The sequence below is a fragment of the uncultured Maribacter sp. genome (assembly GCF_947496775.1).
Classification (GTDB): Bacteria; Bacteroidota; Bacteroidia; order Flavobacteriales; family Flavobacteriaceae; genus Maribacter_B.
Genome location: NZ_CANMDU010000005.1, coordinates 173,015 through 260,471, shown reverse-complemented (window position 1 = coordinate 260,471; position 87,457 = coordinate 173,015). Strand labels below are relative to the sequence as shown.

Below are 87,457 nucleotides of genomic sequence, written 5' to 3'. Positions count from 1 at the left end.
GGAGATGTTACATTAGAGATAGCAGCAGACGCAGTAACTAATGCTGAATTAGCAGACAATGCAGTAAACACAGAAAATATAGTAAATGGAACCATTTTAGCGGAAGATGTTTCATCAGGCGGAAATGATAAAGTTTTAGTTACAAATCCAGCAGGAGAAGTAGAGTGGATAGACAAGAGTGCATTAGTTCCAGCAACAACGGTATCAAATACAAGTAGTGGAAATACATTAAGTACAACAGTAGATGGCGTAACAGGAGCAAATGTAAATATTATTAATAGCAATACATTAACATTAAATGGTAGTGATGAGTTGGTAAGTACTATAAATGGAATGGATTCAAATGCGATAGATTTATCGGGTTATAGAGAGACAGTAGTAGGAACAGGCGATATAGGTGTTACCGATGATGGAAATGGTAATTATACGGTAAACTATGTTGATGGAGATACTAATAATCAAAATGAGATACAGGATTTAAATTACGATGCTAGTACACAAACATTAAACATTACGAATAATGGAAGTGCTACGAATATAGATTTAAGTGGGTTGAATGATTCAGGGACGGACAGCCAAACATTATCAACAAATGGAAACCCTGGTCATATAGCAATAACAGGAGGTAATGCTATTACGCTCAATGTTAATGATGCCGATTCAAATATTGGTAATGAATACAATACAGCTTTTGGAATAGTAGGTAATAATTTAAGATTATCAGATGGTGGTGGAGACAGAGATGTACCATTAGCTTCTTTAGGTTCGGACGATCAATTTGATGATGAAGTAGAATTAAGAGCTCCTATTGATGTAGATGATGCAGGAAAATCTGCAGCACAAGGATTTACAACAGAAACTAATGTTCAAGAAGTTATACAGGCAATAGCACCAATTACTTCTAAAGCAGCTAGAATTTTCTATCCGCCATCAATAGAAGTAGATGCTTCTACAACAGGTACACAAACAATTGATTTATATGCACAATATACAGCTCAGTTTGGAACACCTTTAAGAGGAAGTACAGGTGCACCAACAGCAGTGCCAACTTATGGTGCAACAGAATTATATTATTATGTTACGTACGCGGATCCAACTGTTTTTGATACCACATCTACAACAGGTCCTACGGCTATGGTAATAACTGCTGATGGAAAATTAACACTAACTGTAGACGCTCCGCCAACAGATTACAATTCCTTAATCAACGTGGTATTCGTAGTTAAATAATGTATAGAGAAACGACCCAAATCCAATTGAAACATAACCTAACATATAAGTCGTTATTCTTAAGTATTGCTTTTGCATTGCTAGGAATAGTAGCATCTAATGCGCAGTATTTATTACAAGCGCCTAATAGTACAGATGAAAGTAATTATAGATGGTATGAAGCTTCGGATACAAGTACTGTATTAAGTACGGATTCTTTTTTAGAAGTAACGCAACAGGGCACCTATTTTGCAACTTACGATGGTACCATTTGTGGAAAAAATGCAACGGGTTATTTTATAGTAACTAATTGTAATTCTCCACATAATGAGGTTACCTTAGATGTTACAGCCAATGTGCCTCCAAATGCAACTATAAGTTGGAGTCCGGCTTTATCAGGAGATCAAAATAGTCCAACAGTAATTGCTACACAAACTTATGTAAAGTACACGGCAACCATAACAAAAGCTGGTAATGACAATAACTTACCAAATTTCACTGTTGTTTGTATTAACGAAGCGGCTACATTGGTAGATGATGTAGTAACAACAGACGAGGATCAATCTGTTATTGTTCCTATTTATGATAATGATTCTGATTTACCAACTACAGGTTCTCTAAATATTAGTACGCAACCTACAAATGGTACAGTTGCTATTAATGAAAATGGTACACCAAATAATCCGTTAGACGATTTAGTAACCTATACACCAAACCCCGATTATAATGGACCAGATACTTTTGACTATACGGTTTGTAATACATTTGGGGATTGCAGTACAGCAACGGTAGATGTAACCGTTTTACCTATTGTAGATGCTATAGATGATTCTATTGCAACAGAAGAAAACACAGCGGTAGAGATAGCTATTTTAGATAATGATAACGATTTTCCTAGTACGGGAACATTAAGTATTGCAGTACCACCGACCAATGGTAGTATAGTAATAAATGATAACGAAACACCAACGGATCCTTCTGATGATACGGTTACATATACACCAAATACGGATTATGTAGGGAATGACACTTTCGATTATACTATTTGTGATACTAATGGAAATTGTAGTACAGCAACTGTTACTATAATAGTTACAGATGCAACAGATTTAGATGCCGATAACGATGGTATTGTAGATAGTTTCGAGGATTTAAATACTGATGGCGATAATGACCCAGCGACCAACCCTACTGACTCAGATGGAGATGGTTTTGCAGATTATTTAGATATAGATGCCGATAATGATGGTATTCCAGACAATTTAGAAGCACAAACTACAGCAGACTATATTGCTCCAAGTGGTTTAGATGCTAATTCTAATGGCTTAGATGACGCATATGAGCAGAACGGAAACCTCGGATTAATTCCAGAAGATACGGATGGAGATTTACTACCAGATTATGTAGATGAGGATAGTGATAATGATAATGTACCAGACCGTATAGAAGGTAATGACCATAATCATGATGGTATTCCAGATGTAGTATTTATTGGGTCGGATAAAGATGATGATGGCTTAGATGATGGTTTTGAAGGTAATTCTACTGTTGATTTTGATGTAAATGATGAGTTAGATGATCCTTATAATGATTTACCAAATACGGACAATGATGACGAGTCAGATTATAGAGATACTGATGACGATGATGACGGTATAGAAACTATAGACGAAGATGTAAATGGTGATGGTGATTATGCTAATGATGATAGTGATGGAGATGGTACACCTAATTATTTACAACCAGATTTAATAGAGACGGAGGACGAAGTAAAAGTATTTAATGTGCTTACTCCTAATGGTGATGGTGTTCATGATGTTTTAAAAATTAGTGGCTTAGAAAATTTCCCGAACAATACACTTAAAATTTATAATAGATGGGGCGTATTAGTTTACACTACCAAAGCATATGATACAGAAGGAAATATTTTTGATGGAACTTCTACAGGTAGAGTTACAATTAACAAAGATAATAAACTACCGGTAGGTACTTATTTTTACATATTGGATTACGAACAATCAACTGGAAATATGAAATCTCTGTCAGGTTACATATACATAAACAGATAAATGATATTTATGAACAGTATCCACAAAAAAAGAAATACTCCTTTTTGGATTGGAAGAGGAATTATAATGGTAGCACTGTTGTTTTATAGTGTACTTTCCGGGCAACAAGATGCTCAGTATACGCAGTACATGTATAATACAGTTAGTGTAAATCCAGGCTATGCGGGTTCTCGAGGACAAGCAAGTGTTGCAGCTTTATATAGAGCACAATGGTTAGGTTTAGAAGGCGCGCCAACTACACAGACATTTAATTTTCATTCGCCCATAGGGTATCGTGGTGTTGGTTTAGGTCTTTCTGTAGTTAAAGATGATATAGGACCTACTTCGGAAACTAATTTTGATATTGATTTTTCGTATACTATTTGGACATCCAAAGTAGCTCGGATAAGTTTTGGGTTAAAAGCAAGTGCTAATTTATTAGACATTCGTTTTTCAGAATTAGATCAAGATGTTACACAAGGGTTCGATTTAAGTTTACAGCAGAATATTGATAATCGTTTTTCTCCAAACATAGGAGCAGGAGTGTATTACCATACAGATAAGTTTTATGCAGGACTATCCGTACCGAGGTTTTTAGAAACGAATCATTTTGATGAGTCTTCTTTGTCTACAGCAAAGGAACAAATGAATTTTTACTTAATAACCGGGTATGTTTGGGATTTAAATCCTAACCTAAAATTTAAACCTAGTATACTTGGGAAAATGGTGCAAGGAGCCCCTTTACAAGTTGATTTGTCGGCTAATTTTATGTTGAACGATAAATTTATTGTAGGAGCTGCTTACCGATGGGACGCAGCTTTCAGTGGTATGGTCGGATTTAATATTTCTAATAAATTCCTTATAGGGTTGGCTTATGATCGAGAAGTAACAGATTTAGGAAATGCTTCTTTTAACGATGGTTCTTTCGAAGTTATTTTTAGATATGATTTTATTCACACTAAAGATCATTTAAAATCTCCAAGGTTCTTTTAGCCCTCATTATGTACTAGAACTTAATATTGTAGCAAAGCGTTATATATAGAAGTAGCTGTAAGCTGTAATAGATTTTCTAATACTTATTGCAGGTTTAGTTAATCCTTTGTTTAAAAAATTACTTTCTTCTTAAATATGAAGTAAAGGTGTTATTTTTACAAAATGAAGGAAGAAGAAGTAATCTTAGTTAATCGTAATGATGAGCAAATTGGTACTATGCCAAAAATGGAAGCTCATGAAAAGGCTTTATTACACAGAGCTTTTTCTGTATTTATTATGAATGAAAAGGGAGAAACAATGTTGCAGCAAAGGGCTGCGCACAAATATCATTCCCCGCTTTTATGGACTAATACTTGTTGTAGCCACCAAAGAGTAGGGGAGAGTAATATTGCTGCAGGTAAAAGAAGATTGCAAGAAGAGATGGGTTTTGTTGCAGAACTTCAAGAAGTTACATCTTTTATCTATAAGGCTCCTTTTGATAATGGATTAACAGAACACGAGTTAGATCATGTAATGATTGGGCATTATAATGGAAGCCCTACTATTAATCCAGAAGAAGTAGAAAGCTGGAAATGGATGAAACCCGAAGATGTTAAAAATGATATTGCAAGGCATCCAGAAAACTACACGGTTTGGTTTAAGATAATTTTTCAGGAATTCTACATCCATATTAATCAAAATATAAAAAAGATATGAAAGTTAAAGTGAGCAGAAAAGCGCATTTTAATGCAGCGCATAGACTTTATAGAAAAGATTGGGACGAAGGAAAAAATAAAGCTGTTTTTGGTAGATGTAATAATCCTAATTATCATGGTCATAATTATGAGTTGGTGGTAAGTGTATTTGGGAGCATAGATCAGGAAACAGGTTTTGTTATGGATATGAAAGTTTTAAAGAACCTTATAAAGTCGGAGATTGAAGATGTTCTGGACCATAAAAACCTAAACATTGAAATCCCTGAGTTTAAAGAGTTAAATCCTACCGCTGAAAATATTGCAGTTTATATATGGAAAAAACTCAGACCGCATATTGATACTGAAAAAGATTTAGAAGTTGTTTTATATGAAACTCCCAGAAATTACGTTACTTTTTGTGGATAACAGTGTTACATTAAAAGTAGTGTAATTATTAAAGCTACATACTTTTTTGTAGGAAAATACGTTCAATATAAAATCAAAAGAATAATCATGAAATTATACCCATTAAAGTTTAACCCAATATTAAAAGAACGTCTTTGGGGAGGTACTAAACTAAAAGAAGTTTTAGGAAAATCTATAGATAATGATATTACTGGTGAGAGTTGGGAACTTTCTGGCGTTCCAGGAGATATTTCGGTAGTTGGGAATGGGGAGTTAGCTGGTGTATCCCTTCAAACATTAATTAACGATTATCCTCAGGAATTATTGGGGAAAAGTGTAGTACAACGTTTTGGAAAAGATTTTCCAATTCTTATTAAATTTATTGATGCTAAGCAAGACTTATCCATACAATTACATCCAAATGATGCATTAGCAAAAGAACGACATAATTCTTTCGGTAAAACCGAAATGTGGTATGTTATGGATGCAGATAAAGACGCTAATTTAATAGTTGGTTTTAATAAAGATGTAACTAAAGAAGAGTATAGTAAAAGTTTAGAGGATAACACTTTATTAGATTTACTTAATTACGAAGATGTTAAAGAAGGGGACACTTTCTTTATAAATACGGGAAAAATACATGCTATTGGTGCAGGTGTGCTACTTGCCGAAATTCAGCAAACATCGGATGTTACTTATAGAGTGTTCGATTTTAATAGAAAAGATAAAAATGGGGATTTAAGGGAGTTACATACCGAACTTGCTTTAGATGCTATGGATTATAAAAAGAAGGATGATTTTAAGGTAAATTATCCAACCGAAGATAATCAAATCAATACCATGGTAGAATGCCCTTATTTTAAAACAAACTTTATAGAAATTTCTGAGGATTTAATTCAAGAAGTTACACAGAGAGATTCTTTTACAATATACATGTGCGTTGGCGGACAGGCAGAAATAAGAACCGAATCTGGTTCTGCAGAAATAAAAAAAGGAGAAACGGTATTAGTTCCTGCCAATGCAAATATTATAACACTCAGTGGCGCTAGTGCAAAGTTGTTAGAAGTAACTATTTAAGGGTATTCTTTTACAGAGATATTCTAAAACCTTATTTTTGCTAAAAATATATTATAATGGCAAGTGTAAAAGATTTAAAAAAAGATATTAATTACGTTTTAGGAGATATTATAGAAGCGGTATACATAGTAGAAGCTGCAAATAATAAAACAGACTCTCCTGAAGGAGCAAAAATTATAGATGGAGCTATTGCTACTTTTGATGATTTAATTGCAAAAGTAAATAAAAGAGGTGTAGAGAATAGAAAGGCACATCTTAATACGGTGAAGCAAGAATTAGAAGCTAAAGCTAAAGGATTGGTAGAAGAGCTAAATAAATTAGGCTAATTTCATATTCAATTTTACAAAGCATAAAAAAACCACCTTTGGTGGTTTTTTTATGCTTTTATTTTGGTAATTCGTCTAAGTATTTTTTAAGAGCTTTACCATATTTGGAATTAGCTACATCTTTATCTAAAGAATTAGAAATAGAATCTAAATACTTTCTATTAGCATCTGGAACTTCATAAAGGGCAATATAGGGAGCCACAGTAGAGTTTGTGTTGGTCAAAGCAAAGTTCAGTGCATAAGCATAACTTCTACGTACGGTATTGTCACTTAATTTGTTTACAGAATCTAGTTGTACAGAGTCTAAAGCAATTTTAGTGTTTTGAGCATTTTGAATAATTTGAATATTTCTAATATTGAAGTTAGACATCATTTTACGATATTCTTTATACTTTTCATTGCTTTCTGAACCCGATATTTTGGCATCTCTATCAAAAGTATCCCAAGAAGTATTTATAGTAACCAAACCGGGTTCTCCGAAGAAAATAATTCTATCATTAAAATCATTATGATCCGCTTTATCTAAATACAAATGAAAAATTTCCGGATTCTCTACCTCGGTTTTAAAAGTAAAATTGCCATCACCGTCTACTTGTAAAGAATCGATAACAATTAAAGTAGTGTCTTTAAAATTCTGAAGATACAAAGTTCCTTTTTTAAGACCCTTTACTTTGCCAGTTACTGTCATTGTGTTTTCGGTATCACTACCACAGGAAATTATTAAAAGTAGTAAAGTAATTACAAGTGCTATTTTTTTCATTTGGTAAGTTTATTGTCGCAAATATCTTTATTTTTTTTCATTTGCGCGGATAAGAATTCTATTTAAGGCTAAACTTTTTCTTTTTTGTTTTCGTCAGTAGGTTTAAAACTCCTTTTTGCTATAAAATGATAAGTAATATTTTCTTTCTTTTGAGGTCGTCTTGAGGTGCTATGTTAAAGAGAGGACGCTATTTCCATGAGGTAAGCACATAAAAGCGCGCCACCAGTACCAACTACATACCCAAAAACAGCAAGAAGAACACCAACAGAAGTTAAGGAAGGGTGAAACTCTGCGGCTACAACAGGAGCGGATGCGGCACCGCCGACATTTGCCTGGCTTCCCACAGCTAAGAAAAAATAAGGTGCCTTAATAATTTTGGCTACAAGGATTAATAATCCGGCATGGATAGCAATCCATATAAATCCTATAGCTATAAGTCCAGGATTTTCTAGAACACGACCTAAATCTACTTTCATTCCAATTGTGGCTACTAGTATATATATAAACATTCCTCCAATTTTACTTGCGCCTGCTCCTTCATAATTTTTAGCTTTTGTAAAGGATAAAGCAATACCAACTGCAGTAGCAATTACTACCATCCAAAAGAAACCAGAACCGAGAAAAGACAAGAAGTTAGTAGAATCGGCAACGACAGAAACGTTTTCTTTAAGGTAGGAACTTATATGTCCGCCAAACAAGTGGGCAATACCAACAGCTGTAAATGCTAAGCCTAACATAATCATATAATCGCCTAGGGTAGGAACACGAGTTATACTATCTGTAAATTTGGTGACTTTAACTTTCAATTTTTCAATAGCCGAGGTATCTGCTTTTAACCAAGCATCAATCCTTTTTGTTTTACCGACTCCTAATAATATTATAGCCATCCATACATTGGCAACAAAAATATCTACTAAAACCATACCACCATATTTTTCCGGGGTATACTTAAATATTTCGTACATAGCAGCTTGGTTTGCGCCACCGCCAATCCAACTTCCAGCAATAGTAGAAAGTCCTCTCCAAATGGCATCAAAATCATTACCTCCAACAGATTCGGGTGAAAAAACGGACACTATTAATATGGCAATAGGCCCCCCAATTACAATTCCAACACTACCTGTTAAAAACATAATTAGTGCTTTAGATCCTAGATTGCTTATAGCTTTTAAATCTATACTTAATGTCATTAATACTAAAGCGGCAGGCAACAAATACCTACTAGCAATATAGTAGAGTTTAGAACTATGTTTAGTTGCATTTCCCAAAGCATCTATGGTATGCCATTCTTCAGCAACAACACCAAAGGAAGATAGTAACGCGGGAAGTAAATAGCACATTAATACTCCTGGTATAATGGAATAGAATTTTTTCCAAAAACCTGTTTTTACAGAAGAAGTGTAAAAAATAAATCCTAAACTTAAGGCTAATAAACCAAAGACAACAGTGTCATCTGTTATAAGTGGTTGGGGTAAAATTTTTTCGGTCATATAGAAAGCTATTAGTCTTTAATAATATTTAATTAAAGAGGTTTTCCTTTACATAGTGCGCAACACCATCTTCGGTATTTTTTAAAGTTACATAATTAGAAATTCTTTTAGCTTCTTCTCTGGCATTACCCACAGCTACACCACATCCTGTATTTTGTAACATATCTATATCATTGTAATTGTCGCCAAAAGATATAATGTCATCTAAGGTGTATTTATCTTTTATTAAGTATGTAATAGCAGATAATTTAGATACGGATTTAGGAGAAACTTCTATTAAAGTATCATTAGAACGGTAGATGTTAATTTCCTCAGAAAAGGATTCTTCTAATTTTTTATAGGCAATATCGGCGGTGTTTTTTGTTCCCATTAGCATTATCTTGTGTGCTCCGATTTTCCTTAATTTCCAGTCTAAAATAGTTTCTGTTGTATTTTTAAATACAGGTTCTACTTTGGTATGTACTTTTTCTTTTTGAATCCTTTCAGAATCTATTTCTGCATACCATTCATCTTTGTAATACAATCCAAGTTTTATATTATGTTGCTCTGCAATTTTATGAATATTTTCTATGCATAATGCGGGTATAACCGTAGATTTTAGTTCTTTATCACCATGAAGTATTAACGCTCCGTTATAGCATATTATAGGTTCATGTAAAACTCCTAAATCTTGTTGAATATAATGCATTGCTTTTGGCATTCTTGCGGAGACCAAAATAATTTGCATGCGTTCTTTTACTCTTTCTATTTGACTAATCGTAAAGTTAGATACATCACTTTTTGTTGTTAGTAAAGTACCGTCTAAATCGGAGCATAAAATTTTATATGTCATTCTATATATTTAACCAGTAAGTTAATTTTAAGTTTATAGATCTATTCTTAGGCTCAAAACTATTTACAAAGTAGTTGTCATTATAGACAATAAATAAATCAGACAAAGGAGCAAAGCGCCATTGTAATCTAGAATTAAAGCCTAAGTTATCTCTTTGATTACTATATTGTACTAAAGTAGACCAAAAGATAGATTTACTAAAAGTAATATCTATTTTAGGGCTTATAAGCCATATATCTGCGCTTGGATGCGGCGTAGGAAGAGAAATTTTATCATAATTAGCTATAAGAGATAAAAATACTTTAGGTTGAAAGCGCATCGTCATGGTAGTACCAAAAGAATACCTTTCTCCATTAAAAAATTCTCCGACTGTGGTGTTCAAAATGTAGGCAAATAATTTTCTTCTATCGGATCTGAACTGAAGGTCGATACTATTGTAATGGTAACCAATATTTCCTGGTATTGCTGTGGCTTCATCAGTATTTGTTGGGTCAAAGTCATTCATTAAAAAAGTGTAGCTTTTTGTAATTTGCGCGTTAACTCTTGCTTGGTTGTTATACGTAGCAGACCAACTTGCCGTTAAATTGTAATCTGTATTTATGTAATCTAAGGTAGGGCTCCATATAAATTCTGGAAAAATCGTAAAACTATGCATTTGTATTTTTCCTTTATTGGGCCAAAAAATCCGCTCCATCCCAAGAACTCCTTTTACAATATCTTCTCTTCGAATAAATCCTAAATCGGAAGTAAAATTATCGCCAATCGATACCCAATCGGTGAAAATATTGTAGTTTTTAGAATTGTATTGTAATGAAGCACCTATAGAAAGGTCTTTTCCTTGGGTATTAGGTTCAAAAGACTTGTGTATATAATATTTACCTGACCAGGTATTGTCTGCAGATACCATATTGTAATCTATACCTATAACTCTATTATAGCGGTCTTCTTTGGATAGGAAGTCATAATTTTTAATAGATTCTCTATTTATAAGAAATAATCCAATGTTTGATCTAGAGAACACTCTTTGCTGAAGCGCAAGCATAGCGTTATTGTTTGAAGGTATTTCGTTTGCAATATCTTCTTCTGTTTGCAAATTCATAAAACCTAGCCTAAGGTTTTTGTTCAGCTTTCCGCTTAGTCGGAGGCCACCAATTATTTTATTTTCTATAGAATTATCAGCCGTGTCCTTTGCAATACCAATTCTCCTCGAAAAAAAAGGATTTGCATCTCTACGGCCACCAAAGCTCGAAAATAAATCGCTATTGTCTATAAAAAACTGTCTTTTTTCTGGTAGAGAAACTTCAAACCGGGTAAGATTGGTAACCTGATCATCTACTTCTACCTGAGAAAAATCTGGATTTACAGTAATATCTAGATTCATACTATTACCTATCGCTATTTTGGCATCTCCTCCAAATTTTATATTATTTATTTTGTCGTTGGTTTCAAAATCTTTTTGAGATATAGTGTTTATATAAGGTATAATGGCTAACGGAGTTCTAGATTTTCCTAAAGGTTTTTCAAAAATCATGGTGCCCATATATCCTAAATCGAATATGGTTTGGTTTTGAGGTATATTTACCCAAGTACTTGTTTCATTAGACTGTGTATCAAACCTATAGCTGTTAAAACGCCATTTTGTTTCCCCTTCTTTAAATTTGAAGGATGTAAGTGGTATTTTAAATTCTGATGTATAATAGTTATCATATATTTTAGAATCGCCTACCCATTTGGCATCCCAAGACATATTAAAAGCACCGTTACCTCTTCCTCCTCCCGATAATAAACCTTCTCTACGAACACCATAAGGATTAGATCCAAATATAAAGGCATTATTACTGTCATTAAAAGTATCGAATAATAGGGTTATATTATCACTATTTCCTGCTCTAAAATCTCGTTTTAAACTTTGTATTCTATAGTTTTTTCCGGCAGTATTTATTTTTATTCCTACATATAAGTACACATCGTCGTATACCATTTTAATATTAGATTGTTGTCTGGCTTGTATAGAGTCTATAGGGAAATATTCCCAGAATTCAGTAGCTCCTTCGGCTACTTTCCAGATGGGCTCGTCTAATATGCCATCTGCAATTATTGGTTCTGAAATGTGTTTAACAGTGAAGGATTTGGATTGAGAAAAAGCCCTTTGGCTTATAAAAATAAGCGAAACAATGGCAAGGTATTTTGTCATTTTAAATTTAATTAGTCGTATCAAATTTAGGATTTTTAAACCAAAAAAGCACTTCATTTATAGAGGCTTGTATAGGTATGTAAATAGGAGGTGTTAAATCTATGGCCTTACTTTATAATTAATATAGTAATAACTACTTTTGAGTAAACTATCTCAGAAAAGTTATTACGTATTAATACCACATTCATTTTTATTTGGAGATAAGCCTTTTGGCGATTAAATTCTAATTGTAGCGTAAAGTATTTAGTTATGAAAAAAATTACGATCCTATTCTTTTTTATTATACAATTTTCTTTTGGAAATGCTATGTTTTGGTCTAAAAAAGGACATAGGGTTGTAGGCCAGGTAGCGCAAGAATATTTATCTAGAAAAGCAAAAAGGGAAATTAATAAATTGTTAGACAATCAAAGTTTGGCATCTGTTTCTAATTTTGGAGATGAAATAAAAGCCGATAAGCGATATAAAAAGTTTAGTGCATGGCATTATGTAAATTTTCCTGCGGATAAAAAATATACGGATGTTGAACCAAGTAAATATGGAGATATAATTATTGGCATAGAAAAATGCATTAATATCGTTAAGGATACAAAAAATAGTAAGGATGATAGAGCTTTTTATTTAAAAATGCTCATACATTTAATAGGGGATTTACACCAGCCAATGCATGTAGGAAGATTAGAAGATAAGGGTGGTAACGATTTTCAGGTGCATTGGTTTAATAAAGGAACTAATTTACATAAAGTATGGGATTCTCATTTAATAGAGAATAATGGAATGAGTTATACAGAGTTATCCGAATCTTTACCAAAATTAAATAAAGAGCAGAGAAAGAAATTGCAAGAAGGAACCATTTATGATTGGGTAGAAGAATCGCAAGATGTTGCAAATGAAATTTATTCTTCTGTAAAAGTAGGAGAGAAACTTTGGTACGGCTATAGTTATAAATGGTGGGGAACTGTAGAAAACCAATTACAGGTAGGTGGTTTGCGTTTGGCAAAGGTCTTGAATACTATATTTTAAAAGTTTGGCACAAGGTTTGATTTACTTAAAGTAATACGTAACACATGAGGAAATTAATAGCGTTTACCGGCCTATTAAAGATAGTGTGTAATTTTAAAAAATAGGTATAAAAAAAATCGGGACCACAGCCGATTTTTTTTTGTTTTAATGTAATATTGTTTTTAATTGATTTCTGTATTCTGATGGATTTTGTCCCGTAAAGGCCTTAAAAGATTTGTTAAAATGGGAGAAATTATTAAAACCACATTCGAAGCATACTTCTGTAATGCTCAGAGGTTTTTCCGCTAATAATTTAGAAGCATGTACTAACCTATATTCATTTACAAATTGCGTAAAAGTCTTATTGGTTATTTTTTTAAAATATCTGCAAAAAGAAGGGACAGTCATACTTACCATATCTGCAATTTGATTTAAGGGGATGTCCTCTTTAAAATTATTTTTTACATAGTTAAAAACTATATTAATTCGATCATTATCTTTTATATCTGTTTGCAAAGAAAAACCTTCTGCATTTAGTAATTTACCATCTGGAGAGTTTGCTAGATTGTTTAAAATGTTTAAAATGGAGAGTAGTCTTTGAAAATCCGTTTGATATTCTAAAACTTCCATTTTTTCCCCTATGATTTTTTTTGTTTTACCAGAGAAAGCAATACCACTATTAGCTATTTCAAAAAGGTCTTGAATTTTTTTCATTTCAGGAATTTTAAAAAAATCACTTCCTAGAAAATCTAATTTCATCTGAATTACAGTTTCACTTTTATTACCGGTAAGATTATCGGTAAGTCCGCAGTGCGGTAAATTACTTCCGATTAAAATAAGGTCCCCATTAGAGTAATAGGAAACATGACTACCAATTTGTCTTTTTCCAGAACCTCCATTAACATATACCAACTCTATTTCCGGATGATAATGCCAAACAATATTTTTATTAAGTTTATTTTCATCAAATTTTTGATAGGTGAAAGAGTGCCCAAAATCGGGTTCTATTGCTTCAAATGCTGGTTTCTGAGTAAACATATAAATCTATTTATATACTATAAAAGTAAATAACCTTTTATATAGGGATGTTTACAAAATTACCCATAATATATGGAATATTACCCCTTAACAATAAATTAACCTTATGGGTGGGTAAAATAGCACATAAATAAGAAAAGTAAGATGTAGTTGTTGCCTCAAAAGTGGGGTATGTTTGTACTGTCGTTATTCATCAATTTATTTATTAATCACAAAATCAAAATGTTATGAAAGCAGTTTTAAAAATGACAACTGTAATTGCCTTTATGTTTGTTGCAGCAATAAGCATGGCAAAAGAACCAAAATTAGTTTTAACAGCTTACAGCGATGCTAAAATGTTGGTACTAGAGTTAGAAAATGTTGCAAAAGCAACATCTATTGAATTTAAAGATGCGCAGAATAATATTATTTATTCAGAAAGTGTATCTAAGTTGCTATATTCTAGAAAGTTCAATTTAAAGAATTTAAATAGTGGAATATATTATTTCGAAACAGAAAATGAAATGAAATCCATTGTGTATTCTATTAAAATAGAAGGGGATGAAGTTATTATACTAGATAAGAAAGAAGTAAATAAACCCTTTTTTAGAAAAGTAGAGAATCATATTTCATTTAATTTATTAAATCTAGATAAGCAAGAGGTAAAGATTACAGTAAACGATGAGAGTAATCGTGTAGTTTTTAATGAATCTATCATGGATAAATTAATAGTAGAAAAGTCATTTGATTTTTCAGATGCTTTTAAAGGAGAATATGTTGTTTCCGTTACAGTTAATGGAAAGAATTATAAAGAGAATTTAATAGTTGATTAAGTTGGTTTAAGTTAATTTAGGGGGCTGTAGAGCCCCCTTTTTTTATAGGTATTTTTTTAATTTTTCTTTTTTGCGTTTAGGAAGGGTATCATTTTCTATAGCAATTTTTATAATATCAAGATTCTTTTCTTTTGCATATAGCAATTGATAAAATTGTTGCACGGTAAGTATATTTTTAGACTCTTCTGTTAAAATGAAAGAATCACCAACTTTTACTTCGCCCTCTTCTAAAACTCTTATGTAAGTGCCTGGGAAGCCATGATCTATAAATTCCTTTAGTATATTTTGAGTTCCAAATCGGATTCCTAGTTTATAACAAGGCTCCCTAGGTTGGGTTATCTGGACCAAACATTCTCCCACTTTATAAATGCTACCAATTCTTAATACAGATTCATCTAAGCCTTGTACCGTTAAGTTTTCACCAAACATTCCCCAATTCCACTCCAAGTTTGGGTACATATTTTTCCAATAACCATATTTGTCCGAAGAGAATATATAACAAGCTTTGTTTGTGCCTCCGTGGTGTATTCGGTCAATAACGGTATCTTTTAATACATCTGATTTTCCTAAATAAATAGAATTAGAAATGGGGTATTTGTAAATGCCAGTTTGCTCTTCTTTACCGTTCCAAATTATAGTAGTGGGTTTTGAAATATTGGTAGATATAATTTTCATAAATTAAAGATAAAAAAAGTCCGTTAAAAACGTGTTTCTAACGGACTTAAAATGTGTTCAGAAATTGGTTATTTTACCATATCATAACTACGTTTTATAAACTCGGTTAACTCGGCACCTTTTAAAAGTCCTTTAGAAAGTCTAGCCAAATCTAAAGATTGATTAATTAGGCGTTCTTTCTTTTTAGCTGTTTTTGTGTTTAGAATTTCACCTACCAATTCATGGTTAGTGTTTACAACCAAATTGTACATTTCTGGCATATTATCCATTCCAAACATACCGCCGCCGCCGCCGCTTTGTTGCATCTCTTTCATTCTACGCATAAACTCCGGCTCTGTAATTATAAAAGGAGAAGCACTACTATCCATAGCTTCTAGTTGAATAGTGTAGCTTTTGTTTTCGATAGTTTTTTCTAATTCTGTTTTAAGAGTTTCTTTTTCTTCATCAGAAAGTTTAGAAATTTGATTTTCCTCTTTTTTAATTAGGTTATCTATATGGTCAGCATCTACTCTTGTAAATGATATGTTTTCTTTAGAACCTTCCAATTTTTGCATTAAATGTGCAATAATAGGAGAATCCATTAGAAGAACTTCATATCCTTTAGTTTTAGCTGCTTCAATATAACTGTGTTGGGCTTCTTTGTCAGATGCGTACAGAATAACAAGTTTGTCGTCCTTATCTGTTTGGTTGCCTTTTAATTTTTCTTGTAGTTCTTCAAAAGTATAAAAAGAACCATCTACAGTTGGGTAGAGTGCAAACTTATCTGCTTTTTCAAAGAATTTATCTTCAGAAAGCATGCCGTACTCAATAACTATCTTAATATCGTTCCATTTTGCTTCAAAATCTTCTCTGCTATTTTTAAATAGTGAAGAAAGTTTATCTGCTACTTTTCTTGTGATATAGGAAGAGATTTTCTTAACTGCACCATCCGCTTGTAAATAAGATCTAGATACATTTAATGGAATATCTGGAGAATCAATAACACCACGTAACATAGTTAAGAATTCTGGTACAATACCTTCTACATTATCAGTAACGAATACTTGGTTCTGGTAAAGTTGAATTCTATCTTTCTGCGTATTAAGATCATTCGTTAACTTAGGAAAATATAAAATACCAGTTAAGTTAAAAGGATAATCAACATTTAAGTGAATATTAAACAAAGGCTCTTCGAATTGCATAGGATACAATTCTCTGTAAAAACCTTTATAATCTTCTTCCTTTAAATCCGCAGGTTGTTTAGTCCAAGCTGGGTTAGGGTTGTTTATAATGTTGTCTACCTCCTGTGTTGGTGCTTCATCCTCTTCTTTAGCTCCTTCTGGTTTGGGTAAGGTTTCTGTTTTAGTTCCGAATTTTATTGGAATAGGCATAAACTTGTTATACTTATTTAATAGTTCGGTAATTCTACTATCTTCTAAAAATTCTGTAGAATCATCAGCAATATGTAATATTATTTCTGTTCCGCGATCTTCTTTTTTACCTTCTTCTAAGGTAAAGTTCGGAGAACCATCACAAGACCAGTGCGCAGCCGGAGCATCTTTAAAACTTTTGGTTATAATTTCTACTTTATCTGCAACCATAAAGGCAGAATAGAAACCTAATCCAAAATGACCTATGATACCTGTATCTTTAGCGCCATCTTCATACTTGTTTAAAAATTCTTCTGCACCAGAAAAAGCAACTTGGTTAATGTACTTCTCTACCTCTTCAGCTGTCATACCAAGACCTTGATCAATGATATGCAGTTTTTTACCTTCTTTATCGGCTTTTATTTCAATTCTAGGGTTGCCGTACTCCACTTTTGCTTCACCAATAGAAGTTAAGTGCTTTAACTTAAGAGTTGCATCTGTTGCATTAGATATTAATTCGCGTAAAAATATTTCGTGATCACTATATAAGAACTTCTTTATAAGTGGAAATATATTTTCTACGGAAACATTAATTTTACCTTTTGACATTTCTATATCTCGTTTAATTATTAACGCTAGTTGAATGTCAAAAAAAATACCATTTTGAATAACGATGACAAACTGACATCTTTTTTGTCATATGAAGTTAAATCGGGATAGAAATTTAGCCTTAAGTAAAGAACTTTAAGGCATTTGAGAAATGATATTTGTTTTAGGCTATCATTGGTAAAATGGCTATATTAGAAGGATTGTATAGTTAATAAATGTTTTTAACTTGCACACTAATTTTTTAGATAACCTGTTTTACAAGATATTTTAAATTAATACATTTTATGTACAATTCAAAAATTACCGGATTAGGATATTATGTCCCAGATAATGTAGTTACCAATGATGATTTATCCGAAGTAATGGATACAAATGATGCTTGGATTCAAGAAAGGACAGGCATAAAAGAGCGCAGACATGTAGCTTCGGAAGAAGAAACAACCACTTCTATGGGTGTTAAAGCTGCTAAAATTGCTATTGAAAGAGCGGGAATAGACAAGGATGATATTGATTTTATTGTTTTTGCGACTTTAAGTCCCGATTATTATTTTCCAGGACCGGGAGTGTTGGTACAAAGAGATTTAGGTATTAAAACAGTTGGGGCGATAGATATAAGAAATCAATGTTCTGGATTTGTATATGGAATTTCTGTGGCTGATCAATATATTAAGACCGGTATGTACAAAAATGTACTTGTAATAGGTTCGGAAGTTCATTCCCGAGGGTTAGATATGACTACCCGTGGTAGAAGTGTTTCCGTAATATTCGGAGATGGAGCAGGGGCGGCTATTTTAAGTAGAGAAGAAGATACCAGTAAAGGAATATTATCCACGCACTTACATTCAGAAGGACAGCATGCCGAAGAACTGGCATTACTTGCGCCGGGAATGGGAAAAAGATGGGTTACTGATATTATAGAAGATAATAATCCTGATGATGCTTCATATTTACCAGTTATGAATGGACAATTTGTGTTTAAAAATGCTGTGGTTCGTTTTAGTGAAGTAATAATGGAAGGATTGTCTAAGAATAATTTAGAACCTACTGACATAGATATGTTAGTACCGCACCAGGCTAATCTTAGAATTTCTCAGTTTATACAGAAAAAGTTTAAATTATCAGATAATCAGGTGTTTAATAATATTATGAAGTATGGTAATACTACAGCAGCTTCAATACCTATTGCGCTAACGGAAGCATGGGAACAAGGAAAAGTAAAAGAAGGCGACCTTGTAGTATTGGCGGCCTTTGGCAGTGGTTTTACTTGGGGAAGTGCAATAATAAAGTGGTAAAAAACAAAACCCGAGACAATTGCCTCGGGTTTCTTATATTAATTAACTAAAAGAGAAAACCAACCAAATTCTGCTATTTGCTAATCAATATATTTTAAAGAAGACCTGCGCCACCTTGTTTGGTGTTGCTATCTCTACTTTTTCTTTTAGAAGCTCTGTTTTTTCCACTTCCGAACATATAGGATAGGCCAACATATAGGGATCTACTTTCCCAGTTAAATTGTCCATTTTGAGTAAAAGGAGTATCGCTATCAAAAGCAAAACGCATAGTGTTAAAAATATCATTATAATTTACACTTAATGTTCCTTTTCCTTGAGCAAAACTATATCTAGCTCCTGTATTTATAAAGTACAGAGGTTTTACTTTAAACTGAATGTTTTCATTCGCTCCTCGATAGAAACCAAATACCTGGAAGGTTAGTTTTTTACTTGCCTTAAGACTATTGTTTAGTCGAACATTCCAAGCTGTGTTTTTTATTTCAACTTTATCTACTACAATATCATTTAAGGTTGCTGTACTATTACTACCCATTAATCTCTCGGAAATTCCACGTTGCGTTTGGGAGTATAGATCAAAACTTCCGTTAATGCTCCACCAATTAGTAGCTTTGTAGCTTCCGGAAATTTCTAATCCGTAAGAAGAGGTGTCGTCAAAGTTATCAAAAGATAAAACCATTTTATTTAAATCTAGTCTATCAATAGATACCGCTCTACTAATTTCATCTTTTATAGTTCTATAAAAAATACCGGTAGTAATACTTCCTTTTCCTAATCTTCGAGTATAATTTACTTCATAAGAGTTGGTAAACTGAGGTTTTAATGATGGGTTTCCTAAAGAGGAAATTAAAGGAGTAGACCATTCTCTTATTGGGTTTACCTGCCCTAGTCCTGGGCGATCTATTCTTCTGCTATAACTTAATTGAAATTGATTTTTTTCCGAAGGGGAATACTTTAAAAAGCCAGAAGGATAAAACTCGGTATATTTATCTGTAAAAGAACGAACGGCATTTGTATCTGCTTTTACTTCTACATCTTCTACTCTCAACCCTACTTGATAAGACCATTTTTTATAGCTCTGACCAAAAGTTGCATAAGCAGAATAAATATCCATTCCATAAACAAAATCTGCATCTGGAGTTGGTCTAAGATTGCCATTTTGATTGAAGGTTAAACCCGTGGAATTATAGCCTATGTTAGTTTCAAAAAACCTAGCTTCAACCCCTAATTCTAATTTAGAAATAGAGTCTAAAGGGTTTACATAATCTAGGTTTGCAATTTTTTGCGTTCTCTTGGTATTTACAAAATCATTATAATTCGGAATAATAGTGTTTCCACCGAAACCAAAAGAAGCATCTTCATCATTGTTAAACTCATTATAGTCTACTTCTAATTCAATATTATGTCCTTCTTTTTTAAAATCTAACTTATAATCAAAATTATATTGCTCACTTAAGTTATCTCGGGTATTTTTAAATAATTGCGAGGCGTTTCTATTTAATTCATCATAATAAATAATATCAGTGGTTCCAGAACTTTTGCCATCATATTTATTCTGGTTTGTGAAGAAAGAAATAGTGTTTTTGTCATTTAAATAAAAATCCACTCCAATTTTATATAGGTGAGATTTATTATTATCGAAAAACTTAAATAATTGTTCTGAGTTTTCTTCTTTTCTATATAAAAACCCTCGGTTATTGTTTTTACCTATATTATTTCCATAATTGCCGTATAAATTAAATTTTCCGTTTCTATAGTTTAAATCCAGAGAACTATTAAACTTGGCATTTTTTCCTTTATTGAGCCCTAAATTTAAAGTGCCATTAAACCCAATATTAGCATTTTTGTGAAGCACAATATTGATTATTCCGCTCATCCCCTCAGGATTGTATTTAGCAGAAGGATTGCTAATCAGCTCTATAGATTTTATAGATGTAGATGGAATTTGTTTTAACAATTGCGCTACGGGAACGTTCGATAATTTTCCGTCTACCATTACACGGACATTAGAATTTCCACGTAAGCTAAGTTCCCCAGACTGAGAATCCACACTTACGGAAGGAATGTTGTTCATAATATCTGATGCAGATGCACCGGCGGTAGTAAGATCTTTGCCTACATTAATAACTTTACGGTCAATTTTTTGCTCAATAGTGGTTCGTTCTGCAACAACTTCTACACCTGTTAATTGCTGCGATTCTTCCTCTAAAGAAATAACTCCTAAATTAATTTTTCGATTTTTTTTAGAAATTGTAATCTGTTTGGTATAAGTTTTATAGCCTATGTATTGTACTTCGATATTAAATGTACCTTCCGCGATTTTTTTAATTTCGAAACTTCCATCGTCTTTGGAAATTCCTCCGGTTATGGTTTTATTACCATCTAAAGATTTAATTACTATAGCGGCGTAGGCTATAGGAGAACTTTCTGATTGTTCTGTGATTTTTCCAGAGACGCTTCCCGTGGCAAGGTCTGGATTTACATTTTTAGCGGAAATTGTGCCATAAATAAATATGACAAAAAGGAAAATTACTTTTTTCATTAAACTGTTGTTTTTTGATTGATTGATGATACCTACAAGACGATGAATAATCGAAAGTGTTACGTGAAGATTTTGTTTTAACACATTTTAACGCTTGTTAAAAGTATAAAGTATTGGTTTTCAATAAGTATGCGGGATATAAAAAATTTAAAACCCCAACATTGCTGTTGGGGTTTTTTCGTTGATAGACTATACTAAACACTAACCATTAACTATAAACATATAGTTTTCTCAACGACTTATATTGTAAAAAAATGTAAACAATTCCGGTTTGGTACTACTAATAGACGAATTTTTATTGTAAAAGTTACAATTTAAGATAAAATTTAACATCCTTATATTGCACCAATGAAGAAAACATTAGTAGTCGGAGCCTCATTAAATCCTAATCGCTATAGTAATATAGCAATACATCGTTTAGTAAAAAGTGGCATCACAACGGAAGCCTACGGTTTAAAACTTGGGACTGTTTCTGGTGTTCAAATAAAAAGCAAATTTATTCATTTTCAAAATATTAACACCATTACTTTGTATTTAAATCCAAAAAGGCAAGAAGCATACTACAAAGATATAGTGGATTTACGTCCGGAACGTGTAATTTTTAATCCTGGGACAGAAAATCCCGAGTTTTATGCTATTTTAAAAAGCGAAGGAATTAAGGTAGAGGTAGCTTGTACTTTAGTCCTTTTAGCAACGAATCAATATTAATCTTCTTTAATACGTATAAGCCATAAACCAATAAAAGTTAAAATACCGTTTATTGGTAAAAGTTCGTACCCTACTTTATAGCCACCAAGAATTTCAGTAGGAACGCTTGCAAATATATAAATAAGAATAACAGATAGTAAAGCAACAACCCAAGTATATTGATCTTTAACTTTATGTTTAGTAAAAATACCAAAGGTAAATAATCCTAGAAGTGGGCCATAAGTGTATGTTGCAACTTGCAAAAGACCATCAATAACATTAGTATCTAATACATATTTAAAAGTAATTACAACGATGATGAGTAAAATACTCATGCCTACATGAACTAGTTTTCTTATTTTTTTAGAATAATTTTTTTCCTTTTTTTCTATCCCTAGAAAATCAATACAAAAAGAAGTGGTTAAAGATGTTAGTGCACTATCTGCGCTACTATAGGCAGCTGCAATAAGACCTAACATAAAAGTTATCCCAATTATAGGGCCCAAGCCACTATTTAACGCAATTTCAGGAAAAAGTAAATCTGTCTTAGCTTTTCCGTCTAGCAGCGGTATTGCTATATTCATTTTATGGGCATAGATAAATAACAAGGCCCCTAAAAGAAGAAAAACAAAATTTACTATAACTAGGACAAGACCAAAAGAAACCACATTTTTTTGCGCATCTTTTAAAGATTTACAAGTTAAGTTCTTTTGCATCATATCTTGGTCTAAACCTGTCATGCATATAGCTATGAATAATCCTCCTAAGAATGATTTCATAAAATGATTTTTGCTAAAAAAGTCTTCCGTAAAAAGAATTTTATTGTATTTCGTTAATTCTTCCGAAGTCAAAAATTCGGTAAAACTCCAATTTAATTCATCATTAATAAAATAGATAGATAAACCAACAGCTATAAGCATAAAGAGAGTCTGCAAAGTGTCTGTCCATACAATAGTTTTTATGCCACCTCTAAAGGTATACACCCATATTAGTAAAATAGATAGTGTTACCGTTATTTCAAAAGGTATATTTAAATCGTCAAAAACAAACTCTTGTAATACTAATGCCACTAAAAATAAACGGAAAGAAGCTCCTAAAACTCTAGATATAAAGAAAGATATAGCACCAACTTTATAGCTGGTGGCTCCAAATCTTTGTTCTAAATATTGATATATAGAGGTAACATTGAGTCTGTAATAAATAGGTAAAAGAATATAAGCAATTACAAAATAGCCAACCATATAGCCAAAGACAACTTGCATATAGCTAAATTCCGAAGAAGCTACCCAGCCAGGGACAGAAATAAAAGTAACTCCAGAAAGCGAAGCGCCAATCATTCCGAATGCAACTAAGTACCAAGGGGATTGTTTTCCTGCTTTAAAAAAATCTACATTAGAGTCATTTTTTCCTGTGAGATAAGAAATAAAAAGCAATAGAAAAAAGTAAGCACCTATTAATAGAAGAATATGCGTTGAGGTCATAGAAATAAATTTCCAATGCAAAGTACAAAAAGTAAAAATAGTATGTAATTTTGTTGGTATGGATTTTTCGTCTAAACTTTTAGAAAATGCGGTATATGAAATGTCTCAATTACCAGGGATTGGTAAAAGAACAGCATTGCGTTTGGTTTTACATTTGCTAAAACAGTCGGATCAAAGAACAGAAAATTTAGCTACGTCTTTGTTAGATTTAAAAGCGAAGGTTCGCTTTTGTTCTAATTGTCATAATATATCGGATACAGAATTATGCGAAATATGTGCGAACCCAAAAAGAGATGCCTCTTTGGTTTGTGTAGTTGAGGATATTAGAGATGTAATGGCAATTGAAAATACAGGTCAGTTTAGGGGTATGTATCATGTATTAGGAGGGAAAATATCTCCTATGGAGGGCATTGGGCCGCAAGAGTTAACTATAAGTTCTTTAATTAGTAAAGTAAAAAAAGGGGAAATAAAAGAGTTGATTTTTGCATTGAGTTCTACCATGGAAGGTGATACTACCAATTTTTATATTTATAAACAGATTGAAAAAGAGGGGATTAGTATATCTACTATAGCAAGAGGAATTGCAGTGGGAGATGAATTAGAATATGCAGATGAAGTAACTTTAGGGAGGAGTATAATAAATAGAATACCTTTTGAAGGATCTCTAAAGTCTAATTAAGAGTTAAATAGTAAATTAAGTTTAATATTTTGATGTTTTTTATGTTATTTTTGCAAAAAATACATTGAAATAAGCTTATTAAATAGGAATATGGCAAAGTTTGAATTGAAATTACCAAAAATGGGAGAAAGTGTTGCGGAAGCAACATTGACTACCTGGTTGAAGGAAGTAGGGGATACAATTGAAATGGATGAAGCTGTTTTTGAGATTGCTACGGATAAGGTAGATACAGAAGTCCCTAGTGAGGTAGAAGGGGTTTTAGTAGAAAAACTATTTAGTATTGATGAAGTCATTAAGGTAGGAGAAACGGTAGCTATAATTAGTACAGATGAAGAAGTTGGCAAAACAGAAGAATCCAACGTAAAAGAAATAGAGGATACTCATATACATGCGGCAGTTAAAGAATTAGAAAAGAACATTGTAGTCACTAAAGAAGCTGTGCAGTCTGCAGTTTTGGGAGAAAGCACAACAAATCGTTTTTATTCTCCATTAGTAAAAAATATTGCAAAACAAGAAGGGGTAACAATGGTAGAATTAGATGCTATCCCAGGAACAGGAAAAGAAGGAAGGGTTTCTAAGAGTGATATTCTAAATTATGTAGCAGCTAAAGGAGGTGTAAAACAGTCTTCGGTAGTGGAAAAAGAGCAAGAAAAGAAAATAGTTTCAGCATCTATTGTAGAGACTAAAGAAGCGCAGTCTGTATCAGTGCCAGTTGAAAATTCTAATGGAAATGAGATTGTGGAAATGTCTAGAATGGGCAAATTAATTGCTAAACATATGGTAGAAAGTGTTTCTACTTCTGCTCATGTGCAAAGTTTTATAGAGGTAGACGTTACCAATATTGTAAACTGGCGTAATAAAATGAAAAAAGCCTTCTTAGAGCAAGAAGGAGAAAAATTAACATATACTCCGATTTTTTTAGAGGCGGTAGCTAAGGCTTTAAAAAAATATCCATTGATGAATATATCTGTGGATGGTAATAATGTTATTAAAAAGAAGAATATTAATATAGGTATGGCCGCAGCTTTACCAGATGGTAATTTAATTGTACCTGTTATAAAAAATGCAGACCAATTAAATTTAGTTGGTATGGCAAAGGTTGTAAATGATTTAGCAACTAGGGCTAGAGGTAATGCCTTAAAACCAGATGAGGTACAGGATGGGACTTATACTGTTACTAATGTAGGAACATTTGGTAGCGTATTTGGAACGCCAATTATAAATCAACCTCAAGTGGGTATTTTGGCTTTAGGAGCTATTCGTAAAATACCTTCAGTAATAGAAACTGAGGAAGGAGATTTTATAGGTATTCGTAGTAAAATGTATTTATCTCATAGTTATGATCATAGAGTAGTTAATGGGGCACTAGGTAGTATGTTTGTAAAGGCGGTAGCAGATTATCTAGAAGCTTGGGATGTAAATAGGGATTTCTAAAATTTAAGAATATGTTTTATTAGCTTAAATACCTCTATACCTTTATTTTTTGGGGAGCTTATTTTCTGGTTTCAAATTAAGGTTTAAAACCCTGCAGTTTATTATAGTTTTTAATAGTATTAAGCTAATGATTTTAAGGGTGTTAGCTTGTGAAGAGTTATTAACCTATGATGCGTTAACTATTCTAAGTATTTAGTCGAACCTCTTTATCACTCTTCTCTTTTATTATTTCAATAATATCTAAATATATTATCTTCAACATAAATAACAAACATACGAGCTGAACTGTTGCGCGTAAATACACAATTAAAATAAAATGAAAGTATTATTTAAACTGCTTATTCTCATTACTGGCTTGTCTTCGTGTAAGAGTGATGCTATTTCTATGGATGTTGAACCGGGAATTATTGAGAATCAAACATTCAATTCCACAGTTTTAATAGATGGGCACGCTTATGATGGAACCATCATTCGGAATTGTATTTTTGAAAACATTGAAGGGGATGGATTGCAAATTAGAGATGTTAATAATTTGTGTATTGAGAATTGTATTTTCAGAGATATCGCAGAAGATGCAATCCGATTTCGAAATAGCGGCTCGTCTAATAACGTAAAGATAATAGACAATCAAATTCATGATATTGAAGAAAATGGGGTTTTAGCGGCTGAAAATCATATTAATACCTTAATTAAAGGAAATACTATTTACAATGTTGCTACTAATAATACTTCAAGTCAATTTGGTGCTCCTCATCACGGTATATATTTTCAAGGATTCAATGTTAGTATTACAGAAAACACTATTTATAATGTGTTAAATGATGGTGGTAACTGTATCAGTATTAGAACCTATGGCGTTATTTCAAAAAACAAGCTTTATCAAGCTACGGATCATGGAATCAGTTACTTCTCTGATCATCCAGGGGATTCAGGACAATTGTTAATTGAGAACAATGTTATTTATGACAATGGAATGCGCGGAATTAACTTAGCAAGTAATGGTAATTCGTCCAATCATATAGGGCATGCTCTGGTTCGTTTTAATACTATTGTTTCGGATTCTAAATCTTCAATTGGAATAAATGATGCTTTAATAGGAGTTGATTTTGATATTATAGGAAATATTGCAATAAGAACAGATGGGGGTACAACTTTTATATATGCAAACTTACCTTATAGTGAGAGTAATAATGTTATTGGATCAAATGATATAGGCTTTATTGATTTTTCTAATAGGGACTTACATATAACTAATTCGTCAGCAGCTACAAATGCAGCTGTTGGTTTAACGGATTTTCCCTTAACCGATTTTGATGGAAACACAAGAGATATAGCATCACTAGATGCAGGAGCATATAAAAATTAAAAAGCACCTAAATTAAAGTAAGGGTGTAAGTGTAAATTATTTCTTCTAAGCAGTAAAATCTATATAGTATTAATGTCTAAGCCCGTTAAATATAAAATTTGGTTTAGTGTTAATCTAAAGCCTAGTGTTTATCACTTTCTTCAGGTTTCTTATAATGAGCGATTTAAGGTTAAAGATTATAAATACAAGCTTGTTGCTCTATATTTATAGGTAATTCAGGTATAAATTTGAATTTTACATTTAACTAGAGCATACGAAAAACTATCTTTGTAAAAATTTTTATTAAAAATGGAGTTAAAGTTAACCAGACCTATTTGTTTTTTCGATTTAGAAACTACAGGTATAAATGTTGCAAAAGATAGAGTAGTAGAGATTTCAATACTTAAAATATTTCCTAATGGAAATAAGGAAAGTAAAACTTGGCTTGTTAATCCAGAAATGACCATCCCAGATCATGTTATAGAGGTGCATGGTATTACTAATGAGAAAGTGGCAAACGAGCCTACATTTAAGGATCTTTCAAAAGATATTTATGCTATGATAAAAGATAGCGATTTAGGAGGTTTTAATTCAGATCGTTTTGATATTCCTTTATTGGCGGAGGAATTGCTGCGAGCAGATATTGATTTTGATATGAAAAATACAGTTTCTGTAGATGTGCAAACTATTTTTCATAAGATGGAGAAAAGAACATTGGAAGCTGCATATAAATTTTATTGTAATAAAGACTTATCCGATGCTCATAGTGCAGCTGCTGATACCAAAGCAACATATGAGGTTTTATTGTCTCAATTAGATAGATACCCAGAATTGGAAAATAATGTAAAAAAACTATCTGAGTTTTCTCAAAGGAAACAATCAGTAGATTTTGCAGGTTTTATTGCTATGGATGAAAATGGAGAAGAAATTTTCTCCTTTGGGAAACATAAAGGAAAAAAAGTGCACGACGTTTTAGATAAAGAGCCGGGTTACTTCGGTTGGATATTAAATGCTGATTTTCCATTGTACACCAAAAAAGTACTTACTCAAATAAAATTAAGCAAGCTAAATAATAAGTTAAGCTAAATATGATGAGGTGTTTTATATTTTTGTTTCTTACGGTTCTTCAACTTCAAGGGCAAGAAATTTTGTTTGAAGGCCACGTGTATGATCATAAAACCAAAGAACCTATTCCATATGTAAATCTTAGTTTTTTAAACACATTAAAAGGAACTTCTACTGATGATAATGGACATTTTTACATAGATGTACAAGAATCTTTTTTGGAAAAACAATTACATATCTCCTCTTTAGGTTATAACGATACTATTGTTACTGCAAAAGATATTTATAAGTCAAAGAAATTTCATTTAGTAGAAGAGTCTTTTGAGTTAGATGAGGTGGTTGTTACACAATCCTTAGGTAACTCAGATGTTTTAAACCCGGTAAGTAGTTACAGTTTAACAAGCGGGTTTTCATCTTCATCAACTCCTTGGGTATTGGCTTTGTATTTTCCAAATATCGGAGCGCAAAAGAAATTTGTAAGTAAAGTCACTGTCTTTTTTCAAAAAGATAAAAACTTTAAACGACCAGCTTCAAAATTTAGATTACGTATCTATGATGTGGATGTAAAAACAAAGAAACCTAATCAGGATGTATTAAGGAAAAGTGTTGTTTTAGAAACTCAGAAAGACAAAGATTACGTGTCTATAGATTTAGAAGCTTTGCATATAAAAATACCTAAACAAGGTGTTTATGTTGGTTTGGAGTGGTTGTTTGTACCTTACAATTGGTATGCAACAACATTGGTACATCCGCTGACAAATAAAAAAGTAGTTGAAGATCGTTTTGCACCAACTTTTGGAGGTGTTTATAATAAGAATCAGAATTATAAAGCCATGGTTTATGGTATGGGGCAATGGACAGATTTTACAGTAAAATCTAAGGACAAAGCTAAAAATTTTATACCAGCAATTAGTTTAAAGGTGTCTAAAGAGTAATTTTTTTGATATGAAAATAATTTGCATTGGCAGAAATTATACTGCGCACATTGAGGAATTGCAAAATGAAAAACCAACAGATCCTGTGGTTTTTATAAAACCAGATTCGGCAGTTTTACCGAAGGAGCAAGATTTTTATATTCCAGAATTTTCCAATGATATTCATTATGAAGTTGAAGTACTGGTGAAAATTAAAAAAGTAGGAAAGCATATTCAGGAAAAGTTTGCGCATAAGTATTATGATGAAATAGGGTTAGGAATAGATTTTACTGCTAGAGATGTACAATCTAAGTTGAAAGAGAAAGGATTGCCTTGGGAAAAAGCAAAAGGTTTTGATGGCGCTGCTGTAATTGGAGAGTGGTTGCCTGTTTCCAATTTTACGAATGTCAACGATATTAATTTTCAATTAATAAAAAATGAAGAAGTGGTGCAAACAGGTAATACAAGTTTGATGCTCTGGAAGATAGATGAGTTAATAGCGTATGTTTCTTCCTATTTTATGCTAAAAAAAGGAGATATTATATTTACAGGAACTCCAGCAGGTGTTGGTAGAATACAACCAAATGATTATCTTACCGGAACATTAGAGGGGAAAAAGCTTTTTTCTTTAAAAATTAAATAATGATATATAGTTTAGATAAGATTAATGAAATGGCAGAAGGAGACGAAGAGTTTATCGTTTCCGTAATTTCTGTTTTTTTAGAAGAAGTACCTGTAGACATAGAAGCATTAGGAGTTGCTTTAGAAGAAATGAATTATAATCAGGTATATAATTTAGCACATAAAATTAAGCCAAATGTAGATTTGTTAGGTATGGAACAAACTAAAGCAGCAGCTTTAGAGATGGAAACATTGGGTAAGAGTGAGGCTAATATGGAGGAGATAAAAAAAATATTTCCAATTCTGCAAAAAGATATTAGCCAGGTGGTTTCCGAACTAAAAAAAGACTTTAATTTATAATGCATGCGGAAATAATTACTATTGGCGATGAAATTCTTATCGGTCAAATAGTAGATACAAATTCTGCTTTTATTGCTAAGGAACTCAACAAAATAGGAGTTTCTGTGTATCAGGTAACATCTATTCAAGATGATAAAGAGCATATTCTTAATGCTTTAAATGAAGCAAGAAGTAGGGCTCAAATTGTTATTGTTACAGGTGGATTAGGTCCTACTAAAGACGATATTACTAAACATACATTTTGTGAATATCTTCAAGACACATTAGTGGAAGATAAAGCAGTTTTACAGCATGTAGAAGGTTTGTTTGCAAAATATTATAAAGACAGGCCAATTAGTCAAATCAATAGAAATCAGGCATTAGTGCCTTCTCGGGCAGAAGTTTTACAGAACGATTTTGGTACAGCCCCGGGAATGTGGATGGTGGATAAAGAAACCGTTTTTGTTTCCCTTCCTGGTGTTCCTTTTGAAATGAAGAACTTAATCACAACCAAAGTAATTCCGAAAATTGTTAAGCAATTTAAAACGCCACATATAATACATAAAACAATTGTAACGTATGGTATTGGAGAAAGTGCTTTAGCGGAGAGGTTAGAGGATTGGGAGTCTAGTTTACCGGACTTTATTAAACTGGCATATCTTCCAAGTCTTGGAAAAGTTCGCTTGCGTTTAAGTGCTAAAGGAGAGGATAAGCAAGTTTTACTAGGAGCTATAGATAAAGAGTGTTCCGAGCTACATGTTTTGATTAATGATGTTGTATATGGTATAGAAGATGAGGAAACTATTGAAGAAATAATCGCCCAGTTATTAACAGATAAAAAACTAACATTAGGAACAGCAGAGAGTTTTACTGGTGGCCAAATAGCAAAAGAAATTACGCAAATACCAGGCGCATCAGCATATTTTAAAGGAAGTATTGTTAGTTACGCTACGGAAGCAAAGACGAATATTTTAGATGTTCCAAAAGCAATTATAGAAAAGCATTCTGTGGTCAGCGCTGCCGTTGTAAAATATATGGCCTCCTCGGCCAAGAAAATATTTAATTCCGATTTTGCAATTGCTACGACAGGTAATGCAGGACCTACTAAAGGAGACTCTGATGCTGAGGTAGGAACGGTGTTTATCGCTATAGCAACACCGAAAGAAGTAATATGTGAAGAATTTATGATGGGAGCTCAACGAGAGCGTGTTGTGCAAAAGTCTGTAAATAAGGCGTTTGAAATGCTTCAAAAAGAAATATTAAAATTCTGAAAAAGAATTTTGCCAGTACCATAAAAAAGATATAAATTTGCACCCTGTTTAAAAGAAAAATTCTGCGCAATGTCAAAAGTTTGTGAAATTACTGGAAAAAGGGCTATGTTTGGGAACAACGTATCGTTCTCAATTAATAAGACCAGAAGAAGATTTAATGTAAACCTTTCCAAGAAAAGATTTTACATTCCTGAAGAAGATCGTTGGGTAACCTTAAAGGTTTCCGCTAAGGCGTTGAAAATTATCAATAAAAAAGGTATTTCGGCTGTTTTGAAAAACGCCAAAGCTAATGGATTAGTTAAGTAATCCTAAAATTCAACAAAAATGGCAAAAAAAGGAAATAGAATTCAGGTTATATTAGAATGTACGGAACATAAAGAATCTGGGCAACCAGGTACTTCTAGGTACATAACTACAAAGAATAAAAAGAATACTCCGGAAAGGATGGAAATTAAAAAATTCAACCCTATCCTTAAGAGAATGACAGTTCATAAAGAAATAAAATAATAAGTCATGGCAAAGAAGACGGTAGCAAGTTTACAAACAAGTTCTAAAAGATTGACTAAAGCCATTAAAATGGTAAAGTCACCTAAGTCAGGAGCATATACTTTTGTAGAATCTGTTATGGCACCAGAATTGGTGAACGAATGGATAGCAAAAAAGTAACTAACTAACTTAAAAGTTTTTTAAAGCCTCTTTCTTACGAAAGAGGCTTTTTAATTTTTTATATTTGAGTAATTATAGTTAAGATATGAGTTTATTTAAGAAAATATTTTCTTCTAAAAAGAAAGAAACATTAGATAAGGGTTTAGAAAAAAGTAAAACTACTTTTTTTTCTAAATTAGGTAAAGCTGTTGCAGGAAAATCTAAGGTAGATGATGATGTTCTGGATAATTTAGAAGAAGTTTTGGTTTCTTCTGATGTAGGGGTAGATACTACATTAAAAATAATTGATAGAATTGAAGCTCGTGTTTCTAAAGACAAATATTTAGGTACAGACGAATTAAATGTAATTTTAAGAGAAGAAATTGCAGGACTATTATCAGAAACTCACTTAGGAGAAGAAACAGAATATAGTATTCCAAAAGATAAAAAGCCATATGTAATCATGGTTGTAGGAGTTAATGGGGCAGGTAAAACTACTACTATTGGAAAACTAGCGCATCAATTTAAAAAACAAGGATTAAAAGTTGTTTTAGGAGCAGCAGATACGTTTAGAGCAGCAGCGATAGACCAGTTGCAGGTTTGGGCAGATAGGGTAGACGTACCAATTGTAAGGCAAGATATGGGAAGTGATCCTGCTTCTGTAGCTTTTGACACCTTAAGTTCAGCAGTAACGCAAGATGCAGATGTGGTTATTATAGATACTGCTGGGCGTTTGCATAATAAGGTGAACTTAATGAATGAGTTAACTAAAGTAAAACGTGTTATGCAAAAAGTTGTAGCCAACACTCCTAATGAAGTACTTTTGGTTTTAGATGGTTCTACTGGACAAAATGCTTTTGAACAAGCTAAGCAGTTTACAAAAGCAACGGAGGTTACTTCTTTAGCAATTACAAAATTAGATGGTACTGCAAAAGGTGGTGTTGTTATAGGTATATCTGATCAATTTAAAATTCCAGTAAAATATATTGGAGTCGGGGAAGGAATAGAGGATTTGCAAGTCTTTAATAAATTTGAATTTGTAGATTCCTTCTTTAATTTAAAGTAGCTTTCCTAAAAGAATACTATAAAAGCCCTTTAAAATAGCATTATTTTAAAGGGCTTTCTTAATATAACTTTTTTACTAACAGCCAACTACTTAATCACAGCATTAATTTTAAGCCATAATTCATTGTCAAAACTAGAAGGGCCTAATTGCATTTCTTCAGCGCTATCTCCACATCGTACAATAACTAAATCTTGGCTTGGAATAATATATATTTTTTGGTCATCTGCACCTAAAGCAGCAAACATATCTTCTGGAGCACTAGGTACTAATGATCCTTGTTTTGCAATTTGCGAGGTAGTGCCCATATAGTTCTCTTTTCCATTAAGCCACCATAAATAACCGTAAGATTTATTTATATCTTGAGAGGTATTTACCATTGCATCATAATAACTTTTACTAATAATGGTTTCTGAGTCCCAAACACCTTCGTTTTCAATTAATAACCCCCAACGTGCCATACTTCTAGTATCACTGGAGTAAAGAGTTAGTAGGGTTAGTTCGTTCCAAGAGCCAGTCATGCCTATTTTATCTCTTATTTTAGAATAGAAGTAGGTGTTAAAATCTATACCTGTAGCATTGGTTACAACATCTTTTAGTTTTGTATATGCACCTTGGTGGTATGCCCATCTAGTGTTCGCATCTGCTTCATAATCAAAACAAGAAGGAGAAGTGCAAATCCATTTTAGAGTTTGCTCTACATAATCATTTAAACCGGTAGACATGCTAAGGTGGTCTTTAACGGTAATTAAATCTTGCTTTTCTTTAGTTAAAGATGACCAATTAGCTCCTAAATAATCAGAAGATTTGTCGGTAATAGATAAAAAGCCTTCCTCTTGTGCTATTCCTATAGTACTAGAAACTAATGTTTTTCCGGCAGAATACCATACCCAGTCCTCATTTTGAGAATGCCCATTAAAATATTTTTCGACAACAATTCTTCCATTTTTAAGGATTATAAATCCTTTAGAATTTTTAGCTTCTAAATAATCATATAAATCTGGCAAGTTTTCCTCCTTCCAGTTTAATTGAGCTGGCGTAATAGTTTCCCAAGTAGTACTACCTATTTCTGGAAAATATATTCCGCTAGGAATTATGTCCTCCTCTGTTTTGTTGTCATTGTCTTTAGAGCAAGATATTATTAATAGACTAATGATTATAACAAAGGTTCTAAAATGTTTTTTCATTTATTTTTTTGGTTTTTATTTAATCTTAGACAATTTAAAATGGTAAAGGTTTAACGTTTTTGGGTAAGAAATCGTATGAAAACAATATTGTTCGTTATGCTTATTGTATTTTTGCGCACTATTTTACCGTTATGAGAACAAAATCACTTAAAAAGAACAAGATCAATGTAGTAACTTTAGGTTGCTCTAAGAATGTATACGACTCGGAGGTGTTAATGGGGCAACTTCGTGCTAATGATAAAGAGGTAGTCCATGAGGAAGAGGGTAACATTGTAGTTATAAACACATGTGGTTTTATTGCAAATGCAAAAGAAGAGAGTGTGAATACTATTCTAGAATTTGTAGAGAAGAAAAATGCAGGAGATGTAGATAAGGTTTTTGTTACTGGGTGTTTAAGTGAAAGATATAAGCCAGACTTACAAAAAGAAATTCCAAATGTAGATGAGTTTTTTGGAACAAGTGAGTTGCCTAGTTTATTAAAAGCTCTAGAGGCAGATTATAAGCATGAGTTAATAGGGGAACGATTAACTACAACACCAAAAAATTACGCTTATTTAAAGATTGCAGAAGGTTGTGATCGTCCTTGTTCTTTTTGTGCTATTCCAATAATGAGAGGAAAGCATAAAAGTACTCCTATTGAAGATTTAGTGGTAGAGGCAGAAAAGTTAGCTGCAAAAGGTGTAAAAGAATTAGTTTTAATAGCTCAGGACCTTACGTATTATGGATTAGATTTATATAAGAAGAGAAACTTAGCTGAGTTGTTAAAAGCGTTAGTAAAGGTTGAAGGAATAGAATGGATTCGTTTACATTATGCATTCCCAACTGGTTTTCCTATGGATGTTTTAGATGTAATGAATGAGGAGCCTAAGGTTTGTAATTATTTAGATATTCCTTTACAGCATATATCAGATTCTGTTTTAAAAAGTATGCGTAGAGGAACTACACATGCTAAAACAACGCAGTTAATTAAAGATTTTAGAGCAGCGGTACCAAATATGACTATAAGAACAACACTCATTGTTGGATACCCGGGAGAGACAGAAGAAGACTTTTTAGAGCTTAAAAATTGGGTAGAAGAAATGCGTTTTGAGCGTTTGGGTTGTTTTACTTATAGTCATGAAGAAAATACACATGCTTATACTTTAGAAGATAATGTTCCTGAGGATGTAAAGCAAGATCGTGCAAACCAAATTATGGAAATACAATCTCAAATTTCATGGGAGTTAAACCAGCAGAAAATTGGAGAAACTTTTCGTTGTATTATTGATCGTAAAGAGGGTAATTATTTTATTGGTAGAACAGAGTTCGATTCTCCAGATGTAGATAATGAAGTGCTTATTGATGCTACAAAATACTATATTAAACATGGTGAATTTGTAGACATAAAAATAAATGAAGCTGCCGATTTTGATTTGTATGGCGAGCCAGTAGAGCAATCAAACTTTATTAGAGAATAAAAAGTGGGTTAATTATTTTTTTAGTTCACCATAAAGATTGCATTTGCAAAAAATAGTTTTCCATTTTCCCAAAAACCTCTAAAAAGAGGATTATCTACCATATATATTATATTGCCATTTTCGTTTTTTTGAACACCATAAATTAGAGTTTGATCAATTCTTTTTTGAGCTTCACTGCCTGCAAAACCAGAAACAGGATGGTTGTTGTTTTTTTCTAAATAAACGACATTGCCGTTGTCTAAATATTCATAAGCATCTTGCCCTAGTTTAAGAGTAAAATAATCTTCATTGTACCCGTAACCCAGCGGGTGTGTAATATCAACTTTAGTTTTGAAAATGGCACCTGTAATAGCGTCTTTCATGCGCTCTCTTTCGTTTTTATCATAAGCTTTAAGGCTAATTGTGCTATCCTTTTTTTCTTCTTTAGTTTTAATGTCGAATCCCTTTTTGTTTGCCAAATTTTTTATGGCTTTTCCCATAACAATAAGGTTACCTCCATTGCTTACCCAATTGGTAATGTCATCTAAAGTTTTTCCTTCTAAAAATTCAGAGTATCCAAAGCCGTCGGGTAAAATTAAAACATCGTACTTAGAAAGGTTAATTCTTTTAAAATAACGATCATCAAGGATGGTTATAGGGTAATCTAATTCTTGTTCAAAAAAGGACCATATTTCACCAAAACGTAATGTAGATGTTGGGTCTCCCGATAACACAGCTATTTTAGGCTTAGAAATCATTTTAACGGAATTAGAACCTAAATCTTTGCCGCTATCCATAAAGCCAGTTTGGGCAGAGGTAATGTTTTTGTTGTATCTTTTCGAAACGGTTTGTAATACAGATAAAAATTCTTTGTTATTACTATTATCTGGTTTTGTAATTATTAAACTTCCTCGTTTATGGTTGGTGTTGTCTAGCGAGAAAGGTTTTTGAGTAAAACGAACTCTAATGTTTTCTTTAAGTAGAGAGGCTAAAAATTTAGCGTCATTAATGCTATTCCAGTCTGTAATGTACGCATAGGCGTTTTTATCTATCGAAATTTCAGCATCTATCTTTCTGTCGGAAGAAGTGCTAGCAATAGTATTGGTTGTAGCAATAGCATCTAATCCATGCGCGTACGGTAGAGACCAAGCGGTTATGTCATAGGTTAAGGAATCGCTTAGTTTTGCATTAGGCTCAAAAAGTACTTTTACAAGTGTTCCTTTTGCTTGGCTTGTAGAAACAATTAAACTGTTTGTGGAACTTTTAAAGTTTCCTGTTTTATTTGTGGAGTACAAATGACCTTTAAGAGTGGCTTCTTTTCCAAAACCATATTCTATATTATGTTGGTCTAGCAGATTGGTTAAAGAATTAATTTTATCTGTATTACCATTTAGAACATAACTTTTGTATTTGTGGTTTTTGTTTTGATAAAATTTCTTGAATTCAGAATTTAATTTTTCAGCATTTTTAGAGGAGACTTCCACTGTAGAAATACCGGTAGTTAAATGGTGATTAAAACGATCTTTTAGAGATAAGGTATCTCCGATGTTAGTTTTAATAGCTAGCCCTGCTCTTCCGCTACCGCCTTGCTCATATGTCATACCAATACTTCCATTATAAATTGGGTAAGTGTCACCGTAGCTTGGGTATAGCAAGTCAAAAAATTCTTTGGTAAAATAAAACCATCCATTAGCATCGAAATACTTTGCATGGTTTTTACCAATGGTAGTTTGGAATTCTCTTTGGAAATTGGTGATGGCTTCATGATATGGTTCCGCAGCAGGAGCAAAGTAATAAGGACTATCTACTCCCTGTTCATGAAAATCTACATGTACATGAGGAAGCCATTTGTTGTAGTATTTTATGCGTTGTTTACTTTCAACTTGCGTTAGCCATGCCCAATCTCTATTTAGGTCGAACATATAGTGATTGCTTCTTCCGTTAATCCATCCTTCATGGTGTTCCTTACTATCGGGGTTAGTAGTTAAATTTTTGTTTTTAAATTGATTGTACCAATTAACATAACGATCTCTGCCATCTGGATTAATACAAGGGTCGATAATAATAATAGTATTATCTAAATATTGTTTTTTGCTTGTAAGCAGTTCATACATTGTTTGCATAGAAACTTCGGTGCTTACACTTTCGTTCCCATGAACGTTATAGCTAAGCCAAACAATTGCTTTGTTAGGGGTACCTTCTCCTGTAAGATTTTTTAAATGCTCTAAACGAATTTGCTCTATGTTTTTTAGGTTAGAAGCAGTGGAGATATAAGCTAAAAGTAAAGGTCTTTGTTCATTGGTTTTTCCGTATTCTATTAGTTTAACGTTCTCTTTTGCATAATTAGCCACATAGGTAAAGTAGTCTACTACTTGATGATGCCTAGAGAACTGAGTTCCTATCTCGTATCCAAGAAAATCAGATGGAGATTTTAATTCTTGCGCAGATAATAAAAAGGGTATGTTAAGAGTAATAAAAAGTAAAAATTTCGTCATTAATTTTTGGCTTTGGTGCATTAAACTCAAATCTAATAAATTTATGGCATATAATTATTTGTGTGGGTATTTAATAGTTATTCTGTATAAAAGCGTAATTAACGTATTTTTAGGAACTCTAAAAAGCAAGAGTTTTATATTTACATAGATTTTAGATTTTATGAATATAGATTATATATCCTTTAAAGAAACTGGTTATTTTTCAAATTTGATGATAGATTATTTAGAACAAAAAAAATCTGTTCAAAATCTATATAATAATTATCCGAGTTTAGAAGGTATAGGGGAGCAAATGTTAGAAAAACGAAACCATTTTTCTAAAGATAAAAGAGAGGTTTTGTGTGCTGCTTTGAAGCAACAATACAAAGGAGTACAAGCATCTGATAAAACGCTAAAGAATATTGATGCATTAAAAGAAGAGAATGTATTTACAGTGGTAACCGGACATCAACTGAATTTATTTACTGGACAATTCTATTTTCTATATAAAATTATATCTACAATAAACCTTGCAAAAGAAATAGAGGGGAATAACCCTGAATGTAAAGTGGTGCCAGTATATTGGATGGCCACAGAAGACCATGATTTTGATGAGATAAACTATTTTAATCTCCACGGAAAAAAAATACAATGGAATAAAGAAGTTTCCGGTGCCGTTGGTAGATTATCTACGGAAGGATTACAAGAAGTATATAAAATTTTGGAACAAGAGTTGGGTGCAAGTAAAAATGCAAAGAAATTAACTTCTTTATTTAAGAAATCTTATTTAGAACATGCAACTCTTACCGATGCTACAAGGTTTTTAGCTAATGAATTGTTTTCGGAATACGGTCTGGTAATTATAGATGGAGATTCGGCGGAATTAAAGAGAGAGTTAATTCCGTTTGTAAAAAAAGATATTTTTGAAAATATTGCTTTCAAAGAAGTGGCCAAAACTATTAAAAATATAAAAGAGCAACCAGAAAAATATAATGTTCAGGTAAACCCCAGAGAGATTAATTATTTTTATTTAAAAGATGCTATACGGGAGCGAATTATAGAAAAGGAAGGTAACTTTTTAATAAATAATACCGAAATAAAGTTCACAAAAGAAGAACTGCTATTAGAGTTAAATGAATTTCCGGAGCGTTTTTCTCCTAATGTAATAGCAAGACCTTTATATCAAGAAGTGATACTGCCTAATCTATGTTACATAGGAGGAGGAGGAGAAATAGCGTATTGGTTAGAACTAAAAAATATGTTTAGTGCTATGCAGGTACCTTTTCCGGTTTTATTGTTAAGAAATTCAGCTTTGTTAATGAATGAAAAGTTGAAAGGGAAAATGGAAAAAATGAATCTTTCTGTACAAGATTTATTTTTAAAGCAGAATAGCTTAATTAATAAAAAGATAAGGGAAATATCAAATATTAGTATCGATTTTTCGGAACAAAGAGCGCATTTAAAGGAGCAATTTTCAGCAATGTATAGTATGGCAGAGCAAACAGATAAGTCTTTTTATGGAGCAGTAAAAGCGCAAGAGTTAAAACAATTAAAAGGACTCGATGTTTTGGAAAAACGACTTTTAAAAGCGCAAAAAGTAAAGTTAAAGGATCATGTTATTAGAATGGCAGATTTGCAAAATGAGCTTTTTCCAAATTTTTCTTTGCAAGAGCGAACAACAAATTTTTCTGAGCTATATGTAGAATACGGATCTAGTTTAATTGTAGATTTAGAAAATGCCCTAAAGCCATTATTAGGCAAATTCACGGTTATAACAATGAATTAATTCTTACAATGCCCGCATTAAATGCATCTCAAAAAAACAAGATTCTAGTACTTTTTAGTGGGCTGGCAATCATTGGTATTAGTTATATGAAATCCGCTTTGGAATTAGAAGATGCGGAGCAAGCATATTATTCGCAATGGTGGCGTTTAACTTATGATGATCAACCTCCATTGTATACTTGGTTTCAAATATTAATTAATAAGTTGTTCGGAGTAAGTAAGTTTTCATTTTCTTTTTTGAGAGCGTTAGTTTTTTGCAGTACCATTTCAGCAGTTTATGTATTTGGTAAGGACTATTTAAAAAGTAAAAACAAAGCAGTATTAGGTGTGTTTTTATTATCTGTTATTCCGGTATATATCGATTTTACGTTTAGACGATTATCGCACACTTCTTTATTGTGCATGGCGCTTGTTTTTAATAAAAGAATAATATGTACTATTGGGGTTGTAAGCGTTTTAGTCTTACCTCATTTTTATGATTTATTTTCGAATATGTATTATTTGGAAGAGTTGCATAAAAGCGTAACTCATAAAACAAGTACTTCGCAGGGAAATGGTATTCCTGTATTATCTTCTATTTTTGTAATTGCAAAAAGTTTTGTTAACCTAGTACTTCCTTTGTGTGTGTTTTTAGGTTTTCTTTTTTGGAAGAAGATTATAGTTTTTGACGGAAAAAATAATCAAAGCTGGTTAAAACAGACCTTCGTTTCTCAGGTAATAATTTTGGCGTTCGTTTTTGTGGGAATGAAAATATACAAAGTAGAAACTAGATGGCTTTTGCCTCTTTTTATTCCTTATGTAGTTCTTATTATTTCTTTATTGCAAATAAATTTAATGAAGCAATGCTTAAAATATGGATTTATATTTTTTGTTTTTGTGGTGGTTGTTCAAACAGTAAGAACACCTATAGAAAAAATAGTTGGAATTTCTTCTTCAGTTCATTTTGGTTTTAGTGAAATTTCGGACGATTTAAAGGTTGAGTTTGCAGATAAGCAATGGGTTCTTCCGGATGTTACCTTTGCAGGTAATATTCGTTTTTTAAACCCAGAAAAAGAAGTTTTATCATTGGATGATTTTACCTTGCCGAAATCCCTGGAGAAAGAAGGAAACAGGATTGTAGTTTGTTTGGATTCCGACTCTTTAGTTGTTGCAAGCCCAGTAATACACCAAATTAAAGGTTTTGGAAAAGAAAAAGAAAACCTAAGTTTTTTCTTAGATTAAATTAGGGACTGAAATTTTCTTGTTTGCCCATGGAATGGTCTGGGCAATACGTTAACTTTGAGTAGATAAATATACTTAGATGCATAATATTGATATAGGTTTAGTAGAGATGACATTAGATGTTGTTAAATACGCTATAAATAGAATAACGAAAACGGATCCAGAATTAGGGAAACCTAAAAAAGAAGAAGAATTAAAGGCTTTGGTTGGGGAGACAATTACTTCAGAAGGTATTGGTGGGGAAAATGCATTTAACATATTTAAAGAGGTATTAATAAAGGCTACAGTACCAATAGATCACCCTAGGCATTTGGCTTTTGTTCCGGCATCTCCGACAAGAGCAGCAATTATGTTCGATTTGGTTACATCCGCATCTAGTATTCATGGTGCGTATTGGATGGAAGGTGCTGGTGGAATTTTTGCTGAAAATGAAGCTATGAAATGGTTAGTTTCTCTAACGGGATTACCAGAAAATGCTTTTGGTGTTTTTACAAGTGGAGGTACTGCAGCAAACTTGTCTGCTATGGTAGCAGCAAGGGAAAATTGGCGTAAAGATCCAGAGAATGTAAATAAAAAAGGACTTATTGTTACCTCAGTAGGTGCTCATTCTTCCATTAAATCCATGGCAAAAGTAATAGATGCAGATGTAGTTTTGGTACCCACTGAGGATTTAATGTCTAAAGCAGATTTACAAAAAACGATAGATGGATTAGATGCTTATCAGCGTAAAAGATTATTTTCTGTAGTTGCTACTGGTGGAACAACAAATGCTGGTATTATAGATGATTTAAAAGGGATTTCGGAAATCTGCGCAAAAGAAAATTTATGGTTTCATGTAGATGCTGCCTATGGAGGAGGAGCTTTGGCTGCAGATTCTGTGCGCCATTTATTTAATGGAATAGAAAAAGCAGATAGTATTACTATAGATCCACATAAATGGCTGTTCTCTCCGTACGATTGTGGTGCTGTTATTTATAAGAATCCGGAGCTGGCAAAAGAAGCACATGCCCAAGAAGGGAGTTATTTAGATATTTTTAAAGATGAAGGATCGCGGGGTTTTAATCCATCGGAATATCAAATACAATTAACAAGAAGAGTACGAGGACTTCCTTTATGGTTTTCTTTGGCTATGCATGGTACAGATAGGTATAAATCCGCTGTAGAGAAAGGTATTGAGTTAGCCAATTTGGCTGGAGAGATAATAAAAGAAAATCCAATAGTTGAATTAGTAAGAGAGCCAAGTTTGTCCTGCGTTTTATTTAGAAGAAAAGGGTGGGCCCCTTTGGAGTATCGGGATTGGACTTATAAAAACCATAAAGATGGTTTTGCATTGGTAACACCTACTAAATGGAAAATGGGGGATACTTTTGAAACAGTTTCTCGTTTTTGTTTTATAAATCCAGATACTACAGAGGAGGATATAAGAGCTATTTTAAAAACAATGGAATAGTTTACGGAACAAGAAATTGGCTAGTCCAACCATTAATGTCTTTGTTGAAAAGAACTTTAAAATGACTAGTTTCTCTGAGTTTTAAGTATTCTACGGTTTTTGTTTTGACTTCTATAATACAAAAGTAGTTTTTCTCTTTTAAGAAAGTTAGTTCGCTGGGATTCTCTAAAATACTACCCGGAGCCTTAGTTGTAGTATAATCTTTTTTGCTTTCAGAATTAATGTTTAACCATTTTTCTTTCAATAAATCTTGATCTTTTACAATAGAGGCTTTTCCGTCAATTTTTATTTGCATTTTTTTTTCAGGATGATAAAAAAGCAAGCTTACATTAGGGTTTTTTAAGATTTGCGACACTTTGTTAGAGCGCTCATCCGTATAAAAAGTTAATGTTAGATTATCGGTAATTTTTCGTAGCCCAATAATTCGTGTTTGAGAACTGTTATCTGAACCAATTGAGCCAAGTACACAAAATTTTAGGGGGTGGTTTCTTTCGGTAACCGCTAATTTTAATTCAGACATAATCTCCTGTAAGTAAAGATTAGTCATAGTATTAAAATAATTTTCTTAAATATAGAAAATTTCTTTCTAAAGTAGGGTTTTATTTTTCTCAGTTGTTATATATAAAATTGCTGTGAAAAAGAATTTTGCATAAAATCTTTATGGTTTTATGTGTTTAGGTTGGTTTTTAATTTCGATGCTAAAGCTTAGGGTGGTTCCTAAGCTTTTTTTATGCAGACTTTAGTGTTAATGTTAATGATTTGATTATAGCCGTATAGTGGTACTGTTTATAAGTTTTAATATTGTTAAGTAAATATCTTCTTTAGATGCTTTCTTAAAATTTTCAAATTACTATTTTTGCGCATGCAAAATAACGTCCTAATATTAGATTTTGGTTCTCAGTACACACAACTTATCGCTAGAAGAGTTAGAGAACTAAATATTTTCTGTGAAATTAAACCTTATAATAAACTACCAGATAATCTTTCTGAGTATAAAGCAGTAATCCTATCGGGTTCTCCTTTTTCTGTTAGAGCAGAAGATGCGCCGCATCCTGATCTTTCCCAGATTAGAGGAAAAAAACCATTGTTAGCCGTCTGTTATGGAGCACAATATTTAGCACACTTTGGTGGGGGTAATGTTGCGCCATCCAATACAAGAGAGTACGGTAGAGCAAATTTATCTTTTGTTAAAGAAGAAGAGGTTTTCTTTGCAAATATATCGGAAGGAAGTCAAGTCTGGATGAGTCATAGCGACACTATTAAGGAGTTGCCTACAAATGCACAAAGATTGGCAAGCACTAATGATGTAGAAAATGCAGCATATAAAATAGAAGGGGAAGATACGTATGCTATTCAATTTCACCCAGAAGTTTATCATTCTAAAGATGGTAAACAATTATTAGAGAACTTTTTGGTAAAGATTGGTGGTTTGTCACAAACATGGACTCCAGACGCTTTTGTAGATACTACGGTAGCAGATCTAAAGGAGAAAATAGGGGGTGATAAAGTAATATTGGGGCTTTCTGGAGGAGTAGATTCTACAGTGGCTGCTGTTTTATTACATAAAGCAATAGGGAAAAATTTACACTGCATTTTTGTAGATAATGGACTTTTGCGAAAGAATGAGTTCGAAGAAGTCCTGAAACAGTATGAAGGAATGGGGCTTAATGTAAAAGGAGTAAATGCTTCGGCACGCTTTTTGGATGAATTAGCCGGGGAGAGCGACCCAGAAAAGAAAAGAAAAATTATTGGAAGAGTTTTTGTTGAAGTTTTTGATGATGAGTCTCATTTAGTAGAAGATGCAAAATGGTTGGCGCAAGGAACAATTTATCCTGATGTCATAGAATCTGTTTCAGCAACGGGAGGTCCTTCTGCAACTATAAAAAGCCATCATAATGTAGGAGGTTTACCAGATTTTATGAAGTTAGATGTAGTAGAACCTTTGAAAATGTTATTTAAAGATGAGGTTCGTAGAGTTGGAGCTAGTATGGGGATAGATGATGAAAGGTTAGGGAGGCACCCTTTTCCAGGACCAGGATTGGCAATTCGTATTTTAGGAGATATAACTCGTGAGAAAGTAGCTATTTTACAGGAAGTAGATGCGGTATTTATAAATGGTTTAAAAGCATGGGGCTTGTATGATAAAGTTTGGCAGGCTGGCGCAATGCTTTTACCCGTAAATAGTGTAGGGGTTATGGGAGATGAGAGAACCTATGAAAAATGCGTAGCTTTACGAGCAGTAGAAAGTACAGATGGTATGACCGCAGATTGGGTAAATTTACCTTATGAGTTTTTGCAAAAAACATCGAACGATATAATAAATAAAGTTAGAGGCGTAAATAGAGTGGTATACGATATTAGTTCTAAACCACCTGCAACTATAGAATGGGAATAATATGGGTTTAGTAATTAAAAAAGTTTTTTGGGTTTTTCTTTTTGTATTGATTAGCTGTAAAGCTATAGCTCAAAAATTTACAACACATGCAGTAAAAAGGGGAGAAACCTTAGAGAGTATAGCAAAGGAGTATAAGGTATCAACAGATGATATTTTAACGTACAATAAAGAGGTAAAGAAAAACATGTCTTTAAAAGCTAGCACTATTCTAGTTATTCCTTTAGATGCTAAAAACACCACGACAATAGTAAAGTCTGGGAGTAGTAAAACAGAAGTCGAAAACACGCCAATACAAGAAGAACCAACTGGTTTTACGTCCTATAAGGTAAAGAAAAAAGAGACTCTGTATAGTATAGCAAGAAGATTTCATATTACTGAAGATGATATTAAAAAGTATAATCCAGAATTATATGCGTCCACTTTAAGAAAGAAGATGGTTTTACGTATTCCTAAATACAGGAGAGTAAAACCAGAAGAAACGCAAGTCATTGAAGAGGAATATGATAATTATACGGTAACAGCTAAGGAAACACGTTGGAGTATTGCACATAAATATGGAATTACCATTGATAATTTATTAGAGTTAAATCCATCACTTTCTGCCGATGCTAATAGTTTGTCAGAAGGAACGGTGTTAAAACTTCCTAAATTAGCTGGTAGTTCTGTTTCTCCGCAAGAAGTGCAATTGTATAAGTCCTATACGGTTCCTGCTGGTCAAACTTTTTATAGTTTAGAGAAAAAATTTGGTCATACAGCTGACGAATTAATTGCTTTAAATCCGGAAATAAAAGAGCGTGGAGGTTTAAAAGAAGGTATGATTCTCCGTATTCCTGAAAAAAAGGCAGCCACTGGGGTGGTTAATGTAGAAAATTATATTTTTTATGAAGTTAAACCTAAACAAACAGAATACTCTTTAACGCGCAAATTAGGATTATCCTATAAGGAACTCTTACAGTTAAATCCAGAAATAAAAGAGGGTTTAAAAGCTGGGATGGTTTTAAAATTACCAAAAACGCAAACTGGAGATTTTGAAGTAAGAAATTCTTTAGCTTTAGATAAAATTAATTTGTTAGATAGTATTTCTGTAGGTTCTAAGTCTAGTATAATGTTTTTGTTGCCATTTAGGTTAGATAAATTAGATTTGTCTAATAGAGAAGAAGTGGCTAAAAAAATTAATTCAAGAAAAGATTTAAAGTATAGTTTAGGTCTGTATTCCGGAGCGTTAATCGCCTTAGATTCGATTAAGAAATTAGGGATTTCTGTAGATGTAAAAACTTTAGATAATCAATTAGACGCTCAGAAAACTAAAGAAGTTTTATCTAGAGAGAATATTGGGGCTTATGATGCTATTGTAGGTCCTTTGGACGGAGCATCTTTAAAAGAAGTTGCAATGGAAGCGTCTAGAAATAATATTCCAGTTTTAGCCCCAGTACCAGTAAAAAATAAGCTGCCATTTTCTAATGTTTTTTATTCTTATCCTTCAGAATCTATATTAAGAGAGCGCATGCTTGCTTATATAGAAGAACAGGTAACAGATCAAAACATTATAATTATTGCAGATGAAAAAAACATAAAAGTAGAAGAGCTAATACAAAAGAGATTTCCTAATGCCAAAGTAATGGAAGTTACAGAGGAAAAGAAAAATGTATCGGTTAATTTAGATAAGTTAACAGCTTTGTTTTCTGATGAGGTAGAAAATTGGGTTTTCTTGGAGACGAATAATTTTAAAATAATCTCTAGTGTTTGTTCAATATTAAATTCTTCCAATACAGAGGATAGGGTGGTAAGAATGTTTACTACAAATAAGAATAATGCTTTTGATAATGATGTTATATCTAGTTCGCACTTATCTAAATTAAAGTTTACATACCCGTCTGCTTATAGAGAGGTTTCTAAAAATTCTTTTGTAAAGAGATATGAAAAAAGATTTGGCGAAACACCAGATCGCTATGCAGTTCGTGGTTTCGATTTAACATATGATTTGTTGTTAAAACTTGCGTATAAGAATAGTTTAATAGAAGCAAGTAATTCTATTGGTCATACGGAGTATAATGGAAATGGATTTAATTACGTAAAAGAAAGAATGTCCGGTTATCAGAATAATGCAGCTTATATTATGTCTTTAGACGATATGAGAGTTAAGCAAATAAAATAATAGATATTTTAGATGGCTACATCAAAAGTTACTTATACAGGATCTCTTAGGACAAATTGTGTTCATTTGCGTTCGGGAGATACTTTTATTACAGATGCTCCGATTGACAATAATGGTTTGGGTCAGGCATTTTCTCCTACGGATACTGTTGCTACTGGTTTAGCTAGTTGTATCCTAACAATGATGGGGATTAAAGCGCATGATCTGGGGGTTAATTTAGAAAACTCTATGGCAGAAGTAACTAAATATATGAGTGCTAGTCCAAGACGTATAACAAAAATAGATGTAGGACTAAAATTGCCTTCAAATACTGGAGAAAAGGAACGTAAAATTCTAATTAATACAGCAAATACTTGCCCTGTTCATTATAGTTTGCATCCAGATATCGAGAAAAATATAACTTTTAATTGGGTGTTGTAAAATACATACTTGTAATTGTATGGAGTATTGGTTTTGTAAATGCTCAAGAATACGATACTATTATTTGGCAAAAGAATACTAAGTTAACTTGGGAGGATTTTAAAGGAAAACCGCCTTTGAGTGATAGAGTCGCAGCAACAACTGCCAGTGGAATAACGTATAGATACTCAGCTATTCAGGTGGGTGATAAAATGCAAGTTGACTTTAAGGTGACTACATTTTTTTACCCTCAAAAGTCTTGGTATAAACCTTCTGTTTGCGATTCTGTAATTTTAGGTCATGAGCAATTGCATTTTGATATTTCAGAACTTTATGCTCGTAAACTAAAAAAACGCCTTAATGCAAAAGAGTATTCGAAAAACGTGAAAGCAGAAGTTCGGAAGATATATAATGAAGTGGTCGAGGAGTTAAATGTATTTCAGAATAAATACGATGAAGAAACGAATTTTTCTAGAGACAGAGAAAAACAAAGTCTTTGGAAAGTTAAAATAGAAAAAGCCTTAAAATAGTATTCTTTTCTAACTAAATATTCTTCTTTAAAATGTTTGTCGTTATATATTTTAAAGAAGAATATTTGTAAATCATAGGACTATTACCTATTGGACTTATTTCCCCGATTCTTAGGTTGAAGTAATGCAAAGTGTTACTGCATTATACCTCTTATCCTTGGATGAGGTTGTTTATTTTTAAAATCGTATAGAAGCTCCTAGTGTTATATAAGCAACACCATAACTAGCCTCCGCAAAAGCCGCAAAAGTGTCAGAGAAGTACCATCTGCCACCTACAAATCCAGTTGCACTTGGTTTGTTGTTAAAGCTGCCAGCACCACTATAAGATAAGATATTATAAGACGCCATTAGACCTCCGTAAACATCTAAGTTGTTAATTTTTAATCCATTGTAATGGTATGCTCCGCGGATTCCTATAATGGTGTAGTTCCATTTGTCATTTCCTAAAGTGTAATTGTATTTATAGGTTTTGGTTCCTAAATAGGCCCCTAGAGATACAACTCCTGGTCCTGGAACTTCCCAGATTCCTCTTTCATATGTAATACTATATCCTGGACTTTGCGAAGATGTGGTGTAATTTCCAAAATTACCTCCAAAACCTATTCCTAAATTAATATTGTTCGTGCCGACATTAAATTCTTGAGAATAGGTAAATATAGAGATACTGAATATGGTAATAAATAAAGCTTTTTTAATCATTTTAAGGAATTTTTAATTGTTACACGCATCTCTTAGAGTAGCTATATCCGCTTTGTTTTCTTCTGTTAAAAAATTTCCACAAGATTTTTCTATTTCTTTTATTACTTTTTCAACTTCCTCGCAATCATCAGAATCGTCATCCTGTATTTTTGCTAATTTATTAGCACATTCTATAGCATCGAGACTGTCGAGTATTCCTAAAGGGTCACTTTTAGAGCAGTTAATAAAAATAAAACTTACCGCGATGAACGCAATAATTGTAAAAGGTTTTTTCATGAATTTTAGTGGTTTTAGTGATTGGTTAATTGTCCTCATAAAATTGAACAACGATATTGCTATCGGAGATTTCTACCATTTTAAAAAATTTTCGTTCTTGCTTAGGAATGCTTTGCCATAACATATCTGCAGTTTCTTTGTAATTGACTGTTATCAGTGCTGTTCCTTTACTAAATTTTTTAATTGGTTTTTTAACTCCTTTACTTTTTGTAATACGGCTGTATAAGGAATTTAGTTGCTCCGTGTCATAACTAACCTGCTGCACAGTTATAAGAACAATGTCTTCACTTTTTTTATTTTCTTTGTTCTTTTTAGAGCCAAAAAGGGAGCCGATAGTTGCTATAGTTTCTTTAGAACTATCGACAGTATTTTTTACGGACTGGTTTGTGCTTTTTATAGAAGAGTTTGCATTTTCTATGGTTTTGTTGGCATTATCAATCTCTTTTATTCCGTTAGTATTTGTATTGTCTTGGCTATGTACTAACCCTATATTTAAAAACATGCATAACAGAGCGTATAGTGGTAGAACTCTCATTTTCCGTATTTTTTTAGTTGTAATTCAAAAATAGTGTTCCTTCTATGAGAAACAGATGCACGTTTGTTAAATGCGTTCATTTGGAAGATTAGTGTGTGGAAATGAATTATAACTGTTTTATTGACTGATTTTAAGGAAGTTATTTTTTTATTGCTTTAAATGAATTTTATTAAATAGTAAGTGTTTATGTAAAAGTTATGGCGCAAAACTATTACATTTGAAAAACCACCTCCCCCTACATATTCTGATATAATTTATGAAAACAAGTTTTTTGACTACCATACTATTTTTCTTCTTTTTTTTTGGAGTTAGTCAGCAGAAAAAAATTGATTCATTAGAGCTTTTTTTAAAAAATTATCATCCGCAAGATTCTGTAAAACTTATTGCATTAAATGAGTTAGGGTATTTTTATTATGCAATTAATCCGGAAAAAGGTATAGAGGTTGCAAAGGAGGCTATTTCACTGGCTAAAGAAATAAAAGATTTTTCAAAATTGGCAACTGCTTATTCTCATAAAGGCCATAATCATAGCGCAAAAGGAGAAGATTCTTTAGCTATTAAGTTATACGATAAGGCCATTGAAATCCATAATCAAGAAAATAATAAAAAAGCAGTTGCCAGATTAGTGTATAATAAAGGATTGGTATATTTTAATCAATCAAATTATATAAAAGCTATTGAAAATAATAGGCAAGCTTATGAGGTATTTAAAGAAGAAAAGGATAGTCTTTTAATGGCGAAAATGCTTAATAGTATTGGTGTTAATCAAATGTATCTCTCAGCATATCCAGATGCGGTGGATAGTTATTTAGAAGCGTCTGAAATTTATGAAAATTTGGGTTTGTCGAATGGCATGAGTTATGCTAATATGTGTAATAACATTGGTTTGTTATATACTAGGCTTGATAAGTTAAGCCTGTCGATGGAATATTATGAAAAGGCAAAAAAAATCTATGCAAAAATAGATTTTTCTGAAGGTTTGGCTAATACATTGGCTAATATTGGTTCAATATATAAGGAGAAAGGAAATAAGAAAAAAGCAATAGAGCAGCTTAAGTCGGCTTTTGAGATAATGAAGAAAATTAATAATGAACGAGGGGTTGCTAATGCGCTTACGAATATTGGAGGGGTCTATGCAGATGATTTAGAATATAGTAAAGCACTTCCTTACTTTTTGCAAACTAAAACTATTTATGAGAAATTTAAGAATAGTAATAATTTGTCTGAGGTGCATAATTATTTAGGTCTATGTTACTTAAATATTAATAAAGATTATGTTTTAGCAGAATCTCATTATCAAAAAGCTTTAACGTATGCAGAACAAGTAAACAATATTGAAGCTCAGTATAGAAGTTTAGAAAAAATTTCTAAGATTAATGCAAGTGTAGGTCGTTATAAAAAAGCTTATGAAACTAAAATCAAAGCATTTGTAATGAGAGATAGTTTCTATTCTGTGGAGAAAAAGGAAGAAATTGCTCGTATAGAAACAACGTATAAGTATAGAAAAGAAAAAGATTCACTTAAAGCTATTTATAATCAAAAAGAGGTTATTTCTAAGGCTAAAATTGAAAAAGAAATATTAATCAAAAATGTATTCTTGTTAGTTGCATTTGGGGTGTTTTTAGTGTCTATAATTGGTTATTTTTTATATAAAAGAAAAAGAGATGCAATGGAACAAAAAAGCATTGCAGAATTTAAAGCTAAGGTTGCTGAAACAGAATTAAAAGCCTTGCAATCTCAAATGAATCCTCATTTTATTTTTAATGCCATGAATTCTATAGGAGATTATATGGCAAAAAATGATATAGAAACGGCGAGTGAATATCTAATAAAATTTTCAAAATTAGTGCGTGCGATTCTGGAAAGTTCAGAGAAGAAACGAATAAGCTTAGAAGAGGATTTAGAGTTAACTCGTTTGTATATAGAAATAGAGTCTTTAAGATTGAAAGAAAAAATAAAATGTGTATTTCACATAGATAAAGATATTGATTTGGAAAACACAATGTTGCCTCCTCTTATTTTACAACCATTTATAGAAAATAGTATTTGGCATGGAATAGCCCCAAAAAAAGGAGAAGGAAATATACAAATAGATTTTTGTAAACAAGGTGAGGTAGTTATTTGTAGTGTTGATGATGATGGAGTTGGAAGAAAAAATATGCTTGGTAAATTATCAAGCCACACATCAATGGGGGTGAAAATCACAAAAAATAGATTAGCTATTCTTAATCAACTTAAAAGTTCCAAAAGTAGTGTTGCAATTGTAGATAAAGAAGAGGGTGTAAGGGTTGAAATAAAATTGCCATTAGAGTTAAGATTTTAAATATATGATAAGAGCAATTATTGTAGATGATGAACAGCATTGTGTTGATAGACTTTTAAAACTACTTTTAAAGTATGTTAATAGTATTACTGTGGTTAAAGTAGTTGCAACGGTAGAAGAGGCAAAGGTTAGTATTGAAGAGGAATTGCCAGATGTAGTTTTTTTGGATGTTCAGATATACGAGCAAACCGGTTTTGACTTATTAAAACAACTTTCTGCTATAAATTTTGAAATCATATTTACAACTGCTTATGATAATTATGCTATTGAGGCATTTAAGTTTTCAGCTTTAGATTATCTTTTAAAGCCGATAGATGGAGAAGAGTTTGATAAAGCAATTGAAAAGTTAAGGCAAAAATCTTCTCTGAAAGAACTATCTAAAAAAATGGAAGTATTGTTTCATAATTTAGAAGAGAAAAAGAATAGTGGTTTAAAGAAAATTGCTGTGCCTACAGTAGAAGGTTTAACGCTCATTGATATTTTGAATATAATCCGATGTCAATCGGATACTAGTTATACGCACATATACCTTAAAGGGAATAAGAAAATAACAGTAGCCAAAAGCCTTAAATATTTTGAAAACCTTTTGGAGGCGCATAATTTTTTTAGAACACATCATTCTCATTTAATTAATTTATTGATGGTAGATAAATATGTAAAGGGCAAGGGAGGGTATGCTTTAATGAAAGAGGGTGCTTATGTAGAAGTTGCTGTACGAAGAAAAGAAGAGTTTCTTAGAAGGCTATCTGATATTTAGTAATATGCTTTTAATAAAAATTTAAAGTATATGGTTAAAAAAACAAGCACATATAATAATGGATATAAGCGCTTGTTATTTTAAATTTTAAGCTCCGCCAGCACATAAACTAATTGCTCCTGAACTGGCGTTTGTTGCGTTTTTTATTTCAGAGGAAATATCTTGTTCTTTTTTATCTTTATTATTGGAATTGGTAGATGCCTCATAAAAACTAGCATCTTCCTATACACAAGCTGTTAAAACATTTACTGCAAAATAAAACAAAATTATTTTTGCAATTGATTTCATGATCATTATATAAGTTAAACATCACAAATTAAAAAGCCTTGTTTTAAAGAATCTAATTTTCCTTCTCGTGCAGGGATAAATTCTTGAGCAACATATCCTTTATAGCCAGTAGCTAAAATAGCTATCATAATTGCTGGGTAGTACAATTCTTGACTTTCATCTATTTCGTGCCTTCCAGGAACGCCAGCGGTATGGTAGTGTCCAAAGTATTGGTGATTGTCTTGTATGGAGCGAATAATATCTCCTTCTTGAATTTGCATATGGTAAATATCATATAACAATTTAAAGTTTTCAGAACCTAAGGCTTTACATAATTCAATTCCCCAAGCAGAAGTATCGCACATATAGTCCGGGTGGTTAATTTGGTTAAAAAGTTCCATTTGTAAAACTACGCCATGCTTCTCAGCTAATGGCATTATTTGTTTTAGTCCTTCTACACAATTTTTTAAACCAGTTTGGTCATCCATTCCGTCTCTATTGCCGCTAAAACAAATAAGATTGGTGTAGCCTGCTTTTGCTACTTTCGGAATAATGTCAGTGTAATTTTTAATAAGCGTCTCGTGGTATTTAGGGTTATTCCAGCCCTTTGTAAGTCCAATTTCTGCTCCATTACACATAGCACTATGAATGTTGTATTTTTTTAACAAAGGCCATTCTTCTGGTCCCATTAGGTCAACCGCCTTAACACCAAGTTCATTTAAGGTCTTTAAAAAATCTTCCAAAGGAATATCTTTAAAACACCAATGACAAACGCTGTGGTTTATGTTGTTTTTGAGTTTAAATCCCATATCTTGCTTTTTATCCTGTCCATTTGCAGTTTTGCAGGCTATTAACCCAACAGATGCAGCGGCAGAGGTGCCAATAAATGTTCTTCTTTTCATGTGTTTAATTTACTGGTTTGTAGTTTTTTACTGTATTTTTTACTGTAGCAAATAGCAATAAATGTATTTTGTACGTGAATAAAGATATGGTAATAAAAAAGAAAATGAAAATAGAACCAGATAAAAAGAAATTAGTAGAATTGGCGCATTATCGAATGCCTTTTGGAAAATATAAAGGGCGTTACTTGGTAGATTTGCCAGAGCCATATTACATATGGTTTCAGCAAAAAGGATTTCCTGAAGGAAAATTGGGAGACTTATTGCAGGCTATGTTAGAAATAAAAGTAAATGGGCTAGAATCCCTTATTCATAAAATTCAGAAAGATTTTCCCAAGGATTCACTATAATATCAAGTATCAATTTGTATTTTTGCTTGCGTTAAGAAATCAACCTAACGCTTCATGTCACAGACTAAATACATTTTTGTAACCGGTGGGGTTACTAGTTCTCTTGGGAAAGGGATAATTGCAGCTTCTCTTGCAAAATTACTTCAAGCACGTGGTTATAGGACTACTATACAAAAATTAGACCCATATATTAACGTTGATCCAGGGACTTTAAATCCTTATGAGCATGGAGAATGCTATGTAACAGATGACGGGGCAGAAACAGATTTAGATTTAGGGCACTACGAGCGTTTTTTAAATGTTAAAACATCGCAAGCGAATAATGTTACTACAGGAAGAATTTATCAAAGTGTAATTGAGAAGGAGCGAAGAGGGGAATTTTTAGGAAAAACAGTACAAGTTGTTCCGCATATTACCAATGAGATAAAACATCGTATACAGCTATTAGGAAAATCTGGGGATTACGATATTGTAATTACTGAGATTGGCGGTACAGTTGGAGATATAGAGTCTTTACCATATATTGAAGCTGTAAGGCAGTTGTTGTGGGAGCTGGGAGATGATAACGGTATTGTAATTCATTTAACGTTGGTGCCATATCTTTCTGCAGCAGGTGAATTAAAAACAAAGCCAACGCAACACTCAGTTAAAACTTTAATGGAGAGTGGTATTAAGGCAGATATTTTAGTTTGTAGAACTGAACATGAGATATCAGACGATATAAAAAAGAAACTAGCACTTTTTTGTAATGTTAAAAGAGAGGCTGTAATACAGTCTATAGATGCATCTACTATTTATGATGTTCCGATTTTAATGCAACAAGAAGGTTTGGATACGGTAACTTTAAAAAGACTTGCTTTGCCAGATACCGTTGAGCCAAATTTAACTCATTGGAAAGATTTTTTAAGAAAGCATAAAAATCCACAAAATGAAGTTACTATTGGTTTAATAGGTAAATATGTAGAATTACAAGATTCATATAAGTCTATTTTGGAGGCTTTTATTCATGCCGGAGCTGTGAATGAGGTTCGTGTAATTGTAAAATCTGTTCATTCAGAACACTTGACCAAAAGTAATTTTGAAAGTAAGCTTATAGGTTTAGATGGTATTTTGGTTGCACCAGGATTTGGAGAAAGGGGTATAGAAGGAAAAATAAAAGCTGTGCAATATGCAAGAGAACAAGGTATTCCTTTTTTAGGAATATGTTTAGGGATGCAAATGGCAGTTATAGAATACTCTAGGAATGTTTTAGGATTGGCTGATGCAAATTCTTCTGAGATGGATGAAAAGACCTCTAATCCAGTAATTAACTTAATGGAAGAACAAAAAACTATTACAAATAAAGGTGGAACAATGCGTCTAGGAGCTTGGGATTGTAATCTGCAGGATAATAGTTTGGTTTCTAAAGTGTACAATAATCAGTTGGATATAGAAGAGAGACATCGTCATAGATATGAGTTTAATAATGATTATAAATCTAAACTAGAAGAAGTCGGTTTAATAGCTTCTGGAATAAATAAAGAAACAGGTTTAGTAGAAATTGTGGAATTAGCGGACCACCCTTGGTTTATAGGCGTACAATACCATCCTGAATATAAAAGTACAGTAGCTAATCCGCATCCTCTATTTGTGGGGTTCGTAAAGGCAGCTTTGCGTCATAAAAAAGAATAATTTATGCCACAATGGCATAAAAAATACAATTGGACATATATTTGCTTTTAGGTATTAGCAATTAAATACCGAATAATAATTAGGTTATCCTTATGGAAGAAAAGAAACTAGATGTAAAATCTATTATTGGCTTTGTACTTATTTTTGGAATTCTCCTTTTCATGTTTTACCAAAATAGACCAACTCAGGAAGAGTTGGAAGCTCAAAAAGCTAAGCAAGAACTCTTAGAGGCAAAAGAAGAATCTCAAAATCAAGAAGTAACTAAAGAACAAGAATCTAAGGCATCTGTAATAAATTTACAAGATTCTACAGCAGTGGCTAATTATAAAAGTACGATTGGTGCTTTTGGATTTACTGCACCTTCTGATGGGGTTACAGAACTTCAAAACGATTTAGTTTACTTAAAAGTAAGTAATAAAGGAGGGCAAATTATAGAGGCAAAAATGAAAAATTTTGTTACCTATGATTCTATACCTGTTTATTTAGTAAAGGACGGTAATGCTTCTTTTGGTTTAAATTTTTCTACATCAGATAATAGGGTTTTAAATACACAAGATTTATATTTTGAGCCTACATTAACAGAGAATAATGGTTCTTCTGTGCTTTCTATGAAAGCCAAAGTTTCAGCTAATCAATTTTTAGAATATCGTTATGAAATGAAACAAGGAGATTACCTAATTGATTTTGCGGTAAGATCTCAAGGGTTAAACGGAGTAATTAATACTAGTCAGCCCGTAAAGCTTACTTGGAAATTAAAAGGAATTCGCCATTCTAAAAGTATACAATATGAAAATAGGTATACTAGGTTAACCTATAATCACGAAGATGGTAAAATAAGTAAGTTGTCAGAAAGTGGAGACGATGATGAAAAAGAAGAGGATGTTAAGTGGTTGTCTTATAGGCAGCATTTCTTCAGTTCTATTTTAGCTAACAATAGTACTTTTAAAAGTGCCGATTTAAACTCATTAAATTTAGTTGAGGAAGAAAATAAAACAGATAAATTTACTAAAGAGTATGCTTCTGTAGTACCTTTAAATATAGAAGGTGGTGAAATTTCGGAAAGCTTAAACTGGTATTACGGACCTACAGATGTGAAAGTGTTATCGCAGTATAAAGAGCTTGGTTTGGAAGATTCAATACCTTTTGGTTGGGGGATTTTTGGATGGATTAATAGATATATTTTCACACCGTTTTATTCCTTATTAAGTTCTTTCTTACCATATGGGATAGCTATTGTTGTAATGACTATTTTAGTACGTTTGGCAATGTCACCAGTTACTTATAAGTCATATTTGTCTCAAGCTAAAATGAAGGTGTTAAAGCCAGAAATTACAGAGCTTGGAGAAAAATACAAGGACAATGCAATGAAAAAGCAACAAGCAACTATGAAGCTTTATAATAAAGCTGGGGTGAGCCCTATGAGTGGTTGTATACCAGCGTTTATTCAAATGCCAATATTTTATGCCTTGTTTATGTTTTTTCCAACGTCATTTGCTTTAAGGCAAAAATCATTTTTATGGGCAGATGACCTTTCTTCTTTTGATACTATCTATCAATTTCCTGATGGATTTTCTATACCATTCTATGGGGATCATATTAGTTTGTTTCCAATATTAGCATCTATTGCAATATTCTTTTATATGCAGATGACTACTGGGCAAAATATGCCACAACAACCTGGCATGCCTAATATGAAATTTATTATGTATTTAATGCCATTTATGATGTTGTTTTTCTTTAATAACTACGCCAGTGGATTGAGTTTGTATTATTTTGTATCTAATCTAATTACTATTGGTATTATGTTAGTTATTAAGAAGTTTATTTTAGATGATGCTAAAATTCATGCTCAAATACAGGAAAATAAAACCAAACCTAAAAAGGAAAATAAATTTCAGAAGAAAATGCGCGAAATGATGGAGCAAGCAGAAGCTCAAAAGAAAAAATAGTAAGACATAATAATTGAAATAAAAAATGCCCAGATTATAAAAATCTGGGCATTTTGTTTTTTGGGTTGGTATCTATGGTAAGATTTGGGATTTCAAAGATGCAACTGTTTGTAAGCAAAAAAAAGATATAGTTGCCAAACCGACTTTTTTGTATGTTAATTATCTTAGTTGTGTTGTATGTGTTTTTTAACTATCTCATATTCAATAAATAAAGAAAGTTTTTTCTTACTCTTTAATAAGAATTAAGAGTATTTGTTTGCTTTTGTGGTTTTGTATTTTGGCACTAATGAGTATGTTTACGAAATAGCAAAACCCTTAAAATTGCTCTATGAAAACAAGAATAAGGGTTTGCAACCTAATATTACTCAGGGTGTTTAATTAATGCCCTAATGCGTCAAGAACTTCCTGTGGTAATAAAACTTTGTCTATTATATGAACAACTCCATTGCTAGTAATAACATCTGCAGCAGTTACATTTGCGTCAGTTGATGTTTTATCCCGTAATCCAACGCCATTATGTACTAGTGCGAAAATGGATTCTCCTTGTAATGGAATTATTTCTTGGTGGTTGGATAAATCTGAGGATTGTACAGCTGCTCCTGAAACAACATGGTATGTTAGTATTTTTGTTAAGATTGTTTTTTCTTCCGCGGTATCAAAATCAGCTAAACTGTTATATTCATTTCCTAAAATATCTAAAAGAGCCGCAAATGCGTCGTTAGTTGGTGCAAAAACTGTAAATGGTCCGTCTCCGCTTAAAGTTTCTACCAAACCTGCATCTGCTTGTATAAGTGCATCAACTAAGAGGCTTAAATCTGGTACGCTTTGCGCTTTTTGTACAATATTTGGATTAAGAATATCTAAAACCTCCTGTGGTAATAATACTTTGTCTATAATATGTACCACACCATTACTAGCTATAATGTCTGCAGTAGTTACCTGAGCAGGTGTGTCTGTAGCATCATTTATGTAAACCCCACCAGTTAACCCAATAGTTATTTTTTCTGATTGTAGTGTTGTAATCTCTTGTTGGTCTGTTAAATCTGTAGAAAGAGCAGTCGTATTGCCAATTACGTGATAGGTGAGGATTTTAACAAGTAGAGCTTTTTCTTCGTCAGTGTCAAAGTCTGCAACGGTATTATATTCATCACCTAAACTTTCTAATAATGCGGTAAAGGCATCATTTGTAGGTGCAAAAACTGTAAATGGTCCATCACCAGAAAGGGTATCTACTAATCCGGCATCTGCTTGTTGTAATGTGCTAACAAGAATACTTAAATCGTTAGTTTCGACCGCTAATTCAACTATTGTTTTTAAGTTTAAAGTTGCTACATAATCTATTGCTGCTTGCGGTAGAAGAACTTTGTCTATAGTGTGGGCAACACCATTAGAAGCTAGTATATCTGTTCCGGTTATGTTTGTGTCTGTATCAGAAGCGTCTCCTAAAGTAAATGTTCCTTGATTATCTATAATAGTTATAGAGTTATTTGTAAACGCCGTATTTACATCACCAGCGGTTAAGTCTGCAGCCATTACTGTGGCATTTGGAATTACATGGTATAATAAAATATTTTTTAGTAATTCTAATTCTTCTGTGGTATCAAAATCGTCAAGACTATTATAATTATCACCTAAAGCATCTAATAAAGCTAAAAAGGCATCATTTGTAGGGGCAAATACAGTGAAAGGTCCATCGCTAGATAATGTGTCAACAAGATCTGCTTTAATAACTGCAGCCTCTAAAATAGATAGAGGTTCGGTTTCTACAACAATGCTTACTAGGTTACCAGTTGTATTTAATGCATCAATCACTTCCTGAGGTAAAAGAACTTTATTTATTAAATGAACTACGCCATTTGAAGCCATAATATCTACAGCTGTAACAGTTGCTTCCGTGCTAGTTTTGTCTGTAATAGATACTGAAGACGTATCTAAGTTTATAATTACATCTTCTCCTTGTAGAGTTGTAATCATTTGGTTATCACTAAGATCAGTGGATTTAGCTGCAATATCTGCAATAACATGATATTTAAGAATTTGAGCGAGTAATACTTTTTCTTCTTCTGTGTCAAAATCTTCTAAAGAGTTATAGTTGTCTAGGCTTTCTAATAAACTAGTAAATGCGTTATTTGTTGGGGCAAAAACAGTGTACGTTGCTGTTTCGTCATTTAGAGCTTCCACTAAACCCGCGTCTGCTTGTATTAATGCGGCGACTAAAGAATTTAATGCATCCGTTGCTTGTGCTGTGGCGGTTATGCTAACTTCATTCGTTTTAATGGTTGGGGTGTCATCATTTTTGTCGCAGGAGAATATTGCGAGACTAAAGAAGAGGAGTGTTAAAAAGCTTTTAAATTTTCTAAAATTTTTCATAGTTAGGGATTTAAATTTTGTTTATTAATTTTGATTAATTGTTAAACTAAATAAATAAATGGTTATGTAATTATATGTTTTTCAATATATTATAACTATTTCGATTAATATATTTTGTTTAACAAATATAATAAAAAATTAAACAAAACCTAATTTATTGTTTTTTTCTTAAAATATGGCTCACTTCTAATTTTGTATTTTTGCAGTTGATATATTGATAAAATGAAAAAAGTAGTAGTAGGCCTTTCTGGTGGTGTGGATTCTAGCGTAGCAGCTTATTTGTTAAAGGAGCAGGGGTACGATGTTATAGGGTTGTTTATGAAAAATTGGCATGATGATACTGTTACTATATCTGAGGAATGTCCATGGTTAGAAGATAGTAATGATGCTCTTATAGTGGCCGAAAAACTCGGTATTCCGTTTCAGACTGTTGATTTAAGTGGGGAGTATAAGGAGCGGATTGTAGATTATATGTTTCATGAATATGAAATGGGAAGAACACCGAACCCAGATGTGCTTTGTAATAGAGAAATTAAATTTGATGTTTTTATGAAAATTGCAATGCAACTCGGAGCTGATTATGTTGCAACAGGGCATTATTGTAGAAAGGGTATTATTAAAAATGAAGATGGTACTGAGACTTTTCAGCTTTTAGCGGGAAAAGATGGTAATAAGGATCAGTCTTATTTTTTATGTCAACTTTCTCAAGAACAGTTATCTAAAACATTATTTCCTATTGGGGAATTACAAAAGCCCGAAGTAAGAGAAATTGCAGCAAAAATGAATTTAATTACTGCAGATAAAAAAGATTCTCAAGGACTTTGTTTTATAGGAAAGGTGAGGTTGCCAGATTTTTTACAACAAAAATTAAAGCCTAAAAAAGGAATAATTGTGGAAATTCCTAGTACGCACCCTTTTTATACAAGAGAAGTTGCGGGCTTTAATACTATGGAGGATAAATTATACTTTTCTTCGGAGAAGCCCATGTATACAGTTTCTGAAGGAAAAAAAGTAGGAGAACATCAAGGCGCTCACTATTTTACAAAAGGGCAGAGAAAAGGATTGGATGTTGGTGGAACTAAGGAGCCGTTGTTTGTAATTGATACAGACGTTGAAGAAAATGTCATTTATGCAGGGCAAGGAAAAAGCCACCCTGGTCTATATAGAAATACTCTGTTTGTTTCGGCTGAAGAAATTCATTGGGTGCGACCAGATTTAGCTTTAAAAATTGGAGAATCTCTTACGCTAAAAGCTCGAATACGCTACAGACAGGTCTTAGAAGAGGCTATCATAGTTAGAGTGTCTAATGGGTTGTATGTAGATTTTGTAGAGCCGCAATCTGCAATTACGGAAGGACAATTTGTAGCCTGGTATATGGAAGATGAATTGTTAGGGTCTGGGGTAATTTCGTAGTCAATCTAAAAAAAAATATAATTTCAAATTATGAAGAATAGAATAACTGATTTGTTTGGAATTCAATATCCAATTATTCAAGGCGGAATGATTTGGGCTAGTGGTTGGCGTTTGGCGTCTGCCGTCTCCAATGCAGGCGGGTTAGGGGTTATTGGTGCTGGTAGTATGTATCCAGATGTTCTAAAAAAACATATTATTAAATGTAAAGAGGCAACGGATAAACCATTTGGGGTTAATGTACCGATGTTGTATCCTAATCTGGAAGAAATATTTAAGATAATTATAGATTTAAAGGTGAAAATAGTCTTTACATCTGCTGGTAATCCAAAGGTATGGACTCCATTATTAAGGGAAAAAGGAATAAAAGTAATACATGTAGTTAGTAGCCTTAAATTTGCTTTAAAAGCACAAGAAGCTGGAGTAGATGCTATAGTGGCGGAAGGTTTTGAAGCAGGTGGCCATAATGGAAGAGATGAATCTACCACGATAACCTTGATTCCTTTAGTAAAAAAATACATACGTATTCCTATTATAGCGGCTGGAGGAATAGCAACCGGAGAGGCGATGTTGGCTTCTATGGTTTTAGGAGCAGATGGAGTGCAGGTTGGAAGTAGATTTGTTGCTAGTCATGAAGCATCTTCGCACATAAATTTTAAAGAAATGGTTGTAGATGCTAAGGAAGGAGATACAGAATTAACTTTAAAGGAGCTTGCACCGGTCCGTTTGTTAAAAAATAAGTTTTATAAAGATGTCCAAGAGGTTTATCGTTCAGGGGCCACGGTTGAAAAACTGAAAGCGGTGTTGGGGAGAGCACGGGCAAAAAAAGGTATGTTCGAGGGGGATTTGGAAGAAGGTGAATTAGAAATAGGGCAGGTATCAGCATTGATTACAGACATAAAATCAGTGAAAGAAATTATAGATACTATGGTGATGGAATTTAACCAAGCGCAAAATAAAGTAGCGGCGAATGGAGGTATTTTAACTCCCTAGAAAATTTAAAAATTAGTTTTTATTAATACTAAAAACAAACTTACATCCTTCTCCTTCGTTAGATTTAATATGGATTTTTCCACCCATTTTTTCAATTAATTTTTTTACAGTAGCTAGTCCGATCCCATTACCTTTTTGTCCATATTTATCCTTACTGGATATAGTTTTGAAAATATCGAAAATTTTTTCTTGTTGGTTTTTAGCTATACCGGGTCCGTTATCTTGAACGTAAAAAAGATATTTTTCATTTTCTTCAGAAACGCCAATACTAATTTTGGTTTTATCCTTATCGTTATACTTTATAGCATTTTCTATAAGATTTAATAGTATTTGATCAAGGGCAGACTTATTGGTGTAAATAGTATTTAATTCAGAATTTATTGTTAGGGATATGGTATTGTTGAAACTTAGTAGCTCAATAAGTTCTTCTTGTAAATGAGAAATTTTTACATGAGATTTTGTGGTTTTTAAGATGTCGGGACTTTTGCTATATTCTAAAACCCCATTAATTAGTTCTTTTAGTTTATTAGAGGAGTTTTTTATATGGTTTATAATGGTTATGCCGTCTTCGTCCAATTTGTTTAAATACATATCAGATAATAAAGAAGATAAGGAGTATATATTATTTAATGGAGCTTTTAAATCATGGGCAGCAATATATGCAAAGCTCTCTAATTCGTTGTTTTTTTCTTCTAACTCTAAATTTATCTTTTTGCTTTTATGGTACTCTAAAAGATGCATTGCTTGATCCGTTAAAACCTTGAGCGAATCAATTTGTTGTTGTGTGAGTTTTCTTGGAATGTTATCTATAACACAAAGATTCCCTATAGGGATGCCGTCTTTGCTCAGTATAGGAAAAGAGGCGTAAAAAACAATATTCGGATAATCTTCAACATATGGGTTTCGTTTAAAACGAATATCTACCCTAGAATCTGGGATAATAAATAAGCCATCCTTATTGTTTATTACATGGGTGCAAAATGTCTTTTCTCTTGGGGCTTCCGTAACTTCCAATCCGTAATTGGACTTAGACCAAACTCTAGTTGCATCAACAAAATTTATTAATGAAATAGGTGTTTGGCATATTTCGGATGCCATTTTAGTAAGATTATCAAACTCTAATTGCGGAGGGGTATCTAATATGGCATATGACCTTAAAGCATTTAACCTTTCTATTTCGTTAATATGTTTAGGTACTGTTATCATTAATAGATTCGAAAGTTAGTAATAGCTCTTAAATGTAAGAATTAATTTACACCTTTTTTAAACGTTGTATTTATTGTTTAAGTATAACATAATATCTAAAAAACTAAAAATACGCTGGTTGCATATGTTAGTAAGAAAGAATACTTTGATAAAAACCTAAAGAAAAAGAGAGTGTTACGTATAGAATTTTTTCTTTAATGCAAATGCCACTTTAACTAATAGTATCAAGGCTGGTACTTCTACCAGGGGGCCAATAACACCTGCAAATGCTTGCCCAGAATTTAATCCAAAAACAGCAATGGCAACAGCTATTGCAAGCTCAAAGTTATTACCAGCTGCAGTAAAAGAAATAGCTGCATTTTTTGCGTAATTAGCACCAGCCAATTTACTCGTAAAAAAACCGATTCCAAACATTAGTGTAAAATAGATTAAAAGTGGTACTGCAATTATTAAAACATCCATAGGAATTTTTACTATGAGTTCTCCTTTTAGGGAAAACATTACTATGATAGTAAATAATAAAGCTATTAATGTCATAGGAGAAACAGTCGGTATAAATTTTTGGGTATACCATTCTTCTCCTTTTAATCGTACTAATAAGAATCTACTTAGAATACCTAATATAAAAGGAATTCCTAGATAAATTGCTACACTTTCTGCAACAGTATTTATAGAGATGTTTACTATTGCTCCTTCAAAACCAAAGTAAGGGGGTAATATGGTTATAAATAACCAAGCATAAAAACTATAGGCAAAAACCTGAAAAATACTATTAAGTGCAACTAAACCGGCTCCATATTCGCTACTACCTTCCGCTAAATCATTCCAGACTAAAACCATAGCAATACATCTGGCTAATCCTATTAAAATTAGACCAACCATATATTCAGGATAGTCTTTTAAAAAGGTAATAGCTAGTATAAACATTAGAACTGGACCAATAATCCAATTAAGAATTAACGAAATTGATAAGACTTTTACATCTTTAAAAACTTTAGGTAAAAGTTGGTAGTTTACTTTTGCTAATGGAGGATACATCATTAATATTAACCCAATAGCAATTGGGATATTAGTGCTTCCTGAGCTCACCGAATTAATATGATTTGGTATAGACGGAAAAAAATGTCCCAAACCAACTCCTAATATCATAGCAATAAAAATCCAAAGAGTTAATTTGCTATCTAAAAAACTTAATTTTTTTTGCATTTTAATAAATCCTATTTAACCTCAGAAAAAACATAATGTAGTTCTGTGGCTATTTGTATACTTCTTTCTAAATATTTTTCTTCTTGTTCCGGAGTATTATCAAAAGCTTTAGGGTCCTCAAATGTGATAGGTATACGCTTCTCGGCACCCGCAATAAACGGGCAACCTTTATCTGCACTGGAGCAGGTTAGTATTGCTGCAAATTCTGAAGACGGATTAAAATTATCGTCGTAAGTTTTGGAGAATCCAATGATTGGGTGGTTATTTTGACTATTCTTTATGTTATAAACAGGATTGTTTTCATTTGAAATAGTGTTAATTCGAAATCCAGAATTTTCTAGTGCTTTTGCTGCCATTGGGAAAAGGGCAGTAGCTTCCGTTCCTCCAGAGTAAGAAAAAACGTTTTTAATATTAAAATGCGAAGCTAAAGTCTGAGCCCATACTTGAGAAAGATGACTTCTTCTAGAGTTATGTGTGCAAATGAAATTTAATCTTATATCATCCTTATTATTCTTTTTATTCTGGATAAAAGTAATTAAAGGAGTTAAAATATTTTTTCGTTCTTCAGAAATAGTACTGCTATCTAAAGCCTCTATTTGTTTTGTTATTTCAGGGTAAAGCATTTGTTATATATTATAATTTAGCAACAACCAGAATTTGGGTTGCAAGTATTGTTTGTTGTTTGAAGTTCTGATAGATTAATTTTAGATTTATTTTCTGGAACACCACAATTGTCCTTGGCTAAGCAATCTGTTTGTTTGGTAGTTAATAAAAAATTAGTTCCGTCAAAATCTAATCCAAATTTCTCTATGGTCTCCCCTTGATATTCAACTTCAATATCTAAATCATCTAATTTTAAAACTTTTTCAGATAATTCTATAATATGCACTAATTTTTCCGGATATAGTCTGTGATTATAATCATTAGCATTCCATAGCTGAAAATTTATAACTTTATCATGTCTTAATGTGCCGCCACAGTCAATAAATTTTTTTGTCACTTCTCCAATTTCGGTTACGTGAAAATGTTTCGGAACTAATTGTCCGTTAGGGAGTTCAAATGCAATTTTTTCTAAGTAAGTTAAATGTTTTTTTATTTCGGATAATTTCATAGTTATATTGTTTTATTGCAATATTATAATAGAGGTATATAAATTTTTTTAACAACAATCTGTTTTGGTAGTAATATCTTGGTCAAGAAATGTATTGATTACAGACTTCATACTTTTCCAGTTTTCTTTATGTATACAATAACACACACTGGTGCCTTCTACATTTCCTTTAATTAACCCTACATTTTTTAGCTCCTTTAAATGTTGAGAGATTGTTGGTTGAGCTAGTCCTATTACATCGACTAAATCTCCACAAATACAAGTGTTTGTAGCAAAAAGATGTTCTAGTATGGCAACTCTCGCCGGGTGACCAAATACTTTAGCAAAAGTGGAAATTGCATTTTGTTTGTCTGTAAAAATCTCTGATTTAGCTAAGCCCATTTTTTCTGTATTTGTATATTGCAATATTACGATAAATAAATGATTAAGAAAATTTATTTTAGGAAAATAATTTTTTGTAGTGTTCCTTTTTGGTGGTTTCGGCAGGTAGTAATATAAAATATTGTTGTTGCCACTTTTGCGTTTTCATGGCTAAAAGGCTAGTTGGTGAATCCCAACTTGGATAAACGCGTATGCCTCTTTTTCCCTCTTTCTTTTGTGTGCTAATAATACTCTTTTGTATAAGAGTTTCTTTAGGAAAAATAAATAGCCCTTTTTTTTCTGCATTCACGCAAAGAATAATAAAGTAGTCGAAATTATCTTCTTGCGTATATGGGGTAGTAATTTGAGCTTTGTTTCGTTTCCAAATAGTAACAAATTGTCCAACTTTTTTAGGCGTAATTTTAGATTTTCGACTAATTACTATTTGGTTTTTAACACTAAAAATGCAAGCATCGTACGCTGTACTTTCTTTATCTATTAGGATATTGTGTAATTCGCATTGTATGCTTTCTAAAAAGTGAATTTGGTGTTTTAGGAAGTTCATTTTTTGGTAAAAGTTCTTGTTTTCTTTTTGTTATCGTAAGGTGAAGATTGAAAATAGGTTTGAATATTAAACTTTCGGTCCTCAAAAGTGTCTCTAAGTATTTTAAAATGCTGAATGCGATCTACTCTAAAAGCTCTATATTCTAAACGCAAATAACACCATGCAATTAAGATCCATTTTTTTTGGGTAGAATACATGGCATATGGTTCTATTTTTCTAAATGATATGTTTGTGTCGTTTTCTTTTTTATAATTAATTTCAATGTAATTGTAATTCGTTATGGCTAGTTGTATTTCAGAAAGAGAGTTACTTGCTATATTCTCTTGTCGCGTATCAAAAACATGGATCTTTTTATTTAAAAGCTCACTTTTTTCCAAGATAGAAGACCTAAAAACAGACTTTATTTTGGTGAGAGCCTCATCATAATCTAAAACAAAAGAGCTATCATTACTCTTTTTTATTAAATGTTGTGCGGTAACTAGTGCGTTGGCTTCTTTCTCTGTAAACTGTACAGGAGCAACGGTGTAACCATCCATTAGAGTGTAACCTTTACCTTCTATAGTGACTATGGGGACACCAGCCTCAATCAGTTTTTTTATATCTCGGTATATTGTTCTTATGCTAACTTTAAATTTATTAGCTAATTCTGTAGCGGTTAAAATTCGCTTAGATTTTAAAAGGGTAAGAATAGCAATAAGTCTGGATAATTGTGTCATTATATTCAAAGATAGTAAACCTAAATAGGGTTTACTATCTTTTAGTTTTAGGTATTATTCCATAGAATGTATGGCTATTTTGTTTCCTTCAGTATCTAGGAAATGTGCTATAAAACCATTTTCTCCGATATCTGTTTTAGGCATAACAATTTTGCCGCCGGCTTTTTCTACTTTGTTTAGTGCTATGCTTAAATCATCGCTACCATTTAAGTACACTAAGGCTCCTTCTGTCGATGGGGTATATCCTTCCGATTCTATTATAGCTCCACCGACGCAATTACTCTCTGTATTGTATGGGAAAACACCATATTTTCCATCTCCAGGCATTGGGTAATCTTCAATTTTGGAGTTTAAAATGTTAGAATAAAAAGTTTTGGCTCTTTCGTAATTTTTAACGGGTATTTCAAACCAATTAACTGCATTTGTCATAAATATTTGTTTTTTATTTTGATATTGCAAATCTAATTGAGGTAAATGACAGAATATGTCAGAGGTATTTTAATTTTAATAAAATATGGAATTACTTAAATACTCTTAATATTTGGGGTTACACTATTAAATCAAAAAAGTATGAAAAGTCTTTTTTTATGGAGTTTTTTATTGGTCTTCCTTTGTAAGTTAAGTGCGCAGGATTGGGATTCAAGTAGTCCGAAACACCTTGGGGCAGGAGTGGTAATAGGGGCAGTAGGAGGATATACCTCGAACAAAATTTTTAGAGGAGACATGCGTTGGACATGGGCAGGTGCTGTAGGAGGTGCTTTGGTAGCAGGGCTTGTAAAAGAGTCTATAGATAAAGCAGATTATGGTCGTTGGGATAATAATGACGTTCTGTATACTACTTTGGGTGGCGCAATTTCTGGTCTTGTTTTAGAGCTTCTTATGAATAAAAATAGAAGAAGGGGAAGGGGGAGACCATGTAGCTGCTATGCAACAAGTTATAACTCTGAAAAAGCATTTTCTCGGGTAAATGTAAACGTTACTATTTCTGGAAGTCGTAGTTTATCTTCTAACATTCAGGCGCAGTATTTCTTAAATAAACAAAGCGATAAATAAATAGTAGTTTTACGCTATGTTTTATTTCGTCATAGATATATTAGGAACAATAGCTTTTGCTATTTCTGGTGTTTTGGTTGCCATGGAAAAAAAATTAGACTTATTTGGAGTCTTTATTATTGCTTTTGTAACCGCTGTTGGCGGAGGAACTTTACGAGATGTTTTAATTGGTAATGTTCCTGTAACTTGGATAAAAGAGCCGGTTTACATGGTAATTATAGCTATTACAGTTGTTTTTGCAATTATTTTTGTAAATAAGTTAAAATATTTAAGAAAATCTCTTTTTTTGTTTGATACTATTGGAATAGGGTTTTATACTTTAATTGGTATAGAAAAAGGAATTTCTGCCAATTTGGTGCCAATTATGTGTGTTGTATTAGGGACTATTACAGCTTGTTTTGGTGGTGTAATTAGAGATATTTTGTGTAACGAAATTCCTGTAATATTCAGAAAGGAAGTTTATGCTACGGTATGTATTCTTGGGGGAGGTATTTATTTTTTATTATCGCTAACTCCCATTAAACCGGACTACGTGTTTATGTTTGCTATAATCTCTATAATTACGTTAAGAATAATAGCGGTAAAATATAATATTACATTACCTAATATATATAAAACTAGGTAGAGAATTTATTCTATTACCTCCGCTTTTTTAATATAAATATTGATGGATGGCCAATCGCCTTTACCAACGTCTTGGCTATTTATTTTATCTACAATATCCATTCCTTGAATGATTTTTCCAAAGGGAGTATACTCTCCGTCTAAATGATAAGACCCTGGTTTGGTAACTACAATAAAAAACTCAAAAGGAGAGGCAAGCATGTGCGGGTTATTAATCTCGCTACTTGGCATGGAAACTGTTCCTCGATGGTGTTTGTGTCCTTTTCTAGTATCGGGGGGTAGTAAATATCGGCCTATTTCGCTTCTTTTTTTAGAAGTAGCTCTATTATCTGAATTTCCTCCTTGAATAATAAAGTTTTTAACTACTCTATGAAATTGCGTATTATCAAAATACCCTTTTCTGGTAAGGTAAATAAAGTTGGCTTTATGATAAGGAACATTGTCGTATAATTGTATAGTAAAACTGCCTAAAGAAGTTGTTAATTTTACTTTGTTAGCTTTTAATTCCTTACTGTAATTAAAGAAAAAATCAATTGCGTTTTCTTCAGTGAGTTCAAACTTTTCTTTCGTTTTTTTAATTTTAGAAGAATCAGTTAAAACGGAATCTACAACATTTATTTTTTTAGATTCTTTTTTTATGTTGCTCTTAGATTCTTCTTTGCATGCCACTAAAAAAAGCAGTAATATTATAGTAGTAGAAATTTTATGAAACAGCATGGACTATAGTTTTTTTAGAAAACAGATACCAAAAATAAAAAATCTGTCTCTACCGGGAGAATCTTCGCATTATAAAATGATTCCGGCTGCAAGAAAATTGGAGTTAGAGAAGAGCGAAAAACACATACAATCATCGAGAAAGGCTGGTGTTATGGCTTTGTTTTACCCGAACTCTGAGAATAAAACAAATTTATTATTAATACTTAGAAAAACATATAAAGGGGTGCACTCTAATCAAATAGCATTGCCAGGGGGCAAAGCAGAAAGGGAAGATGCAAATATTTTAGAAACTGCACTTAGGGAAACCAATGAAGAGGTTGGTGTTTCTATTGAGAAGATTAATGTCATTAAATCTATTACTGAAGTTTATATTCCTCCTAGTAATTTTTTAGTATCTCCATTTATTGGTTTGCTTGAAGAACCCGAACTTTTTGTTAAGCAGGAAGATGAGGTTGAAGAAATAATAGAGGTTTCTCTTACAGATTTTCTAAATGAGGATATGGTAGTTACTGAAGAACTTTCTACTTCTTATTCTAATAATATAGAGGTACCGGCCTTTAAATTAAATGGTTATCTCGTTTGGGGGGCAACAGCAATGATGCTTAGTGAGATTAAAGAGCTAGTAAAACAAGTGTTGTAAGGGCATATTTTTGTAATTTTGTTTTCTATGGCTTTATTTAAGAGAAATCCTTTTGGACATATTTTGTTTATTAAAAAATGGTTAATCCGTATTATGGCGCTAATTACCCATCAAAGGTATAAGCGTTTTAATAAGCTAGAGATAGAGGGGTCAGACATAATAAGGAATCTTCCAGATAGAAATGTGTTGTTTGTAAGTAATCATCAGACTTATTTTGCAGATGTTGTTGCTATGTTTCATGTATTTAATGCTAGTTTAAGTGGTAGGGAAAACACTATTAAAAACTTGGGTTATATATGGAAACCTAAGTTAAATATGTATTATATAGCTGCGGCAGAAACCATGAAGAAAAATTTGATGACAAAAGTTTTCGCTTATGCTGGTTCTATTAGTGTAGAACGCACATGGAGGTCCGAAGGGAAAGATGTAAAACGCCAAGTTAAAATGAGCGATATATCTAGTATAGGTAAAGCTTTAGATGATGGCTGGGTAATTACCTTTCCGCAAGGTACTACTACGCCATGGAAACCTTTGCGTAAGGGAACATCACATATTATAAAAAAATACAAGCCTATAGTAGTACCAGTGGTAATAGATGGTTTTAGAAGGTCTTTTGATAAAAAAGGGTTACGTATAAAAAAGAAAGGTATTTTGCAATCTATGGTTATTAAAGAACCTCTAGATATTGATTATGAAAATGAATCTTTCGACTCTATTATAGAAAAGTTAGAATATGCTATTGAGCAACATCCTTCTTTTTTAAAGGTAATTTCTAAAAAGGATTTACTGGCAATGGAAGAAGAAAATAAACAAAGAAAGTTCAGAGTTTAAATTTCGAGTTCTTTAAGTTTTCGATAATTATTATTTAACTTTCTCAATAATCTACCATAGAGTAAAAAGTATATAGCTCCCATAAATAATGTAAGTAATATTCCAAAAGCTCCAATTCCTATCATTAATGCTATTTTAAGCTTCTCGGGAGACATATCTGTAGCTTTGTTATTCAATTCAGAAATAGAATTAGCAAAGTCATCATTTAAATAAATGCCAATAATTAATAATAGAACAGTAAATAAAATCATAGAAAGAGAAAAAATTACATAGTTTTTTACGGTTTTTCTCGTTTTAATGATTTTTTGCATTAATATTTTTGCATTCTCTAAGACAGAAATTTCTTTATAGCGCTTATAAAATTGATATATAAAGTAAAATACAACTAGATATTGTATTAACGTAACAGCATGGAAATATTTCTTAATACCTATAGTTTCATAAATATTCATATTCTCTTGAAAGGAAGGAATAAGATATAATAGGTGTGGTAATGTAAATTCTAAAATACTAATAATTAAAATCCACTTAACAATAGAAGAAGATTTTTTCCATGTCATTTTATGAATATCACTGTAAGACAATTGAGGGATGTGGTTATCCTTCTTTTGCCAATCTTTTTTTAATAATTCCAATTCGTCCATCATCTCCTTAGGGGTTCAATATGGTTCTTAATTTGGTTTTTACTCTATTCATTTTAACCCTTGCATTTACTTCCGAAATACCTAGTGTTTCAGATATTTCTCTATAATCTTTATCTTCTAAATAGAGAAAAACTAATGCTTTGTCTATGTCTCCTAACTGTTTTATAGCCTTATACATTAACTTTAGTTGTTCTTCTTCTGTTTCATCATATTCGTCTGCTTTTATCTTAAAAATTACAGAATCATAATCTAAAGTAGGGATGCTTCTTTTAGATTTTCTATATAATGTAATAGCAGTGTTTAAAGCAACTCTATACATCCATGTACTAAATTTGGCTTCTCCTCTAAATTTAGGATAGGCTTTCCATAGTTGAATAGTTATTTCTTGGAATAGGTCATTGTGAGAGTCTTTATCATTTGTATATAAAGTACAAACTTTGTGAACAATATTCTGATTGCTCTGTAAATCCGTCACAAATTGGTGTTCCAATTCTTTATTCACTCTTTTGGTTGGTAGTTGTTAATGTATTAGTAGTAAATTAATATCGTTTGTTACAAAACGATTAAAAAAATAAATTCTTGAGTTGAAATACAATTTAGTCTATTGTAAATATATCTGTGTGTTAAATATAGGAAAAACAGTTATTCTTGTGGTTTTCTAGAGGGTTAATTTGTAATTTTGTTTTATACTTTTTTATATGAATATTCCAAAATCAAGTTTTCCCAGGATTGTAATAATTGGTGGTGGGTTTGGCGGTATAGCGCTGGCACAAAAATTAAGTAAAAAAGAAGTACAAGTAGTGCTTATAGATAAGCATAATTATCACACTTTTCAGCCTTTGTTGTATCAAGTTTCTACGGGAGGTCTTGAGCCAGATTCTATAGCTTATCCTATTCGTAAGGTGTTGAAAGATTACCCTAATTTTTATTTCAGATTGGCAGAGGTAACAGAAGTAATACCGGATAAAAAGAGTATTACTACTAATATTGGGGATTTGTGCTATGATTATTTGGTTATAGCAACAGGTTCAAAGACTAATTTCTTTGGAAATTCGGAGATACAACAGAATGCGATGGCTATGAAGACTATTCCTCAGTCTTTAAATTTAAGGAGTTTAATTCTAGAGAATTTTGAACAGGCTTTACTAACAGATGTTCTCCATGAGCGCGATGCTTTAATGAATTTTGTAATAGTAGGCGGAGGGCCTACAGGAGTGGAACTAGCAGGGGCTTTAGCAGAAATAAAAAAGGGAGTATTACCTAAAGATTATCCAGATTTAGATACCAGAAGAGTACAAATTAATTTACTCCAAGGTGGAGATCGTATTTTGCCAGGGATGAGTAAAAAAGCATCTAAGAAAGCAGAAGACTTTTTAGAAGAACTTGGGGTGCATGTTTGGAAAAACACTAGAGTAACAGGCTATGACGGAAAAATAGTAACTACACAAACCGACCTAACCTTTAACGCTGCAACCATGGTCTGGGCAGCTGGAGTAATGGGAGCAACTATAAAAGGTATAGATGCCGAGGATTTAATAGTAGGCGGAAAGCGTATTTGTGTTGATGAGTATAATCAAATAGAAAAGCACCCAGATATTTTTGCTATTGGCGATGTTGCTTGTATGCAAAGCGATGATATTCCAAGAGGGCACCCTATGATGGCGCAACCTGCAATTCAGCAAGGGAAAAACTTAGGCGAAAATTTAGTTCGTTTATTAGAAAATAAACCTTTAAAACCATTTGTGTACAAAGACAAAGGAAGCATGGCCACTGTTGGTAGAAATAAAGCGGTTGCAGATACTAAAAACTTTAAATTTCAAGGAATTTTCGCATGGTTTGTATGGATGTTTGTGCATCTTTTCTTTTTGATAGGTTTTAGAAATAGAGCAGTTGTATTTGTAAATTGGGTGTATAATTATATTCGTTTTGATCGCGAAGCTAGATTAATAATAAGGCCATATAATCGCGATTATAGTAGGTTCAAAGATTAGTTAATTAATGCTTAAGAGCCTGTTAAAGTAGTTAAATTGTTTATTTGTTGTAGGTGGTTGCTTTAAATTTAAGCAACTATTAAACAATTAGATGAGGAGTTTTTGGAGTCTTTCTTTTTTTATTATTTCATGTATAGTTTCGTACGGGCAAACAGAAGAGGTTAGTGTATTTGCTAAGAAAAATGAAAAGAAAGTAAGCCTGCATAGCTGGTCTTACCCTTCACTTCCTAATGGAGATGCGCACTCGTATTTTGATTTAGATTATATATTAGATTCTCAATTACAATTAGAACTCCGAGGGTTTTATAATACTTATATAATGTCTGATGTTTCTAAGTTTGATTTTACAGTAAAAAGGTATGTTGACAACAAGATTTATGTTTTTTCGGGCTTAGGTTTAGCAAAAGAGGTGGCTAAATATGGAATGAAAAGCCAAGAAGTGATTTTTAACTACTCTTACGGAGTTGGTGTGGATGTAAGCGAAAGTATTTTTTTGGAAGCTAAACAAGAGACGCAGATAAATACAAATGTCCAAGGAATAAATACTTTACCTAAAATATTTACATTGTCAGGGAAGTACAAATTTTAAAGTTTAATTTCTGGGATGATATTTTTGCATGACATCGGCTAGGTGGCTACGATCTACGTGCATGTAAATTTCTGTGGTAGTAATGCTTTCGTGACCAAGCATTTGTTGTATAGCACGTAAATCTGCTCCATTTTCTAATAAATGAGTGGCGAAAGAATGCCGAAATGTATGTGGGCTAATTGTTTTTTGTAAGCTTACTTTTTCTGCAAGTTGTTTTATGATAGTAAATATCATAGCTCTGGTTAATTGCTTACCTCTTCTATTTAAAAATAAAGTGTCTTCAAACCCTTTTTGAATTTTTAAATGATTTCGGATTTCTTTTTTGTAAATGTTTATATATTTCTTGTTAATGTTACTAATAGGAACAAAACGTTGTTTGTCTCCTTTTCCAGTTACTTTTATAAAATCTTCATTAAAATATAAATCAGATATTTTTAAGTTTACAAGTTCTGAAACCCTTAGTCCGCAGCCATATAAGGTTTCTAAAATAGCTCTATTCCTTTCTCCTTCAGGTTTGCTTAAATCTATAGCTTCAATTAAGGTGTTTATTTCTTTTTCTGATAAAGTATCTGGTAATTTTCGTCCAATTTTAGGAGATTCAATTAGTTCTAACGGATTATCAGGTCTATAGTCTTCGAAAACCAAATAGAAAAAAAAACTTTTCAATCCAGAAATTATTCTGGCCTGTGAACGTGGGTTTACAACTTTGGCAATTTCATAAACAAATTGTTGTATAGTGCTCTTAGTAATCGTTAAAGGTGATTCGGTGCAATCATTGGTTTTTAAAAAAAGAATTAATTTTTCTACGTCTCTTGCATAGTTAACAATAGAGTTACGAGATAATCCTCTTTCTAATTTAAGGTAAAGCTTATAATCTTCTAAGGCATTTTTCCAAACCATAGCGTAAAGATACTACTAAAGTCTATTTATGTAAATTTGGTAATTTGTAATAAAGAGGATTAGTCTTGCGCGGAGGTGGGTTATTTATTTTAATAAAGCTGTTAGAGCAAATGTAATTATTGCGTAAATTTGAACCCATCAATAAAACTATAAACACAAGTAAAATGAAAAAAGGTATTTATGTAGTAATAGCATTTTTTAGTCTAGGACTTTTACAAATGAATGCGCAGGTGATTCAAGGAACATCATCAAGCTCTAGCGATATGAGATTTGGAGTTAAGGGAGGTTTAAATCTAGCAACTCTGGGTGGTTCAACAAATTTAGGGACATATTCTTCTAAGCCTGGGGTTCATTTAGGAGTTGTTTTAGAGATTCCTTTTAGCGATACTATAATTATTCAACCAGAAGCTTTAGTTTCCTTACAAGGTACAGGTGGGTATGTTACTAATGAAAATTTAAACCTTTGGTATGTAAATGTTCCTGTTATGGCAAAATATAATGTGTGGGAAGATTTATCTATTGAAGCAGGACCGTATTTGGGTGTTTTGTTGGGAGAAAATACGGAAGATCAATTTAGTGGATTAACCAATTTCGAGACTAATACGATAGACTTTGGGTTGGCAGCTGGAGCAGGATATCGTTTAGATGATAATTTTTATTTTCAACTAAGATTTAATGCTGGTTTCATAAATGCATTGAAAGATGTAAACTCTAAAAATAGAGTATTTCAAGTATCGGCAGTATACTTTTTATAAATAAAAGCAATAAATAGGTATAAAGCAGGAGGTTTTCTCCTGCTTTTTTTGTTTTAAAAAAGTGGTAGAACTACATAGAATGTAGTTCTACCACTTTAATGGTAAAGCTCACAACAAAAATGATTATGCGTTGGTCAATACTTTTAAATTTGTTACTAACTAAATTTAATTAAACCAATCATGAGAAAAAATGTACTTATCTTATTATTCACTTTTGTAACATTTGCAATTAGTGCTCAAAGGAATGTAGACCGAACAAATTTTAGAGCAGGTATAAACGGAGGTGCAATATTAGGTGATTTTTCTGAAGCTTATAGCTTTGGGTTAGGCGTAGATATGTATCATCATTGGGGTGTTTCTAAAGCCTTAGATATAGGAGTTACTGCAGGTTTTTTTAATGCCTTTAGTGAAGAAATATCCGATGGAAGTGAAACCGAAGCAGGGTTTGAAAATCGTCAATACGTGCCTTTAGGAGCATCTTTAAGAATATACCCTGGGAAAAATGTTGGTTTTAAATTTGGTAGTGATGTAGGTTATGCCTTGGGAATTGACAAAGAAAATGAAGGTGCGTTGTATTATAGACCTTCCTTAGGAATGGATTTAAGAGATGGTACTAATGAGGTTAATATTTCTTATTTTGTTGTTAATGGAGATGTTCAGTTTTCTTCTGTTATGTTGTCTTATCTGTTTCTTTTTTGAATTTTCAACATTTTAAATGTAAACCAATATTGGGGAGACTTTACTTCTTATAAAGACATAATTATTAGTATTTTTAAGCCATGAAAATTTTAATACTTAATGGTCCTAATTTAAATTTATTAGGAAAACGTGAGCCCGAGGTTTACGGGAGTAAAACCTTTCAAGAATATTTTATAGAATTAGAAGAAAAATATCCGACCATTGAATTGGAATATTATCAATCTAATATCGAAGGAGAAATTATTGGGAAAATACAAGAAGTTGGTTTTTCTTATGACGGTATTGTTTTGAATGCTGCGGCATATACACATACATCTGTGGGTATAGGAGATGCAGTTAAAGGTGTGGAGACTCCTGTGATAGAGGTGCATATATCTAATACACATAAAAGAGAAGATTTTAGGCATGTTTCTTATATTTCTTCGGGAGCCAAAGGAGTAATTTTAGGTTTTGGTCTTCAGAGTTATGATTTAGCTATTCAAAGTTTCTTATAATTGAAAAAAGCATATTTTAATTGGAGTAGTGGTAAAGATGCTATGTTGGCTTTAGATAAAACTTTGTCCGCTAAAGAATATAATATTACTAAATTAGTAACTACTGTTAATACAGATTATAATAGGGTTTCTATGCATGGCTTATCGGTAGATTTGTTAGAAAAGCAATCCGAAGCTATTGGTATTCCACTAGAGAAAATAGAATTGCGTGGTAATGTTAGCATGGCTATTTATAATACGCAAATGAAAACAGTAATGACTAACTTGTTAAAAGCAGGTTACGAATATGCTTTTTTTGGTGATATATTTTTGGAAGATTTAAAAAAATATAGAGAAGATAAATTAGCCGAAGTAGGAGTTAAGGCTGTTTTTCCGCTTTGGAAACAAAATACGAAAAAGCTTTTGTTGGAATTTTTGCAAAAAGGATATAAAGCAATTACAGTTTGTGTAAATGCAAAATTACTAGACGCGTCTTTTTGTGGAAGGATAATAGATGAGGCTTTTATAGAAGATTTGCCAGAAAATGTGGATGTATGTGGAGAAAATGGAGAGTTCCATACCTTTGTTTTTGATGGCCCAATCTTTAAAAAACCCATAGATTTTACAATAGGAGAGAAGGTGTTGCGTAGTTATACACCATCAAAAAATAAGAAAGACAATTGTTATACGGAAGATAATGAACCTTGGGATACTTCTTTTTGGTATTGCGATTTAGTTTCGGTACAGTAAGCGTAGGTATTTAATTAAAAATAAAAGAAGTTGGCAAATAAATGCGAAACAGCAAAAACCTTCAACGGATTAAAATTATGTACCTTAAAAGGATTACCATTGTCAGTTCAAGCGGAGTCGAGAACTATTCGTTAGTTCTAAATAGACTTCGATTTCACTCCACCCCGATATTTGCCCAAAATTTGAGCTATAATATAGGTGACTATCTACTTACCTCTAAAAAATGAAATATCAATTAATATACATCGATAAAAATCACAGATTCTATAAGCAATGCAGTAGAAATTAGAATTGCATGCTTTTTTAAAGGAATGCAAAATAGCGCTGATTTAATAAATGATGCATTTGAGGAAAAAGGTTCTCATTTAGTATATCTTAATGACCAAGACCGGGTATTAGGAACAGGTAGATTAAATATAGAAAATACCAAAGCAATTATTTCTCAGATGGCAATTGATTTTCCTAACCAGAAAAAAGGAATAGGTAAACTTATTTTATTAGAGCTTTTGCAAGAATGTAAGGAAAAAGAAGTTGCTGTAATAGAATTAAGTGCTCGCAAAACTGCAATTGCGTTTTATGAAAAATATGGCTTTAAGGTAGACGGAAAAGAATATGCATCTAAAAAGACAGGAATTATACATCAAAGAATGGTAAGAACCTCCTTTTTGTAGTAGCAAACTTTATTTCCCCTCGTTTTTTAAATATTTTTTATCTACATAAAAAGTAGCAAATGGAAGAAGAGAAGCAGTTAAAAGAATTAACAAACGTTTTATACTCCACTTTTTTTCAAACCAAAAAACTATTGCTAAAATTACATAAGCTATAAATAAAAACCCATGCGCGTAACCAACATATTTGTTTGGTTGCGGAATTTCTGCTAAATATTTTAAGGGCATAGTTAAGGCAAATAAAAGCAAATAGGATATACCTTCGAGAATAGCCGTAAGTCTAAATATTTTTAGCATAATTTAAAGTGATTTATAACAAATATTGAGTATATAAAAAATGTGACTTACTAGTAAGTCACATTTTTTATTTCTTATTGTGTTTTATAAATGAATTACTTCATCGTAGGCATCTGCAACAGCTTCCATTACAGCTTCACTCATTGTTGGATGCGGGTGAACAGCTTTTAGAATCTCGTGTCCTGTGGTTTCTAATTTACGAGCAACTACCGCTTCTGCAATCATATCGGTAACTCCAGCACCAATCATATGGCAGCCTAACCATTCTCCGTATTTAGCATCGAAAATAACTTTAACAAAACCTTCTGGCGTTCCAGATGCTTTTGCTTTTCCACTTGCAGAGAAAGGGAATTTACCAACTTTAATATCTAATCCTTTTTCTTTGGCAGCTTTTTCTGTTAAACCAACAGACGCAATTTCTGGAGAACAGTAAGTACATCCAGGAATGTTTCCATAATCTAAGGACTCTACATGCATTCCAGCTATTTTTTCTACACATAGTATGCCTTCTGCAGAAGCAACATGTGCTAAAGCTTGTCCAGGGGTTACATCGCCTATTGCAAAATACCCTGGAATGTTTGTTTGGTAATAATCGTTTACTAATATTTTGTCTCTATCGGTGGCGATACCAACTTCTTCTAAGCCTATATTTTCAATGTTCGTTTTAATACCTACAGCAGAAAGAACTATATCTGCTTCTAAAACTTGTTCTCCTTTTGCTGTTTTAACAGTAGCTTTTACGCCATTCCCAGAAGTATCTACAGAAGTAACTTCTGCAGAGGTCATAACCTTAATGCCAGATTTTTTAAGGCTACGTCCAAGTTGTTTAGAAATATCTTCATCTTCTACGGGTACAATGTTCGGTAAATATTCTACTACAGTAACGTTGGTTCCCATAGAGTTATAGAAATAGGCAAACTCAACACCAATAGCACCACTACCAACAACAATCATTTCTTTTGGTTGTTCCGGGAGATTTAATGCTTGTCTGTATCCTATAATTTTTTTTCCATCTTGCGGTAAACTTGGAAGTTCTCTACTACGAGCTCCTGTCGCAATAATAATATTTTCAGCACTGTATTCCTTTACAGAACCATCTTCCGAGCTAACATCAATTTTCTTACCAGGTTTTAATTTTCCAAAACCATTGATTACTTCAATTTTGTTTTTTTTCATTAAGAATTGAACACCTTTGCTCATTCCGTCTGCTACATTACGGCTACGTTTTACAACAGCATCAAAATCTTTTTCAACGTTATCTGCTTTAAGGCCGTAATCACTTGCATGTTTAAGGTATTCAAATACTTGAGCAGATTTAATTAAAGCTTTAGTAGGAATACATCCCCAGTTTAAACAAATTCCACCAAGATTCTCTTTTTCTATAATGGCTGTTTTTAACCCTAGTTGAGAGGCTCTAATAGCAGCTACGTAACCTCCAGGTCCGCTACCTAAAACAATAACATCAAAAGTGCTCATATATCTTTCTTTTTATATAAAATTGGAATTGCAAAAGTACAAAACCAAACTGAAAAGATATAACTCAATTTTAAATTAATCTGTGCTATTTAGTACAAAATGAATTGTAGTTTAAGAATTGAATATAGTAGCATTAAATGCTTTAGATTCCCCTTTTTGGGAATAGCGTGGATTTCAATGCGAATATTATTTTTGTAAACTGGCTAAGAATAAGTCTCAGAGCATTTAAATCTAGATTATCGAGTAAAATGTTTTTTTAAAAAATTCATAAAATGTAGTTTTTCCTTTAAATATGAAAACAATTATTCGTTTGGAATAAATTTTAAAGCGGCACCGTTAATACAATGTCTTTTTCCTGTAGTCTTTTGTGGTCCGTCATTAAAGACGTGGCCTAAGTGACCACCACAAGTAGCACAATGTTCCTCTGTGCGTTCATAACCAATTTTGTAGTCTACATCAAAAGCTACATTACCTTTTATTTCACGATCAAAACTTGGCCATCCTGACCCAGAATCATACTTATAGCTACTTTTAAATAGAGGAGTTTCGCAAGCAGCACAAACATAGGTTCCTTCTTTCTTGTTATCTAACAATTCACTAGAACCAGCGGTTTCTGTACCTGCTTTACGCAAAATGTAGTACTGCATATCGGTTAGTTCTGCACGCCATTCCTTATCCGTTTTACTAATTTTGTACTCGTCTTTATTTTCTTTTTCTGTAGTTTTTTGGGATATGCCTTGACAACTAATTAGTATTAGACTTAAAACAAACAATATATTTTTAACCATGACGCTTATTTTTTTATTTTGTAGACGATTTTTATAAAAATTCCTTACAAGTTAAAATAAATAAAGACATCTCGTCGGTGAAATGGAAAAGACAAATAATTAATGTCTTTTGGTTTGCCTTGAGTTTTTACTTAGGATTATTGTAACTTTATTTTTGCTACCTCCGTATTGGTTGTTCCTATAGTTTGCATTACTGCTTTAATATCGGAAGTATTTAGTTTAGAGCTTTGTGCTTCGTTAGCCGGTAAAAATGCAATTCTAAACACTTGATTATCTGTGTCAGATGTGGTCAGTGTATTCATGTTAAAATCGGCTTCCATAAAGATGCTAACATCAGAAAAGGTATGGTCATAATTATATTGTAGAATACCTTGGTCCAGTATACGGGTTTGGGGGAGTAGTCTCCAGATATCAACTGGTTCTCCATTGCTATCTGTGGTTTGGTCCCAAAGGATGTAAACAAGTACAACATCGGTTTCAAAAACTTCTATAGTATTAGGGAAGTTATATATTATGGAATAATCGTTGGAAGCATTAAAGCTACCTTCAACATCAACTACTTTTCCAAGAATATTAACACCATCTTTACCATCGAACCCGTCAAGACCTCTTGGACCTTCACATGCCATGATAAATAAACTTAAAAAAATCCCTAAAACTATTCCTATTTTTTTCATAATTCTATATTTATGTTGTTGTAATAACTCCTCTTTTTTAATATTGTTATTTTAAGGCAACAAAAAGCGTTCCATTATTAAACAAAATACTTTTAACATAAAATTAAAACCCTGTACTTAAGTATAACTTTAATTTCTATTTTATTTGTATAAAGTTGATTAGTTTTACGATAAATACTGCAGTTTATGGCATTAGTAATTTCTCATAGTTTGTTTACTGATTTTGATATTAACCTTTTTAAAGCGGGGAAACATTTTCGGCTATACGAAAAGCTAGGTTCTCATACTATAGAAGTAGACGGAGTAAAAGGAGTTTACTTTGCTGTTTGGGCGCCATCTGCAAAAGAAGTGTCTGTTGTTGGAGATTTTAATTTTTGGAATGCAGAAGAACATAAATTAAATGTTCGGTGGGACGGTAGTGGTATATGGGAAGGTTTTATTCCAAAAATAGGCCAAGGTGCCAAGTATAAGTATAAAATTCATTCGCATAATAATGATATAATAACGGAAAAAGCGGACCCATTTGCTAGGTTATGTGAACACCCGCCAAATACTGCCTCTGTTGTTTGGGAGGAGACGTATAGCTGGAAAGATAGCCAATGGATGGGATATAGAGAAGATAAAAATGGTTTAGATAAACCGTATTCTGTTTACGAAGTGCATTTAGGTTCTTGGAAAAGAGGGAACGAAAATACATTTTTATCTTATAAGGAACTTGCTATAGATTTAGTGCGGTATGTAAAAGAAATGGGGTTTACTCATGTAGAGTTTATGCCTGTAATGGAGTATCCTTATGATCCTTCTTGGGGATATCAGTTGACAGGTTATTTTGCTCCAACTTCAAGATTTGGAAAACCAGAAGAGTTTAAATACTTAGTAGATGTGTTTCATCAGAATGATATAGGTGTAATTTTAGATTGGGTACCTTCTCATTTTCCAGAAGATGCTCATGGATTAGGTTTTTTTGATGGTTCTCATTTGTATGAGCATCCAGACCGTAGAAAAGGATATCACCCAGATTGGAAAAGTTTAATTTTTAATTATGGAAGAAACGAAGTCCGAGCGTTTTTAATAAGTAATGCAATTTTTTGGCTAGATCAATTTCATGTGGATGGATTACGAGTAGACGCTGTGGCATCTATGTTGTATCTAGATTATTCTAGAGAAGATGGCGAATGGGAGCCTAATATATATGGAAATAATGAAAATTTAGATGCCATTTCCTTTATTAAAGAACTAAATCAGGAAGTATACAATAATTTCAAAGGAGTGCAGACTATAGCGGAAGAATCTACTGCTTTTGCCGGAGTTTCTAAACCTGTGAACCATGGAGGATTAGGATTTGGAATGAAATGGATGATGGGATGGATGCATGATACATTGGAGTATTTTAAGAAGGAACCCGTTTATAGAAAACATCATCAAAACGATTTGTCTTTTAGTATGACATACGCTTTTACAGAGAATTTTATGTTGCCTTTTTCGCATGATGAAGTTGTTTATGGAAAAAAATCGCTTTTATATCGTATGCCGGGAGACGATTGGCAACGATTTGCGAATCTTAGACTATTATTTGGCTATATGTTTACGCACCCAGGAGCTAATTTAGTTTTTATGGGTGGTGAATTTGCGCAATCCTCAGAATGGAACTTTCAACAAAGTTTAGATTGGCATTTATTAGAGTACGATGGGCATTCAGGAGTACAGAATTTTGTAAAAGATTTAAATAAATTTTATAAAGAATACCCTGCTTTGTATGAAAAACAATTTAGTCCAGAAGGTTTTCAATGGATAGATTATGGGGATCATGAGAATTCTATTTTAGTGTATATCCGTAAAGGGCATGATGTAGAGAATGATATAATTATTGCCTGTAATTTTACGCCAGTGCCTAGAGAAAATTACAGAGTTGGAGTGCCAAAATCCGAAACGCTAAAAGAAGTGTTAAATAGTGATGCTAAAAAGTACGGCGGAAGTGGTATGGTTAATGAAAATATAAATATTGAAAAAAAAGATTTACACGGATATAAGTATTCTATAGAAATTACTATTCCTCCTTTAGGAATCGTCATTTTTCAGTAAAAAAAATGATTAAATCGTTATAGTTTATAAAAGGTTGTAATAAGTCTTTATAATTACACGTTAAATTCTTTTTTTTGTTTGCTTTAAATAGAGATTATTATGATTACAAATACAGAGTTAGAATATAGAGGGAATTTATATCCAAATCAAATAGTGTCTTTTGAACAAGATACTGATAAGGTGTATTTTACCTCAGAGAATGGTGTAGTTTTACAAGTTACAGTATTAAGAGATAGTGTATTAAGATTTAGATATGCTACAGATTATATTTTTGAGCCAGATTTTTCATATGCAATTAGCGAGGATGCTAATAGAGGTTACAATAAACTAGAGGTAAGAGAGCAAGATACGGAGTATATCATAGAGACAGAAAAATTAAAAATACTTATAGATAAGAAATCTATGCGTACTCAGATTTCGGATCTAGAAGGTAATATTATAAATGAAGATGAAATAGGTTTTCATTGGGAGGAAAACTATGAGCATGGTGGTAACACTGTGAAAATGAGTAAAATTACTCAGGGTTCAGAAAGTTTTTATGGAATGGGAGATAAGGCTACTCACTCGAATTTAAAAGGAAAACGAGTGCATAATTGGGTAACAGACCAATACGCTTATGGTAAAGACCAAGATCCTCTATATAAAGCTATTCCTTTTTACATTGGTTTACATAAGACTAAAGCTTACGGTATTTTCTTTGATAATACTTTTAAATCTTTTTTTGATTTTTCTCACGAAAGAAGAAATACTACTAGCTTTTGGGCAGATGGAGGAGAAATGAATTATTATTTTTTCTATGGACCAGATATGGAAAAAGTAGTTAGTGGTTATACGGATTTAACGGGAGCTCCTGAACTACCACCAATGTGGGCATTAGGGTACCATCAGTCTAAATGGAGCTATTTTCCTGAAAGTAATGTTAAAGAAGTAACTAAGAAATTTAGAGATTTAAGAATACCTTGTGATGCTATTTATTTAGATATTGATTACATGGATGGTTTTAGGTGTTTTACTTGGGATAAAACCAAATTCCCTGACCCTAAACGTATGATTTCTGAATTGGCAGAGGACGGTTTTAAAACCGTTGCTATGATTGATCCTGGAATTAAGGTAGATCCAGAGTATTGGGTATATCAAGAGGCAATGGAAAAAGATTACTTCTGTAAAAGGGCAGACGGACCTTTCATGAACGGAAAAGTATGGCCAGGAAAATGTAATTTCCCTGATTTTACAAATCCAGAAGTAAGAGAATGGTGGGCAGAATTGTATAAAGAAATGATGTCCGATATAGGTGTTCATGCAATATGGAATGATATGAATGAGCCTGCAATAATGGAAGTTCCTACCAAAACCGCCCCTTTAGATATGAGGCATGACTATGAAGGGAATCCATGTAGCCATAGAAAAGCTCATAATATTTATGGCATGCAAATGGTTAGAGCTACTTACGAAGGGGTGAAAAAATATGTATACCCTAAAAGACCTTTTGTGATTACGAGAGCTGCATATTCAGGAACGCAAAGGTATGCGTCTACTTGGACTGGGGATAATATAGCGACTTGGGAGCATTTATGGATTGCAAATGTTCAGATGCAACGTATGTGTTTAAGTGGTATGTCTTTCGTGGGGTCAGATATTGGTGGTTTTGCAGAACAGCCTAATGGCGAATTATTTATTAGGTGGATCCAATTAGGTGTTTTTCATCCTTTCTGTAGAGTACATTCAAGTGGTGATCACGGAGATCAAGAGCCTTGGTCTTTTGATGCGGAAGTAACAGATATAGTAAGGTCATTTATAGAATTAAGATATCAATTATTACCCTATTTATACACCATGTTTTGGAAGTATTCTAAAGATAAAATACCAATGTTAAAATCATTGGCCTATTTTGATCAGGAAGATGCGCAAACACATTTTAGAACCGATGAATTTATTTTTGGAGAGCATATTTTGGTTTGCCCAGTGCAAGAACCTAATGCTAAAGGTCGACGAATGTATATTCCTAGAGGGAAATGGTATAATTTTTGGGATAAAGAAGTTATTGATGGTGGAATGGAGAAATGGGTAGCTGCAGATATAGATAAAGTACCTTTATTTGTTAAAGAAGGAGCAATTATTCCTAAGTATCCTGTGCAACAGTATGTCGGAGAGAAAGAGATTACGGAACTTGTATTAGACGTATACTATAAAAATGGAACAGAAACCTCTACCGTGTATGAAGATGCCCAAGAAGGGTATGACTATGCTAAGGGAAGATATAGTCTAAGAAATTTTAAATTAGTAGGGAAAGATAATCAACTGAGTATTCAGCAATTTAAAAACGGGACTTTTATAACGCCATATAATACAATGAAAATAAGACTTCATGGTATTCCGTTTGAAATTGGAGAAGTATTTATTGATAATGAGAAAGTATCTTTAGAAGATTTAAAACTTAATGGAGATAATACTATTGAGGTTAGTAAAGATTTTACAGGGCTGAATATTAAAGGAAAATAATTTTTTGTATTTTTCCTATTACTAAACACTATGTATCATGAGAAAGATAATTTTAATTCTGGCTGTTTTTTTGGGAGTAACAGCATGTAAAACAAACCCTTTTACAGGGAAAAAAATAATGAACTTTTACCCTAATAGTCAAATTTTTCCAACAGCCTTTGCGCAGTATGATCAATTTTTGGGAGAAAATAAAGTTATAAAAGGCACGACAGATGCAAATACGGTAACCAAGGTTGGCCAACGTATATCTTCTGCTGCAGAGCGCTGGTTAACAGCTAACGGTTATCCAGGATATTTAAAAGATTATAAATGGGAATATAATTTGGTAGAGGATAAAACAGTAAATGCTTGGTGCATGCCAGGAGGTAAAATTGTTTTTTATACAGGGATTTTGCCAATAACAAAAACAGAAAGGGGAATAGCAGTAGTTATGGGTCATGAGGTTGCCCATGCATTAGCGGATCATGGAGCGCAACGTATGAGTGCTGGTATGGTACAGCAAGGGCTTGCTGTAGCTGGCAATATTGTTATTAAAGATGAGCAAACCAGAGGTGCTTTTAATCAATATTATGGAGTAGGATCTAATATTTTGGGAATGTTACCTTTTAGTAGAAGTCATGAGACAGAGGCAGATAGGATAGGTTTGCAAATAATGGCTATAGCGGGATATGATCCTACAGAAGCGGCAGATTTATGGAGGAGAATGAAAGCTAACAGTGGAGGGCAAGCACCACCCGAGTTTAT

General features: G+C 32.5%; 85 protein-coding genes (1 of these 85 only partly in view). 52 read left to right on the top strand and 33 right to left on the bottom strand.

The features are described 5' to 3' along the window. The 7 genes from Q0856_RS10640 to Q0856_RS10610 form a co-directional block, all read left to right on the top strand. The coding region (locus Q0856_RS10640; protein ID WP_298504816.1) for a hypothetical protein at positions 1-1,230 on the top strand (1,230 nt) is incomplete at its 5' end. 26 nt (positions 1,231-1,256) lie between these two features. Continuing rightward, positions 1,257-3,278 carry a gliding motility-associated C-terminal domain-containing protein gene (locus Q0856_RS10635; protein ID WP_298504813.1) on the top strand — a complete coding sequence of 674 codons (2,022 nt, stop codon included), beginning with the start codon at positions 1,257-1,259 and terminating at the stop codon, positions 3,276-3,278. Positions 3,279-3,287: 9 nt separating this feature from the next. Further along, positions 3,288-4,250 (top strand): type IX secretion system membrane protein PorP/SprF, encoded by a 963-nt coding sequence (locus tag Q0856_RS10630; protein WP_298504811.1) that lies wholly within the window; start codon positions 3,288-3,290, stop codon positions 4,248-4,250. A 162-nt stretch (positions 4,251-4,412) separates the two neighbouring features. Beyond that, a complete protein-coding gene (gene idi, locus Q0856_RS10625) occupies positions 4,413-4,946 on the top strand; it encodes an isopentenyl-diphosphate Delta-isomerase (protein WP_298480886.1) in 534 nt (177 codons plus the stop codon). Then, complete coding sequence (locus Q0856_RS10620) at positions 4,943-5,350, top strand: 6-carboxytetrahydropterin synthase (RefSeq protein ID WP_298480887.1); 408 nt, start codon at positions 4,943-4,945, stop codon at positions 5,348-5,350. Before idi ends, Q0856_RS10620 begins: the two co-directional genes overlap by 4 nt. Before the next feature lie 87 nt (positions 5,351-5,437). Continuing rightward, positions 5,438-6,406: a type I phosphomannose isomerase catalytic subunit gene (locus Q0856_RS10615; RefSeq protein WP_298480889.1), complete on the top strand. Its 969-nt coding sequence runs from the start codon at positions 5,438-5,440 to the stop codon at positions 6,404-6,406. 56 nt (positions 6,407-6,462) lie between these two features. Continuing rightward, complete coding sequence (locus tag Q0856_RS10610; protein ID WP_298480890.1) at positions 6,463-6,732, top strand: hypothetical protein; 270 nt, start codon at positions 6,463-6,465, stop codon at positions 6,730-6,732. Between the two features lie 58 nt (positions 6,733-6,790). On the opposite strand, the gene Q0856_RS10605 is transcribed toward Q0856_RS10610, so the two are convergent. The 4 genes from Q0856_RS10605 to Q0856_RS10590 all read right to left on the bottom strand — a co-directional run bounded on the left by Q0856_RS10605 (position 6,791) and on the right by Q0856_RS10590 (position 12,008). After that, a complete protein-coding gene (locus Q0856_RS10605; RefSeq protein ID WP_298504809.1) occupies positions 6,791-7,492 on the bottom strand; it encodes a DUF4369 domain-containing protein in 702 nt (233 codons plus the stop codon). A gap of 173 nt (positions 7,493-7,665) precedes the next feature. Next, positions 7,666-8,982 (bottom strand): DUF819 family protein, encoded by a 1,317-nt coding sequence (locus Q0856_RS10600; protein WP_298480894.1) that lies wholly within the window; start codon positions 8,980-8,982, stop codon positions 7,666-7,668. 28 nt (positions 8,983-9,010) lie between these two features. Continuing rightward, a complete protein-coding gene (locus Q0856_RS10595) occupies positions 9,011-9,814 on the bottom strand; it encodes a Cof-type HAD-IIB family hydrolase (protein ID WP_298504807.1) in 804 nt (267 codons plus the stop codon). A gap of 1 nt (position 9,815) precedes the next feature. Beyond that, the gene (locus Q0856_RS10590; RefSeq protein WP_298504804.1) at positions 9,816-12,008 is read right to left on the bottom strand and encodes a DUF5916 domain-containing protein; all 2,193 of its coding nucleotides are present in this window, start codon (positions 12,006-12,008) and stop codon (positions 9,816-9,818) included. A 249-nt stretch (positions 12,009-12,257) separates the two neighbouring features. Here Q0856_RS10590 and Q0856_RS10585 point away from each other — a divergent pair, with 249 nt between their 5' ends. Then, a complete protein-coding gene (locus Q0856_RS10585) occupies positions 12,258-13,028 on the top strand; it encodes a S1/P1 nuclease (protein ID WP_298504801.1) in 771 nt (256 codons plus the stop codon). 144 nt (positions 13,029-13,172) lie between these two features. Here Q0856_RS10585 and Q0856_RS10580 read toward each other — a convergent pair whose 3' ends face one another. Continuing rightward, positions 13,173-14,045: an AraC family transcriptional regulator gene (locus Q0856_RS10580; protein ID WP_298480902.1), complete on the bottom strand. Its 873-nt coding sequence runs from the start codon at positions 14,043-14,045 to the stop codon at positions 13,173-13,175. A gap of 227 nt (positions 14,046-14,272) precedes the next feature. Between Q0856_RS10580 and Q0856_RS10575 the strand changes: the two genes are divergently transcribed. Further along, positions 14,273-14,857 carry a hypothetical protein gene (locus Q0856_RS10575; RefSeq protein WP_298480905.1) on the top strand — a complete coding sequence of 195 codons (585 nt, stop codon included), beginning with the start codon at positions 14,273-14,275 and terminating at the stop codon, positions 14,855-14,857. 42 nt (positions 14,858-14,899) lie between these two features. On the opposite strand, the gene Q0856_RS10570 is transcribed toward Q0856_RS10575, so the two are convergent. Next, positions 14,900-15,532, bottom strand: coding sequence for an MOSC domain-containing protein (locus tag Q0856_RS10570; protein ID WP_298480907.1), 633 nt, complete (start codon positions 15,530-15,532; stop codon positions 14,900-14,902). Between the two features lie 68 nt (positions 15,533-15,600). Then, positions 15,601-17,490 (bottom strand): molecular chaperone HtpG, encoded by a 1,890-nt coding sequence (gene htpG, locus Q0856_RS10565; RefSeq protein ID WP_298504798.1) that lies wholly within the window; start codon positions 17,488-17,490, stop codon positions 15,601-15,603. Positions 17,491-17,774: 284 nt separating this feature from the next. Here htpG and Q0856_RS10560 point away from each other — a divergent pair, with 284 nt between their 5' ends. Then, positions 17,775-18,782 carry a beta-ketoacyl-ACP synthase III gene (locus Q0856_RS10560; RefSeq protein WP_298480911.1) on the top strand — a complete coding sequence of 336 codons (1,008 nt, stop codon included), beginning with the start codon at positions 17,775-17,777 and terminating at the stop codon, positions 18,780-18,782. Between the two features lie 94 nt (positions 18,783-18,876). Here Q0856_RS10560 and Q0856_RS10555 read toward each other — a convergent pair whose 3' ends face one another. Then, positions 18,877-21,321 (bottom strand): outer membrane beta-barrel family protein, encoded by a 2,445-nt coding sequence (locus tag Q0856_RS10555; protein WP_298504793.1) that lies wholly within the window; start codon positions 21,319-21,321, stop codon positions 18,877-18,879. Between the two features lie 348 nt (positions 21,322-21,669). Here Q0856_RS10555 and Q0856_RS10550 point away from each other — a divergent pair, with 348 nt between their 5' ends. Further along, positions 21,670-22,029: a CoA-binding protein gene (locus tag Q0856_RS10550; RefSeq protein ID WP_298480917.1), complete on the top strand. Its 360-nt coding sequence runs from the start codon at positions 21,670-21,672 to the stop codon at positions 22,027-22,029. On the opposite strand, the gene Q0856_RS10545 is transcribed toward Q0856_RS10550, so the two are convergent. Then, positions 22,026-23,489 carry a sodium:solute symporter gene (locus tag Q0856_RS10545; protein WP_298504790.1) on the bottom strand — a complete coding sequence of 488 codons (1,464 nt, stop codon included), beginning with the start codon at positions 23,487-23,489 and terminating at the stop codon, positions 22,026-22,028. The two genes, Q0856_RS10550 and Q0856_RS10545, sit on opposite strands and share 4 nt — an antisense overlap. A gap of 58 nt (positions 23,490-23,547) precedes the next feature. Here Q0856_RS10545 and recR point away from each other — a divergent pair, with 58 nt between their 5' ends. From recR to ftsY, 12 genes are all read left to right on the top strand, one after another. Beyond that, positions 23,548-24,168 carry a recombination mediator RecR gene (gene recR, locus Q0856_RS10540; protein ID WP_298504787.1) on the top strand — a complete coding sequence of 207 codons (621 nt, stop codon included), beginning with the start codon at positions 23,548-23,550 and terminating at the stop codon, positions 24,166-24,168. 90 nt (positions 24,169-24,258) lie between these two features. Beyond that, positions 24,259-25,602 (top strand): dihydrolipoamide acetyltransferase family protein, encoded by a 1,344-nt coding sequence (locus Q0856_RS10535; protein WP_298504783.1) that lies wholly within the window; start codon positions 24,259-24,261, stop codon positions 25,600-25,602. A 316-nt stretch (positions 25,603-25,918) separates the two neighbouring features. Beyond that, positions 25,919-26,968 (top strand): right-handed parallel beta-helix repeat-containing protein, encoded by a 1,050-nt coding sequence (locus Q0856_RS10530; RefSeq protein ID WP_298504780.1) that lies wholly within the window; start codon positions 25,919-25,921, stop codon positions 26,966-26,968. 288 nt (positions 26,969-27,256) lie between these two features. Beyond that, entirely contained in the window at positions 27,257-28,033 is a 777-nt protein-coding gene (locus tag Q0856_RS10525; RefSeq protein ID WP_298480927.1) for a 3'-5' exonuclease, read from the top strand. A 2-nt stretch (positions 28,034-28,035) separates the two neighbouring features. After that, a complete protein-coding gene (locus Q0856_RS10520; protein WP_298504777.1) occupies positions 28,036-28,947 on the top strand; it encodes a carboxypeptidase-like regulatory domain-containing protein in 912 nt (303 codons plus the stop codon). A 10-nt stretch (positions 28,948-28,957) separates the two neighbouring features. Further along, positions 28,958-29,569: a fumarylacetoacetate hydrolase family protein gene (locus tag Q0856_RS10515; RefSeq protein ID WP_298504774.1), complete on the top strand. Its 612-nt coding sequence runs from the start codon at positions 28,958-28,960 to the stop codon at positions 29,567-29,569. Beyond that, on the top strand, positions 29,569-29,907 hold the full coding sequence (locus tag Q0856_RS10510; RefSeq protein WP_298480933.1) for an Hpt domain-containing protein: 339 nt from the start codon (positions 29,569-29,571) through the stop codon (positions 29,905-29,907). The genes Q0856_RS10515 and Q0856_RS10510 overlap by 1 nt, the downstream gene beginning before the upstream one ends. Beyond that, on the top strand, positions 29,907-31,157 hold the full coding sequence (locus Q0856_RS10505; protein WP_298504771.1) for a competence/damage-inducible protein A: 1,251 nt from the start codon (positions 29,907-29,909) through the stop codon (positions 31,155-31,157). The genes Q0856_RS10510 and Q0856_RS10505 overlap by 1 nt, the downstream gene beginning before the upstream one ends. Before the next feature lie 69 nt (positions 31,158-31,226). Beyond that, the gene (rpmB, locus tag Q0856_RS10500) at positions 31,227-31,463 is read left to right on the top strand and encodes a 50S ribosomal protein L28 (RefSeq protein WP_298480937.1); all 237 of its coding nucleotides are present in this window, start codon (positions 31,227-31,229) and stop codon (positions 31,461-31,463) included. 18 nt (positions 31,464-31,481) lie between these two features. Next, positions 31,482-31,664: a 50S ribosomal protein L33 gene (rpmG, locus tag Q0856_RS10495; protein WP_099574372.1), complete on the top strand. Its 183-nt coding sequence runs from the start codon at positions 31,482-31,484 to the stop codon at positions 31,662-31,664. Between the two features lie 6 nt (positions 31,665-31,670). After that, complete coding sequence (locus Q0856_RS10490) at positions 31,671-31,823, top strand: DUF4295 domain-containing protein (protein ID WP_298480944.1); 153 nt, start codon at positions 31,671-31,673, stop codon at positions 31,821-31,823. Between the two features lie 85 nt (positions 31,824-31,908). Continuing rightward, positions 31,909-32,868, top strand: coding sequence for a signal recognition particle-docking protein FtsY (ftsY, locus tag Q0856_RS10485; RefSeq protein ID WP_298487229.1), 960 nt, complete (start codon positions 31,909-31,911; stop codon positions 32,866-32,868). A gap of 86 nt (positions 32,869-32,954) precedes the next feature. Here the strand turns inward: ftsY and Q0856_RS10480 are convergent, their stop codons facing one another. Beyond that, positions 32,955-34,052 (bottom strand): serine hydrolase, encoded by a 1,098-nt coding sequence (locus Q0856_RS10480; RefSeq protein ID WP_298504768.1) that lies wholly within the window; start codon positions 34,050-34,052, stop codon positions 32,955-32,957. A gap of 131 nt (positions 34,053-34,183) precedes the next feature. Between Q0856_RS10480 and rimO the strand changes: the two genes are divergently transcribed. Next, positions 34,184-35,509 carry a 30S ribosomal protein S12 methylthiotransferase RimO gene (rimO, locus tag Q0856_RS10475; protein ID WP_298504765.1) on the top strand — a complete coding sequence of 442 codons (1,326 nt, stop codon included), beginning with the start codon at positions 34,184-34,186 and terminating at the stop codon, positions 35,507-35,509. Positions 35,510-35,529: 20 nt separating this feature from the next. On the opposite strand, the gene Q0856_RS10470 is transcribed toward rimO, so the two are convergent. Further along, entirely contained in the window at positions 35,530-37,983 is a 2,454-nt protein-coding gene (locus Q0856_RS10470) for a M14 family metallopeptidase (RefSeq protein ID WP_298504762.1), read from the bottom strand. Between the two features lie 160 nt (positions 37,984-38,143). Here Q0856_RS10470 and bshC point away from each other — a divergent pair, with 160 nt between their 5' ends. From bshC to Q0856_RS10455, 3 genes are all read left to right on the top strand, one after another. Then, entirely contained in the window at positions 38,144-39,748 is a 1,605-nt protein-coding gene (gene bshC / locus Q0856_RS10465) for a bacillithiol biosynthesis cysteine-adding enzyme BshC (RefSeq protein WP_298504759.1), read from the top strand. Between the two features lie 8 nt (positions 39,749-39,756). Then, the gene (locus Q0856_RS10460) at positions 39,757-40,968 is read left to right on the top strand and encodes a glycosyltransferase family 39 protein (RefSeq protein ID WP_298504757.1); all 1,212 of its coding nucleotides are present in this window, start codon (positions 39,757-39,759) and stop codon (positions 40,966-40,968) included. 79 nt (positions 40,969-41,047) lie between these two features. After that, complete coding sequence (locus Q0856_RS10455) at positions 41,048-42,418, top strand: aminotransferase class V-fold PLP-dependent enzyme (protein ID WP_298504755.1); 1,371 nt, start codon at positions 41,048-41,050, stop codon at positions 42,416-42,418. Position 42,419: 1 nt separating this feature from the next. Here Q0856_RS10455 and Q0856_RS10450 read toward each other — a convergent pair whose 3' ends face one another. After that, positions 42,420-42,938: a pyridoxamine 5'-phosphate oxidase family protein gene (locus Q0856_RS10450; protein ID WP_298504754.1), complete on the bottom strand. Its 519-nt coding sequence runs from the start codon at positions 42,936-42,938 to the stop codon at positions 42,420-42,422. 342 nt (positions 42,939-43,280) lie between these two features. Here Q0856_RS10450 and guaA point away from each other — a divergent pair, with 342 nt between their 5' ends. From guaA to Q0856_RS10430, 4 genes are read left to right on the top strand one after another with little or no spacing between them, the layout of a single operon-like run. After that, entirely contained in the window at positions 43,281-44,813 is a 1,533-nt protein-coding gene (gene guaA, locus Q0856_RS10445) for a glutamine-hydrolyzing GMP synthase (RefSeq protein ID WP_298504753.1), read from the top strand. A gap of 1 nt (position 44,814) precedes the next feature. Further along, positions 44,815-46,968, top strand: coding sequence for a LysM peptidoglycan-binding domain-containing protein (locus Q0856_RS10440; RefSeq protein ID WP_298504751.1), 2,154 nt, complete (start codon positions 44,815-44,817; stop codon positions 46,966-46,968). 12 nt (positions 46,969-46,980) lie between these two features. Beyond that, a complete protein-coding gene (locus Q0856_RS10435; RefSeq protein WP_298504749.1) occupies positions 46,981-47,388 on the top strand; it encodes an OsmC family protein in 408 nt (135 codons plus the stop codon). Further along, on the top strand, positions 47,376-47,897 hold the full coding sequence (locus tag Q0856_RS10430) for a DUF922 domain-containing protein (RefSeq protein WP_298504747.1): 522 nt from the start codon (positions 47,376-47,378) through the stop codon (positions 47,895-47,897). Before Q0856_RS10435 ends, Q0856_RS10430 begins: the two co-directional genes overlap by 13 nt. 177 nt (positions 47,898-48,074) lie before the next feature. Here Q0856_RS10430 and Q0856_RS10425 read toward each other — a convergent pair whose 3' ends face one another. From Q0856_RS10425 to Q0856_RS10415, 3 genes are read right to left on the bottom strand one after another with little or no spacing between them, the layout of a single operon-like run. Next, positions 48,075-48,596, bottom strand: coding sequence for a hypothetical protein (locus Q0856_RS10425; RefSeq protein ID WP_298504744.1), 522 nt, complete (start codon positions 48,594-48,596; stop codon positions 48,075-48,077). Between the two features lie 12 nt (positions 48,597-48,608). After that, positions 48,609-48,872, bottom strand: a complete 264-nt coding sequence (locus Q0856_RS10420; RefSeq protein ID WP_298480972.1) for a hypothetical protein — start codon at positions 48,870-48,872, stop codon at positions 48,609-48,611. A 25-nt stretch (positions 48,873-48,897) separates the two neighbouring features. Then, positions 48,898-49,407, bottom strand: coding sequence for a hypothetical protein (locus Q0856_RS10415; protein WP_298504742.1), 510 nt, complete (start codon positions 49,405-49,407; stop codon positions 48,898-48,900). A gap of 256 nt (positions 49,408-49,663) precedes the next feature. Between Q0856_RS10415 and Q0856_RS10410 the strand changes: the two genes are divergently transcribed. Beyond that, entirely contained in the window at positions 49,664-51,730 is a 2,067-nt protein-coding gene (locus Q0856_RS10410; RefSeq protein WP_298504739.1) for a tetratricopeptide repeat protein, read from the top strand. A gap of 4 nt (positions 51,731-51,734) precedes the next feature. Beyond that, complete coding sequence (locus Q0856_RS10405; protein WP_298480978.1) at positions 51,735-52,487, top strand: response regulator transcription factor; 753 nt, start codon at positions 51,735-51,737, stop codon at positions 52,485-52,487. Between the two features lie 302 nt (positions 52,488-52,789). Here Q0856_RS10405 and Q0856_RS10400 read toward each other — a convergent pair whose 3' ends face one another. Further along, positions 52,790-53,656 carry a TIM barrel protein gene (locus Q0856_RS10400; RefSeq protein WP_298504735.1) on the bottom strand — a complete coding sequence of 289 codons (867 nt, stop codon included), beginning with the start codon at positions 53,654-53,656 and terminating at the stop codon, positions 52,790-52,792. A gap of 104 nt (positions 53,657-53,760) precedes the next feature. Between Q0856_RS10400 and Q0856_RS10395 the strand changes: the two genes are divergently transcribed. The 3 genes from Q0856_RS10395 (at position 53,761) to yidC (ending at position 57,623) form a co-directional block, all read left to right on the top strand. Then, the gene (locus tag Q0856_RS10395) at positions 53,761-54,003 is read left to right on the top strand and encodes a DUF3820 family protein (protein ID WP_298480982.1); all 243 of its coding nucleotides are present in this window, start codon (positions 53,761-53,763) and stop codon (positions 54,001-54,003) included. Positions 54,004-54,057: 54 nt separating this feature from the next. After that, a complete protein-coding gene (locus Q0856_RS10390) occupies positions 54,058-55,674 on the top strand; it encodes a CTP synthase (RefSeq protein WP_298504733.1) in 1,617 nt (538 codons plus the stop codon). 92 nt (positions 55,675-55,766) lie between these two features. Further along, complete coding sequence (gene yidC, locus Q0856_RS10385; RefSeq protein WP_298504731.1) at positions 55,767-57,623, top strand: membrane protein insertase YidC; 1,857 nt, start codon at positions 55,767-55,769, stop codon at positions 57,621-57,623. 378 nt (positions 57,624-58,001) lie between these two features. Here the strand turns inward: yidC and Q0856_RS10380 are convergent, their stop codons facing one another. Continuing rightward, positions 58,002-59,993 (bottom strand): fasciclin domain-containing protein, encoded by a 1,992-nt coding sequence (locus tag Q0856_RS10380; protein WP_298504729.1) that lies wholly within the window; start codon positions 59,991-59,993, stop codon positions 58,002-58,004. Between the two features lie 222 nt (positions 59,994-60,215). On the opposite strand from Q0856_RS10380, the gene mnmA reads away from it, so the two are divergent. Both mnmA and Q0856_RS10370 read left to right on the top strand, forming a co-directional pair. After that, positions 60,216-61,406: a tRNA 2-thiouridine(34) synthase MnmA gene (mnmA, locus tag Q0856_RS10375; RefSeq protein WP_298504727.1), complete on the top strand. Its 1,191-nt coding sequence runs from the start codon at positions 60,216-60,218 to the stop codon at positions 61,404-61,406. A gap of 30 nt (positions 61,407-61,436) precedes the next feature. Next, positions 61,437-62,396 carry a nitronate monooxygenase gene (locus Q0856_RS10370; protein WP_298504724.1) on the top strand — a complete coding sequence of 320 codons (960 nt, stop codon included), beginning with the start codon at positions 61,437-61,439 and terminating at the stop codon, positions 62,394-62,396. Between the two features lie 12 nt (positions 62,397-62,408). Here the strand turns inward: Q0856_RS10370 and Q0856_RS10365 are convergent, their stop codons facing one another. The 8 genes from Q0856_RS10365 to Q0856_RS10330 form a co-directional block, all read right to left on the bottom strand. After that, positions 62,409-63,602, bottom strand: coding sequence for a GAF domain-containing sensor histidine kinase (locus Q0856_RS10365; RefSeq protein WP_298504721.1), 1,194 nt, complete (start codon positions 63,600-63,602; stop codon positions 62,409-62,411). A 174-nt stretch (positions 63,603-63,776) separates the two neighbouring features. Further along, positions 63,777-64,808 carry an ACR3 family arsenite efflux transporter gene (gene arsB, locus Q0856_RS10360; protein WP_298480996.1) on the bottom strand — a complete coding sequence of 344 codons (1,032 nt, stop codon included), beginning with the start codon at positions 64,806-64,808 and terminating at the stop codon, positions 63,777-63,779. Between the two features lie 11 nt (positions 64,809-64,819). After that, entirely contained in the window at positions 64,820-65,431 is a 612-nt protein-coding gene (locus Q0856_RS10355) for a protein-tyrosine-phosphatase (protein WP_298480998.1), read from the bottom strand. 17 nt (positions 65,432-65,448) lie between these two features. Continuing rightward, complete coding sequence (locus Q0856_RS10350; RefSeq protein WP_298504719.1) at positions 65,449-65,919, bottom strand: DUF6428 family protein; 471 nt, start codon at positions 65,917-65,919, stop codon at positions 65,449-65,451. Between the two features lie 48 nt (positions 65,920-65,967). Further along, a complete protein-coding gene (locus Q0856_RS10345; RefSeq protein ID WP_298481002.1) occupies positions 65,968-66,300 on the bottom strand; it encodes a metalloregulator ArsR/SmtB family transcription factor in 333 nt (110 codons plus the stop codon). A 58-nt stretch (positions 66,301-66,358) separates the two neighbouring features. Beyond that, positions 66,359-66,844, bottom strand: coding sequence for a MepB family protein (locus tag Q0856_RS10340; protein WP_298504717.1), 486 nt, complete (start codon positions 66,842-66,844; stop codon positions 66,359-66,361). Next, positions 66,841-67,560, bottom strand: coding sequence for a YafY family protein (locus Q0856_RS10335; protein ID WP_298504715.1), 720 nt, complete (start codon positions 67,558-67,560; stop codon positions 66,841-66,843). The genes Q0856_RS10340 and Q0856_RS10335 overlap by 4 nt, the downstream gene beginning before the upstream one ends. A 54-nt stretch (positions 67,561-67,614) precedes the next feature. Continuing rightward, complete coding sequence (locus Q0856_RS10330) at positions 67,615-67,989, bottom strand: VOC family protein (protein WP_298481008.1); 375 nt, start codon at positions 67,987-67,989, stop codon at positions 67,615-67,617. A 141-nt stretch (positions 67,990-68,130) separates the two neighbouring features. Between Q0856_RS10330 and Q0856_RS10325 the strand changes: the two genes are divergently transcribed. Then, positions 68,131-68,613, top strand: coding sequence for a hypothetical protein (locus tag Q0856_RS10325; protein ID WP_298504712.1), 483 nt, complete (start codon positions 68,131-68,133; stop codon positions 68,611-68,613). A gap of 16 nt (positions 68,614-68,629) precedes the next feature. Next, entirely contained in the window at positions 68,630-69,238 is a 609-nt protein-coding gene (locus Q0856_RS10320) for a trimeric intracellular cation channel family protein (RefSeq protein WP_298504710.1), read from the top strand. Positions 69,239-69,243: 5 nt separating this feature from the next. Here Q0856_RS10320 and Q0856_RS10315 read toward each other — a convergent pair whose 3' ends face one another. Further along, complete coding sequence (locus tag Q0856_RS10315) at positions 69,244-69,954, bottom strand: peptidylprolyl isomerase (RefSeq protein ID WP_298481014.1); 711 nt, start codon at positions 69,952-69,954, stop codon at positions 69,244-69,246. Between Q0856_RS10315 and Q0856_RS10310 the strand changes: the two genes are divergently transcribed. Both Q0856_RS10310 and Q0856_RS10305 read left to right on the top strand, forming a co-directional pair. After that, entirely contained in the window at positions 69,953-70,594 is a 642-nt protein-coding gene (locus tag Q0856_RS10310) for a CoA pyrophosphatase (RefSeq protein ID WP_298481016.1), read from the top strand. The two genes, Q0856_RS10315 and Q0856_RS10310, sit on opposite strands and share 2 nt — an antisense overlap. Before the next feature lie 27 nt (positions 70,595-70,621). Next, on the top strand, positions 70,622-71,425 hold the full coding sequence (locus Q0856_RS10305; protein ID WP_298481018.1) for a lysophospholipid acyltransferase family protein: 804 nt from the start codon (positions 70,622-70,624) through the stop codon (positions 71,423-71,425). Here Q0856_RS10305 and Q0856_RS10300 read toward each other — a convergent pair. Both Q0856_RS10300 and Q0856_RS10295 read right to left on the bottom strand, forming a co-directional pair. Then, positions 71,422-72,072, bottom strand: a complete 651-nt coding sequence (locus tag Q0856_RS10300; RefSeq protein ID WP_298481020.1) for a hypothetical protein — start codon at positions 72,070-72,072, stop codon at positions 71,422-71,424. The genes Q0856_RS10305 and Q0856_RS10300 overlap by 4 nt on opposite strands. Positions 72,073-72,076: 4 nt before the next feature. Continuing rightward, positions 72,077-72,571 carry a sigma-70 family RNA polymerase sigma factor gene (locus Q0856_RS10295; RefSeq protein ID WP_298481022.1) on the bottom strand — a complete coding sequence of 165 codons (495 nt, stop codon included), beginning with the start codon at positions 72,569-72,571 and terminating at the stop codon, positions 72,077-72,079. A gap of 196 nt (positions 72,572-72,767) precedes the next feature. On the opposite strand from Q0856_RS10295, the gene Q0856_RS10290 reads away from it, so the two are divergent. Together Q0856_RS10290 and Q0856_RS10285 are read left to right on the top strand one after the other, a co-directional pair. Next, complete coding sequence (locus Q0856_RS10290) at positions 72,768-74,060, top strand: NAD(P)/FAD-dependent oxidoreductase (RefSeq protein ID WP_298504708.1); 1,293 nt, start codon at positions 72,768-72,770, stop codon at positions 74,058-74,060. A gap of 91 nt (positions 74,061-74,151) precedes the next feature. Further along, a complete protein-coding gene (locus Q0856_RS10285; RefSeq protein WP_298504706.1) occupies positions 74,152-74,649 on the top strand; it encodes a hypothetical protein in 498 nt (165 codons plus the stop codon). 3 nt (positions 74,650-74,652) lie between these two features. Here Q0856_RS10285 and xerD read toward each other — a convergent pair whose 3' ends face one another. Then, the gene (gene xerD / locus Q0856_RS10280) at positions 74,653-75,549 is read right to left on the bottom strand and encodes a site-specific tyrosine recombinase XerD (protein ID WP_298481027.1); all 897 of its coding nucleotides are present in this window, start codon (positions 75,547-75,549) and stop codon (positions 74,653-74,655) included. 164 nt (positions 75,550-75,713) lie between these two features. Between xerD and Q0856_RS10275 the strand changes: the two genes are divergently transcribed. From Q0856_RS10275 to Q0856_RS10255, 5 genes are all read left to right on the top strand, one after another. Next, positions 75,714-76,304, top strand: coding sequence for a porin family protein (locus Q0856_RS10275; protein WP_298504703.1), 591 nt, complete (start codon positions 75,714-75,716; stop codon positions 76,302-76,304). A gap of 180 nt (positions 76,305-76,484) precedes the next feature. Next, positions 76,485-77,003, top strand: coding sequence for a hypothetical protein (locus tag Q0856_RS10270; protein WP_298481031.1), 519 nt, complete (start codon positions 76,485-76,487; stop codon positions 77,001-77,003). Between the two features lie 80 nt (positions 77,004-77,083). Further along, the gene (gene aroQ, locus Q0856_RS10265) at positions 77,084-77,497 is read left to right on the top strand and encodes a type II 3-dehydroquinate dehydratase (RefSeq protein ID WP_298481033.1); all 414 of its coding nucleotides are present in this window, start codon (positions 77,084-77,086) and stop codon (positions 77,495-77,497) included. Beyond that, positions 77,498-78,226, top strand: a complete 729-nt coding sequence (locus Q0856_RS10260; protein WP_298504702.1) for a diphthine--ammonia ligase — start codon at positions 77,498-77,500, stop codon at positions 78,224-78,226. It begins immediately after the preceding gene. A 311-nt stretch (positions 78,227-78,537) separates the two neighbouring features. After that, a complete protein-coding gene (locus Q0856_RS10255) occupies positions 78,538-78,897 on the top strand; it encodes a GNAT family N-acetyltransferase (RefSeq protein ID WP_366139608.1) in 360 nt (119 codons plus the stop codon). Between the two features lie 9 nt (positions 78,898-78,906). On the opposite strand, the gene Q0856_RS10250 is transcribed toward Q0856_RS10255, so the two are convergent. The 4 genes from Q0856_RS10250 to Q0856_RS10235 form a co-directional block, all read right to left on the bottom strand. Beyond that, complete coding sequence (locus Q0856_RS10250; protein WP_298504699.1) at positions 78,907-79,191, bottom strand: DUF3817 domain-containing protein; 285 nt, start codon at positions 79,189-79,191, stop codon at positions 78,907-78,909. An 84-nt stretch (positions 79,192-79,275) separates the two neighbouring features. Then, complete coding sequence (lpdA, locus tag Q0856_RS10245; protein ID WP_298481038.1) at positions 79,276-80,667, bottom strand: dihydrolipoyl dehydrogenase; 1,392 nt, start codon at positions 80,665-80,667, stop codon at positions 79,276-79,278. A 302-nt stretch (positions 80,668-80,969) separates the two neighbouring features. After that, complete coding sequence (gene msrB, locus Q0856_RS10240) at positions 80,970-81,455, bottom strand: peptide-methionine (R)-S-oxide reductase MsrB (protein ID WP_298504696.1); 486 nt, start codon at positions 81,453-81,455, stop codon at positions 80,970-80,972. Between the two features lie 137 nt (positions 81,456-81,592). Beyond that, positions 81,593-82,132, bottom strand: a complete 540-nt coding sequence (locus tag Q0856_RS10235; protein WP_298504693.1) for a collagen-like protein — start codon at positions 82,130-82,132, stop codon at positions 81,593-81,595. Between the two features lie 186 nt (positions 82,133-82,318). Between Q0856_RS10235 and glgB the strand changes: the two genes are divergently transcribed. The 3 genes from glgB to Q0856_RS10220 form a co-directional block, all read left to right on the top strand. Next, on the top strand, positions 82,319-84,214 hold the full coding sequence (glgB, locus tag Q0856_RS10230) for a 1,4-alpha-glucan branching protein GlgB (protein WP_298504690.1): 1,896 nt from the start codon (positions 82,319-82,321) through the stop codon (positions 84,212-84,214). Between the two features lie 99 nt (positions 84,215-84,313). Next, positions 84,314-86,713, top strand: a complete 2,400-nt coding sequence (locus Q0856_RS10225) for a glycoside hydrolase family 31 protein (RefSeq protein ID WP_298481046.1) — start codon at positions 84,314-84,316, stop codon at positions 86,711-86,713. Between the two features lie 37 nt (positions 86,714-86,750). After that, positions 86,751-87,457: the 5' portion of a M48 family metallopeptidase gene (locus tag Q0856_RS10220; protein WP_298504688.1), read on the top strand. 103 nt of this gene lie beyond the right edge of the window; the window shows 707 of its 810 coding nt (coding positions 1-707); it begins with the start codon at positions 86,751-86,753; its stop codon lies beyond the right edge, outside the window.

What these genes read in the sequence shown, in the direction of transcription:
- Q0856_RS10510 (WP_298480933.1), top strand. Translation starts at nt 29,569, where the DNA reads ATGATATATAGTTTAGATAAGATTAATGAAATGGCAGAAGGAGACGAA.
- Q0856_RS10450 (WP_298504754.1), bottom strand. Translation starts at nt 42,938, where the DNA reads ATGTCTGAATTAAAATTAGCGGTTACCGAAAGAAACCACCCCCTAAAA.
- Q0856_RS10440 (WP_298504751.1), top strand. Translation starts at nt 44,815, where the DNA reads ATGGGTTTAGTAATTAAAAAAGTTTTTTGGGTTTTTCTTTTTGTATTG.
- Q0856_RS10405 (WP_298480978.1), top strand. Translation starts at nt 51,735, where the DNA reads ATGATAAGAGCAATTATTGTAGATGATGAACAGCATTGTGTTGATAGA.
- Q0856_RS10270 (WP_298481031.1), top strand. Translation starts at nt 76,485, where the DNA reads ATGAGAAAAAATGTACTTATCTTATTATTCACTTTTGTAACATTTGCA.
- Q0856_RS10575 (WP_298480905.1), top strand. Translation starts at nt 14,273, where the DNA reads ATGAAAGCAGTTTTAAAAATGACAACTGTAATTGCCTTTATGTTTGTT.
- rpmG (WP_099574372.1), top strand. Translation starts at nt 31,482, where the DNA reads ATGGCAAAAAAAGGAAATAGAATTCAGGTTATATTAGAATGTACGGAA.
- Q0856_RS10570 (WP_298480907.1), bottom strand. Translation starts at nt 15,532, where the DNA reads ATGAAAATTATATCTACCAATATTTCAAAACCCACTACTATAATTTGG.
- lpdA (WP_298481038.1), bottom strand. Translation starts at nt 80,667, where the DNA reads ATGAGCACTTTTGATGTTATTGTTTTAGGTAGCGGACCTGGAGGTTAC.
- Q0856_RS10310 (WP_298481016.1), top strand. Translation starts at nt 69,953, where the DNA reads ATGGACTATAGTTTTTTTAGAAAACAGATACCAAAAATAAAAAATCTG.
- Q0856_RS10470 (WP_298504762.1), bottom strand. Translation starts at nt 37,983, where the DNA reads ATGACGAAATTTTTACTTTTTATTACTCTTAACATACCCTTTTTATTA.
- Q0856_RS10535 (WP_298504783.1), top strand. Translation starts at nt 24,259, where the DNA reads ATGGCAAAGTTTGAATTGAAATTACCAAAAATGGGAGAAAGTGTTGCG.
- Q0856_RS10235 (WP_298504693.1), bottom strand. Translation starts at nt 82,132, where the DNA reads ATGAAAAAAATAGGAATAGTTTTAGGGATTTTTTTAAGTTTATTTATC.
- Q0856_RS10425 (WP_298504744.1), bottom strand. Translation starts at nt 48,596, where the DNA reads ATGATTAAAAAAGCTTTATTTATTACCATATTCAGTATCTCTATATTT.
- Q0856_RS10335 (WP_298504715.1), bottom strand. Translation starts at nt 67,560, where the DNA reads ATGACACAATTATCCAGACTTATTGCTATTCTTACCCTTTTAAAATCT.
- Q0856_RS10255 (WP_366139608.1), top strand. Translation starts at nt 78,538, where the DNA reads ATGCAAAATAGCGCTGATTTAATAAATGATGCATTTGAGGAAAAAGGT.
- Q0856_RS10365 (WP_298504721.1), bottom strand. Translation starts at nt 63,602, where the DNA reads ATGATAACAGTACCTAAACATATTAACGAAATAGAAAGGTTAAATGCT.
- ftsY (WP_298487229.1), top strand. Translation starts at nt 31,909, where the DNA reads ATGAGTTTATTTAAGAAAATATTTTCTTCTAAAAAGAAAGAAACATTA.
- Q0856_RS10610 (WP_298480890.1), top strand. Translation starts at nt 6,463, where the DNA reads ATGGCAAGTGTAAAAGATTTAAAAAAAGATATTAATTACGTTTTAGGA.
- Q0856_RS10420 (WP_298480972.1), bottom strand. Translation starts at nt 48,872, where the DNA reads ATGAAAAAACCTTTTACAATTATTGCGTTCATCGCGGTAAGTTTTATT.
- Q0856_RS10515 (WP_298504774.1), top strand. Translation starts at nt 28,958, where the DNA reads ATGAAAATAATTTGCATTGGCAGAAATTATACTGCGCACATTGAGGAA.
- Q0856_RS10325 (WP_298504712.1), top strand. Translation starts at nt 68,131, where the DNA reads ATGAAAAGTCTTTTTTTATGGAGTTTTTTATTGGTCTTCCTTTGTAAG.
- Q0856_RS10460 (WP_298504757.1), top strand. Translation starts at nt 39,757, where the DNA reads ATGCCCGCATTAAATGCATCTCAAAAAAACAAGATTCTAGTACTTTTT.
- aroQ (WP_298481033.1), top strand. Translation starts at nt 77,084, where the DNA reads ATGAAAATTTTAATACTTAATGGTCCTAATTTAAATTTATTAGGAAAA.
- Q0856_RS10550 (WP_298480917.1), top strand. Translation starts at nt 21,670, where the DNA reads ATGAAGAAAACATTAGTAGTCGGAGCCTCATTAAATCCTAATCGCTAT.
- Q0856_RS10315 (WP_298481014.1), bottom strand. Translation starts at nt 69,954, where the DNA reads ATGCTGTTTCATAAAATTTCTACTACTATAATATTACTGCTTTTTTTA.
- Q0856_RS10300 (WP_298481020.1), bottom strand. Translation starts at nt 72,072, where the DNA reads ATGATGGACGAATTGGAATTATTAAAAAAAGATTGGCAAAAGAAGGAT.
- Q0856_RS10340 (WP_298504717.1), bottom strand. Translation starts at nt 66,844, where the DNA reads ATGAACTTCCTAAAACACCAAATTCACTTTTTAGAAAGCATACAATGC.
- Q0856_RS10415 (WP_298504742.1), bottom strand. Translation starts at nt 49,407, where the DNA reads ATGAGAGTTCTACCACTATACGCTCTGTTATGCATGTTTTTAAATATA.
- Q0856_RS10560 (WP_298480911.1), top strand. Translation starts at nt 17,775, where the DNA reads ATGTACAATTCAAAAATTACCGGATTAGGATATTATGTCCCAGATAAT.
- Q0856_RS10520 (WP_298504777.1), top strand. Translation starts at nt 28,036, where the DNA reads ATGATGAGGTGTTTTATATTTTTGTTTCTTACGGTTCTTCAACTTCAA.
- htpG (WP_298504798.1), bottom strand. Translation starts at nt 17,490, where the DNA reads ATGTCAAAAGGTAAAATTAATGTTTCCGTAGAAAATATATTTCCACTT.
- Q0856_RS10600 (WP_298480894.1), bottom strand. Translation starts at nt 8,982, where the DNA reads ATGACCGAAAAAATTTTACCCCAACCACTTATAACAGATGACACTGTT.
- Q0856_RS10590 (WP_298504804.1), bottom strand. Translation starts at nt 12,008, where the DNA reads ATGACAAAATACCTTGCCATTGTTTCGCTTATTTTTATAAGCCAAAGG.
- Q0856_RS10390 (WP_298504733.1), top strand. Translation starts at nt 54,058, where the DNA reads ATGTCACAGACTAAATACATTTTTGTAACCGGTGGGGTTACTAGTTCT.
- Q0856_RS10585 (WP_298504801.1), top strand. Translation starts at nt 12,258, where the DNA reads ATGAAAAAAATTACGATCCTATTCTTTTTTATTATACAATTTTCTTTT.
- recR (WP_298504787.1), top strand. Translation starts at nt 23,548, where the DNA reads ATGGATTTTTCGTCTAAACTTTTAGAAAATGCGGTATATGAAATGTCT.
- yidC (WP_298504731.1), top strand. Translation starts at nt 55,767, where the DNA reads ATGGAAGAAAAGAAACTAGATGTAAAATCTATTATTGGCTTTGTACTT.
- Q0856_RS10555 (WP_298504793.1), bottom strand. Translation starts at nt 21,321, where the DNA reads ATGAAAAAAGTAATTTTCCTTTTTGTCATATTTATTTATGGCACAATT.
- Q0856_RS10605 (WP_298504809.1), bottom strand. Translation starts at nt 7,492, where the DNA reads ATGAAAAAAATAGCACTTGTAATTACTTTACTACTTTTAATAATTTCC.
- Q0856_RS10275 (WP_298504703.1), top strand. Translation starts at nt 75,714, where the DNA reads ATGAAAAAAGGTATTTATGTAGTAATAGCATTTTTTAGTCTAGGACTT.
- Q0856_RS10545 (WP_298504790.1), bottom strand. Translation starts at nt 23,489, where the DNA reads ATGACCTCAACGCATATTCTTCTATTAATAGGTGCTTACTTTTTTCTA.
- Q0856_RS10380 (WP_298504729.1), bottom strand. Translation starts at nt 59,993, where the DNA reads ATGAAAAATTTTAGAAAATTTAAAAGCTTTTTAACACTCCTCTTCTTT.
- Q0856_RS10355 (WP_298480998.1), bottom strand. Translation starts at nt 65,431, where the DNA reads ATGCTTTACCCTGAAATAACAAAACAAATAGAGGCTTTAGATAGCAGT.
- Q0856_RS10400 (WP_298504735.1), bottom strand. Translation starts at nt 53,656, where the DNA reads ATGAAAAGAAGAACATTTATTGGCACCTCTGCCGCTGCATCTGTTGGG.
- Q0856_RS10330 (WP_298481008.1), bottom strand. Translation starts at nt 67,989, where the DNA reads ATGACAAATGCAGTTAATTGGTTTGAAATACCCGTTAAAAATTACGAA.
- Q0856_RS10455 (WP_298504755.1), top strand. Translation starts at nt 41,048, where the DNA reads ATGCATAATATTGATATAGGTTTAGTAGAGATGACATTAGATGTTGTT.
- guaA (WP_298504753.1), top strand. Translation starts at nt 43,281, where the DNA reads ATGCAAAATAACGTCCTAATATTAGATTTTGGTTCTCAGTACACACAA.
- Q0856_RS10225 (WP_298481046.1), top strand. Translation starts at nt 84,314, where the DNA reads ATGATTACAAATACAGAGTTAGAATATAGAGGGAATTTATATCCAAAT.
- Q0856_RS10250 (WP_298504699.1), bottom strand. Translation starts at nt 79,191, where the DNA reads ATGCTAAAAATATTTAGACTTACGGCTATTCTCGAAGGTATATCCTAT.
- Q0856_RS10320 (WP_298504710.1), top strand. Translation starts at nt 68,630, where the DNA reads ATGTTTTATTTCGTCATAGATATATTAGGAACAATAGCTTTTGCTATT.
- glgB (WP_298504690.1), top strand. Translation starts at nt 82,319, where the DNA reads ATGGCATTAGTAATTTCTCATAGTTTGTTTACTGATTTTGATATTAAC.
- rimO (WP_298504765.1), top strand. Translation starts at nt 34,184, where the DNA reads ATGAGAACAAAATCACTTAAAAAGAACAAGATCAATGTAGTAACTTTA.
- Q0856_RS10395 (WP_298480982.1), top strand. Translation starts at nt 53,761, where the DNA reads ATGAAAATAGAACCAGATAAAAAGAAATTAGTAGAATTGGCGCATTAT.
- arsB (WP_298480996.1), bottom strand. Translation starts at nt 64,808, where the DNA reads ATGCAAAAAAAATTAAGTTTTTTAGATAGCAAATTAACTCTTTGGATT.
- xerD (WP_298481027.1), bottom strand. Translation starts at nt 75,549, where the DNA reads ATGGTTTGGAAAAATGCCTTAGAAGATTATAAGCTTTACCTTAAATTA.
- Q0856_RS10525 (WP_298480927.1), top strand. Translation starts at nt 27,257, where the DNA reads ATGGAGTTAAAGTTAACCAGACCTATTTGTTTTTTCGATTTAGAAACT.
- bshC (WP_298504759.1), top strand. Translation starts at nt 38,144, where the DNA reads ATGAATATAGATTATATATCCTTTAAAGAAACTGGTTATTTTTCAAAT.
- Q0856_RS10530 (WP_298504780.1), top strand. Translation starts at nt 25,919, where the DNA reads ATGAAAGTATTATTTAAACTGCTTATTCTCATTACTGGCTTGTCTTCG.
- Q0856_RS10630 (WP_298504811.1), top strand. Translation starts at nt 3,288, where the DNA reads ATGAACAGTATCCACAAAAAAAGAAATACTCCTTTTTGGATTGGAAGA.
- Q0856_RS10345 (WP_298481002.1), bottom strand. Translation starts at nt 66,300, where the DNA reads ATGGGCTTAGCTAAATCAGAGATTTTTACAGACAAACAAAATGCAATT.
- Q0856_RS10305 (WP_298481018.1), top strand. Translation starts at nt 70,622, where the DNA reads ATGGCTTTATTTAAGAGAAATCCTTTTGGACATATTTTGTTTATTAAA.
- Q0856_RS10620 (WP_298480887.1), top strand. Translation starts at nt 4,943, where the DNA reads ATGAAAGTTAAAGTGAGCAGAAAAGCGCATTTTAATGCAGCGCATAGA.
- Q0856_RS10490 (WP_298480944.1), top strand. Translation starts at nt 31,671, where the DNA reads ATGGCAAAGAAGACGGTAGCAAGTTTACAAACAAGTTCTAAAAGATTG.
- Q0856_RS10285 (WP_298504706.1), top strand. Translation starts at nt 74,152, where the DNA reads ATGAGGAGTTTTTGGAGTCTTTCTTTTTTTATTATTTCATGTATAGTT.
- Q0856_RS10350 (WP_298504719.1), bottom strand. Translation starts at nt 65,919, where the DNA reads ATGAAATTATCCGAAATAAAAAAACATTTAACTTACTTAGAAAAAATT.
- msrB (WP_298504696.1), bottom strand. Translation starts at nt 81,455, where the DNA reads ATGGTTAAAAATATATTGTTTGTTTTAAGTCTAATACTAATTAGTTGT.
- Q0856_RS10580 (WP_298480902.1), bottom strand. Translation starts at nt 14,045, where the DNA reads ATGTTTACTCAGAAACCAGCATTTGAAGCAATAGAACCCGATTTTGGG.
- Q0856_RS10435 (WP_298504749.1), top strand. Translation starts at nt 46,981, where the DNA reads ATGGCTACATCAAAAGTTACTTATACAGGATCTCTTAGGACAAATTGT.
- Q0856_RS10290 (WP_298504708.1), top strand. Translation starts at nt 72,768, where the DNA reads ATGAATATTCCAAAATCAAGTTTTCCCAGGATTGTAATAATTGGTGGT.
- Q0856_RS10410 (WP_298504739.1), top strand. Translation starts at nt 49,664, where the DNA reads ATGAAAACAAGTTTTTTGACTACCATACTATTTTTCTTCTTTTTTTTT.
- Q0856_RS10595 (WP_298504807.1), bottom strand. Translation starts at nt 9,814, where the DNA reads ATGACATATAAAATTTTATGCTCCGATTTAGACGGTACTTTACTAACA.
- Q0856_RS10480 (WP_298504768.1), bottom strand. Translation starts at nt 34,052, where the DNA reads ATGAAAAAACATTTTAGAACCTTTGTTATAATCATTAGTCTATTAATA.
- rpmB (WP_298480937.1), top strand. Translation starts at nt 31,227, where the DNA reads ATGTCAAAAGTTTGTGAAATTACTGGAAAAAGGGCTATGTTTGGGAAC.
- idi (WP_298480886.1), top strand. Translation starts at nt 4,413, where the DNA reads ATGAAGGAAGAAGAAGTAATCTTAGTTAATCGTAATGATGAGCAAATT.
- Q0856_RS10505 (WP_298504771.1), top strand. Translation starts at nt 29,907, where the DNA reads ATGCATGCGGAAATAATTACTATTGGCGATGAAATTCTTATCGGTCAA.
- Q0856_RS10615 (WP_298480889.1), top strand. Translation starts at nt 5,438, where the DNA reads ATGAAATTATACCCATTAAAGTTTAACCCAATATTAAAAGAACGTCTT.
- mnmA (WP_298504727.1), top strand. Translation starts at nt 60,216, where the DNA reads ATGAAAAAAGTAGTAGTAGGCCTTTCTGGTGGTGTGGATTCTAGCGTA.
- Q0856_RS10370 (WP_298504724.1), top strand. Translation starts at nt 61,437, where the DNA reads ATGAAGAATAGAATAACTGATTTGTTTGGAATTCAATATCCAATTATT.